We start from the raw sequence: 106938 nt of genomic DNA on the forward strand, positions 1-106938 counted from the left end.
GTGGCCAGGTCTGGTCAAGGCGCTCCAGCACAACCTGAACCGTCAACAGGATCGCGTCCGTTTGTTCGAAAGCGGCCTGCGTTTCGTGGGTCAGCTGGAAGGCTTGAAACAAGAGCCGATGCTGGCCGGTGTTGTTTGCGGTAGCCGTCTGCCGGAAGGTTGGGCGCAAGGTCGCGATGTCGTGGACTTCTTCGACGTCAAGGCTGATGTGGAAGCGGTGCTGGGCTTCGCTGGTGCGCTGGATTCGTTCACTTTCGTACCAGGCAAACACCCTGCGCTGCATCCAGGGCAGACCGCTCGCATCGAGCGCGAAGGTCGTCTGGTCGGTTACGTCGGTGCGATTCACCCCGAATTGTCGAAAACCCTCGGTCTCGACCGTCCGGTTTTTGTTTTCGAGTTGGTTCTGGCCGAAGTGGCTTTGGGTAAAATGCCTAAATTCCAGGAGTTATCACGCTTTCCTGAAGTGCGTCGTGACCTTGCGCTGATCGCCGAAAAAGACGTCGCAGCAAGCGCTGTGCTGGACGTAATCCGTGAAAATGCAGGGGAATGGCTGACGGACCTCAGGCTATTTGACGTATATCAGGGTAAAGGCATTGATCCTGATAGAAAAAGCCTTGCAGTTGGCTTGACCTGGCAGCATCCATCGCGCACTCTTAATGACGATGAGGTGAATAACACGACGCAAAATATCCTCACCTCGCTCGAACAAAGGTTGAACGCCACGTTAAGGAAGTGACGTATGGGGGCTCTGACGAAAGCTGAGATGGCGGAACGTCTGTATGAAGAGCTGGGCCTGAATAAACGGGAGGCCAAGGAATTGGTCGAACTGTTTTTTGAAGAAATCAGGCACGCTCTTGAAGACAACGAACAAGTCAAATTGTCCGGTTTCGGCAATTTCGACCTTCGGGACAAACGCCAGCGGCCTGGCCGCAATCCGAAAACGGGTGAAGAAATCCCGATCACGGCTCGCCGTGTGGTCACCTTTCGTCCAGGGCAGAAGTTGAAGGCCCGAGTTGAGGCTTATGCTGGAACCAAGTCATAACGACGAGCTACCCGTCATCCCAGGCAAACGCTACTTCACCATTGGTGAAGTCAGCGAGCTGTGTGCGGTAAAACCACACGTGCTGCGCTACTGGGAGCAGGAGTTTCCTCAACTCAACCCCGTCAAACGCCGCGGAAACCGCCGGTATTATCAGCGACAAGACGTGCTGATGATCCGGCAGATCCGCGCGCTTCTTTATGATCAAGGGTTCACCATCGGCGGCGCGCGCTTGCGTTTGTCCGGCGATGAAGCCAAAGACGACACCACTCAGTACAAGCAAATGATTCGGCAGATGATTGCCGAATTGGAAGATGTATTGGTTGTGCTCAAGAAATAAAATCCTGCTTTTAAATACTTCCAGTTTTCAAAAGCTTGCGATATATTCTTGAGCGTTCCTCGAGATGAGGGGCAGGTTTAAAGCCTAGTCGGGGCGTAGCGCAGTCCGGTAGCGCACTAGCATGGGGTGCTAGGGGTCGAGTGTTCGAATCACTCCGTCCCGACCATATAATTCAGTAACTTAGCCGAACTCTAGCCAGTTCGGCTTTTTTACGCGTAGGGACTTTTGCGGGGGATCATCCCGTTTTCCTCCTGAGTATGGTCAGAGCCGGTCCTCGCGAATCGGTGGCTGACACTTTGTTGGCCGCTTCGATCAGTTGCCCAAGCTCTGCGGTAGAATAGTGGCTCGTGATGCTTCCGTTTTTATGCCCAAGCAATATGTTTCGATCCTCGAGTGTCACACCTGCTGCACGCAACCTTCTGCCAAAGGTGTGCTTCAGGTCGTGAATTCGAAATGACCTGAACCCCGGATGCGCTGGCGACTGGTTGGCTTTCTCCCACTTGTCCGCCGCGCGCTTCCTGGCCTTCCTCCAAGCCGAATCGTTCATCCGGTGCATGGCCGTAGCCCCAAACTGATCTGGCTGCCCATATGGGAAGACCAGCTCTTTGTGTAGGCCGCGCTGCTTGTCGATGATGTTCATGGCCACCTTGTTCAGGATCACCAAGCGTTCATCGCCGTTCTTCACCCCTGCTTTTTCACTTCGCCCGCCGAATCCGGCAGGTATCAGAAACACGCTGGTGTTCAGTTCGGGCACGCGTATCTCCCAATCCCACCGCAATTTGCATACTTCCTGTTCCCGGCAACCGCTGTTCACCTTGTAGAGGGCCATCCTCAATAGGTGATCCGGTAGCTCGGGAAACAAGATCGCCTGCTCTTCCCAGGACATCGGGTAGGGTTTCCGGGCGGACCTCTTTTCCTCCAGCATCGAGATCATCGGCACGCTCTCCAGCCACGGCCGTTTTTCCGCGTCGCGCCACTTCCTGTGGCACAGGTTCAAGATTCGGACGACTCGCTGCAGGGCGATGTTCACCGTCCTGTTCGAAACGCCCGGCTTCACCTTGCCGGTTGCGGTCTTGCTGGGCTTCTGCCGATCTCGCTTGAAGGCGGATAACGTCCCGTCATCAATGTGCGTGATCGGCATGTCGCCGATGTACGGATCCAGCTGCTCGATGTGGGAGGCGGACAAGGCGATTGATGCCTGATCCTTGTAGTCCACCAGGAACTTCGTCGCGGCCTCTCGCCAGGTTCGCACCTGACGTACGCCGTAAACCTTTTCCTGTCTGAGCTTTTCCAGGCGGTGAATCAGGTACTGCTCTGCTTCTTCCCTTTCGCTTGATCCAGTGCTTTCTTGAAGTCGCTGACCTCGGACGACTTTGTCGATGTGCCAAATGCCGTTCCTCTCGTAGAGGCCGGACATGGTTTTTCGCGCCATTTATTAACTCCTTGGCGCCCACTGCGGGGCTGATTGTTGTCCTGATTGGCGGCTTTTTCAATTGCCATTGACTCGACCCAGTCGTCCGCCCACTGGTCGAGCTCGATCCGGTCGAAGCCGATGCCCTGTTTGCCGATCGGGAACTCCCGGACATTGGGCCGGACCGTCTTGTTGAATTCGTCCCGGCACATGCCGAGATAGCCGTAAGCCTCACCGGCGCGAATGAAGCGCGGGAGGATGGGCGCGACCTGGGCCGCGCTGCGATTTGACATAGGGGTGCTCCATGCCGCGCGTGGCGGCAAGCAGGGAGTTGTTAGGCTGTAGGTTTACAGCTGGGGTTGTGCACGGCGCTGGAAGTCAGTGCAGCGGACGATCACGGTCTGGCCGTCCCGGGCGAGGGCCGGCATGGTGCTGAAGGGGAAGTGGCTGCAATTGCGGTGGGCGTGGGCGCAGGTGCTGCACATGCCGCCTTTCGGTTGATGTGTCATCACCGTGGCCCCTTGTAGCAGTAAACATAGGCGAACCAGGCGAGGGCGATCATGACGTCACCCTGGATGCGATGATTTCATCGAGAAGCGCCTGAGGCAGCTTCGCGGCAAACTTCCCCTCGCCCCACGACAGCGGCTCTGACTGGCGGATCATCTCGTTCAGCAGGTCGAATGCCGCCACCAGCTGCTGATCACGGATCTCGCCGTCTTCCGGCAAGTCATCGCAGAAAACGTCCGACGGATCGATCTCGCGAGGCATGTTCGGCTCGCAGATGCAAAGCTGCAGGTCGGTAAGCTCAATATCGCTATCGATAAGGAAGTCGCGCAGACTGTCTTCGTCGAAAAAGTACGTGTCGCCGTCGAAGATAACCAGCGGCTCGCCGGCCCAGTCTTTGACCGACATCGCTGCGAACTTCTCTTGGCGACTGTCCGCATAACACTGCTCGCACCAGCGGCGCACTTCGAAGATCGGGTGATCTGGATTCTTCTCGCAGCAGCGATGAGTGGAGCCGCAATAGCGGGCCATGTGCTCATCATTTCCCCAGAAGCGACCATCGGCGCCGACCCAGCCGGTGACAGTTTGGATGCTGGCCGCTTCCGGCGATTCGTACATCACAACCTTTTCTTCAGGCATGACTGTTCCTTTGCCGCTATAGCGGCTGACTCTGAATGGGGAGGGTTTGAGTTTTCTGTGTTGGTAAATGTCTTGGAGTTGCTAAGGTATGCGCACCTAGTGATCAAGGACCGAGCAGATGGGAACCAAATTTTCGAGGCGCATTTTGTTGCTCGGCTCGCTTCTGATCTTATGCGGGAAAGTCGACGCTCGCGGGGGAAGAGGCGGGCGCAGTTTTCGTGGGGGAGGTCGTGGCGGTAGAGGGGGAAGTCGCGCCGGCTTTCTCTGGTTTCTGAGTATCGGAGGCGTAATTTTCGGCCTGGTCAAACTTGACTCCTGGAAGACGGCCCGGCGAAACGCTCACAACCAAGCCTTAGAAGCTGCAAGGCTTGAAGAGGTCGAAAGATTAAAGCCACCTAAGGCTGAGTGGGAGGCCTTGGGGCTGTGCTTGCTTTGTGGCAGCCCCATGTCAGTTCAAGTTGCGAAAGTAGGCAGGCGCCGGGGTACCAAGTTTTTGGGGTGCACGTCGTACCCAAGGTGTGCAGGCACAAAGCGATTTATCCCGGGCAAGTGAGGCCGGACAGGCCGGTCATGGGTCCGCTGAGGTAGATGCGCTTCATGCGGCCACCTGCTGCTGTTTCTGGCGCAGCGCTTGCTGGACTGTCTCTACAACGCGGCGCAGGTACGTGAATTCGTGGTTTTCTGCGACAGCATTGCCATCAAGCGGGTAATGCCACTCCTCGCCGAACAGCTCGGCTAGCAGAGCGCTTTGATGCCAGCATTCGTTTGAGTTCTCGATGCTGCGCAGAACATCGATGTCGTTCCAGAGTTCGCGCGCTTCATCTTTGCTCAACTCGCCCAGTTCCCAGTCGTGGCGCCCGGTCTGCTGCCGCCGGCGCTGGACGATGCACTTCTTGGCCAGGGTGTGCAGCGCGTCACCGCTGAATCGCGTGCTGCTGATGCCACGATCCAAGCAATTCAGAACGTAGTCCCAACCGCAGTCGGCGACGAACTCCGCTACGGTGCGCGGCCCCATGCCGCCCCAATAAGCGTTCCAGCTCTTATCCCAGCAGTTGATTGTGATCTTGCCTTGGGCGGTCTGGTAGTTCGGATCGGATTCGGTCGGGCAGTCCCGCCGGCCGAAGTCCTCGAGGAACACGGTGATCGGATCGAGCCGCGGCGCGCCGGTGATTACCAGCTTCGTCACTGTCGAGCGCTCAACCTTCAGCGGCTCAGCGATTTTGTTTTCTGTGGGCATGGGGTGTCCTTAGTCATTGATCGACTACAGTTGAAAGGCCATTCAAAGGGAACGCTGAAAAATGGAATGTTTAATCTGCGGAGCCCCAGCAATACAGCTGGTGCTAGTAGGCCAATTTGTGGAAGTTGACTGCCCAGGATGCGGTTATTACGGGGTACCGAAGCTGCTGGTCGACGAGATGTCGCTGAAAAAGCAAAAACTTCACAAAGAGCGCACTCGGACTTATTTGGCGATGCGAGTAGAGAACAAGCAGTCGCCGTGGATTACTCCGATCGATATCAATATTCACCAGCTATTGGATATCTCGTTGCCTGAGAGGTAGGCGTACAGGGTCGCTCGGCCAGTTTTCTGAGGGTGTAGGGGAGCCTTTGCCGGCGATCGGCTACAGTTGTTAGGTCATCGAAAAGGAGATCGGACATGCAATGCTTAATTTGCCAGGGCGCCTCTAAAGCAGCCCATATCACTGGTAGCTGGTCAGAGATTAGATGCTCGGCTGGGTGTGGACACTTTAGGGTCTCTGCGAACCTTGTTGCGAAGATGAAGTTCAAGGACGAGTTTTTTGACGTTGAACGATCAAGGCAATGGCTCGAGATGGCTCGGCGCGAGGGACCCACACCGTTGATATCGACCTACGACTACAACGTTTCTTTATTGCGTCGTGCCTCTAAAGGTCGATCTGATCGTTTGTCGAGTAGCTCTGGAAAACCGATAACGTCTGAATAGTTGGACTTCTACTTTTGCCCCGCCGAAGCGCCAGTTACATCGCGGCGATGATTCGGTGCCTGCACCGGCGCGGGCGTCCTTTGTTAGGTAATGCGTGAGCAATGGAGGGGTTATTGGGATCAGCTACAGTTGAGGCAATCAGCCAAAAGGAGACCTTCATGTCTTGCTTGATTTGCGACGAGCCCGCAGCGATCTTCGATCCTGGTGGTGATTACCAGGAAAGAGCCTGTCTGAAATGCGGGCACTATCGAATCACCGGTACGGCGCTGGTGCTGATGCACGCTCACGGCTGGAGTTTCGACGTCGAACTGACTCGCAAGTGGATCACGGAACGCCAGGGCTCCGGAACGATTCCAACCATTGATTCGAACCAAGCGCCGCGTCTTATTGACGTTTAAACCGGGTGCCGGCTGAAGTGGTAATTGAACCGCTGAGGTCGATGCGCTTCATGCGGCCTCAGCGACTGGTTGGCGGAAGACGGGAAGCGCTCCGGCTTGCTCGCGCAGAGCCTTCATGCCTGCCTCGTCGTAACCCCAGATGTTGCTGTCATCGAACCGCTCTGGGCCGAGATAGCCAGGGTGCAGCGGCTCCCCTGTTCGGATGTAATCCCGAAACTCTTTGACCAGGTCGCGCAGCGTGCCGCCGTGAGTGAACCCGCGCCATCGACCACCCCACACCGTTTCGTGTGTGAAGATTCGCTTGCCGCTGTAGTCGTCGATAAACCAAATCTTTCCGCGGTGATCGACTTCCATGCTGGCGTAGCGGTTCACGGACTGGCTGTAGAAGAACCGGCGGCCGTGGTCGGCGATGATTCGAATAACTTGATTGACCTGCTCGACGCGCTGGCGCTTCAGGGTGATTTTGTTTTCTGTGGGCATGGGGCGTCCTCAACGCTTTGGCGAGGTAAACTCGAAAGCATTCGTAAAGGGGGGAGTCAAAATGGGTAAGGTGCTTGCTTTAATAGGGGTCGTCCTCACTGCGCTGTATGCTTTTTTTACTTGGTGGCTGATTGGTGATCGAGTTCAATCTCTTCAATCAATGGCCCTTAATGAGGTAGGTGATTTTCTGGCCGGCGCATTTGGACCTGTGGCCATATTTTGGTTAATTCTCGGATTTTTCCAGCAAGGCATCGAGCTTCGTCAAGGGACTGATGCATTGAGGCTTCAGGCAAAAGAGCTTAGTAATTCAGTGACTCAGCAAAGTGAACTTGTTGCCGCCCAAAGAGAAAGTCTGAAAAATTACGAAAGATCACTTGAGCCGCTATTGCATTTGGATGTGACTGGTGCGGGATGGGCAGGGGAGGGCTTTGATATCGATCTTAATCTCAGTAATACTGGAGAGTATTGTGAGTCAGTATGCATTAAGCTTCATTCTCAGAATGGTGAGATAAGGCGGCATGATACAGACCCACTAATAAATGGGTCTAAACGCTTTATCCGATTTAGAAATCTGCACGAGTGGGAAGATTTCAATATCGTTGTTGAGTATAAAACTAGAAGTGGCTTATCAAATACTCAAACATTTAGTGCGGTTCACTATGAAGAGGACGGGACTCACTCTTACAATGTTCAAAAGCACGCGTTTTTAAATTAATTGGTTTTTAACTTTATGTACTCTAAGCGGCCAATCGCTGGTAAAGCTCTATGATGTCGGCGGCGTTAGCCCTGACCAGAGCCTCGGCTTCGTCCGGACAGACGCTGTTGCCGATTAGCCGCACCTGGTTCGTCTTGTTGATGGGCAGCCACTGCTCGGCACCGGTGAGGGGATCAATGAACAACCCGCGGTCGATGATGTAGTTCTCTGCAAAGCCCTGGGCGCGTTTCAGTTCAGGTGGCTGAAGCATTCGCAGGGTGATGTCCACCAGCACATAGCCGCCGACCATGACCATCTCGGCCGGGTCTTTGAAGTGCTCCGGCAGATGCTCGTGCATGAACGCAGCGCAGCGCCGGGCGCCTTCCATCTGCTCCGGCGTGAGCGTGTCCGGAACTTGAACAACTTCGACCAGCGCCACCCGGTCCTTTGTCGGCAGGGTATGCATCGGCTCTGCGAGCGAAATTCCGTCCTTCTCGTTGCCGTAGTACTTCACCAGGTAAGCGTTCACCAGACGCTGGTTGGCGCCGGATTGGCAGATGGTCGAAATCGGGTCGTAAGCCGATCGGCCGTCGCCTTTGTAGTAGCCGCCGTTTGCCTGTTCAAAGAAAGCCGCCGACACGGCGTGATGACCGGTGCTGGTAGCCACCACGCCGAGCGGGTTTTCTACGTCGGCCCCGACCGAACCCTTTCGCAAGGTGACCATGTTCGCAGCGACCAAGCCGTGGCGTGCAGCGCCGGCAAGAACAGTTTGCAGTGGTTCGGTAGGTTGGCTGCCGACTGCGTTCTGCCCGAAGGCCGTCAAGTGGCATGCAGCCAGCGCGAAGTGTCCGCCCTTTACCTGCGCTACCTGAGTGCGCAGCGGCTCGACCGCACTGAAGTTACGCTGCGCTGAGCCATTGGCGCACTCGGTAAGGAAGGGCGCCGCCACGGGCTGCACTAGGGCGTGGTGTGTGCCGCCGGCGCTGATGGTCGAAAGTGATTCGTCCGTGCCGTGGGTGCTGGTGTGCGCCGCCGAGGTGCCGCGCATCGGGACAATGAATGGCTTCACGCTGGTCAGCACGTGCCGCCAGCAACCTTTGGCCACCCGCCGCATGGTGTTCACAGCCATCGGCTTGTCGCGGAAGATCGTCCGGCCCAAATTGCTCCAGTCGATGCACTCGGCGGCGGTGCGCCAAGGTTGCTGTTTCGCCGTCGGCGTTTTGTGGCGCTTCGCCGCAGGCCAGACGATTGGCTTGCCGTCACTGCGCGCCACCAGGTACAGACGCTTGCGGATGGTGGGCGCGCCGGCATTGGCTGCGATGCGCTCGCGCCACTCCACGTTGTAGCCCAGGCCCCGCACCAGCGCTTCCACCGGCACGAACTCACCGATTGACTCAAGAATCTCCGGCATGTCCGGGTGATCGGCGGCAAGGCCGGTGCTCAGTGCTGCAATGAATGACTTGAACGTGCGCCCGCGCTCGGCCTTGATCGGCTGGCCTTCCTCATCGATCGGGCCCCAGTCGCAAAACTCTTCGACGTTCTCCAGGAACATCAGGCGCGGCCGGGTGGCATGGGCCCAACGAACAACAACCCAGGCCAGACCCCGAACACCACGGTCGCGAGGCGCGCCACCCTTGGCCTTGCTGTGGTGGCGGCAGTCGGGCGAAGCCCAAAGGATGCCAACGGGTTGCCCGCCGGTAGCAAGCACCGGGTCAACTTCGAACACGTCCGCGACATAGTGGGCCGTCTGCGGGTGGTTTGCGCGGTGAACCGCCAAGGCGATTGGATTGTGGTTCACCGCGACATCCGGCTCCCGGTACGCCCGGGCAATGCCAGTGCTGGCGCCGCCACCACCGGCGAACAAGTCCACTACCAGCTCTTTCTCGAACGGCAGGCCCATGCTTGGCTGGCCATGGATGAACTGGGGTTTCTTCTGGTGTGCGGACATAAGGCATCCTCGCCGGCTGGCGTGATTCAAAAAGTTGGAGTATTTATTTATGTCGAACTCAGCTTGGCTGGAGGCCGACATGAGATTGCAAAGTGATATCGATGCGCTCGCGGCGATCGAGGAAGACGCTCGATTGATGCTCAAGCGAATAGGGATCCCCAACGATGAGCAGAAGCTTGAGGTGGTCATTTGCCTGAGGCAGATCATCGAACTGGCGACCTACAGGAAGGCGATTGACCAATTTTCGGAGTCGTCAGTGCGATAGGTGAGGTCGGGTTACAGGGAAACTTCGCCAGTATCGATTCGACGCAGCTCCATCACCTCGACACTCTGGTGTCCGTCGGTGATCACCCAGCAGGGCAGATCAAGGTTGCGGAAGGTGCCGTGGTAGTTGCGATAGGCCCCGAGCGCGGCCTTTCGGAATGAGTCTGCAGCGACCTTGCCAATCGGCATTGGGCTGCCCCCCCCAGCAGGCTCAGCTCAAACACGACCGCATTTGAAATGCGCTTTGCTGCCGCCCGGATGGTGCTCGGTGCCAGCTTGAAATCCTTGGCGACTTCGATTACATGCTTGTAGGTCAGTGCATCGAAGATCTGTTGGTCGCGGGCGCCGTTGCGTAGGCCCGCATAAATGACTGCTTGCATGGGTTGTCTCCAGACAGGCGCCTGCCTCGCCGGCTGGCGTGATTCGTTGAAGTGGGGTATTTGTGTTCGGCCCGGCATGGAGCCGGATCTAGGAGATGCAGATGGCTACTGATTTCACGAAGGGTCGCTACAACGTATATTCGGGGCGGGGCCCAGCGGCACCCCTGATTGGTCGTATCGACGAGGACGAGTTCGTGCGAAGCAACACTGGTCAGTTGCTATATCGAATCGATGGTGAAGAGGTATATACCGCAGGACCAAGCGCTAAGTTCGTTGGCAGCATTACGGAGACTGAAGGTGGTCGCGCTATGGTTGTCGACGCCAATCATTTTGCTCATCTCACTATCGCCCCCGAATAAATAAACCTCAAAGCATCAGGCGGCTGCGCGCTTGAGTTGGTCGGTGAGCTGGGTTGGCAATTTGCGCAATGTCAGCGTGCCGCCGGCTTCGTCGAACTCGACCTTGTCACCGAGCAGGTGCTGATCAAAGCTGATCGATAGGCCATCGGCGCGGCCGGTGAAGCGCCGGAATTTGTTCAGGGTCTTCTTGTCCGGCGGGATCGAAGCCGAGAGGCCGTAGTCGCTGCCCTGGACGAACTCGGCAAACGCCAGTGGCTGCTCGTCGTCGAGCACTTCGGAAAGCTCGTCGAGCGTGATCGCCTCGCCCAATTTGGCCTGGGACAAGGCATAGCTGATCAGCGTGTCGGTCTTCTCGCGGGCGGATTCCTCGCCAAGGTCCTCGCCTTCAACGAAGTCACTGAACGCCTTCAGCAGGGTGCGAGTTTCGCCAGGGCCGTCGACGCCTTCCTGCGCGCCGATGAAGTCGCGGAAGTATTCGTTGAGTCTGCGGCCCTGCTTGCCCTTGAGGTACGAGATGTACTGGCGCGACTGCGGGTTGTTCTGCCATTCGCTGATGTTGATGCGTGCGGCCAGGCGGATATGGTCCAGGTCCAGGCGCTTGACCGTCATCAGGTGCAGCTCTTCGGTCATGGTCACCGCTTCCGTTTCCTGCACCAGGGCGATGGCCAAGTATTGGGTTAGGCCCTGCTGGTAATGGCAGAAGAGGGCGTGCCCGCCGGTGGTCAGATTCGACTCTTCCATCAGCTTGGTCAGGTGCTCGACAGCGGTGACGCTGAAGTCGAGGAAGTCGGAGCCGCCAGCCAGGTATTTGGCGAGCCAACCACTGAATGGGTGCGCGCCGGATTCTGCGTGGAAGAAACCCCATGCTTTGCCAGTCGCGGCGTTGTAGTTTTCGTTGAGCTGGTCCATCAGATCGTCGCGAGCCTGGCTCTCGACCTGTTCGGCGCCGCCGAGGACCAGAACAGCCGGAAGGCCGTCGGGCTTTTTGTCGATCTTGTGTATTGCGCTGTGCAGAACGGGCATTGCGGTTACCTCGGGTATGCGCCGCCCTCCGTGACCGGATGCGGTGGCGTGTTTGGTTCAGATGGGGTATTACAAGATTTCGATATCAGCGCTTAGGGATGTGCAGCTTTGGACGGATTCGTTAAGGAAGTAATACCGCTTCTTCAGTATCTGATTCCGGGTTTTTTGACGGCGTGGATCTTTTACTCACTGACTGCCTTCAAAAGACCCGATACTTTTGGGCAGATTGTGCAAGCGCTTGTCTTCACCTTTGTAATCCACGGAGCTGTTGCAGGCATCGGAAAACTATTGCTGTGGATCGGGGCGAAGGGCTGGTTAGTGCTTGGGGTCTGGGATGCGGACGCCATCACCATCTGGACGGGGGTTACTTCTGTGACAGTAGGTTTACTTTCTTGCTACCTCGCCAATACCGATAAACTCCACGCTCTGCTACGGGCGGCAGGTTTCAGCACTCAAACTTCATACCCGTGCGAGTGGTACAGCGCTTTTTCTAAGCACAAGCGATTTGTCGTTCTAAATTTACTGGACGAGCGTCGTATTTATGGGTGGCCGTTGGAGTGGCCAACTGAGCCGACCATGGGCCAATTTGTACTGCATGAGCCTTCCTGGCTCAACGACGATGGAACCGAAGAGCCTATGCCCGCCGAACTTTTTGTTATCGATGTCTCAAAGGTCGAATGGGTCGAATTCACCCCCAAAACATGGAATTGACAATGACTAGCAAAATACCGACTCCCCCTCCGTCAGGTGTAGTGCGTCCAGGGCGCGCTCCTCAGACCAACAATGCAAATCCTCCGGCTCCGACAAGCGTTAGACCGGCGGCGCCTAAAGCCCCGCCCCCAAAGAAGAAATGATCATTGGCGATACAATTTCATCCCCGGGATCCTGCTGAATGATCAGCAGGCTTTCCCTCTGAAACATCCGCGCCACGTTTTCGCTTATCTGCACTTTGTGGCGCGGACTTTCCACCGCCTGATAGGAAAGGGTTGGCCCGAGCGCATGAGCGTTCAGAATCAAGTTCTGCACCGCCTCGTTGATTTCCGTGATGCCGTTCCAGGCCATCAGCTCATCAAGCTTCTGCCGGGTGCCGAGCCTGACCCGGTGTCGCAGTTCCTTCTCGTCGTACTCGATCCGCTTCTCGGCGGCCTTCGCTGATCGCTCTTTTCCAGTCTTGGCCATGGCCAACCTCTTCTATGCCACTGGCCGGCAGCGCCAGCCAGGTTTGTCGTTTGCGTTGTTGGGTGCGGAAACGTCTCACGCTGCTACCTTGACCTGATTCCAGGCCCCGACCGCTTCAAAAATCCGCGCTGCGTGAGCCTCGTCGAGCGATATCGCTTCAGGAATAGCGATCCAGCCAGAGGCCACCATCTGGCTTGGATTGGCCGAGTCGCGCAATTGCTTATAGCAATGCTCGATTACCTCTTCGAGGTGGTCGGAGAGATACACGCCGTCCGGCGCCACCTCTATCGACTTGCTGTAGCGGTCACCGCAAGCATCAATACAGAGAGCGCTGAGGTAGATCGTCCAGCGGCGGGGGATACCACACACGGCCTGGCCAATCTTTCCGGGAGCGATGTTCTTCAGCGACTTGTAGTTGATCATGCCCTGGTGACCGCTGGGGTCGATGTTCACCACTGCGACGTGGTTGGTGGCCAGCAGCGAGCGACACGATCGGTCTATGCGTGCTTTGAGGTTGTGCGGTTTTCGTTTGCTCATAGCGAGTCCGCCATTTTGCGTAGAGCCTTGCGGTCGGCGGCCGATATCGGCTTTGGGCGCCGCTTGAGTACCGTTCCAGGGTCTATCCATTCCCGTCGCGCCGGCCTGGGCTCCATTCGAACCGGCGGCAACTCTTTGAAGGTGCCGCCGGGCCGCGTCCAGAAGTCAGCCATCGCAGCAGCGATTCGATCAGACTCGGTTTGTTTCACTCGAACTGCGTTGAGGTTGAGGCTGATCATGCTCAGGCTCCTAATCTATGGGCTTGCGCCCTGGCTTTGTCCGCGACCTCATCAACCATGCGATTCAGCTCCAGGTTGAACTGGACCAACTCTATGTGCAGGTTGGCGATGTAGTCTTCGTCGCGGTGAATTGTCTCGATGTAGAGCTGACAGTCTTCATCTTGGCGAGAATCGAACGATAGAAAGTCCCACCATTTCCGGCCCGTAACGAACATGCAGCCCTGGACCTGCGGCATGTGCTCCTCTGGCATGCCTTCGAGCCAAGTCCTGACGTGAATCGCCTCATTGAAGGGGCACTTCGACTCGGTGCCCCCGTCATCGTTGATCAGGCCGTCTGGCGAGCAGCCGAGCCAGTCATACTTCGGGTGGACGATGAACCCCGACGGTATGACGATGTTGCCGGTCAACATCTCGTAGGCGTCCTGCGCCTTCTGCTCTTCGGTGTGGCCCCACTTCATGGAAGCACTGCTGACGTTGTGTTTCGACTTCTTTGCCAGTCGCTCGAAGCACAGTTCGCGCATGTAGGAGGTACGCGCTTGCATCGGCTCGCACTTGCCATTTTTGTCGGGCTTACCCCAGGCCAGAACGTCTTTAAACCGGCTGGCGGTTACTCGGCCAGATCGGTCAGCATTCCACTTTTCAGTGCCTTGAAGTTCCGCTCTCACTACGCCGCTTCCTCGGCCTGAGACAGGCCATCGCTGGTGCCAGTCATCTCGGTGAAGTCGCCATCAACGGTTGCCGCCATACTCTTGAGCGCTTCGTGGCATTCAAGGCCGATTGCTGCGCGCTGCTTCGGCTTGAGGCCTGCCCAGGCTGCCGCATAGGCTTCAATGTCCTGCTGCTTCGCGACGACCAAAAGGTCTGCGAAGACGCCGTCGATTTCCGGCGATGGGGATTTTGGGCCGAACGACACGCCGGCAGCGGCGGCGGTGTTTGAAGCCTGCTTCGCAGGAGTGATATCGATTTCGCCGCCGTAAGAGTCTTCGAACTCATCGGGTGTGTAGACGCCGAGGATGACGTCAGGGCAGAAGAGTCGCGCCCATTTTTTCGTCACCAGGTAGGCGATTTGCTGCTTGGGATCTTCCGCCCAAAGCGTAGAGTTCCGCGTGCGGACCTGGGTGAGCAGAAGTTCCAGAATGCGTGGATCATCTTCGCCTTTGAAGGTTGCCCAAACCTTGATCCCGAGGCCTTTCTCGTCGTCAAAGCTCCAGTCCGGCACCCGGTACTTCTTGAACTCACCAGTGTCCTCGTCCTTCTTGGTCCGGCTGGTGACTTCGCGCATCTTCCCGATGACGTTTTCCCAGGCGCCGAACCATTCGAAGTTCAAGCGACCTTTGACGGGCGCCTTGGCGGTGATCACTGCGTTGACGAGCTGCGCCTCATAGCTCAATGCGCCGCCGTTGACGATGAACGTCTTCTGCGCGACCGCGAAAGGGTTCATCTGCCACTGCATTGCTTGCAGCACTACCGCCATGCAGTCAGCTTGATTGCCCTTCAGATGCTTGGGGACTGTTGTCACGCCCTTCGACATCATCAGCGCGAGGTCGCTCATCGACTTCATGGTGCCCGGGTCGAGAATGAGCGCTGCCGCGTTGTGCGATGGATCGTGGTACGTGGCAAGGCCAGTTGGTGCTTGAGTGTCTGAATCGTTCATTGCGCTCTCCGTGGCCGACAAGGAGTTGGTCGGCCTTAGGTGGAAAGGGTGGTTAGAAGCGGATGGCTTGCAGCCAGGCGCGAGCAGTGTCGAGGTCCACGTCGAAACCCAGGGCTACAACCTCGACAATGTCGTCAACCGATGGGGTGGTAGTAGTCATGTCGTCGGATTTAGCAGCGGCTGCATGTGCGCCGATGGGCACGACTTCGACCTTCTCTGCGACCACTGGCGCAGCCACCTGGGTGACTGGAGCTGGTGCGGCAGCCTGGGCGCGCAGACGGGATAGTTCTTCCTGATCGCGTTGGTATTGCTGGTCCTTCAGGGTCTGAGCGTCTTGATCTCGCTGCAGTTGCTCGCGCTGCCGGTTCAGCTCTGCCTGCTGGTCTGCGATGCGCTGGCGATCTTCTGCTGCGATCCGTTGGCGCTCCTTCTCCGCGTTTTCATCGGCAATGCGTTGCTTCTCGCGCAGCTCGTCGAGCTCCTTCTGCTGGGCCCGCAGCTTGGCGGCAGCCTCTTCGCGATCAACAGCAGATTTGTGCAGCGCTTCCAACTGCTCGATAGCGTTGTCGCGGGCGATGGTGCCTTCAGCTTCGAACTCGGCATATTCTTCAGGCAGGATCAGCGACTCCTTAACGCCTTGCAGAATGTTTGCGACATCAGCCGCGCTACGGTTTGCATATGCGGCAGCGACAGAGCTGAAGCGGGTGATTTTTGCCCGAATGGCTTCGACACGTTCTGCTTCGACGCGCTCGCGTTCGGCTTTGGCGTCTGCTACACGCTTTTCTTCGGCCTTGATTGCTTCATCAACAGGTGCTTCGATCGCCAAGACTCGATCCTTCAGCGCCTCACCGAACTCCTTAACCTGGTTGACCCGAGCCTGGGCATCTTTGACTTTCTGTTGATAGGGTACGAGCGCCGTCTTGGTGGTGTTCGCCAGGGCATAGCGCACGTCGCGGATATCGACGCGAACTTCCTTCGCATTCGCCAAGCCTTCGCTGGTCGAGCAGTCAACAACCAGCTTCGCGTAAGTGGTTTCCAGACGAACGATCTGTTCTTCGTGCGGCCGATATTCGGCGATGTCAGTGACGGCAACCACAGGAGCTACAGGGTTTTGTGCGCCGGCGGTTTCGCTCATTTCGAGCGAATCTTGTGCGGGGGCTTGCTTGGTATTTGCGGACATGACAGTTCCTTGCGGCGCGGTGCGCAGCTTTGAAAGACGTGAGAGTTATTGGGTAACGCGATCAGCGAGGGCGCTGAGCAGCATCAAGAAAGCGAAGAGGGCGAGGACAGGTAGAGAGCCGCGCCAGATCAGCAGGCGCCGGGCACGCTGGCGACTGGTCACCGGAACACCCGGTAGGTCATTGAGTGCGGCACCTGGCAGACGCCAGGCGCGTCGCGCTTGACGTTGTAGGCGAGCATAACCACAAGCAGACCAGCGGCGAGCAGCCAAAAGACTGGCTTCATGGCCGAACCCTCACGGCGATCCGACCGCCCTTCATGGTTGCCGCCAAACGACGCGGCAAGCTGGCGACCAAGGATTCGCGGGACTTGCCGATCACCTCGTTGAAGGGAAGGCCGAAACCCAGCAGGACCAGCTTCGTTTCGATCTCATCGAGCTGCTCTTCGATCAGGGATTTAACCGGTGGGGTCGTCATGCTGCAGCTCCTTGCTTGATCGATTCGTTGTAGGAGGCGTAGATCTGGTCGACCCGCGCCCGATAGTGGCGGTGCTCGTTGTCGTCGATGACGCGCAGCAGGTAGGCCAGAGTGATGACCGAAGTTGCCGCCGAACTGGCATTGGGCTTTCCGAGGTCGCGGATCATGTTGTCGATCTCGCCCTCTATCCAGCTGATTGCTGTTTGATGGTCACGCTGCTGTGTGTTCACGGCGATTTCTCCTTAAGACCCCAGAATTCGCCGATCGCATCAGTGGCGGCGGCGACACGTTTAGCGCTGGCCTTGAGCTCGGTAAGTTCGCGAGCCTTCTGATCTGCGATCGCCTGGGTGCGCTTCAGCGAATCGGCTTCGTAGTCGTGGAACTCGTCCGGCTGCGGCTTCTTCTCGCGCCCCCAAGCGTCGTAGCGCCGGTCCCAATCCCTGGCCTGAGCACTGTCTGCATAGCTGGTTGCCATGGTCGCCTCCAGGGTGGCGGGTTAAGCGACTTTCGCTTCGCCGGTGAAGATGTCGATTACCGCCTGACTCTGGTCCTGCACATCGAGGAATAAAATGTTCGCCGGGGGAAAGATGTCGACACGGCCGTCCGGATACTCAACGACCGCCACTGTGTAGTTTCCAAAGCCGGTATCAGCTTCAATCGTGTCTACACCCCAGTGATGGAACAGCGCTTTACCAGCGCTTTTGAAGCCGGAGCGGGAATTGCCGATTCGAGTCATAACTGCGCGCATCGCAAATACCTCTGTGGTTGATCCAACAAAACTCGGCTGCACTCATCCGTTCCGCTGGTTGCCGTTGGGCGCGGAGGGGAGTGCATGCGGCTTTGGTCGGGAAGGGGTAAAGCTGAGTAGCCTTAGGCCGATATGGCCTAGGTCATACTTATTTATTTGAACGTCTAGGAGCTGTTGAATGTTTTCAATAAGGAATGCAACGCTGTGCCTGTCCCTGGTCAGCTTTGGCTTTGCCAGTAGTTCTTTCGCGAAATCGCCCGTTGATACGCATCAAGTTGCTGTAACGCTCGTTGCAATGGAGCAGATCTGCAATAAGGCAAACCCTGCCTTAAATGGATCTATCGAAAATGCTATGGCCAGCGATTCTAAGATGGACGAAGCGACCAAGGCCGAAGCTCGAAAAGTGAATTCAGACCCCGCTTACAAGGGAGAGGTGGGAGTCATGGTGCAATCTCTCAACAGCTCAGGTATGGCGGCAATGGCGCAGGATATGTGCAAAAGCTACGCCGCAAAATAGTTCGGTCCGCCTCATTGGCTCGCCACTAACGATTCGCTTTGGCGGTGCAGGTGGGCGGTTATAGGCCGCAGTTTCGTCCGCATCGGGGTGTGATCTGGCGGGTCTGTCTCATCCTCGGAAGTAGCGAACCGCCGATTTGCAACCACGTCGCCGCGCTTAGATGCTTCGTCACAGATCACACTCCGATGCGGCCTAGTGCTGGGGAGTACCAGGTGCTCGGGCAGTTTTCGTCAGGCTGACGTGGCGCTGGTTATTCAGCCTGTCCCGCCAGAGGCTGGTAGCATAAGTTCTTCTTCTCAGAGCATGGAAGTGCTATGCACCAGGTTGTCGCTAGAGCGCTGGACGTGATCGCATTAGAAAGCCACGTACCGGAGTCCGCAGAGGCTTTCAATGCAGTCCAGGCAGTCGTGACCGAGTTTGGCGAGCTAGATTTGGCTGATCGGCTTTTTGCCAATATCCCTGAGTCGATCCCGTTTCTACTGGTGACTAAACTCTTCAACTTGCTGGCTTGGCAGACAGACGACAACGGTTCGGCGATGACTCGCTCTATTGAGCGTTGGCTGGCAGAAGGAACCAATCTGCGCAAGATTCAGATAGCTCTCAATCTCGACGTCTACCCCTTTCTGGACGAGCGCGAGATGTATCGAGTGCTGTGCCGTGTGGCTGAAGCCCAGCCGCAGGTGGCCGATAAGTGCCATCAGATGATCAGCTCCCGGCAAAATCGGTAGCACCTGGTCCGCATCCCAAAGCCCGCTCAATGAACGGGCTTCAGTGATGCTTTCCGCCGTAACCCGCTACTGGCGTCGGTCACTGGCCTATCCCAAATTGTTCTTCCAGCCGCGGGCCTTTCGGCTTGTTCTCCCGCTGGATAACTGTTCTTGGCGTTTTACGCTGTACGCCCGGGTCAGTTGCCAACCCTCTGAACCGTTGAGGCCGGTTCATCGCTGCCTTTGAATCTGGGCCGGTGGTGATCCGGCAATGTGATGCGGTGGAGCTAAAGAGCGGCGGGTTTCTCGACCCTTCGCAGCTGGTCCCGAAGTGGGGACTGGGTTGCGATGGATGAACATTACCTGTGGGTAACTTCATATGCAATACCTGAAGGTAATTATTTTTGCGTGGGCGAAAAAAAAGCCCGCACTGGGCGGGCCTTCCGTGTTGCTTGATTGTCATTCTGTTGCTGTGAAGACCTTGCGCAGGCCAGCCATGTCCGCGGCGCTGATTGAGCTTTCGGTATTGCAGACTTTGAATTCTACGATCTTGGCTGCTGCGAGCTTCTGCAGCGTTGCCCGATCAATATCCAAGTCGAATGTTTCGATAGCAGCAGATGCCGAGCGATCCGGTTTGTATTTGGCCGTCAGATATGGCGCCGGCTCTCCATCAACCAGCCAGTCGACATGATTGCAGTCGTCGTACTGCATGGCATCAGCAAAAGTGATGAGCTGAACTTTGTACTGGTAGGGCTTCACCTCACCCTTTGGGTAAAAAGCGATGGTAGAGGTTGCGAAAGTTTCCACTTCAGAAGGGATGGTGTTCCATGCAACCACCCTTGCCCCATTGAATCGATCTGTTTTGTCCTCGAAACCCCCGACCGCAGATGCTGCTGAAAAAGACAGCAGGCCAACGGTGAGGTATATCGGCAATGCACGCATGTGGTTCCCTCCAGAATTTAACCGCATTTTACCATTCGTGGCGCACGGCCACCACGCGCCAAAGCCGCACGTCGCCGGCGCAGAACGCTCGCGCATGACGCGGCTCTACAGTGCACAAACAACCAGGTGAGCTGCAATGAGCGACGATCAGAAAGAGAAGGCGATAGCTGTCTGGCGCAGGCTGCTGGAAGAGCCTGAGATCCGAATGAGCGTCGAGGAACAGTTCGAAGCACTGGTAATGATGGCGGACGAATTGAAGCGCACTGGCGTGATCGACAGCGGTGATTGGCGGGAGATGATGGAGGAGGCGAACGCCTTTTATGCGCACACCATCGAGGGGCTGGAAGGCGGGACGTGACAGAGGAGTTTCAGGCAAAAAAAGCCCGCCAAGGGGAGCGGGCTGTGAAGGGTCATGAGGACATGCAGCAACATAGACCATCGCTCGCTATCTGCTAAAGGTAGAAACAAAAAGTCTGGCGCATGGCGGGCTTTCGTTTTGACGGCGGGATGGCTGATAGAATCGCCTGACTGACACATGGAGGTGCTGATGCGCGGATTAATGATGGCGAGCCTGGTTCTAGTCTTAGGCGGGTGTGGGGGCGGAGATATAGCGCAAGTGCGCAAGGCGGTTGCTGATCAGCTGAAGGACCCAGATTCGGCGAGGTTCAAAAATGAGCGGGTAATTGCCAGTAATGGTATATGCGGAGAGGTGAATGCGAGAAATGTTCATGGCGCCTACTCTGGGTTTTTCCCATTTTTTGCGATCAAGACGCCTACCGGTTTTGACGTGGCGCTGGATCCTTCCTTTTCAGACCGGTTTTCCAGCAATGCATGTGGCTATACGCTAGCCAAAAAAATCATCACAAATCCCCAACAAATAAATGAGATACCGGGTGTCAGGTGGATTGTCTTGGCAGCTTCGCTTAGCAGCGAGCAAACGGCAGAAAGGCTATTTCGAGAGCTATCGGATTTGGGCTGGCAACCCAGCGTTAGGAGAGCTGATGGCGAGAGCCAGGTGTTACTGGGGCCTTTTGAAACCAGGGCAAAAGCTCAGGCGATGGTTGATACGTTGGCCAACAAGAAGATTTCAAGGGGCATCGTACTGCAGTATCAGAAACCAGAGAAATAAGGCTGGTGATTACTGGATGCCAGAAACAAAAAGCCCGGCGCTGGGTCGGGCTTCATTTACTTGCAAGTCCCGCCTTTATGATGGGAACCCGTACCGCCTACTAAGTGTGTGCCTTTGGGGCACGCCGAGGCAGAAAACGAAAGAATCGACAGCAGAGTGACCAAGCCAAACACAGTAAGATTCTTCATGATGCCTCCATGCACTGCGGGGTGCAGTATTAGGGCATCGGCGGAGCGGGGGTTTACTTGAAAGAAAGCCCAGCGCCGATCTGGGCTCTCTGGAGATGGGGCCAAATCCCTTTGGCTGACTCTTTATTTGGCGAATGGCCACCATTGGTCGCATGGCGTGCCATCATATGGAACGCTACCGAGGGGCTACCCTCTACCCTGTAGACCACTATTAGGGACTCCAATGAGAGAGGCACAGCGCAGACTGGCCATGACAGCCTGGCGCGAGCTGTTCGCACTGGCTGGAAGTCAAATGGATGCAGAGGTTAAGTACTTCGGGTTGTTGAGGCGGGCTGATGCCATGGAGCGCGCCGACCTCATCACTAGCGACGAGTGGCGCAAGCTTGTCCAGCAGGCCGGGACGTCTCTCGCCAGCACCGCGCAGTGCATGGGCGGACCAGGGTAAGGCAGAATGAAAAAGCCCGGCGCTGGGCCGGGCTCTCTAATGAGGCTTATGATCGTCTCACCTTGGCGGGAAGCCGTATTTAACCGAGATGAAAAGAAAAAGGCTTCCGGCTGTCATAAAGCTTAGGCTCGCACCTTCGATTTTTGACAGCAGTGCAGGAATAAAGGCGCAGATTACAAATGCAATGCCGGTGGGCGCGGTTGAAAACGATATCCCCCTGACTATTGCCTGCTCAATCGACACTGCCTGTCTGATTCTCAGGTCATTGCCGATGCTGATGACCATGGCGACCAAAAAGAAAGCCATGGAGCAGTTCGTTAGATTTGAAATGAACGACTCAATCATCACTTATCCCTGTGAGCAGCCTTAAGAATAATCAGGCCAATAAAACCGCCAATGCTGCCGAAAATAAAAATCGCGGTGTTTTTGTCTATGCCTGGTGCGAAGTACTCCACACCAGTTGCGCACACTGCTCCAGACAACGTCGCGCATCCGGCTAGCACCGCAATATCTCTAGCGTCCAAATTGAATATCTCTTTCCATGTGAAATGCGTCATCTGTCCGACCTCCGGTGTATTTGCACATGATGCCAGCAATGGCGTCAGGAACACTTACCGGCGGCGAGAAAGTTCTTGGTTCACCAAATCCACTGACCAGATCCATTACCTCGAGCCATTCGACCTAGCCTCTCACAATCCTTCCCGTCTTCACCTCGTCAGCGTGGCGGCGAATCTTTTCTTGCTGAGCTTTCAGTAGAGCGGAGATCTTCATAAGCGCAACGGCTTCATCAGGCGACTTGCCGCGGCCAGCCATGCTGGTCAACTCGGCGACTGACCAGCCGATGACTGCAGTCGCATCCTCAAGGTCGTAGAACAGCTCCTGCTGGGCTGTTCTGGGGCCATCGAGCCCTTGTATGAGATCTGCCATCTATTTGACCGTCCTGGTTATTGCGCCGGCTTTGATCTCATCGGTGTAAACGGTCAGCCGATCCTCGTCCGCATGGAACACGGTGCACATCTTAAGCAGCGCCTGGGCGTCCGCCTCGTTGCCAGCCAGGCTCAGCCGCTCGGCGACTCGTATCAGCTCAACGGCGGACCACTTCAGGTCAGATGCAACGCCCTGGAGGTCTCGCTTTAGGTCTTGATTTGGCTTGGTGAGAGGCATGGTTTCTCCTGGATGTGCGCCTGCATCAGCGGTCGTACCGCTTGCCACCCGTGGAGATGAGATAAAGCGACTCTGAGTAGGGTAGGCGGGCGATAATTTTCGTGTTGTTCACCACTGCCCCCATGGTCACCCCTCGGCAAAGCAGGCTAACGCTGCCCTGTAGTCGCTCGCACATGGCGTCGGCACTGTCGATAAAGTTGGTCTTGTTAAGTCTCAGCATTATCACCGTTCGACCCTCAGGCACTGCGCCGATCGGTGGCACGGCAAAAATAGTTATCTGGGTGTAGATGACTATCGCGACTAGGGCGACGATTCCAGCAATCACCAGCTTTTTCATGGAGTCCGTTCCTTTTGGTTTGTAGTGCGAAGTAGTGCGTTTGTTACCGGGAGTACATCGCCCACCAGAACACGTGCCCCAAGATCGCGATGTGCTGGTCCTGAATTTCCTGGAAGGTGTAGTCCTCGTCCGGGTGCTCGTCACGGTTGAAGCTGCGCAGACGGATGCCAATAGGCAGGCGGTAAACCTGCTTTACGCGGAGCTGGCCGTTGTGGTTGATCGCGTACATGTCGCCGTCGACGATATCGCCTAGCGTGTTCTTGCCGACGTTCACACCTACCGTGGCGCCATCGCGCAGCACCGGCAGCATGCTGTTGCCGCTTACCACCACGCATTTCGCGTTGCTGAACTGCACGTTGTTGTGGCGAAGGTCTTTCTTGAAGAAGCGCAGTCGGGCGTTGTCGCTTTCCGCGATCGCAAATCGACCAGAGCCAGCCGCCAGCTCCACTTCCTGAAGGAAGGGCACGTAAACCTCGTCGTCATCGAGCGGGGTTTCGTCATCCCATGTCTCGATGGAGGAGAGGTGATCGGTCGGCCCCTTCCTGGCTCCGTCGCTGTCGGCTGCCATTCCGGCTTTATCGAGTCGATATCGGTCCAGGCCCAAGGCCTGCTCAATTTCCCGAGCAAAATCCTCGCCGATATTCTTCCTGCTCGATGCAGGCATCGATGTTGAAAGGCATCGCGATATGTAATTGGCGCTTTTGCCAAGGGCGTCAGCCAGGCGTGCCTGCTTTCCCTCGAAGCGCTGTTTCATGAGAGAGCGCAAGTTTTCGCGGCGAATATCTGAAATTTCCATCGCCAAATCATCCCTTCCTGTTACCAAAAGGTAAATTCCCTATAGGTATTGTTTTGTGATTACCTATGGGTAATAATAAAATTACCTATAAGGAGGCCCGACATGCGGACCAAACACCCAAGCCTGCTGGCCTGGCTCAAGGCGGCAACTGATACCGATGTCGCTCGCACCGGGACCACTCGCGCATACCTGAGATTGATCGCCTACGGGCACAAAACCGCGTCTGCCGAAATCGCTGCTCGCACCGAGAGCGCGACCGGAGGGTCGGTTACGCGCCAAGAGCTAAGGCCTGAAGACTGGCGCCAAATTTGGCCCGAGCTTTCCGCCGCCTAACCCAGCCCTGTCACACCGAAAGCGGAAGTGAATCTATGGCCTACGACGATAAAGCGCACCGGCACGAGCATCAGGTGAAGGTGCGCCTCGATGACGAAGTCTTTCAGGAGCTGAAGGACGTAGCCCGCGACATGAAGCTGCAACACAGCGTGCTAAGCCGAGAAATAATCGAGGCCGCGCTTGAGGTCAAGCGAACGCTCGGAGAGCTGCCGTTTGAGCTGGAGAAAAGACGCGCCTGAGAAGGCCATAGAGAGGGATTCATGCCCAGTGCAGTAGTGGAACTCAGGAAGGGCGCAACAGAAGAACTGGCGCGATGGGCGTCAGAGATCGGAATCACCCCGGATGCCTTGGCCTCCGAGCTTTTACGACTGGCGATGCCAGGGCTCAAGAAAGCGATCTGCGACAGCGCACCACCCGAAAGCAACGTGGTTGCTTTCCCGCCAAAGCGGTGATTCACAGCCCTTATTAGGGACCGCAGAGCGAGCAGGGCAGGCCGGTAACGCGTTTCAAGATTGACGCCGGTCCCTGGTTCGGGACTGCGGGAAAAGTAGGTCATGGGTTCATCCCTGATCAGTTGATGAACGAATTATTGCCTTGTTGGCGTATCGCCACCACGGAAACAGAAACGAGGTTTTACGAATGGAAGATTTCCTGCGGGCTTGCCAGAGCGCTGTTCTGGATAACGAGGCAAAAGCACTGGCGGCAAAGATGGGCGTTCCGCATGTAGGTCTTCTTCAGCGCGCAAACCCGGACAACGATGCTCACCACCTGACCGTGGAGCATTTGTTCGGGATTTTGCTGCACACCGGCGACATGCGCCCGCTGATGGCGCTCGCAAATGAATTTGGTTTCGACCTGGTCGCCAAGACCGCGCCCAAGCCTCAGGCGCTGACCAAGTCGCTGATCAATGTCGGCAAGGAAGTGGCGGATCTGACCATCGCAGTTCACCAAGCGCTCGACGATGACCGCGTCAACACCTTCGAGAAAACCCTGATTCGCCAAGAAATCAACCATGTCCGGCAGAGCCTGGACGTAATGGATGCGTCAGTGAAGGCCGCCTGATTTTCCGCGCATGCGCGGAAATCGGTGCCCTTGCATTCCGCACTAGTAAATATGCGGATCCGACGGGCACAAAAAAGCCGACGGTCGAGGTCGGCTGATTCGATAACACTTAGCGAGGCCGATTATGCGGAGCCAACCCATTTCAAGCAATACCCCGAACCATGTCGCGACACGTTTTAATAATTCCGAAAACGTGTCGCGCACAACCTCAGTCATTCCTTTCGATTTCGATGGTGGCGCAATCCGCGTCATAACTGACCAACTTGGCGATCCGTGGTTTGTCGCCCGAGACGTCGCCGACGCCCTTGGTTACGCCAAGCCAGAAAACGCAATATCCCGCCACTGCAAGGCTGCGATCACTACCCCGAAACAGGGTGGTGGTTTCATGACCATCATTCCAGAGCGCGACGTGTATCGACTGGTTATGCGCTCAAAGCTCGCGGGCGCCGAACGCTTCGAAGAATGGGTTGTTGGTGAGGTTCTTCCCAGCGTGCGCAAGACAGGCAAATTCGAAGTGTCTGGCCCGAGTAGCTCGAAGGTCGTTGGCGAACTGGCAATCATGGAATGCTTCACGCGCCTCCTCAAGCCGGCGCCGTCCAGCCAGATGCAGATGCTGGCAAAGATCGCTGCCAACAACGGGTTGGACGCCAAGTTCCTGCCTGGGTACGCCGTTGACGCCGCACCAGACGCCACTGGCGGCAGCTCCATGCCGACAAAAGCCGTTACCGCACTGATCAAAGACTTCGACCTGCGTACATCTGCATCAGCCTTCAACAAGCTGCTGGCAGCCAATGGCTTCCTCAAGCAGCTCCAGCGCAAGAACTCCAAGCAGGAAATGGTCGACTTCTGGTGCGTTACCGAGAAGGGCATGACCTACGGCAAAAACCTGACCAACCCCCAATCTCCCCGCGAGACGCAGCCTCACTGGTATGTCGATCGTTTCCTCGAACTGGCCGACCTGATCGGCAAAGGAAGCAAGTAATGGCCGGAGACTGGATCAAATTTGAACTGGTGACTATGGACAAGCCCGAGGTTTGCCAGATCGCCGACCTCGCCGATATCGATCAGGACGCTGTGGTTGGAAAGCTTATGCGCGTGTGGGCCTGGTTCGATCAACAAACCGAAAAAGGTAACGCTCCGAGCGTTAGCAAAAAGTTACTCGACCGTTCCGTTGGCGTTACCGGTTTCTGTGAGCACATGAAATCAGTGGGCTGGATGGTTGAAGCCGACGGCGTTATTTCCCTCCCTCATTTCGAGCGACATAATGGGAAGACCGGTAAAAACAGGGCTCTGACGGCAAAACGCGTGTCGAACCACAAAACAAAAGGTAACGCTGTCAGCGTTAGTTCTGCGTTACCTAAAGAAGAGAAGAGAAGAGAAGAACAACACCACTCTCTCAGCGGCGGCCAGTTCCAGCCTGAGCCTGCTATCGAACCCGCGGAACCTGTTGACCCAAAGGCTCCGGTCGAGATGACTCTAGACTGGGTGCCTGACGCGAATCTGCTGAAGACCTACTGCGTTCACTTTGGCGTACCAGCGGACCTGTTTACCCAAGAGGCCATCGCCCCGTTCACCGCTCACCATGAAACGTCCGGCGTCCTGCAAATCCAGTCCAAATGGGTTTCGTTGCTGGTCAAGTGGGTCAAGGACGACAAGAGCCGGGCGAGCAATGTCCGCCAGTTCCCGAAACGCGAAACTCAATCCCGTCACACCGGCTTCGCGGAGCGCGATTACACCGCCGGCCTGACTCAGCGCGAGGACGGCAGCTATGCGATCTGAAAAAGTAATCGCCATGCCGAGTTGCGCGCCTGCTCCGCAAAAGATCACTGGCATCTGCGAAGGCCACGGCCAGTTCCCGCAAACCGTGAACGTCATTTTCGGCAAGGTTTTCAAGACGGGTTGCCCGGAGTGCACTCGGATCGAGAAGGAAGAAGCGGCTGAGCAGGCCAAGATTCACGAACGCTACGAGCTCTCTGTCAAACTCGGCTCAGCGCTGATCCCGAAGCGCTTCGCCGGAAAGACTCTCGCCGGGTACGTGGCCACCACGCCCGATCAGCTCAAGGCTCTGGGCACTTGCCGCCGGTACGTCGCCGAGTTCCCGCAGATATCCGAAACGGGCCGCTGCCTGCTGATGCTCGGGAAGCCCGGCACCGGCAAGACGCACTTGGGCTCCGCCATCGCCAACGAGCTGATGCGCAAAACCGCCGCTACGGCCGTGTACCGCACAATCGGCTCAATCCTGCATGACATCAGGTCCACGTATGGCGGCGGCACTGAGCGCACGGAGGGAATGATCCTGTCCGGCCTTATCGCGCCGTCACTGCTCGTCCTAGACGAAATCGGCGTGAGCAAGGAAACCCCGAGCGACTTCGAGCTGACAACGCTGTTCTCAATCATCAACGGCCGGTACGAGCAGATGCGCCCGACGGTGATCATCTCGAACCTCGACGGCAAGGCGCTGCCATCGGCCATGGGCGAGCGCTGCGTGGATCGTCTGCGGGAGGGCGGCGTGATCGTCATTCCGTTTGAGTGGGAATCTCAGCGCGGCAAGGACGGGTTCTGATGACTATCGACAAACAAAAACTTAAGTCGCTGCTTTGGGCCGAAGCCGCCTCGTTCCGAGCTGACTGCGCTGACTGGAAGCGCAACACCGAGGCGCTGCAAGACTTCCTCGGCGAGAAGACCGTCGAGGAAGTGGCCCTGGAGCTGCTGGCCGAGAACGAGGCACTGCGCAAAGCTCTGAGTGATCTCGTAAACGGCGATGTAGGTCAGTCGGTCCAGTGGAAGTTGTCGGCCGGGCAGGGAGCCGAAACCGCAGACGGCAAGGCATGGTTGGCCGCTGCCGCCATGGGCAAGGGAGAGCAGTCATGACTGACTTGAATCAGCTTTCGTCGGCGGCTCGATCTGCCGCAATGCGTGGCGGCACTGCTGGCTGGGGGCAAGTCGGCGGCTTGGCTGAGCACCTCCGGTACATGGAGTTGCGGCCCAAGCGACCTGGCCGCAAGCCGAAATGTAACTGTGGCTGTGGCACTCCGAAAACACACACGGGCTTTGCCAATGGCGTCTGCCTTGCGAGTGGCTGCGAGCTGTATGTCCGCCGCTGGGTGAAGACTGCTGGCATTCGGAAGGTGCAGCCATGACCGACAAGATCAGCGTCAACTGCCAGGCCAAGCTCACCGAGGCAATCACCAGCCTGACCACCATGTACCGCGACAAGAAGTTTGTCGTTGTCTCCCTGCGCCCGGGTAAGGACCGCACCCTCGACCAGAACTCTTTGTGGTTCGGGATGTACAAACGCATCGCCGAGATGACGCAGATCGGCGACGCGGCCGACGCCCGACGCTACTGCAAGCTGCACTTCGGCGTGCAGATCCTGCTGAACGAGGACTCGGGATTCCAGGCCGCGTGGTATCGGGTCATGCGCCATCTGCCCTACGAGGAGAAGCTGGCCATGATGGGCGAGTGCAAGCTGTTCGGCCCGGACGGCTTCCCGGTGACCAGCCTGTTCAATCGCGCCCAGGGCATCCAGTACACCGACCGCATCGCCGTGTTCTTCACCGGCCAAGGCGTGGTTTTCACCGATTTACTGAGCAAGGAAGCCGCATGAAGCGCACTCCACTGCAGCGCAAAACTCCGCTCACATCGGGTGGCAGCCGTAGAAAGCGCTGCCCAACATGTCGCGTGATGTTCACCCCTGCACGCGACTCGCAAGCCGTATGCGGGGAGATCGAGTGCGCCATCGCTCATGGGCAGTCAGAGAAGGGGCGGGCAACCACGCGTAAAGCCCTGGCGGATGTCGAGCGCCGCGAGATCAAGGTCCGCAAGGAGAAGCTGAAGAGCAGGGCCGACCACCTCAAAGACACGCAACAGGCCTTCAACGCCTGGGTGCGAGAGCGCGACGCCGAACTGCCTTGCATCAGTTGCGGCCGGCACCACCAGGGCAAGTACGACGCTGGGCATTACCGCACCGTTGGCAGCAATCCCGCGCTGCGCTTCGAGCCGCTGAACTGCCACCGCCAGTGCTCGCCGTGCAACACCCAGCTTTCCGGGAACATCGTGAACTACCGCATCGCGCTGGTCAGGCGGATCGGCGCCGAGCAGGTCGACTGGCTGGAAGGCCCGCATGAGCCGAAGAAGTACACCATCGAAGAACTGAAGGCGATGACCGCCGACTACCGGGCAAAAACAAGAGAACTGAAGAAAGGAGAAGCGGCATGAGGCTGATCAACGCAAGGCAGGTATGGACTGAGTCGCAGCACGAATCGAACGCGTCGATCAGCGCGGTGGCAATCGACAAGGCGGAATCGGCACCGGTACAGAAGGACATCCGCATGCGCCGCCACGAAGCGGTATTTGCCGCCCTAGGCGACGACAAGGAAGAACGCATCCAGATCGTTCGGCAGAAGATCAGCATCAGCGAGACGCGCCGCACGCCAATTGGCCGATCCACCGCCCGCGCCGCGCATCTGACCACCATCGGCAAGGTCCTGCGCGCCATCGACACACTTCCGTTCCAGGTGCAGCAGTTCGGGCACTACCTCTATCACCCGGCAATGACCATGCGCCACGTTCTGAACGCTGTGCTGCTGATCACCGCCCACGCCAAGTTGCCTGACCTTACTTCGGCTAAGCGTGTGAAGGCGCAGTACCTGGTGACCCTTGCGTTGCAATCGTACAAGGGGGAGGTGGTCGGGGCGGTTGAGTGGGGCCCGGCCCGGGTCGCTACCGAGATGAAGACCTTCTTCGGCGTGACGATCGATCCGAAGAACTGGACGCGCGACTGGCTGGACCTGTGGGAATCCCTGAAAGAAGTCATTAAGGAAGTGGATATTCAGGCTCAACAACCGGTATGGCAGGTCATTCACGCGGAAAAAGAAGAAGAGGCGGCATAAACATATTGACATGACGGGGGGTTGCGCGTACTTTTCCCATAGTGCGCAATTTACGCAACACGCACACTAATACCTGAACCCGGCCAGCGAGCCGGGTTTTTCATTTGCGAAAATTAGCGTGCGGCACACATTAATCAGGGGCGGCTCTTTTTACACGGCTCTGAAGCCATAATCTTTTTTGCCCGATCAATCTGAGCTGGCATTGGCAACTCCGGATCCCCAGCTATGTCTATTCGTGCTTTTTTTCCTAGAGCAACAACTTCTTCTTGGCTCATGTCTAAGTCATGCTCGCTCATGTATTGAGCAACTGCTTGACCGGTCTTGATCCCCACGTCGCCTGGGCTTGCCCCGGCTACAGTCTCGGTTGCCATAACACAGCGTGCAACCTGGAAAACCTCATCCTTCTTGGAATCACATCCTGCTAGGAAAAGACAGGTAATAGCGATCAGTGCTGGATGGTGTTTGTTGTTTTGCATATTTTGCCTCTCGTTTTACGGCTCATCAGATCGTGTATCCGCATTCCATGAGCCGCGTACATCCGTTTAATTCGAGCGTCCGAGGGTAGCACGCGGTCATATGCTCACTACGAGAAAACACCGGCAGCCCGCGCACCCTGGCCGTACATGCTCCAGGGTGGCGCGAGACTGGACTGCGAGATCGATGCAGGAGGGCGTCGACGCAGAGAAGGTCTTCGGCTGACAGCGGGAAAGACTGCGCACCTATTCAAGATCGGGTAGAAGCAAGGAAGCTTCTGTCGATTTATTTGAGTCTCAGTACCGCTGCTGGCCGCACTCCTGCTGCCCGAGGAAGATGCTCAAACAACCCTGTGTTAACCAAGGCTGCAATTACTTCTTGTGCGGCTTGCATTGTGTTTGGGTTTTTCGCGTAACGAGTGCGCAGGAGGTAATCTAGGGAGTCTGGTTTCACCAGGTCCAGATTGCTCTTGATTGCGCCGATCACGATCTCGCTGACGCGGCGTTCTTGAAGGGCGTCTGCCAGTCGTGCGGCATAAAAACCGGCCTGCGCGCCGCCATAGGGAAGGTCGATCCATCCCTGATCAGGAGCTGTGACACGAATCGATGTATCCAGAGCCGCGAGCGCTGCTTCCAGTTGCTCCATCTTGGATGTATGGAGAAAGTCGACCAAGCGATCGCCCTGAGTCTGAGCCACGCCGAGCAATCGGCGCAGATCGGCTTTACGCATTCCGCGCTTCATCATTTCATTCCACAGCGCGATTTTGGCCACTGTGACGGCTGGCAGTGCGATGACTAGTTCATCGTCTTCTGGCGGAGTGGCTTCAGGAATCGCACGGCGCTGTTCGACGTAGATGGACAGAGTGGTCTCGATGGCGTCCAAAGCTTCGCTGATCGCGTGCTCTCGATTATCGCCGTAGCTGTTTAGCTCTGGTAGGTCGCGGCAGAACACAGCCAGGCCTGGGGTGCTGTCTTTTTCGAAGCGGATTGCGTAGTCGTACATGGTCACTCCTTTTAGAGGTAATGAGTTCAATTCAGATGTGGTGAAGGGGGCTTTTAGAGCCCCAGTTGTTTAATGATCGCCTTGCGGGTCGGTTCTGGCATTTCCTTACTGCCGTGATCCGCGAAGGTGGTCTTGTTGCCGTTTGGGGCGGTGACTTTGAAGTGGCTTCCTTTGCCTGCTTCGAAGGTCACCCCGTGGGCCTTCAACCATCGTCTGAACTCGCTGAACTTCATCACCTCGCCTCGTTGTTTGGATAGCTTAATCATACAACACTTCTGTGTTAACACAACAAATATGTGTTATTTCTTTAATCATGCCAACGGAGTCGAGCGCATGGAGTATTTGCAGCGCCTGCTCGACAAGATCGACAGGTTTGAATTGCTGATCGCGGGACTGGTCGGCGCCGTCGTTGCCAGTTGGTGGCACAAGGACGATCTGTCGGACTGGCGTGCCTGGCTGGTGTTTCTCATCACCGGTGTCGCCTGTTCCCTCTACCTGACCAGCATGGTGAGCACGTACCTGAACGTCACCGAGCCGAAGATCGTGGCCGGGATTGGCTTTCTGCTGGGCACATTCGGTGGCTCGCTTCTGGCAGCCATCAATCGAGCCATCAACGCCGCTGACCTCTGGGCTCTCATTCGCCAGCGGTTCGGGGGAGGCAATCCACCATGAACCTTGAACTAATCAACTCGATGGCTTGCGGCCTGATCTCGCTCTGGGCCACCTGGTGCGTACTGAGCGGCAAGGTGCGGGACGGCATCCTGGGCAAGCTGATCTATTCGACGATCGCCATCAGCGGGTTTGTCGTTATGGCGCGCAGCCAGAACATTTTCTTCGGTCCGACCTCGGCCGGCCTGACGCTGCATGTGTCCCTGGCCCTGGCCGGCGCCCGCCACATCTTCATGGTCACGTACTGGCAGCCGGTGAAAGGTTGGCTCTGCCGGACACTGAACTGCGAGCACTGCATGACCTGCGACAAGACGCCAGAGGCTGACAAGGCAGGCGAGGTTTCACGGAGAAAGCATCCATGAGCGCCATTCTCCGGATGATCCCGATCTGGGTGTGGGTTGTCTTGGTCACGCTTACATCTGTCGGCTACCTCTCTTGGCGGCTGGACAGCGTGAAGGTGGATCGAGCACTCATAGCGACCGAGCGTGACTCGGCCAATGCCCGGGCGACATCACTCAAAAACACGCTTGACCTGCAGCGCCAACTCACTGACGACATCAACCGAGTCTCCGACGATGCGAAAGCCAAGACTGAACACGTTACGGCTGCCGTTGCTATTGCTGATGGCCGGGCTCGCAGCCTGCAGCAGCAAATCACCGACCTCCTTGCGGAACGTAAGTCCTGTACTGCCGAGGTTGCCAGCGGAAGCAAGGCAAGAGCCGACCTTACCGTTCTGCTCGCCGACCTGCGTAGAAGCGCTGACGAAAGAGCGGGAAGCCTGGCAGAAGCGCTTGACCGAAGCCGAATAGCTGGCTTTGCGTGTGAGGCAGCATACGCGGCCGCCCAGAAGAGCAAGTAACCCGCGACACGTTTCGTTAATCATCAAATCGTGTCGCAACATTGGAGAAGGGAATGAGCAACGTCACCCGCCTGCGACACGTCCTGTCAATGAGCCCAGACATCAACAAGGCCATCGCCGATCTGGATAGCGCCATCGCAAAGGCGGTCGACGCTGCCAAGGCTGCTGGCCTGCCTCAAGGCCTGGTCGTTTCCCTGTTGCATGGGCACGCCCAGGTGCAGACCAACATCATGGTGAGTCCCTAGTCAGCTAACCAGGGTACGTTCTACAAGCATGCTTTGAAGGCGCTCAGCGATAAGTCGGTCGCATTCTGCGCTGGCTTCTAGGCGACTTGGGTAGCTAGTCAGCAGCCGGCACTTTTCTTCGTTGTCGTAGATATTGAATTCTATAGGGGCGGTTGTGCAGTAGAAGCGCGATCCGCTGCGCGTTGATCCAGTTTCCTTTGGAATCGCTGGGACAACAACGTATCTCGGAATCATTCTCTTCCCCGTTATGCTGGCGCAGTGTTGGGTTTATGGAGTAGCGGTTACATGCCATTGGATCAAACCAGGTGATCGGATATCCGATGGGCAGTTAGTCGCAACCAAAACGCATTTAGATTCATCAATACGACTGCAACTCAATCATGGTTTTAGGAGTGTCAAGTGACCGACAAGGGTTGATAGATCCCTATCAGTACAGGCAAGTTGCCACTATTTCAATCCCTACTTTAGCCTTACCTGAGGCAATTTATGACAATCAAGCAACCCGACTGGGAGGCAATCGAACGCGCCTACCGGGCCGGGCTGCTTTCCATTCGAGAGATCGCATCTACCCAGGGCATCACCCATGGCGCCATTAACAAGCGCGCCAAGCGGGATGGCTGGGAGCGAAACCTGAAGGCGAAGATCCAGGCCAAGGCTGACGCGCTGGTATCCAAGCGAACGGTATCCACTCTGGTATCCACCAAACAGGCGGATACCGAAAGAGAGATCATCGAGGTAAATGCAGAGGTCCTTGTGAACATCCGCATGGCTCACCGCGGCGACATCTCTCGCGGCCGGCGCCTCGCAAACAAACTGCTGGATGAACTGGAAGGGCTGACGGACAACCGCCAGCTATTCGAAGAGCTGGGCGAGCTGCTGCGCTCTGAAGATGACAAAGGGCAGGATAAGCGGAACGACCTGTACCAGAAAATCATCGACCTACCTGGCCGTTCCAAGACCATGAAGGAAATGGCCGAGACGCTGAAGACCCTGATTGCCCTGGAGCGCCAAGCCTACGACCTCGACACCAAAACAGGCGGCAACGACGCCGACGAGCTATCGAAACTGATGGACGAACTATCGAAGGAAGCCTGACATGAAGCCCGAGCACCTGAAGCTGCTCCGGGACAAGCGATGGCGCCTGAACAACCTCTACTTCATCACGGACAAACAGGGCAAGAAGGTCCGCTTCCGGATGACGGACGAGCAGATCGAGTACTTCGATGGGATGCACACCCGGAACATCATCCTGAAGGCTCGGCAGCTTGGCTTCACTACCGAGTGCTGCATCATCCAGTTGGACGCGGCTCTGTTCGAGTCGGCTAAGTGCGCGCTGATCGCTCACACCCTGAACGATGCCAAGCGCTTGTTCCGGGAAAAGGTGAAGTACGCCTACGACAACCTGCCAGCCGAGATTCGCGCCGCCAACCCGGCGAGCAACGACGCCGCCGGCGAGTTGGTGTTCAGCAAGGGCGGCTCGCTCTACGTCTCAACCTCATTCCGGGGCGGCACGCTGCGCTATCTGCATGTGTCTGAGTTCGGGAAGATCTGCGCCAAGTTTCCGCACAAGGCCCGCGAGATCGTCACCGGCGCCTTTGAGGCTGTGGCCACCGACTGCTTTGTCACGATTGAATCGACGGCAGAGGGCAGGGCCGGCTACTTCTTCGATTACTCGCAGAGCGCGGAGCGCCAGCAACTGGCCGGTGTGCCCCTGGGTCTGCTGGACTGGAAGTTTTTCTTTTTCAGTTGGTGGAAGAACAAGGCCTACTCGCTTGACCCGACCGATGCGGTCATCCCGCAGCGCCTGACCGATTACTTCAACGAGTTGCACGCCAAGCACGGGATCGTCACCAATGATGGTCAGCGCGCCTGGTACGCGGCCAAGGAGAAGACGCTCGGCGACGACATGAAGCGGGAATACCCGTCGATACCCGTCGAAGCCTTCCAGCAGTCAGTCGAGGGCGCCTATTACGCGCATCAACTGACCAAGCTTTACGCGCAGCAGCGCATCGGCGCGATACCGGACAACAGCCATCTGCCGGTGATGACCTTCTGGGACATCGGCGTCAGCGACTCCACGGCCATCTGGTTCATGCGCCAGGTTGGCACCGAATACCACGTCATCGATTACTACGAGAACTCAGGCGAGGGTCTGCGGCATTACATGAAGGTGCTGAAGGACAAGGGTTACACCTATTCCGAGCACTGGGGGCCGCACGACATCGATAACCGGGAGTTCGGTAGCGATGCCAAGACCCGGCGTGAATTGGCCCAAGAGGGCTACGAGATCGACGGGCAGAAGTACTGCATGACGTTCCAGGTAGTCCCGAAGATCGGCATCAACGACGGCATCGAGGCGGTGCGGGAGATCCTTCCGCTCTGTGTGTTCGATGAGTCGAAGTGCGAAGAGGGCATCAACTGCATCGAGAACTACCGCAAGGAATGGGACGACAAACGCGGCTGCTGGAAAGACAAGCCGCTTCATGACTGGACCTCTCACGGCTCCGACGGCTTCCGGTACTTCGCTGTAGCGAAGAGCGCCAGGAAGCCGGCCACCTCTATAAAAATGGGATACGCCCGATGAGCAACGACGTCTCCTTCAAACGGGCGGACTACATCGAAGTGCTGGACCGCTGGGCTACAGTTCGCGACGTCTGTGCTGGTCAGCACCGGGTGGTTTCTCGCTTGCCGTACATCAACGCGCACGACAAGTCGCCGGAGAACGCTGATCGCAACAAGGCGTACCGTGAACGAGCAGTGTTCAAGAACGCCACCGGCCATACGCGCAACGGCTTGCTGGGCCTGGCCTTCCACAAAGACCCAACGCTCACAGTGCCGAAAAAGTTGGAGTACTTGCAGGACAACGCCAACGGTTCCGGGGTGAGCATCTACCAGCACTCGCAAGGCACGCTAGAAAAGGTTCTTGAGGCCGGTCGTCACGGCCTTTACGTCGATTACCACCAGGACAAAGGCGTCGGTGGTCATTCGGTGATCCTGTCGTACTGTGCCGAGGACATCATCAACTGGCGCACTGGCATGGTGAATGGCCACAACGTGCTAACTCTGGTCGTGTTGCGAGAAATGATGGAAGTTGAGGACGGCTTCGGGTTTAAAGCTGTCGAGCAGTTCCGCGAGCTTGCACTTGAGGCTGAAGGTTTTGTCTGCCGAGTTTGGCGGCGATCTGGACCGAGAGGAGGTGGGCCACTTGAGGTCACGGATACATTCACGCCGGAAGGCATCACCGGACGTCTCAAGGAAATCCCGTTCACCTTCGTTGGCGCCCAGAACAACGATCCAACAATCGACGAGTCGCCGCTGTACGACATCGCGATCATCAACCTGGGCCATTACCGTAACAGCGCCGACTACGAAGACAGCGTCTTCTGGTGTGGGCAGGCTCAGCCGTGGATTTCCGGCCTAACCGAGCAGTGGGTGAAGCTACTAGAGGAAAAGGGCGTCTACGTCGGCTCCCGGGCGCCAATGCTGCTTCCGGTCGGCGGCGCCTTCGGCTACGCGCAGCCATTACCGAACACGCTGGTGAAAGAGGCTATGGCCGACAAGAACCAGATGATGATCGAGCTTGGCGCTCGCATGGTTGTCGCATCATTGGCAGCCAAAACCGCTACCGAGTCCCGCGGCGATCAGTCTGCATCGACATCGGTTCTCGCCGGCTGCGTTGCCAACGTCAGCGAGGCCTACACCCGGGCGATCATGTGGTGCGGTCTTTACATGGGCATCACCGACAAGGTTGCGTACCAGGTCAATCAGGAGTTCGTCGAGCTGACGGCTGATCCGCAAATGATCACGGCCTTGGTTGGCTTGTGGCAGAACGGCGGATTCGCGAAGGCTGACCTGCGGTCCTATTTGCGCAAGCTGGGCTTGATTGCCCCGGAGCGCACGGACCAGCAGATCGATGGCGAGCTTCAAGAGCAGAGCGACGGCCTGGGACTGGACGACGAGGACAAATTAAATGGCGGCAAACCAAGCAATCCTTGACGCCACGATCCGGCACGCGGTCTTCCTCGAAAAGCTGAAGGCGGGGGAGGTCGGCAAGTTCGCGCCTTTCCTGAAGGAGATTGACCGCTCGATCCGCGACCGGCTCACCCAGTCGGACCTGACCGAGTACAACGTGAAGCGTCTGGAAGCGCTGCTAAAGGAAGTCGACAGCCTGCTGCTGGGCATCTTCGACCGCTACAGCGTGCAACTGAACCTCGACCTGATCGACATTGCCAACTACGAAGCCGAGTTTGAAGCGACGAGCTTGGCCCGGTCTGCACCGGTCGGCGTGTCGTTTGATATTGCGGTGCCGACGGTGACTGCCATCAGGGCGGCGGTGCTGACGAATCCACTCAGTGTGCGCGGCACTGGCGGTGGAAAGCTGCTGAAGTCGTTCATCAAGGGTTGGACCACTGCTGAGCGTGAACGCGTCACCGGCACAATCCGGCAGGGCTTCTTCGAAGGGCAGACGAACTTCCAGGTCATCCGCAACATCCGTGGCACCAAGGCCGCGGGGTACAAGGACGGCGTCCTGGCCACCACCAATCGCAACGCCAGCACGGTGGTGCACACCGCGATTCAACATGTGGCCTCTCAGGCGCGCATGGAGGTGGCCAAGGCAAACACGGATATCGTGGCCGAAATCGAAATGGTGGCCACGCTCGATAGCAAGACCAGCCAGCAATGTCGCTCGATGGATAAGCGGCGTTTCCCGGTTAACTCCGGCCCCCGGCCACCGTTTCACCCGAACTGCCGAACCACGTTCATTCTGCTGACCAAGCTCAGCGAGATGTTCGCCAAGGGCGCTACACGGGCTTCAGTTGGGGCCGATGGCGCAGGCCAGGTCAGCGCAGGCCTCGACTATTACCACTGGCTTCAGCAGCAGCCGGCTTCGTTTCAGGATGTGGCTATCGGGCCTGTGCGGGCAAAGTTGTTCCGGGAAGGTGGGCTGAGTGTCCAGCGCTTCTCGGAGCTGCAGCTTGACCGAAACTTTGCGCCGCTGACACTGGCGGAAATGAAAGGGCTTGAGCCGCTGGCATTTGAGCGCGCCGGTATTTAACCAAACAAATTCAATCAGCCGCCTTCGGGCGGTTTTTTATTGCCTGCAAAGCGGGCAAACATACCCAAGGGGTGCATCAACGTGGCAGAAGAAACCGAAATCGACCTGGAAAACCCGGCAATCAAGGCCGCTATCGCGACTGCCGTTGAAGCCTCTGTTACAGGGCTGAAGTCGAAGAACACCGAACTGATCGGCAAGCTGAAGGAAACCTCCGGCAAGCTGACTCTGTTCGAAACCCAGTTTGAAGGCATCGACATCGACGCCGTCAAAGGGTTGCTAAGTCGAGCCGGCCAGGACGAAGAAACCAAGCTGCTGACAGAGGGCAAGGTTGACGAAGTCTTCAACCGCCGAACCGAACGATTGCGTGGCGACTATGACAAGCAGTTGAAATCCATCAGCGAGCGCGCCGAGAAAGCCGAGTCCTTCGCTGCCAAGTTCCAGGGCAAAGTCCTGAGCGACTCGGTGCGCGGCGCAGCATTGAAGGCCGGCGCACTGCCGGAAGCAACCGACGACATCATCCTGCGCGCCAAAGGAGTGTTCACTCTGAACGAAGATGGCGAAGCAGTCGCCGTTGATGAGTCCGGCCAGACCATCCTCGGTAAAGACGGCAAGACCCCTTTGTCCCCGCTCGAATGGGCGGAATCTCTGCGCGAAAACGCTCCTCACCTGTGGCCAAGGGCTTCGGGAACATTTGCCCCGGGCGGGGGTGGCGGCAAGGCTGCATTCAAGCGCTCCGAAATGACTTCCGAGCAAAAGCGCGACTTCCAGCGCAAGCACGGCCAAACCGCATATCTGCAATTGCCCAAGTAAGGGGATTCACCCATGGCTACAACCGTCAATAGCGACCTGATCATCTACAACGATGAGGCGCAAACCGCATACCTGGAGCGCGTCCAGGACAACCTCGACGTTTTCAATGAATCGTCCAATGGCGCGATGGTGCTCGACAACGAACTCATCGAAGGCGACTTCCGCAAGCGCGCTCTCTACAAACTGAACGGCTCGCTTGAGCACCGCGACGTCAACTCCGAAGGCAAGGTAACAGCCAAGAAGATCAGCGCTGGTGAAGCAGTGGGCGTCAAGGCTCCTTGGAAGTACGGTCCGTACCAAACGACTGAAGAAGCTTTCAAGCGTCGTGGTCGACCAGTAGAGGAGTTCTCGCAGATCGTCGGCACCGACGTTGCTGATGCGACCCTGGAAGGCTTCATTCAGTACGCCACTGCGGGCCTTCGTGCTGCCATTGGCTCCAACACCGACATGGTGGTTTCCGCAAACATCGAAACCGACGGCAAGAAGACGCTGACACGCGGCATGCGCAAGTTCGGTGACAAATTTGGCCGGATCGCGCTCTGGGTCATGCACTCCAGTGCGTACTTCGACATCGTCGACGAAGCGATCACCAACAAAATCTACGAAGAAGCGGGCGTTGTGATCTATGGCGGCCTGCCTGGCACTCTGGGCAAGCCGGTGCTCGTGACCGATACCGCACCTGCGGACGTGATCTTCGGTTTGCTGCCGAATGCCGTGACGATCACCGAGTCCCAAGCCCCAGGCTTTCGTTCCTATGAAGTGAACGACGAAGAAAACCTCGGCATTGGCTACCGTGCGGAAGGTACCGTAAACATCGATGTACTGGGTTACAGCTGGAAGGCGGCAACTGGTGGTTCGAACCCGACTTTGGCTGCCGTTGGCTCCGCTGCCAACTGGGTCAAGCATGCTGGCAGCAACAAGGTCACCGCCGGCGTAATGATCAAGCTGACCGCTACGCCACCGGTTGGCGGCTAATAACAACCTCAGGGCGCGGCCAGCAATGGCCGCAACGGAGATATTCATGGAATTGACTTACAGCAATCAGCTTGATGGTTTCGATCCCGAAAAGCGCTACCGCAATCCGGATCTGTTTCGTTTGATTGAGCGCGACGCAACGAAGGTTGTTGTCATTGGCGAATATCCTGAGATCGTTGCTGCTTACGAGGCTGTGGGCGTCGAAGTATCGCTCGCAGACCCTGGCAGTGAACAAGATGATTTCGAAAGCGACCCGAAGGAAATGGGTGTCGGGGAACTACGCGAGTGGTTGACTGCTCGAGGCATCCAATATGATGTCAAAGCTCCGAAGCTCGACCTTCTCAAACTCATTCCAGCGAGTTGATCCATGACACTCATCATCGAGGACGGCACCGGCAAGCCAGATGCCGAAAGCTACGCGAGCGCCGCGGACATGGTCATGTACGCCGGCAAGTTCGGCGCGACCATCCCTGCGGACGAGCCAGCGCAAGAGGCACTACTTCGCCGGGCCGCCTTGGCGATGGATGGCAAGACCTGGAAGGGGCGCAAGACGGATAGTGATCAGGCTCTGGCCTGGCCGCGCCGGGGTGTCGAGCTGGATCAGCAGATCAAGCCCGACAACTACCTGCCGGCGCGAATCCAGTACGGCCAGATGGCCTTGGCCGCCGAAATTCATCAGGACGATATCGATCCGGTGGAAAAGCGGAAGGGCGCTGTGACGCTGGAACGTGTCGAGGGCGCAGTAACTCGCGAGTACGCGACGATTTCCAACTCCAGCGGCCGACTATTGCCGGCGGCGCCGGATCGACCAAGCGCAACGCAGTTTGCTGACTACTTGCAACGTCGCGGTCTGTTTGCAGTTCGCGCATAGTGGTAGCGTTGGGGTTCACTCAAGGGAGTTCCAAATGGCTGACAGAAAAAGCGTTGCCGAAAAGGAAATTGAAGCGTGGGATTTGTATGCAGCTGCAGCAATCACTGCTATCGCTTCGAGGGAACCAGCTGATGGGGCTGTCCTCGCAGATGAGGCAGCCCATTATGCGGACGCGATGTTGCTTCGCCGAAGAAAAAAGCTGTCTCAACTTTGGGACGAAAGCGAAACATAAAAAAAGCCCAGCCATCGCGCTGGGCTTTTCACATCTGGAGCCACCATGGCCTTTTACGAAGAAATGGCCGTGATGGCTCTGGAGATGATCGCAGAGTTCGGCCAGCCCGTGATTATTCGGGCAACCACCGCTGGAGAGTACGACCCGGAAACTGGTACCGCTCCAACTGACACCGTGATCGAGCAAACCGCCCAAGGCATTCTGCTCGACTTCACCGGCCAAGAATTCCAGAACAACAGCCTCATCAAGCAGGGTGACAAGAAGCTCAAGATCGCCGCTAAGGGGCTTGAGTGGGCGCCCAGCTTGTTGAACAAGGTGTTCGTTCAGAATCGCACCTGGTCAATCGTCCCGCCGCTGAAAGAGATCAACCCGGCCGGCACGCCGATCCTCTACGAATTGCAGGTGCGGTCTTGAGCCGCGCCGGTGCCGGCCAGTCCGGCAGCTTCGCCCTGAGCCTGGCCGAGTTCGCAGCCCAGGCCACGGAAGCCATCGATGCAAGCCTGCGCGAGATCATCATCGAGGTCGGTAACAGCGTTATCCGCATGTCCCCAGTGGGCAACCCTGAAATCTGGGCGCAGAACGCCGTCGCGAGCCAGTACAACAAGGCCGTGGGCGATCACAACAGCGGTTTGCGCGCCGATCCAGCCAACCTGACAAAAGCGGGGCGGTTAAAGCCCGGGCGCAAGCTGAACGACGGCATGGACATCTCCGCGCCGAGTGGCTACGTCGGCGGCCGGTTCCGCGGAAACTGGATGTTCAGCATTGGCGCCCCGGACAGCACGACTACCGAAGAGGTGGATCCCAGTGGAGCCAAATCAACGGCTCGAATCGTTGCCGGTGCCATCGAGTTCAAGGCGGGCGACACCTGCTACATCACCAACAGCCTTGGCTATGCGATCCCGCTGGAGTTCGGGCATTCGACCCAGGCACCGGGCGGCATGGTCCGCATCACCGTGGCCCGCTTCCAGCAGATCGTGCTGGAGGCCATCAGGAACAACCAGGTATGAGCCATAACCTGATCGCTTCGATCTACGAGGCCAAGCTGATCGCCTGGGCGAAAGCCTTGCCGGTACCGCTGAAGGTCGTCGTCGAGAACGAGGCTTACACGCCTGCCGACGGCGCCACTTACCTGAAGGCGTTCACGCTGCCGGCCGACACCGCGAGCAACACACTCGGCGGCGACCACAAGCTGTACACCGGCGTGTTTCAGGTCAGCATCGTGACGCCGTCGGGCAAGTACCGCGGCGCGGCCGGCGCAATAGCAGACCAAGTCGCCGCCTTGTTCCCGCTGTACGAGCGAAACACCAAGGGCGCGCTGACGGTGGTGACCATGACGCCGGTTGACCCTGGCCCCGGCATTCCCGACGACACCACATTCACCGTGCCCGTGTCGTTCCAGTACCGGGCCGACACCAACTAATCCGCCCATTGGGCAAACCCAGAACCCGCCATTGAGCGGGTTTTGTCATTTCTGAAAAGAGGAAACACCAATGGCCGTTTTTCTACCCAATGGCTCGACTGCCGCTATCGCTGGCTCGTATGAGGCGCCGATCATTTTTACTGCGATCACCAATGCAACCGAAGCTGTTGTGTCGTCGGCAGGTCACGACCTTGAGGTGGGCGACTTCGTTGAAGTCACTTCCGGCTGGGCGCGCCTGAACAATCGTATTGCGCGAGTTAAGACGGTGACCACCGACTCGTTCGTGCTGGAGAAGATCAATACGCTCAATGCGGCACGCTTCATCGCTGGTGCCGGTGGCGGTTCAGTGCGGAAGATTCTGACCTGGGTACCTATGAGCCAGGTCACGGAGTCGAGCAAGTCCGGGGGCGAGCAGCAGAACGTCACCTACTCCTTCCTCGAGGAGGACGATGAGCACCAGATCCCAACGTCCAAGTCTGCGTTGTCGTTCACGCTAACCATGGCGGATGACCCGGATCTTCCGCACAACGAAGTGTTGCTGGAAGCCGACGATGACAAAAAGCCGCGCGCTGTTCGTGTGAACCTCGCCTCTGGCGGCGTCATCGCCTACAACGCTTTTGCCTCTTTCGATAACGTGCCATCGCTGACCAAGAACAACATCATGGCAGTCACCGCCGTGTTTGCCGTGGTCGCAAAATTCATCCGCTACGGCGCTTAAGGGGTATCCATGGCCAAGTTCAAGATTGCCCAGAACCCCACCTTCAAAGCCGACGTGGACATTCCGCGCGTCGGCGGTACCACGATCAAGGTGCCGTTCGAGTTCAAGTATCGCGACCGCAAGGAGCTCGCCGCGCTGTTCGCGGGCTGGCAGGAGAGCGCCAAAGAAGATCAGGCGCGCTTCAAGGCGCAAGGTGACGAACTCACCCTGATCGAAATTACCGACTCCCACATTGAGCGCCAGGTGGAGCAGGTCACCCAGTTGGTCACCGGCTGGGGCTTCGACGACAAGTTGAGTCCTGAATCGATACGCGCACTGGTCGAGACTTCGGCCGGTGCCGGTGATGCTGTGGTCGACGCCTACCAAAAAGCATTTTCCTCGGCCCGCTTGGGAAACTGATCGGCGCCGCGCGATCCCTCTATCAGCCGAGCATAAAGGGGCAGGACGCCTTTGGGTTCTCGGCTGAGGATTACGGTGATGAATGCGAGGTCTGGCCAGACAACTGGCCGGCCTTCTGCCTCTTCAATGCCCTGTCCACGCAATGGCGGACAGGGGCGTGCGGCGCCACCGGGCTCGACTACACGTCCATTCGCGACGTAGCCGGATACCTCGGCATCAAGAAAAAACAAATTGCTGAGATTTTCCACGACCTCCAGGTGATGGAGGCCGAAGCCCTGCTCGTCATGAGCGAATCGAAGTAACGGAGCACTCATGTCGGGCACAATCGCGCAGTTGGGCATCGAGGTAAATTCGGGTGATGCCGTCCAGGCTGCCACGGATCTGGAGCGCCTGGCCCAGGCCGGCGTCAAGGCTGAGAAAGCCGCTGACGGCGTGGCTGCCGGATTCGACAAGGCGGCGACGGCGTCGACTGGCCTGGCCACGGCCGAGGGCAAACTGTCCGAATCCACCGAAGATGCAATGAAGCGTCTGACGGCCATGGCCAAGGCTTCGCTGGACTCGAGCGACTATTACCAGCGCCTGACCACCAGCGTGGCCACCAACTCGTCGGCACTGGATAACTCCAGCTCATCGGTCAGTAGCCTGGCCGCGCTTCAGCGACGGTTGCAGGCTGAGTCTGACGCCCTGGTCGGCTCTACAGATCGTCAGGCCGATGCGGCGAAGAAGGCTGCGGCTGCCACCGGCGTTCAGGCCGAAGGGCTGCAAGCACTGCTGGCCAAGATCAATCCGGCCATTGCCGCGCTCGACAAGCTCGATCAGCAGCAGGCGCAGTTGCAGAAGTACAAGGCCGCTGGCCTGATCGACGCCGAGACGTTCCGGGATTACTCGAGTCGCATTGACGCCTCCCGGCAGAAGCTGAGCGACTTCGATGACGGCCTGAAGAAGACGGGCGTTTCTTCAGCACAAACTCAAGCCGCGCTGCGTCAACTCCCGGCGCAGTTCACGGACATCTTCACCAGCCTGGCGGGCGGCCAAAACCCGCTGATGGTGCTGATCCAGCAGGGCGGGCAGATCAAGGATTCGTTCGGCGGCGTCGGCGCTACATTCGATGCCCTTGGCGGAAAGATTAAATCCCTCTTCACCGGTGGTGCCGGGGCAGCGGTGTTGGGCGAGTCGCTGGCTGGCATAGCCGTCAGCGCCAAGGACGTGGCCGAGAGCACCGGTAAAGCTGGTGAGAGCTTGTCCGACATGGCAGAGGGTGCAAACACCGCTGCCGACGCGACAAAAAACGCAAAGGAAGCAGCTACAGCTCTCCGCGCCGCGACTCCTCCTCTTGGGGTTGGGCTGGGTGTGATACTCGGCGGAGCCTTAGCAGCAGCCGCTGCGATTACAGCCCTTGCCATTGCATACAAGCAGGGCAGCGCAGAGTCCACGGCGTATACGACCGCCCTGTCGATGACCGGAAACACGGCCGGCACAACGGCCGCGCAGCTGAGCGTTCTGTCCAAGGCAGTGTCCGAGTCAAACGGCACTGCCCATGAGGCCGCCGCAAGCCTGGCCCTGCTCGCTGCATCGACGAGAATTCCACTCCAGTCGTTCGAAATGATCGCGACTGCTGCGGCGAACTTTGAAGATGCCACCGACAAGGCCACTTCTGAAACCGTTGCCAACTTCGAGAAGATCGCCAAGGAACCCGTGAAGGCAGTTCTTGCCCTCAACGAGTCGATGAACTTCCTGACTGTCAGCACCTACGAGCAAATCACCTCGCTCGAGCGCCAGGGGCGAACCCAGGACGCAGCAACAGTTGCAAGCAAGGCTTACGCAGACGCGCTTAACACCGTTTCGGCCAACGTGAAGACCAACCTCGGCACCATCGAGGCTGCATGGAAGGATGTGAAAGACGGGGCTAAAGGCGCATGGGACGCGATGCTCAATGTCGGCCGGGAGAAATCCTTCGCTGACAAAATGGCCGATCTCGAAACGCGCATAAAGGACTTCAAGACCCAAGGGGAGAGCATTGGCGGAGCCTTCGGCGCTTCACTTGCTGCCAACGGCATCGCGAAGCTTGAGGCCGAAAAGACTCAGTTGCTCATCGAAAAAGGCGAGCAGGACCGCCGGGCGGCCGCAAAAGGGTTCGCCCAGGAGCAGCAACAGAAAGCCGTAACGGCGGCAGAACACATCGGAAAAGTCCGCGAGAGTTTCCAGAACAACGAGCAGAAGCGTGACAAGGAAATCCTCGATTACCGAAAAAGCGTCGAGGAACTGAGGAAGAAAAACGCGACTAGTCCATTGCTTGACGAGAAGCTGATCGCGAAAGACATCCAGAACATCAAGGACAAGTACAAGGACCCGAAGGCAGCATCCACTGCTGGCGCCCTCGACCTGACCGGCTTCAACGCAGCTCAAAACGCGCTCAAGGAAATCCAGGCCGACTACTCGAACACCCAGAAACAACTGGATGCCGCGCAGAAGGCCGGGCTGATCTCGCAACAGGAATACCTCCTGAAGCGCGAAGCCTTGATCGGTAACGAGCGGGACGAAGTCACCGCAGCTTACGAAGCGGAGATCGCGGCTCTAGAAGAGGCCAAAGGCAAGGCGACAACCACGGGCGAGCAGCGAATCCAGCTCGACCAGAAGATCGCCTACGCGCGTGCCGACATGGTGAAGGCGCATAAGGCGGCGGATAGCGAACTGGAAGTGCTGGCCACGAACGAACAAGGCCGGCTGAAGAAGCAGGAGCTGGCTGTCCAGACCTACACCAGTGCTTTGCAGCAGCAAGTCGAGACGCTTCGCCAGCAAGGGCAGCGCGCCGCGGCCGGGCTTGGCCAGGGTGATCGGCAGCGTGGTCTGACCGATCAACAGAACGCTATCGACGACCGCATCAACTCGCAGAAGCTCGACCTGGCCAACCAGTACGGCGACGGCTCCCGGGGCATGAGCCTCGACGAGTACACCAAGAAGCTGGCGGCGCTGAAAACCACCCAGCAGGATCTGCACGACACCGTGCAATCCAACTACGACGAGATGACCGACGCCCAGGGCAGTTGGAGCGCCGGCGCATCGTCGGCGTGGCAGAACTACCTGGAGTCAGCGCGAGATGTTGCCGGGCAGACGAAAAGCCTGTTCACCAACGCCTTCAGCTCGATGGAAGACGCGATCGTCAACTTCGCCATGACGGGGAAGTTGTCGTTTGCTGATTTCGCGAAGTCTGTGCTGGCGGACATGGCCAGGATCGCTACGAGGCAGGCGAGTTCGTCGGCACTCAGTGCGATCTTTGGCCTGGCCGCTTCTGCTGCGGGGTCTTACTTCGGCGGCGGCACCGCGTCGGCGGGTTCCACGCAGGCGGGCTACACCGGCACCGACCTCTCAGGCTTCACGCCTGGCAGCATTCAGGCCGATGGCGGTGCTTGGTCAGGCGGCGTGCAGATGTTCGCCGATGGTGGCGCCTTCTCCAATAGCGTGGTCAGCAAGCCGACAGCCTTCGGGATGGCCGGCGGGCAGGCTGGAGTGATGGGCGAGGCTGGGCCGGAGGCGATCATGCCGCTGACCCGCACTGCCGGCGGTCAACTTGGCGTGCGCGCGCTGGGTGGCGGTTCGGGCGGCGGTACCGTCATCACCGTTCAGGTCAACGTCGCAAGTGACGGCTCGACCAGTTTCACCACTGACGATCCTGCCTACCAACAGTTCGGCAAGGACCTGGCCGACTTCGTTGATCAGCGATACCAGAAGCTGGTGAGCAAGGATCTTGGGCAGGGCGGAAGAATTAAAAGAGCCATTACGGGGTGATCCATGGCAATTGAGCGATTCACCTGGCAAATCGAAAAGGGTGCGACTGGCGAGATCAAGCAGCGCAACCGATCCAAGCAGTTCGGCGACGGTTATGAGCAGTCGGTCTCGGACGGCATCAATAACAAGACACAGTCTTGGCCCATCAGCCATACCGGCACCGCGGAGAGGATCAGGGAAATTATCGCCTTCCTCGATCGCCACAAGGGCGCGAAAGCGTTCCTGTGGACGCCGCCTCTCGGTGAACTCGGTCTCTACAAATGCCCCAACGGCTACCAGCCTTCGCACAAGGGCGGTTCGGTTTACAGCCTGACCGCCACCTTTGAACAAACCTTTCACCCTTGAGGTAATGCCGCATGGCTTTGATTACGGACATCCAGAAGCTGGAGCCCGGCGGGGAAGTGCGGCTGTTTGAAATCGATGGCACGGAGTACGGCGCCGACGTGATGCGCTTCCATGCTCACGCGATTCCACATACCCCGGCTGAGTTGCTTGTTTATGAGGGATCGCCTGACGAACTGCCGGCGAAGTCGATTATTTGGCAGGGGAACGAGTACGCGGCTTGGCCGGTGCAGATTGAAGGCATCGCCGCCGACAGCAGCGGCAGTGCCACGCGGCCTACCTTTATGGCCGGTAATGTAAACGGGCGGATCACCGCGCTGTGCCTGGCGTTCGATGACCTGCTGAAGTTTCAGCTTACGGTGCGCGAGACGCTGGCCCAGTACCTGGACGCAGTCAACTTCCCAGAGGGCAATCCGACTGCCGACCCCACGCAAGAGGCGCTGGAAATCTGGTTCATCGACCAGAAAACCGGCGAAGACGGCGAGGTCGTGCAGTGGGAGCTGTCTTCCCCGGGCGAGATCGACAACCACGGATTGCCTGGGCGCCAGATGACGACCTTCTGCCATTGGGCCATGACTGGCGGCTACCGCGGTCCGAACTGCAGCTATACCGGCGGCGCGATGTTTGATGATGACGACAACCCCACGGATGATCCGAGTAAGGACGAGTGCAAAGGCGGGCTGAAGTCCTGCAAATTGCGCTTCGGTGAGAACAACCAACTTCCACACGGCGGATTCCCCGCGGTGAGTTTGATTGCGAGAAGCTGATAAAATTGCTTTGCACCGCTAGGATATCTGCCGAAAAGCCAATACCTAACTGGCCTGCTGTGCTCCTCAGGTTAGGTTTCATACTTTAGGGATGTGAAGGTGGGCAAGAAGCTAAATTTGATTGGTGAGCGATACGGTCGTCTTGTCGTAACAGCTGCAGGTGAACCGCGCCCCAAAAAGACTGCTTGGGCCTGCCTCTGCGATTGCGGCAAGGAGCTTGAGGTGATTACTGACAGCCTGCGCTCAGGGACAACCAAGTCCTGTGGCTGTCTAAGTCGTGACTCGAAAGTCGAAAGGCAAACCACTCACGGGATGAAAAAACACCCGCTTTATACGACATGGCTTTCCATGCGAACCCGCTGCAACAATCCCAAGTCTATTAGCTACCAATGGTATGGCGCTCTGGGCATAAAGATTTGTGAGCGGTGGAATGATTTCCCTTTATTTGCTGATGATATGGGAGACAGGCCGGACGGCTGCACCATCGACAGGATAGATGTGCTTGGGGATTATTCTCCCAGCAACTGCCGCTGGGCCACCCAGCAAGAGCAAGATCGAAATAAAAGCTCTAACCGGATGATCACGATCGATGGCGAAACCAAATGCCTTGTGGATTGGGCTGAGCTCTCTGGCATCCCTCGCCAAATGATCCTTCGCAGGCTTGACGCTGGGTGGGAACAAAAGGACGCAGTGTCTCTGCCTAAGGGAGCGAGTAAGCCTGGTGAAAAGCGTATAGAGCTCAGCCTCAATGGCGAGACCCGTAGGGTGCCAGAGTGGGCGGAAATCACCGGTATCAGCAGACAGACGATTATCTCCAGAATAAACCTTGGCTGGACAGATCAAGACATTTTGACAAGGCCAGCCAGAAAGCTGAGCAAGTAACCACAACAGGGCGCCAGATGGCGCCCTTTTCTTTGGGCGAAAAAATGCAAAAGCACCTATTAAGCGAGATTCGATCGCATGCCAAAGATGAGGAGCCCAAAGAATCTTGCGGGCTAATTATTTCAATTGGGAGAAAGCGCCGATATATCCGATGCAGAAATATCGCGGATGACCCAACCGAAAATTTTCGTCTGAACCCAGAAGATTATGCGGCGGCAGAAGACGAAGGGAAAATTGAAGCAGTGGTCCACAGCCATCCCGGAGAAGGGGCGACCGCAAGGCCGTCAACTTTAGATGTAGTGTCGTGCAACGCAACTGGGCTGCCTTGGTATATCTACTCTTATCCGGAGGGTGACCTGCGGTTGCTGCATCCGACTCCTGATGTTCCGTTGCTTGGGCGCCCCTTTGTCCATGGGATGCAAGATTGTTTTGCGGTGGTACGCGATTTCTACATGCGATCGATGAGGATTGAGTTGCCCAACTACGAGCGCGCCAATGGCTGGTGGGAAAGCACCGACAACACCAGTCTGTACGAGGCGAACTACGAGGCCGCTGGCTTCTACAAAGTCGATCAGCCACAGCGCGGCGACATGATCGTCATGACGGTCGGCCGCACGGCTCACCCGAACCATGCAGGGATCTACCTCGGTGCTCAACCAGCACTGCCCGGCGAAGAATCAAACACCTTCGGCCCTGGGCCGTTCTTGCTGCACCACCTGTACGGGCGCCCGAGCGAGATCATCGTCTTCGGCGGGCCGTGGCTTGACCGAACACGCCTGATCCTCAGGCACAAAGATGCACAACCCACCATTTGATGCGGCTGAGCCGAGGAAGGGATTTATGAAATCGCTAACTGATACAGGCTTGAACGAAAAACAAAGTGGGCGAGACGGAATTGACGCCTATCAAGAAGCGCCTGATGAGGCCGCCGCCAGACAGGCGCGCTCAATTAAAACCGTCCTTCAGCAGCGGCGAGAAAATTGCCAATCATCTTGTCGTAGTGCTCCTGATTGAGCGTGCCATTTTCCCTGTCGACATCGGTGAATATTTTAAGAGCTGCCTTAAACGCACCAGAGTCAATATTGCCAGATTTCTTTAGGCTCAGAATCAGGGCGAGTAATGCTGACGTGTTCGCAAGGTGCCCGGCTGCTGCTGCAAATTTGTTTTCGCTCATTTGACATCCTAGGTCATATCCGCGCCGAAATTGGCGCAATCCCAGTCCTTGGGCTTGCAGGCAAAGGACTGGGAAATCCGTTGCGTGGAGGCAGGAGGCTACTACGGAGGGTGGCGGGGCGTTACTGGGGATTCGTACAGGAGGTTTTTGATGGTAGATTGCTATCAAAACCACAACGGAAGTGACAATCATGGTCAAGCGCCTATCCATTGCCGCACTTATGTTTTTAAGCTCAAGCCAGGTTTTTGCTCAAGCTGAATCTACGTCGGTCAATATGAGTTTTGAGAAGTGTCAGTCTGTGCAAGCGAATACGATCGCTCAGCTCGATGTTCCTGCCAGTGACATTGTCCATGTGGTCAACACTTCCATACTGACGATCACCAAAATTTACACAGTTGATGGGAGCATCCTCATCAGTTGTAGCAATCCGGACCAAAAAATGGTCATTACAAAGTCAACTGAAGGTCGTTGATATTGTTAGACGATTTTTGAACCTGGCTTATCGCCGAGTCTTTCACATCTGAAATTTGTTGGGGGGGGCGCCCGTTGGCTGTACTGGCGCTTTCCACAGGAGTGACCTGCATGAAATTATTCGTAGGGGCGTTGGCTTTATTGGTATTGGCGGGGTGCTCTACACCTTCCGATCTTTTGAAAGGGGAGCCTGAAGCAGTGGCTACCACCAAAAAAGATCCGAAGTCTTATGCTCTCTGCGTTTACCCGCACTGGCAGGATTATCGAGCCAGTTCTGTAATGAGTGAAACATTGGTCGGCTATCGATTGGTTGCTGGCTCTGAGATGAACGGACAGACAGATGATGTCTTGGACATCCAGCGCACAACAACAGGAAGCACCGCGAAGCTCTACCAGCGCATGGCCTGGCAACAGATGGGGCGCAGCGGCGTGAAGAGTTCCTTCAATAGCTGCCTGTAAGCACAGAATTATTTGCAGCCGCCTACGGGCGGTTTTTTATTGCCTGGAGAAAAGCATTATGGGTGTAGCAATCGAGTATTCCCCAATGACAACGGTTCGGCTGTGCGGGCTCTTGCGCGAGTTTGGCAAGGAGTACCGGCTTTCCGTTCGAACACCAACGGAGGCGATAAAGGCTCTTTGCGTGCAAATTCCCGGGCTTGAAAGGTTCATCAGTTCGGCGAAAGAGCGCGGGCTAGAGTTCGCTGTATTCCGTGGGAAAAGAAATATCGGGGAGGGGGAGATCGGATATCACGGCGAGGGGGAAATCAAAATAGTCCCGGTTATCACTGGTAGCAAGCGAGCGGGGATTCTTCAAACGATCGTAGGCGCCGTGCTAATTGCAGCCTCCTTCATTCCAGGCTTTCAGGTTCTTCTGCCCGTAGGTATAGGGCTCGTCGCCGGCGGCGTCATCCAGATGCTCAGCCCTCAGGCTGCCGGCCTCAAGACCAGCGCCGCGCCAGAGAACACTCCCGGCTACGCATTCGGCAGCGCCAAAAACACCACGGCATCCGGTAATCCAACACCGCTCTGCATCGGTAAGCGCCGGTGGGGTGGCGCGATTATCAGCGCCGAGATTTATGCAGAAGACCAAATGTAGCCAAACCGACTAACACCACAGCCGCCCAAAAGGCGGTTTTTTATTGCCTGGAGAAACGCATGGGCGCAGCACAGCAGCTTGATATTTACGGCGCCAAGGGCGGATCGGACAAGCCGAAAAGCCCAACCGAGGCGCCCGACAGTCTGCGCTCGGTGGCGATGGCCAAGATCCTGATTGCTATCGGCGAAGGGGAGTTCGCGGGCAATCCGACCGCTCAGGACATTTACCTCGACAATACGCCGCTGCAAGATCCCCAGGGCAATATGAACTTCCCGAACGTAAAGTGGGAATTCCGTAGCGGCTCGGTCGAGCAAGGCTATATCCAGGGCATCCCGTCGGTAGCGAACGAAACTACCTTGGGCATTGAGCTGCGCAGCGGCACGTCCTGGGTTCGAGCTATCAGCAACACGGAGCTGTCGGCAGTTCGGCTGCGCTTTGCCTGGCCGGCTCTCCAGTCGGTCGATGCCAGCGGTAACGTGAACGGCTATCGAATTGAGTACAAGGTCGAACTGTCCACGGACGGCGGCGCATATCAGCAGGTGCTCAGTGAGGCCGTGGACGGCAAGACCACCAGCACCTACGAGCGCACTCGTCGCATCGACCTGCCTGTAGCGACCAGTGGCTGGCTGATGCGAGTCACCCGAATCACGGCCAACCAGAACAACAACAAAATTGCCGACACCATGCAGATCGCCGGCTTCACCGAGGTGATCGACGCGAAGTTGCGGTACCCGAACACCGCACTGCTCTACATCGAGTTTTCGGCCGAGCAGTTCCGCAATATCCCTGCGGTGACGGTCGATTGTCGTGCCCGCAAGTGGCAAGTACCGAGCAACTACGACCCGGACAGCCGATCTTACACAGGCATCTGGGACGGCACGTTCAAGCAGGCATGGACTGATAACCCTGCCTGGATTACATACGGCATCACCGTCAATGATCGCTTTGGGCTCGGTCGCCGTATCAAGCCTTGGCAGGTCGATAAATGGGAGCTCTATCGGATCGCACAATACTGTGATCAGTTGGTTCCGGACGCCAAGGGCGGCCAAGAGCCGCGCTTCATTTGCAATTTGAACCTGCAAGCTAAGGCCGACGCATGGTCACTGCTGCGCGACATCTCGGCGATTTACCGAGGCATGACCTACTGGGCGCAGGGTCAGGTTTTCACTCTCTCCGACATGCCTCGCGCAACCGACTTCGATTTCGCTTATGTCCGGGCGAACGTCATCACAGATGGCAGGCAGGCTTTCACCTATTCGAGCGCATCGGAACGCACACGTTACAGCCGAGCCTTGATCAGCTATGACAACCCGGCGAACAACTACGACACCGACGTCACCGCCGTGACCGACGCGAAACTCCAGCGGCGCTACGGCGACAATCCGCTGGAGATCAGTGCGATCGGCTGCACGCGAGAGTCTGAGGCTCAGCGCCGCGGCAAGTGGGCGCTCCTCACCAACTCCAAGGACCGGCTCGTCACCTTTCAGGTCGGCCTTGACGGCCGTTTTCCGCTGCCGGGCTACGTCATTCCTATCGCTGACGAACTGCTGGCGGGCCGGCCAATTGGTGGTCGCATTGCTGCGGTGAATGGCCGTGCTATCACCCTCGACCGAGACACCCAGGCAAAGACCGGCGACCGGCTGATCCTGAACCTGTCGAATGGCAAGTGCGAAGGCCGCACCGTTCAATCGGTATCGGGCCGCGTGGTGACCGTCACGGTTGCATATTCGGCTGCGCCAGAGCCTGAGCTCGTTTGGGCGCTGGATGCTGACGACCTGGCTGTGCCGCTGTACCGCGTGACCAGCGTGTCGCGCCCGGAGCCGGGCGTATTTGAGATATCGGCCGTTCAGTACGACCCGAGCAAGTTTGCGCACATCGACACCGGCGCCCGCCTGGAAGAGCGTCCAATCAGCGTAATCCCGATCACTGTCGTTCCGGCCCCGGCCAGCGTGACCGTGTCGTCGAACTCGGTTGTGTCCCAGGGCATCGCCGTCGCCACCATGACCATCACCTGGCCAGCGGTGAACGGCGCGGTCGCTTATGACGTGGAGTGGCGTAAGGACAGCGGCAACTGGATCAAGCTGCAGCGCGTCGGCACCACCAGCGTCGACGTGGTTGGGATCTACGCCGGTGCATATCTGGCTCGCGTCCGTGCCGTGAGCGCTTTCGACATCTCGTCGATCTGGCGCAACTCGATCCTGACCAACCTCAAGGGGAAGGAAGGTTTGCCGCCGGCGGTGTCGTTCCTGCGCGCCACCAGCAAGGTTTACGGGATTGGCCTGGAATGGGGTTTTCCTCCTGGTGCGGAGGACACGCAGCGCACTGAGATGTGGAACAACAAGGTCAACGACTTGACCACCGCCGTCAAGCTGGCCGATTTCGCCTATCCGCAGGCGAACCACGAAATGCAGAACCTCGTGCCAGGCACCAGCCTGTTTTTTTGGGCACGCCTAGTGGATCGCACGGGGAATATCGGGCCATGGTATCCAGCGGTCAACGGCGTCAATGGCCAGCCGAGTATCGACCAAGCCGAATATGAGCAGTACTTCCTCGGCAAGATCCAGGCTTCCGCCCTGGGCCAGCAGTTGTTCGAAGAGATCGGCAAGATATCTGGCGATGGCTTGGGGTCGGTGAACGAGCGGATCGAGGTAGCCAAGCAGCAACTGGAGGACCTGATCGGCGAGATAACCGACGCCATGGTGTACGACCCGCTCAAGCCTTACGTAAAGGGAGAGGTGGTGCGTTTGGATGGGCGCTTGTTCTCGGCGCTGAAAGCGGTACCGGCGGGAACTACGCCGCCGAATGCTGAATTCTGGTACGACATGGGCACGATTGCCGAAACCACCAATGCGATGGCCTTGCAGATCCAGCAGCACACGACGCAGATTCAAACCATCGACGGCAAGGTGACTGCGCAAGCGTCGTCGGTCCAGGCACTGCAAGCGGCGTCACGGGACGACGACGGCACAGGTGCTTTGAATGATGCCTTGGCCGCCTGGAACAACACCGCGAGCATCGTCACCAATGACAAAGTGCAGGCCGAAGTAAATCTGGCGTCGGCAACGCGTCTGACTGTCATTGATGCGGCTGTCGGTCAGAACGCTGCCAACCTCACCACCCTTGAATCGGCGGTGGCCACGGACAAGGAAGCCACGGCGCAACGACTTGAAACGGTCACGGCGACAGCAAACGGTGCAACGGCCAAGGCTGAAACTGCCACGACCGCCGTTTCTGGCTTGAACGGAAAGGTGTCGGCGATGACCTCCATCAAGGCATCAACGACTGTAGGCGGGCGCACGGTGATGGCGGGGCTGGTTATTGGGGTGGACGGGCAGGAGCAAGAGTCGCAAATTCTGGCGTTTGCCCAGCGCTTCGCGATTCTGGATGAGGTCAGCGGCCAGATGATCGCGCCATTCGTGGTGCAGGGCGGCCAGGTGTTCATGAACACTGCGATCATCAGCCAAGCCTTTATCAAAGACTTGATTCTGGGGATGACGCTGCGGTCGTCGGCAGTGAACGCACAAGGCTTGCCGCTGCTGGAAATCAACATTCCAGCAGGGACGTTTACGCTTCGCGGTCAATCTGATAGCGGCTACACGCTATTGAATAACAACGGTCTCTACGTTTACGACTTGAACTACATCGAGCGCGCCGCTCTAGGGAAGATGACGTAATGGATTACTACGGAGCGAGGACCAAAAACGCAGCAGGCGTGATAACACTCGACACTTCGACGATGACGGTTCGGTCCATTGTTACGAAGCAGGTCACCGTGCCTCCCATCACCAGCGACTTCACCAGTTTCATCAGCATGCCGGAAATCACCGCGCAGTCATTTGTCTGCGTAACGCTACAAACCCAATCGAATGAAAACGCCTCTCTCCCTGCTGTGTTCTGGTCGACCGGTCAGCTCAGGGTAAGGCGAGGTCAGGGATTGCTGCTTAATGTTTTCATCCTGACCTATCAATAGGAGCGCTTATGACGTACGGCTTCAGGTCACGCAACGGGCTGAACTTCTTTCAGATCGACAGCGAAAACAGAGCGTTGAACGTGGCGGCATCGGGAAGCTACACCATCGGAAAGCCAGCTAGCGCACCCACGACGATTACTCAGGCTGTGATCACATACCCGGTGCCGATCACCACAGCCGAGGCCCCGCATGTATTCCTGAACCCAACGAACCAAGGCATGTACCACACGCTGATGCACACTGGTGGCGCGGGTAACTGGACCGGGTTCTACTTCCGGTTGCAGTTGATGCCTCCTTTCAATAGCTCGGATTGCAGCGGCAAATGGCTGGTTGCGACGTTCCGCTCAACATCAGCCCCCAATCAGTACGACCTTCGGCTACGCAACGCCGCCAACGAACAGATATTTGTTGGAGCTGACAACTTACTCCTGATGACAGCCTTCCCCATTAACGAGGGCTGGTCTCTGGACGGTCGCGGCCAAGAGCAGTCAGGCGTTTACTGGTCCGGCTATCAAATGCCGTGGACTGGTTCTTATGAGGATTACTTTCTTGCCTCAACCTTGCTCGGCGGAAAGATCTATAACGGCAATACCACGCTTGAAACACCTTGTGGTTTCCACGCCGGCGTGCGCTCGACGCTGAACGGGTATGTCGGGGCGCTGGTGAGTTCGGAAGGTGGCACCGCGAAGAATGGCAGAACCACGTTTGCAGCGCGGCCGATGAGGCCCCTGTAACGAAGACTCAGTTCAACAGCCCGCCAAGTGCGGGTTTTTTATTGCTCAATTTAAGGAAACACCATGCCTTGGCTTAGAGGTGGGACGGTCGCGGTCGTTAATGGATCAACAACAGTCACCGGTACAGGCGCTGACTTTGCAGCGAACTCGCGAGTTGGTGATGCGTTTATCGGGCCGGATGGTTTTAGTTACGAAATCGGCAACGTCGCTAGCGCTACTGTGATTTCAATTATTCCCGCTTACAAAGGGGCGACGGCCAGCGGGGTGGCCTATGCCATCATGCCGGTGCAGGGTTACCCGAAAGCGTTGGCTGACGCGTTCAATACCCTAAAAAATCAGTACGGGACTCAGCTCGCCGCCTTGGGCACTACGGGCAATTACGAGACGCTTCCGGTCACAAAAGGCGGCACCGGTGGGACCACCCAGGTAGCGGCCCAATCGGGACTCGGGCTGCCTAAAACAACTACTCGCCTCAGCGTGACGGCCGGTGAAGTGGTGAAGGTTGCAGACTACGGCCGTAACGGCGGGGCCAACATCGTTCAAGTCAGCACCGTGGATGCCAACACACTCACCGTTCCGGCCAGTTACGTGTTCAACGGCGGCGGGGTCAATGTCCCGGAAGCCGCCTACCTCGACCATGTAGCACACGCCGCCGCCGGTTATTCAAAGCAGATGGCATCAGCCCTGCTGAACGATAACGCCTATGTCAGGACCCAAAACAACGGGACGTTTGGAGCCTGGAAGCAGTTTGTCACCAAGGCGATCGGCTCAGCCATTGCGATAGCTGATGGCGGAACAGGCAACACGACAGGGACGGCAGCGAAACTCGCCGCCAGCGCAATGGTCGGCACGGTTAGTCAGACCTCGGGCGTGCCCACTGGCGCGATAGTAGAGCGGGGGGCTAACGCCCAAGGGTCTTACACTAAATTTGCAGACGGGACTCTGATTTGTAAGTTCAAATATCGCATTATCCGAACTTTGAATTCGCCTACTGGTTCATTGTTCTGCGCTACCGCCAGTGAACCAGCACAAAACTTTCCCGCCGTATTTGCCGTCGAAGCCCCCGTAATCAGTATTCTTGGAGGTATCGAAACGGGAGAGGCGTGGTTTCTTCCTAGTAGCACCCTTATCGATTCTCTTACGCAATGGCCGGCAGGATGGGTCATGTCTCAAATTTCACGCCCTGCCAAATATATAACTATTGACTACGTGGCTATAGGAAGGTGGTTCTAATGCGCATCAAACTCTCACCACAACGCCGCGATGACACGTTGGAAGTGGTCCGGAACGGCCAGGTGCTGGTTCTCAATGGCGAGGCTTTCGACTTCTCCACCATGGGTGACGGGGACACTCTGCCGCGCTCTGCAATCGCTTCTGAGTGGTTCGTGGGTGATGTGGAAAAGGCGCACGGGGAATTGACGCTGACCCTGGTACTGCCCAACCCGAAAAACTACAGCCCGGAGCAGGCCTTCCCGGTGGATCTGGTAAATGTGCCGAACGGCCCGGTGGCTTTTCCACAGCCTCTGCCAGATCCGGATCCCGCAACCCTTGACGAGGCGCCTGCATGAATATCGATTGGTCCCAGCTCATTACTCAAGGCATGAAGGATGCTGCTATCGAGGCGGCTCATCTCACCCAGGCCAAGGCCGACCTTGCAGTCAAAAACCAAAGGGCGGTAGCTCAGATTGCCCGCGTCCAGGACCGGGTCGACACCCTTGGTTATGGCATTGATGCTGGCGAAGCCACTGCTGAGGATGAAGCCGAGCAGGCGGCTTTGACGCTCAACCTGAAAGCGTGGAAGACCTACAAATTTTCCCTGGGCAAGGTTACGGCACAGCCAACCTGGTTTGCCGCGCCGGTGTGGCCGCCGGAGCCGGTTGCGCCCGTGATAGAGGCCAGTCCTGAGGCTCGTACCGCTGATCTGATGTAAAGCGCTGCAGAACTACGCACCCGCCATCGAGCGGGTATTTTTTTGCCTGGAGAAAAGTGATGCCGAGCAACGAGACGCGCGGGGTGCGCAACCGCAACCCTGGAAACATTGACTACAACCCGGCTAATCAGTGGCAAGGCCAGCTCAAGCCAGACCCTGCTATCGAGAAGCGATTTGCCAGATTCGATGTGCCCGAGAACGGCATCCGAGCCCTGGGCAAATTGTTGCTGACGTACCAGCGCAAGCACGGACTGAAGACGGTGAAAGCGATTATCAGTCGGTGGGCGCCCTCAGTAGAGAACGACACCGGCGCTTACGTGCGCGCCGTCGAAGCGAACACGGGTACAAAGCCTGGCGCCGAGATTGATCTGGCCATGCCGTCGCTGATGAAGGGGTTTGTCAAAGCCATCATCCATCACGAAAACGCCGGATATGCCTACCCTGATTCGGTGGTGGACGAAGGCGTCCGGAGGGCGCTGGTTTAATACAAAGGCTATTGCCGCTCCCGCAGATCCTTAAGTAACCTCTGGTTTTCTCTAAATAGATGATCTCGCTGGTCGGCTATGCGCTGGAGGCTGTAAGCCTTGCTGGATAGTTCGGAGTTCTCGCTTTTAAGGCGCCTCAACTCTGCTCGAAGCTGATCCCGCTCCTTGGTCGCGTCGGCGTGCATTTGCACCAGCCCGAAGATATCTTCGCGGGCTTTATGCAGCTGCAGGGTCAGTTCCTGGACTTCGTTTTCCAGCATCTGTTTGTAATGGGTGATGGTTTCCAGTTCGGTCGGGCATCCAAGCCAGTCGCTGGTGTCTTCGATGTCGAGAGGATCCACGGTCATGCCTTATCGATACTGTTCAGATATACAGTAATTGACTCGAGCATGATCGGACGAGGGTGAAGCGACGAACTGCAGTTAATGAGAGACGTGCGGCTCAGGAGCTCCGAATTGGAGTGTCAGCTTTTCGACGTGAAGCGATTTTTCAGCCCTTGGTCCTGCTACGCTTTGAATGCCTCGAATGGAGTCGGGCGGTCATCACGAAATCATGCCATCAGACTGCCGAGGTTGCGGATGTGAGAGTCCGAATGATAGGGGCCGCCATCACCATTGTGGTGATCGGCGTTACGACACACGCATTAATGGAATGGAAAGCTGTCGAGAGCCAGCGACAGAGCGCAGTGTGCAAGGCAGCACAGCAGCATATGGAAACCCTGGAAATTCAAACGCGAGCGATGGCTGCTGGACTGTCTGTCGATGGGTACGCTGACGCCGAGAAGGCGGAAGCAGGCAAACTAATCAAAGCCCTTGATGCCGCGAATAATGAAGCTGAAGTTCAAACTGTCATAAATGCACATGCTGCGGAACTAGAGTCAAAGGACGCTGCAGTCGATGCCGAGTTAAAAAACCGGGGCAGCCAAGTTTTTCTCGAGCAGAAGCTCAAAAAACAGCGAATATCCCCTGATATCAAGCGGGAAGCTAACCGTGCCGAGAAAGCCGTCGCTGACGCCTGTGATTAGTTTCGGGGAAATTATCGGAGGTCGACTAGCTGCTTTTGGCCGGTTTCTGCCCATCGTGACAGGAAGAAATCGACCCAAAGCCGACGGTGGCGACAGGCAGCAATTGGCAGGTTTCAGTCAGCCCTATCAGATTGCTCAAGCCCTTGCACCAGTGTCGTAAAAATGTTGGACGCAATATGCTCGCCCTTTGAGTGCGTTTAGCTTGCAGTTCTTAGCTATACAAAAAGACGCATCTAATCCGCCGTGATTCTCAACCATACGCTCTATTATCAAGGATTTTATATCGACCGACTCCCAGCCCTTTGGCGAACTCAACTTCAACGCATACAGGGTTTGGTATTTGTCCCATTCATCCGTTCGCCAAAACTGACCACAATCAAGGCACTGCAATAGTTTGATCCATTGGCCTATCTCAAGGCAGCGTAAACCAGCGACAAACTCCGCATAGTTATGACCAATCTCTACGAGGTCGCCCCGACTGCCACAATTACATTGCATTGCTTTACTCCTAATACTGAGCTTTTCACTAGAATCGATCGTCCGTTCCTGGCCGTTCCAGGCCGTTCTTTGCCTGTCGCGAAGGACGGCAACCGACCCAAAGCTGCCGGTCAGCATTGGCAGAAACCGGCCGTATGCAGCCTTTCAGCTCCAATGGTACTAAGCTAAAAGCAGCTATCGGGCAAGAAGGTGAAAAAAGAGGGTGCCCTGCTAATCTCGCCACCAAGGTCGGGCGCTCTTCGATGGTCCTGGCGCCTTTCGCCATTACATCGTCAAGAAAACGTAATCAGGGGCATCATCTAACAATGGATAACGCTATGACGGCTCGGTGCCCCAGCTGTGGCCATATCCCCATCAGGCTGCCGCCCACCCATAAGTGCCCCGAATGCGGAGTCTTTTCTCATGAGTGGCTGATTTATGACTGGGAAAGCTTTGCCTCCTTCAGACGTCAGCACCTCAAATACAATATTCTAATAATCAGCATGGTAGTCATTAACATCGTCGCGCTGGTGACGTTTGAATCCAGCAATGTCGTTTTCTGGATGCTAAACGTTCTATCTATTCCAGCCACAATCAGTTTATTTCTATGCATCAATGATCTTCGAGGACAAGCGGAGTACGAAGGGCATAACAGTCGCGCTGTTTTACCTTGGTTTACGGGTTTCACGGGGTTCTGACCAGAATGTCTGCTTCTGGCCGTTCTTTGCCTGTCGCGAAGGACGGCAACCGACCCAAAGCTGACGGAGGGAAAAAACCGTAGAGTCCTCCAGATCGTGAATGTTCGTTTGGTGACGGATTGCGAAAAATCGCCCTGCCAATGGCCAAGAAGTCTTGGAGAAAAACTGCGTTACAGATGGCTGATGATTAGAATGGGATCAAATTCACCGTGATGTCAGCAAAGGATGCTTTATGCCCCTTTTAACGTGGGATCCTTTTGATCTAATCGCCGTACTCGGCGTCTTCCCCTCCCTGGATGAGTTCGAAACATCACACCGTTACGTTATCGAGCAAGGTACTGTCAGACTGAAATTGACAATTTGGCAATATGATTCTGATGTGGAAATTCAGGTGAGTGAGGCTTCACTACCAAACCCCATTATCAAATACACAATGCTTGGATGCCCCGGTATCCGCGTTGTTGATGACAAGCGCGGTAAATTCTTGGAGTTTGCAGCTTCGAATACTTTCACTGGGCGATACGACGGGTATTCGGTAATTCCCTACGGTTTAAGGTTGTGGGTCGAACCTCAAATTTTGCTGGAGCCGTTCACTTACGCGTCTGCTTAGAGAGAATGGCGGACGGTCATGAGTATGCGCTTTTGGCTGTTCTCAGTCGGTTGTGACCGGCTGCTATTGGCCGAAGTCAGTCTGTCGGGATGTTCATCTTCTGCGTCTTCTGCGTCCCTGCGTGGAGCACTCGACGATGCGCTCTATCGAGGCTTAATCTGGAGTCATCGGCACCGCTAGAGTCATCTTGATGAACTCTTCGTTCTTGTCGATGGTGTCCAGGCGCCGCGCACGTTGTCGGCGACATCGGCTGAGCCGCGCACCTCAACCCAGTCCGACAGCTCCATGATGGCGGCTTCAATGGCGAACTGGTTCTCCTTGGTGGGATAGCCAGCCGCCTATGTCAATAAATTCAATCGGAAAGTTGCTTCGTTCTCCAGCGGATCAAATCGACTTTGCAGGAACTTAAAATATCTCCAGAGCCGGAGCCCCCCATTACGGAGTCACCGTCCCACTGACACTGTGCATCCTTGAACTTCTCGAAAGCCTTCTGAGAAGCGAGCAGCGAGGTAAGGGCTTTGGCCGTCGCACTCGAATCGATCTCCTTTGTCTTAGCTTCCAATTTTTTGTAGGCGATATTCATTTGTGACGTGACTTCGCGAGTCTTACGCTCTAGGCAAGACTGCAACGCTGTCCGGGGCTGATCACCAATGGTGTTGTAGCATTCGTTCAATGCTCCAGCTTGAGCGTCGCTGGTCACTGCTGTTTTTGCTGCGGTGGTAGTAGGTGTAGCTGCGATACTGACCGCGCCATTTGTGATTGGACTCACATCAGGTTTCGCGGATGCTTGAGCGAATGCCGTACCAATGGCAAATGAAGTCGCTACAACGACCACAGAAATGAGTTTTCTCATTTTTATCTATCCTTTGGAAAGCATTTTTCGAGGGGCAGAAACAACTTTGAATGCTAGGCCAATTGTGTACTACGTACGCAGGATTAGGCCCATTGAGGCTAACAACGCTCACAGTCCCAGCGCCTGTTTGACTGCATCCTGGGCAAGCTGTTCAACGCCGCTAAGAACAAGCATCAGCAACAGTTTCTGCGTCCGGCAAATCCATCACCGCCAGGGGGGCTGTATGGGTGCATCGGCCAAGCTCTGATCGACGCCAAGCAATCGGGCCGCGACTCATGCGCCGCCATCGAGGCTGTAAGTCCTGGGACGCCTTTGCCGAGCAAGTCATCGAGGTGTGGTTGACGTTGATCCCTGTGTTGTCTCATGCCCTGTTAAAAGACGGTGAGATAAATCTATGCCTTCGAAGCTGAATGTCTGCTTTTGGCCGAAAGCCGTAACGTCGGGGCACATCAATACCGCGAGCGTTAGCTTGATGAACTTTTCGTTTCTGTGATGGCGTCCAGCGCGCTCTGCACATTGTCGGCGATATCGACTGATCCGCGTCGCTTTCAAACGCGGGGACAAAGATCGGGTCGCTCCCTTCTTTCATGCACGACTCTTCCGCCCCGCTATAGAGGCTGACTTTGACGGAGGAAGGTTCGGGGCTAAACGAACCAGCGATCAGACGGTATGAATTATTTGGCGTGTTCGTACTCCACCGCTCGAGGAACAGTTGTTTCTCAATGGCGGTGACCTCCGCGCCGAGGCAAAGCTAATGGCATCAATCGAAGATTTTAGGATGAAATCACAAGAGCTCCTGATAGAGCTCGACGCCGCTACGATGGAAATGATGACGCTGGTGACATCCAAATGCGTTTCAGGCCCCGACTGGGATTTTGCCAGCAAGAGGCAGTACGACGCCTATGAAAGCTGGGATGCTTTTATGAATACACCTAACACTAGGATTTAAATTGCAGATTCTGAAAAGTACGGGCTCACTAGCTGAGATAGACAATCTCGATCAATGCTTTTTTGTCTGATGCAGGAGAGTCCTATGAGTCGGCAAGAAGTTTTTTAGCAAAAGAGTTAGAAATACACCATGAGTACGAAGTGGCGACAGTTTTCATCTGCGACATGTTGAGCAAGCCTCACGGGTAAAAGTCTACAAAAATCCGCTTGCCGGCGAGGTTATCGAAACCAAAGGCGGTAACCAAAATACATTGAAAGAGTGGAAAGCGAAATATGGCTCCGACACCGTAGTGTCCTGGCTTTCCAAGTGAAATTAGTTTGAGTACAAAACGGCCGAGAGGCCATTTTTGTTGGCGTTGCGGAGGAATGCGGATAAACGTCCGGCTAACACAGATGTTAGTGAGTACCAATGCTAACGTGGGAGAAGTCCAGTTCAATTCGCAGGTTGGGATGGGTGGTAAGCCGGCTTCACATATTTGATGAGGATGAACCCACCGTGCCGAGAATTTTGACTTCCCAGATAAGTGACACCGCACTAAACGAGCACAATGCCAGGATGTTCGGGTCGCCAAAGGAGCGCTTGGATTTTTACCGAAGAGAGATTCAGTACGAAACCAGCATCTTGGCTAATCGAACTGACGCCTTTTTGGCATCTCAGTCTTTTTTGGTCATCGCATTTGCCTCTTCTATGGGCAATCTCAACCCCGAATGGGGCAAGTTGTTCACGCTGGTAGTACCACCGTTTCTTACGTTGCTTGGAGTACTAAGTTCGTTGAATGCTTGGCCCGGTATTCGTGCAGCATACGACATTATCGGCCATTGGCATTTCAAGCAGAGCGAGCTATTGCATAGTGAGCCTGTAATGGGGTTGGCGTATGACGAATCGCCTTTATTTTGTGAGAGAGAGTCCACGCAAAAGGGGTATCGAAAGGCGTTGCTGTTTTCGGTGCGCACACCTTGGATCTTTGCGACGTTCTGGATATTGCTTGGCATTTGGTCGGTTTGTATCCAAATCACCAAACTAGGTGCTTGAGAGAGATATTCGAACATCATCAGCTCTGCGTCCAAATGAAAACTCGATCACAGGTTATAGGGTGTACCATCGATAGGTGCCCATCAAAAATTAGTGAGCCATGTCCACGCTAAGCGAAGAGAGCCGCCAGATCGTAGCTTCTCTGGCGCACCGTGTTGGCCCCAACGCTGACATTGCAAGGATCGCCCAGGCGATCATTTCAACCTTGCGGGATATGGATTTAGCCCTCACGCCCATCATCGGCAAACAAGGGCTTGCCGCGCTTTTTCGCCGCAGCCTCCATCTGTGCGTCTCCATTCATCCGCGTCTGGCCCGCACCTACGACAAAGTGCAGTCGGGCATGGATCTGACTGCCCTCAAGTCCTTAATCGTTGAGCAAAGCGACGCCGATGCGTTGTTTTTCGGTGAAGTGTTGCTGACCACTTTCTACGAGCTGCTGACCACGCTCATCGGCCCCTCGCTCACCGAACGTTTGCTTCGTGGCATGTGGGAACCTTCTTTGAGTGACACCCCTTCGCAGGAAAATTCGCCATGAGCACCAAAGTGACTATCAACCGCCTGGCCACCGGCGTGCCAGGACTAGACGAGGTGCTGGGCGGAGGTTTGCCGGAGTTTTCGTTCAACCTGATCGCCGGCCCGCCTGGCTGCGGAAAAACCACCCTGGCGCATCAGATGATGTTTGCCCTGGCGACGCCCGAGCGCCCGGCGCTGTTCTTCACCGTACTGGGCGAGCCGCCGCTGAAGATGTTGCGTTATCAGCAGCAATTCGACTTTTTCGACAGCGAAGCGATCAACCAGTCGATCCGCTATATCAACCTGACCGACGACACCCTGGCCGGGAATCTGGACGAAGTGCTGCGGCGCATCGTCAGCGAGGTGGAGGCGCACTCGCCGTCGCTGGTGTTTGTCGACTCGTTCCGCTCGGTGGTGCTGGCCAGCCAGACCCAGGACAACCCGAACAACAACCTGCCGCAGTTCGTACAGCAACTGGGCATGTTGATGACCACCTGGCAGGCGACGACCTTCCTGATTGGCGAATACTTCACCGAAACCGACACCAACCCGATTTTCACCGTGGCCGATGGCCTGATCTGGCTGCGCCAGAGCGTTCAGCGCAACTCGATGGTGCGCAAGCTGGAAATCATGAAGATGCGCGGCCAGCCAACGCTGCCAGGCCTGCACACTTTCCGCATTGCGACGTCGGGGATCAAGGTGTTTGCACCTGCGCCACTCAACCCGGTTGAAGCGCCGCTGGAGTTCCCCATCAAGCGCCTGAAAATGGGCGTGCCGCAACTCGATGAGATGCTCGGCGGCGGCCTGCCTCGCGGTTATTCCTTACTGGTGGCCGGGCCGTCAGGGTCGGGCAAAAGCATTCTGGCGGCGACCTTCCTGGCCGAAGGCGCACGCAACGGCGAAACCGGCGTGATCGCGGTGTTCGAACAACGGCCCAATCACTTCCAAAATGCCACCCTCGTTCATTTGATCCAAAATGGTCAGGTCGGTTTGGTGGACAGTCGTGCACCGGACTTGTCCATCGACGAAGTCGTCCAGTTGTTGTTGGCCGAGATCTCTCGCCTGAAAGCCACTCGCTTAGTGATCGACTCGTTGTCAGGCTTCGAACTGGCGCTGGCGCCGACCTTCCGTGAAGACTTCCGTGAATCGCTGTCGCGCATGGTCACCGCGCTGACCGGTGCCGGGGTCAGTGTGCTGATGACCTCCGAGCTGGAAGACCGCTACACCGACTTGCGTTTCAGCCCTTACGGCACGGCGTTTCTCACCGATGCGATCATCGTTCAGCGCTACATTGAAGTGCGGAGCCGCTTGTTGCGGATCATGGCCGTGGTCAAGTTGCGGGCCAGCGCCCACTCCGATGAGCTGCGCCTGTACAGCATCGACAAAAACGGCCTGCAGATCGGCGAAATGCTTCATGACCAAGAAGGCTTGCTCGGTGGCCGACCGACAAAACGGAGTTCAGATGCGGAACGCACAGGAGATAAAATTTTTGAGCCAGGCTCATGAGTAATGTCGATGGCAAGAAAGAGCGTGAAATCGCTAATGCCGCTCACGAACTCTTCCTGCTTGGCCAGAAAACCGTTGAAGCGCGCGCCGTGCTGGCAGCCTTGCAAAAAGAGTTGAGCGACGCCAGCAACCCGTTGGTGGACAGCCAGCAGTTCGAGCAAGTGATTGAGGCCAATCAGCAGTTGGTACCGGCTAAACTCCTCGTGCAGTCAGACGCAGTAGTCGCCCCTCGTTTGGAAGAGCAGCGTTTGTACCAGGAACTGCGTGAGGCTAATGCACAGCTGGTCATAGCCGCGCTCAGCGCTCAAGACCTTCAGGCTGTAGCCGAGCACGCACTGAGTCAGCAAAAAAGCATACTGGCGACGGTGGCTCATGAGCTGCGAAACCCATTAACACCCATCAGTATGATTGCAGAGCGTATGGTGCGGATGCCTAGTGACGAACTGCCTCGGATGCGGGAGTTGATCGAAGGCCAAGTGCAACATATGTCACAGCTGGTCGACGATCTGCTGGACGTCTCCCGTGCGAGCACTGGTAAGTTGCGACTTAATCGCCGCGATGTCGACATGATTCAAGTTCTGCGCGAGGCCATTGATGCGTGTCGCCCCTTAATGAGCGCGCAAGAGCAGCGATTCAACGCCCACCTTCCCGATGGCATCTTGATGGTAAATGGTGACCCGGGGCGCCTCGCGCAGATTCTCCAAAACCTTCTAGCGAATGCGGCTAAATACACACCGACCCACGGTAGAATCGAACTGTCTTTAACAGTAGCGTCCGACGTTTTGAAGATAAAGATTTCCGACAATGGAATCGGTATTTCCGCTAAAGCACTCCCGTTTATTTTCGACCCCTATGTTCAAGATGTGCATGCCGTCGGATTCAATGGATCTGGCTTGGGCATCGGACTGACAGTAGTCCGCGAGCTGGTTGAGGCGCACGGCGGCGAGGTTGCCGGCCTGAGCGAGGGTGATGGCAAGGGGAGCGAGTTCGTGGTTACGTTACCGTTGGTGATCCATTCAAGCGGATAAAAAAGACGTGGACACTGATTTATCTAAGTCCAAGGGTACGCACCAAATCCCACCAGACAATTCGATGGCCATCCATCGCTATGGCTGATCCATTAAAGACCGCAATCAAGATTCTTGGTGGGCGCTGCGATTCATTACTTCGAGTCAGACCCGCTGAGTACAGGATCCGACATGAACGCAGCGGATGACTTTAGATTTAAATCTCATGAGTTGCTTTTAGATCTGGATGCAGCTGTTAACAAAATGATGATGTTGGTCTCAGCTCGTGAGCTTTCCGGTGAAAGGTGGAGTGCGGCTGTAACGCGACATTCGGACGCGTATTCAGCTTGGAGTTCACATCTCAATGAGTCATCGCTACCGAACTCTCATAGCCTTTAATTCGGAGAGTTCGCGTCTGCGTTATTGAGCGAAATTAATGCGGTCATGCGACCCGCCGGATCAAGCCTTATGCTATCTGACGTCTGTAGGTGCGGCATTGTGATCAACCACTTTACTGCCGAGCGAGTGCTGGCGTTCCTCCTTGAATGAACGAGGGCACCGGGAGAATTGGGCTTGGAATACATTGATCTTGGCAATGACACGCGAAGATCGTGACAGTGATTTCAGCCTGGATCATTGGTTCTCAACAGCTACGTAGGCGGATGATCGCTTTCTGGGGATCCACCGTGAGCAATGCTTTGAGGGTAACCTGGGGACGTCATGCGAACGCCTATACATTGATTCTGCTCGAGTGCGTACTTCTGGGCATAAACGCCCGTGGCCAAGAAGAATCTTAACGGCTATCGAGCTTCCTGATGCCTGGCGCCAGAGGTACGGTTTAGTACCTCTGGCGCCTGATTTTGAAGGATAAACCTAGTTTACATCGAGGTTTTTCTTGAACCCGCGAAGGTTCATTAGGAAAAGGCAAATCTGCAAAACGATGAGGGCATAGGCCTCTACGTACACCCCCCAAATCACCCACAGCATATTGCTCAAACTGAAGCATACGAACCCTGTCATCCGCCTTGCGGGTCGTTGAGACCCGATAAGCCACGCTGCAAACACGGTTACCAGCATCGCAGGCCATTGAACCCAATCCAGGTAGCTCAAAATTACTCCCTAAATTTCTCCGAGAATCAAAGATAGAGGGTGATATTGACGAATGATTCAGAGTTTCTTGGATGTATGAAATGAAGGGCTGCTGGCCGATAGCAGTCACTCCGGCGCCATCATCACCGCAAGCGTCATTTTGATGAACTCTTCGTTCTTATCGATTGCTTCCAGGGCGCCGCGCACGTTGTCCGCGACATCGGCGGAGCCGCGCGCCTCGACCCAGTTGGAAAGCTCCAGGATGGCAGCCTCAAGAGCGAGCTGGTTTTCGTTGATCTTGTACAGCAGTGAAGGGAGTAGGTCTGAATGTGGCATCGCGGATCCTCGGTTATGAGGTCAGCGTAGCAGAGGGGAAAGTTTAATTTAGGGAGTGTGATTCAGCTCGGCAGGACGCCGGGATGCAGGGACTTTCTCGTTGAAAGCCTGTAGGGACTTTTGCGGGGATTCGTAAAACACGGTTAGTCACGGTACGGCATCGATTGCAGTGGGCGCCGTTCCAAAGGACTGTTCCGTATAGCTTTTTAGCGCCCCTGCAAGCATGGGGTGCTAGGGGTCGAGTGTTCGAATCACTCCGTCCCGACCATATAATTCAAGGGGTTGCGAGATTTTATCTCGCGACCCTTTTTTATTTTTGATTGTTTTTACCCCCCACAAAACCCCTGGCTCTAGGTGGAAACTTCACGATATCCATACAGCTTTACACCCCCGCATCTGATGGCTTTCTCGGCCCCAGTGCGCTGGCCGAGGCGATGGCGGCGGCAGAGCAATGGATCGACAGTCAGCTCCATTAGAGCGAAACCGATCGTCAGTCCCAAACCACATGATGGTGCTCGTATCAGCCCTGCAGGTTTCCGGTTATCCATAGGGGAAGCTGCCAGGCGTCAAAGCTGGCGTGTGAGACATGGGCAGCTTTTCTTTATGCACAGAAACTGACTTGATGCCGCTCCTCGACGGCCGGCCGGAGGGCAGCTTCTTCCCGCTTCGCGCAGATTATGAGCGCTCCATGGGAGTTCCATTGTTGGTGATTAATGGCCGTTGGCTTGATTGGCGAGAATATTTAAAGTACGTCCATGCAAGTAGTCGGCGTTAAGCGCCTTGAAGCAGTTAATGCCCTACGCTAATAGTTATTTTTAGCATTATGCAGGAAACCCACTATTCAGTTTTTAGTGCTGATACAAATGTAGCCAGCAAAGGATCTTTTTCAGCATTTTGCTTGTGCCTGCCGATGAAAATCCACTCGTCCTCTGTCCAAAGAATTCGTGTTGTTTTAGGTGCTTTGCAGTCAAAAACAACCTGATAGATTTTTGTTTCTCGCTGCTGGACGACGACGCATTGCTCAAGGCAAACCAACAATCGCTGCCCAGGCTCGAGTGTCGGCACATTGAGCGGGACACACATCTTAATTTCTGTTTTTCGCATGATGACTTTCGTCCTTAAAATTCAGAAACCGTACGCGGTAAATCAAAAGCAAAGGCGATCCGTTGCAGCGTGGGACTCATCTCATGTCTTTGAATATGACGTCCTATGTGCACTTCAAGGTGCAATCATCACGGTGAAGTAAGTCAATTTGAACCCGTACAGGCAATTACCTCCAGGGTGTGGAGCTGATAGCTCATTGCTGATCGTGAGAACTTTTTGGGTTCGGTTTTTTTCTCGATCTGGCCGTCAGAGCTTTATCACTGGACGCTTACCCGCAAGGTTGTGGGCTTTCAAAGACAAAGCATTGGGGGGGTGCGCTCAGGCCGGCGTACCTCATAGAGTTCGGTGGTTCTGTTCATGACTAGCCTCCGAGGGTTCATATGTGCATAATATTATCATGCAGTGATAATAGAAAGGCAATCTGCTCGACCTTGCCTCAGGCAGGAGCGAGGTTTTTTGCTCAACTGCCGGGAGGCAAAATCACGCATGAGAACAGAAAGATGTGAGCGCTTGGAGAGCTGCATGAAACGTGAGGACGTAAAAATCAAACACGCTGAAGGCATTCAGTTTGACACCCATTTAATTGCCAATCCGGCCAACACTCAGGAGTGGATCGCCTTCTTTAAAAAGGAAGCAGGAAGAAGCTTTTTCCTGGTCAATGACAATGAAGAAATTGAACCCTTCCGACACCTTGATGATTTGATTCATGAGCTGCGTGAAATCGGTATCAAGGTGGCTGAAATTCATTTTTGAATTCTTTTTTTTTGGAGTGTCGTCATGTCTGTCAGGGTCGAACATCTGTCTAGTCAGAGTGAAGATCTATGGTCCGTGTGTGTAGGTGCCCGGCGAATTCAGTTCCGCAATGAGCAGGGTGCAAAGGACTACGCGGCAAAGCTGAAAGAGCGTATAGAAGCTCCACATATATACCCGTATGCAGTGCCGGCAACCGGCGACAGAAACTGCAGTAAGTAATTAAATGTGTTGCCCTTGTTTTACTATAAAGATTGAAACATAACAAAAATAACAAGATTCCCTGCTTGAGGGTGATGCAAAACTCGACGAGTTATAAGTCCCAATCAGAGGAGCACCAGGAGATTTTTTAATCGGGTGGCCTGTCTTCCTGTTGCGAAGGGGCGCCAGTAATTCCTGGGCGTTTTTGCCTGTAGTCGATGCTGATGGGTAAAGATCTACCCCTCTTGGGCATTTTGATTTCTCTTCAATCAAAGAAGGTCGGTAGGCGTGGCGCAGGATATAAAAACGCCAGCTCTGAGTGAACTGGCGATTACGTCTATCTAGTCGCGCAAGTAGGCCACCAAGGCGTCAGCGAAGGACTCAGTTGTTCCGGTTCCCCCCATATCCGGTGTCACCTGATCGCAGGCTGTTTTCAAAACAACGCGGATAGCGGTACGAATGCGTGTTCCCTTGTCCACCATGCCCATGTAATCAAGCATGTCCGCGGCAGCCAACAACAATGCACAAGGGTTTGCGATGTTCTTGCCAGCGATGTCCGGTGCCGAACCGTGGACCGCTTCGAAGATGGCCGCATCGGCGCCGATGTTAGACCCGGGCGCCAAGCCCAATCCACCCACCAGGCCTGCGCACAAGTCTGAAAGGATGTCACCAAACAGGTTGGTGGTGACAATGACATCGAATTGATGGGGATTCATGACCAACTGCATACAGGCGTTATCGACGATCATTTCGTGGAATTCGATTTCCGGATAATCCGCAGCGACCTCGCGCGCAACCTCAAGAAACAAACCGGAGCAAGACTTGATGATGTTGGCCTTGTGCACCGCGGTAACTTTCTTGCGGCCTTTGCTACGAGCCAGCTCGAACGCGTATCGCACGATGCGTTCGGAGGCGGTGCGTGTTACGCGGATGCTCGCCAAAGCGACTTCGCCGTCTTCTGAAATACTCTGTCCTTCGGGTAAGTAAGCCCCCTCGGTATTTTCGCGCACTGTGATGATGTCGATATCTTCGAAGCGCGAACGGGTCCCTGGGAAACTGATCGCTGGTCGGACATTCGCGTAGAGATCGAAATGGCGGCGAAGGTGAACATTGATCGATGAGAACCCACGGCCAATCGGTGTCGTCAGAGGGCCTTTAAGTGCGATGCCATGTTTGGCGATCGTATCGATAGAGGCGGGAGGCATCAGCTGTCCATGTTGCTGCAACGCCTCCAGGCCGGCCTCAACGAAGTCGTAGCGAAGATTGCAGTCAAGGGCGTCGAGTACGCGTAGCGTCGCTTGCATGATCTCGGGGCCGATGCCGTCGCCCTTGATGATTGCGATTGTTCTGCTCATGGTCTCTTCCTTAACAGAGCTTTGTCAGCCTGCTGTATTGATTGGGTCATTGAGACTGGTGTCACGAGTCTGCTGATAGGCATTGACTGTCTGACGGCTTTCACCGCGCCAGTGTGCTGTGTTTCATCCTCCGCGCCGTGACTGCGCAGGTCATCGCGGATCAAATGACGGGCGTCCTGAGACGGATGTCAGATCTCGCGCCGCACAGAACTACTCGAGGATGCTGCTGTTACGTGGCGAGCTACCGGATCAAGCGTGCTGTCACTGCTCCACCGAATATGCGCATAACATTAACATACAATGTTAATGTTTGCGGTAGGCGCGCTCAGCAACAGTCATTGGCTCACTTTCGCATGACGCGGCGGACAAAAAGCCTGGCGTCATCAAAGGCAGGCACAATTGCCAGCGTCACCAGAACCATCGCGAGCGGTACCGTTGAGATGTAACCAATGTGCTTGAAACCAAATGCCCCCATCACGCCGCCGAAGAAAAAATTCAGCGCCAGCAGTATCAGTATTTTGAGCCGGGTCCGATTGGCGAGAACTTTTGGGTGTGTCGATGTGCTGGCGGCATTCCAGTAAAAGAGTTTTCCCAACTCAATTCCGATGTCCGTGATGATGCCGGTGATGTGTGTCGTTCGGATTTCGGCTTTTGAAATTTTGGTGATCACCGCGTTTTGTAGCCCCATGATGAAGCACAAGAGCATCACGGTGACTGACACGAACAAACCATCCACTGTGGATAGTTGGGCGCCCAGAAAACCAAAGCAGATAAGCAGAAAGGCCTCGACCAAAAGTGGCACTGCAAATTCACTGTGCATCCGTCTGCGTCGGGAGTAATTGACCATGACCGCAGAGCACGCAGCCCCAACCAGAAAAGACAACAATGCGCCGGCGCCACCAAGTACCAGGTCGTAGGCTCCCCGCACACTGTTGTCTGCCATCGAAGAGACGATGCCCGTCATGTGTGAGGTGTACTGATGCACTGCCAGGAAACCGCCAGCGTTGATTGCTCCCGCGACGAAGGCCAAGGCAAAGCCAAGATGCCGGTTTGCGGCGGTGGTACGCCTTCGCCCGGTGAGACTCCTGACATATTTGATCGGCATTTATTCACCCTTGTCTCAAGCATATGAGGAGCAAAAAAGCCAACCGATTATGTATATCTGATATCACCAGGTCCTCGCGATTTAGACGGGTCTGCTCGTTGAGTGTTGAAGCCGATGGCTGCCGTTTCTTCTGATGGGTGAACAGAGGATCGCCTGCTGGCGCAGCAACTTAGAGCGGGTAGTGCGCCGGGTAATGCAGCTTTGCAACGCCGGTGTCGATAGCGGCTTTGGCCACTGCACCGGCTATTGCTCCGAGCAGGCGAGCATCGAGCGCTTTGGGGAGGATGTAATCGCGGCCAAACTCAAGTTTATCGACGTTGAATGCTTGCAGCACTTGCACCGGTGTCGGCTCTTTGGCCAATTGGCGCAGTGCTTCCACCGCCGCAATTTTCATCGCTTCGTTGATCCGGGTTGCGCGAACATCCAGCGTCCCGCGGAAAATGAACGGAAAGCCCAGAACGTTATTGACCTGGTTAGGGTAATCAGAGCGACCGGTCGCCATGATCAGGTCATCACGTGTGGCCATGGCCAGCTCGTAGCTGATTTCGGGGTCCGGGTTCGAGCAGGCAAACACGATCGGGCTAGGTGCCATCGCTGCCAATGCTTCTGCCGGGAGGAGATTGGCTCCAGACAGGCCGACAAACACGTCAGCACCGGTCATGGCTTCCATCAGCGTACGAGGGCCACCGTCGTTAACGAACTGTGCTTTGTATTGATTGAGGCCTTCCCGAGCGGAGTGGATAACACCGACACGATCGACCATGTATAGGTTGCTTTTTTGAGCGCCAAGACTAAGCAGCAGGCGCATGCAAGCAGTGGCAGCTGCACCGGCGCCGAGGCAAACAATTCTTGCATTACCCAGGTTTTTGCCCTGAATCTCAAGTGCATTGAGCATGCCGGCAGCAGTGACGATGGCCGTACCGTGTTGGTCGTCATGGAAGACTGGGATGCTGCACTGTTCGATCAGTGCTTCTTCGATTTCAAAACACTCAGGCGCTTTGATATCTTCCAGGTTGATGCCACCAAAGGTGTCGGCAATGCGCACGACGGTCTCGATAAAGGCCTGGGAGCTCTCGGCATTGACTTCGATATCGATCGAATCGATTCCGGCGAAACGCTTGAACAGCAATGCTTTGCCTTCCATGACCGGCTTGCTGGCCAAGGGGCCTAGATTGCCGAGGCCCAGAATGGCCGTGCCGTTGGTGATCACGGCCACCAGATTGCCTTTACCGGTGAAGCGGTAAGCATTCTCTGGATTCTTCGCAATTTCGCGTACGGGCTCCGCAACGCCTGGGCTGTAGGCCAGTGCGAGTTGGGCGGCTGTGTCGGCAGGCTTGGTCAGCGCGATGCTGATTTTTCCTGGGGTCGGGAATTCGTGGTAATCCAGTGCAGCCTTCTTGAAGTCGGTAGTCATGCGATCACCTATTTAGATGTTTATTACAATCACATGCTAACACTATTATAATGATAGGCAACGAGGTCCTGACCCACAGACCAGGATCAAATTGTCAGTTGCGCGCTGCTGATGAAGGGGTTTATCAGCCAGCGGACCCACTCTATTGGCCCTAAGACTTCAGGGCGGGCCTGTATCTGTTGGTCAATAGAGATCCTCCTATGCTTGAACCCGTCTTAGGCCACCTTGTGTGTCCATTTTTTTGCGTGCTCGAATGTCCCCCGCGTCAAGGCGCTGAGGTCATGGGTGTGAACGACATGCTCGGATGAACTCGGAGATCAGCGTTGATCAATGATCTTGGCTGTGAGAGACGTGGTGAGTTCGCGGGAAGGTGTGGGGGGCGTCGATTCCTTCTTTGAGTGTGGCGGCATAGTCCTTTGCTCCCTGCTCAGTCCGAAATTGGCAGCGGCTACTGAAACAAACAGACCAAAGCGCTTCGCTCTGACCGGACAGATACTCGACTTTTACTGACAGGATCAAACTCTCTAAGTGGAACAATCAGAAATGAACTTCGGCGGACTTGATACCCAGCTCTCGAAGCTCGCGGATCAGTTCATCGAGGTGTCCAAATGACTCAATTTCCTCATTGTCATTGACCAGGAAATAGCTTCTTCCGGCTTCCTTTTTAAAAAGAATGATCCACTCGTGTGTATTGGCCGGGTTGGCTATCACGTGCGTGTCGAAGTGCATGCCTTCACCGTGTTTGGTTTTGACGTCTTCGCGTTTCATTCGGGGTCTCCGGGCATATGTTTCTGCGATCTCGACACTGTATCTACAGGGTCGCTGGTGTCGTACGAGGCTAGGCCAATTGCTTTACTATTATCACTAAGTGTGAATAGTATGCACATGCCACCAGCGCGAGGCTAGTCATGATTGCCATACGAGAAGCTTGGAAAGCGGGCTTGTTAGGGCGCAAACACTGGCTTCGAAATATCGTCTCGGGAGTCATCGTCGGCGTCGTGGCGTTGCCCTTGGCCATGGCGTTTGCCATCGCCTCGGGCGTCAAGCCGGAGCAAGGAATCTACACGGCAATTGTGGGTGGCTTATTGGTTTCGCTTTTCGGCGGGAGTCGACTACAGATTGCCGGCCCTACTGGGGCATTCATCGTCATTTTGGCCAGCGTGACAGCCAAGTACGGCGTTGATGGCTTGCAGATCGCGACAATGATGGCGGGTGCAATATTGTTACTGCTTGGCATCACCAAGCTTGGCGCACTTATCAAGTTCATTCCCGATCCCGTGATCGTTGGGTTCACCGCAGGCATCGGTGTGATCATTTGGGTCGGGCAGTGGAAAGACTTTTTGGGCTTGCCGAACATCAGTGGCGACCATTTTCATGAGCGGCTTTGGCATATCATCCAGGCTCTGCCCGGACTCCATGTGCCCACGACCCTATTAGCCCTTTTGAGCCTGCTGTTGGTGATACTCGCGCCTAAAGTACCAGGCGTAAGGCGTGTTCCTGGTCCTCTGATTGCCATGGTCGTTGTGACGGCGTTGCATTCCTGTTTTAAGTTCGACGGCGTGGCAACGATCGGGAGTGCATTCGGGGGGATTCCTCAAGGACTGCCCAAAATTGGCCTTCCTGAAATAACGCTGCCGCAGATCATTGAATTGATTGGTCCTGCGTTCGCGATTGCGATGCTGGGGGCGATCGAGTCGCTGTTGTCTGCTGTTGTCGCCGACGGGATGGCCGGCACCAAACATGACTCCAATCAGGAGTTAATCGGACAAGGCATTGCCAACCTGGTCACTCCTCTGTTTGGTGGCTTTGCTGCGACAGGCGCGATCGCTCGAACTGCGACCAACATCCGCAACGGTGGCAATAGCCCCATTGCGGGTTTTGCGCACGCGGTCACGTTGATTTTATTGATCCTCTTCCTGGCACCTCTGGCTTCGGATATCCCGCTGTGCGCGTTGGCTGCGATCTTATTCGTGGTCGCTTACAACATGAGCGAACTGAAGCACTTCACACGCATGGTCAAACGAGCCCCAAAAGCGGATGTTGCGATCCTTTTAATCACTTTTAGCCTGACCGTTTTCAGCGATCTGGCGATTGCAGTGAATATCGGGGTCATTCTCGCCATGCTGCAGTTTATGCGTCGGATGGCTGCATCTGTAGAGGTGCAGTTAATGGTCGAAAAAGAGCTGGAGGCAGAGTTGCGCATGAATGGGCATGTACATCTGCCACCTGGTGTTTTGGTTTACACCATTGAGGGGCCTCTCTTCTTTGGCGCAGCAGAAACCTTTGAGCGCGTTTTGGCTCAGACGCACACCGATCCCGGGACGTTGATTATTCGTCTGAAGCGGGTGCCGTTCATGGATATCACGGGCTTACAAACGCTGCTCGAAGTTATTGAGCAACTGCGCAAACGCAGCATCGTCGTGAAGTTGTGTGAAGCCAACGAAAAAGTCCTTGGCAAGCTCGAAAGGGCAGGGATTCTTCAGGCGCTCGGCTCACTGCATTATCATGCTGACTTCAGTGGCGCACTGGGCAGTTACGCCGAGATCGACAAAACCCAGGGTTAGAGATGAGGTGCAAGAGAGTAGGAGGAGCGATGAGCAGGTATTCGTCGTACCCGCTCATGCGCAGATGAATCACTTACCATTGGCCGCAGCTTTGCTTTTGGTGGCGTAGGACACGCCATGCGTCTCCAGATAGTCCCGAATAAGCTGACGAACGACCTGAGAGGGCGTCAGATCCTGAGACGCGCACAGCTCTTCAAGCGCTTTTTTCTTAACGGGATCAATGAGCACAGTTAATCGTGCAGTCTTATTTTCCATGGAATTGCCTGTACCCTAAAACGGTCAATGTTAATCAAATTGTAATGGTCGGGGATTTATTTGTCACCGATTAGGTTTGTTACAGTTAACTAGATTGACCGTGATCAGAAAATGGCGACGGTACGTCTACCAGAAACGGGTAAAAGAAGGGATAGATGGTCTCGCCCGACTCAATTGCCGCTCTAGCCACTGCTCCAGCTACCCCCGAATGCAGGCGCCCATCCAACGGCTTGGGAATAATGTAATCCCTCTCCAGCACCGCTGCAGGCTAGTACTGCGTGGGTCCATACGAGATGAGTGCGCACCCACGTTCAGCAGCAGCCTCACACACTCGGTCGCCGCACGCTCGTTGCGGCTGATTACCTGTAAAGCGGTAAACGTCGTCCGGATTTTTGGCTATTGCCAAGCAGGGCTGCGCGACTCCTGGGCTGTACGCCATTGCCCGGTCACCTATCGTTTCGACCCGCACGCTTGATTCGACAGTGTTGTTTCCAAGTGGATAACCCTCATGACGATACGCGGCTGTGTTTTTTGCCCTGTATTCATCGCTCGCCTCAGTTGTGATTTTATTATCATATTATGATAATGTGATTAGACCTTGATGTGTGTCTTTGAGAGCGCTTCATTTCAAGAACTTCTCCCATTTGCAGTACAGGCTGGTTCCGTAGATGAAGGCTTACCACGCCGGCTGGGTGATTTATTACTGTGAGTTGGCAGGCGTTGCAGCCTTTGCAGTGACTGGCACCCTGATGGCAGGGCGAAAATCGTTGGACTGGTTCGGTGTAATCACCATCAGTTTAGTCACCGCTTTAGGCGGCGGTGCCTTGCGTGACGTACTGATGGCACATTATCCGATCGAGTGGGTTTCCAATGAGAATGGCTTTTTGGTAGGGGTTAGTGCTTCGCTAGGAACCATGATTTGGGCGAGGACCTTGAAAACCTTCAACGAGAGGGTGTTGTTGGTAGCCGATGCATTTGGATTGGCTGTATTTACGGTCAGAGGAACAGATATGGCTCTTCAGCAAAACCTCCCTCCCAGCATCGCAGTGATCATGGGTGTAGCTACCGCAGTCGCTGGGGGTGTGATGCGTGATGTGTTGTGTAACGAAATACCGTTGGTGTTCAAGCGTGAGGTTTATGCATCCATCAGTATTTTGGGTGCCGTCGCCTACATCACGCTGTTGGATTTGCAGATTTCTCTTGAAGTGGCGTCTGCAATCGCCATTGCGTTCGTTTTTGTCAGCCGTATTGCCGCCATTCGTTGGAAATGGATGCTACCCAGGTTCCATGTAGTCGATTGATCTTGTTGCCTGGCCGACAAAGCTACGCTCTATAAGAAAACATGAGTGATGCTTAGTCATCTCTGCCCCCCATCCTTGAGGCTGCTCCTGCAGCCTTTTTTTTCCTTCGCCATTAGATGATTACGCGTCAAGGGAAGGGCTGAAAAGCTGCCGGCACGTTTACTCTGCATTATCTGGTAGGCCCCAGATCACCGGCTTCGAATTCGAGTGCGCGCGCCGTCATATACAAGCGCCACGTGCGGTAGGTGGCCTTGCTGACTAACCCCAGCAGCTGATCTTGATTCGCCTAATTACGGGTGTTGGTGTGCTGGCAGGTATGGCAGCAACCGCTCAGTTTCATTTTTCACGACGGCATAGCACTCGCAGCTCAGTTGCTCGAGTTGCGCTCGGTCTATGACTTTGATATGACCGCGGCTGTACTCGATTACCCCCTGTCTTTGTAGTTTGCCGGCGGCCTCGTTCACACTTTCGCGGCGCACACCAAGCATGTTGGCAATAATTTCCTGGGTCACGGACAAGTCGTTGCCCGGTAAGCGGTCGAGGTATAACAGAAGCCAACGACACAACTGCTGATCGATCGAGTGGTGGCGGTTGAAAACGGCGGTCTGCGCCATTTGGGTAATAAGTGCCTGGGTGTAACGCAACATCAGCAGGAGCATGTCGCCATGCCGATTGAACTCATCCTTCAGCCGACGCCGGGGTAGCCGGTATGCATGCCCAGCACTTTGAACAATCGCACTACTCGGTGTGCTTTCACCGCCCATAAACACGGCGACGCCGATCATGCCTTCGTTACCCACTACCGATATCTCTGCCGTGGCCCCGCTCCCCATCACGCAAAGCAATGAGACGATGGCATCAGTTGGGAAGTACACGTGGCGCAAGGTGTCGCCTGACTCGTACAACACATTACCTAGCGGCAATGTGACGAGTTCAAGATGGCGCAGGAGACGGCTCTGAACTTGCGCCGGCAATGCGGCAAGCAAATGATTCTGTTTTGGATTGGGTGAGTCGGACATTTACGTTCCTGTTCAAGGAAGAAATTTCTAGCCGCATAGAGAGTGGCTGCGGTGATGAGCTACTTTGCAGGGCGGTCTTGCACCGCTTCGTTATCAGTCAAATGTGCCAGGCAGCCTGTTTTTGACTTTGCGTGTGCTCAAATTTGCGATCTGATCCGCAACACCGTTGATCGTGAGCGTTTGGCAGAGATCCGAACCGAAAAGCACGCAGGACCAATGACCACCCTGTTTCCTCACGCAAGACATGCCCTCGACCAAGGCAATGATGAGGTGACTCAGTGCGCCTGGCAGGGAGGGCGAAATTTTAACCACGCTGTCAGGGTTCGACGGAGATATGCGCGCTTGATTATCACTAAATGTGCGTGAATTGTCTGTGCGATGCCGAACATAGTCTCAGTGGGGTCAAGGACAAGATGGGGCGTCTATGGTGAGGAAGGACGATCTTGAGCACTCGGCAGGCGCAGGAGTACGAGTCGGGCAATTTTGACCATAAAATGGACTCCCCCTACTTTTCCCCCCACAAAAACGTCAGCTCTTGATGGACGTTACTGGACTCTCGTAGAGCAGAACACCGCGGAAGCTCAAGTAAATACTGGCTTAGAAAAATCCAGAGTAAAATTTTGGAAGCTTTCAAGAAGTATGAAAAAGGAGATGGGGTGCTAGGGGGCGAGTGTTCGAATCACTCCGTCCCGACCATATAATTCAAAAGGGTCGCGAGATTTAATCTCGCGGCCCTTTTTTATTTTTAGGCGTTTTTACCCCTACAAAACGACTGGCTCTGGGTGGAATCTTCAGCAGATATCACGGCCGGAATTTGTTTCGTAGGCCTTGGTCCGAACTTGATACCTGAGTTGACGACGTTTTTTGGGTGCATTACGGTCGTACGTTTCCGACGCTATTGGGCTATAGCTGCCTGTCACGAAGGACTAGAAACGACCTAAAGCACACATGCCAGCGGATTTGTAGGCGAAAGAGGCCCATGCCATCAAAGCCTTTTTCCGCTCCTGCGCGCGGTTCCGCGCTGCGTTTCGAATGACCATTCTTTCACTCACGCGTCATTTCCCGCGTTTGGGATCAGGGGTGGTGATGCTTGAATTCCTGGCTCACACCACCGTAGAAATACGCACTGCTCTGGCGGTCGAAAACACGGATGCTCGAATGTGGATGTGAGTTTCCGATTTCTCCGATCAATAGCGCGAAAGCCTCAAGTGGAAAACACGCATTGTAAGGTTATCGTCTGCGCGCTAGCTCACTTAAACCACCGTTATCATTGCCGGAGATTGACATGCAACTCAGCCGCGCCAATCTGGCCGATTTCATCTACTTCCTGGCCATCGCCCGTCATCAGAGTTTCAATCGGGCGGGTTTAGAAATGGGCATCAGCGCTTCAGCATTGAGCCATGCGATCAAAGGCCTGGAAAGTCGGCTTGGGGTCCGTCTGTTGAATCGCACCACTCGCAGCGTGACGCTGACAGCGGCGGGCGAGGAGTTGCACGCGCTGATCAGCAAGCCCATCGATGATATCGGCCAGGCGATGGAGGTGCTCAATCGGTTTCGCGATGAGCCCGCGGGGCGCATTCGCCTGAATATTCTGAGCGATGCGGCGGATCTGCTGCTGGGGCCGGTGCTGCCGATATTTAACGAACGCTATCCGGAGATTGAGATCGACCTGACTGTCACCAACCGCATGATCGATGTCATTGGCGGCGGTCATGATGCGGGCATCCGCTACGGCGGCACGGTGCCAGAAGATATGATCGCCCAGCGTCTTTCGCCGGACATTCGCTGGGTGGTTGCGGGCTCGCCTGATTACCTGGGGCGTTTTGGTGTGCCGCGCCACCCTCAGGACTTGCTGCAGCATCGATGCTTGCGCATACGTTTGGGCAATGATCGCATGTATGACTGGGAGTTCGAGAAAGGCACGGAACACCTGGCAATCGCCGCGCCCGGTCCAATAACCATCGACGAAACCCGCGTTGGCCTGTCGTTACTGCGCCATGGCGCGGGGCTGATGTATGCCCCCGAGCCTGTCATCACGCCTTTGGTAGAAAGCGGCGAGGTGCAGCGTGTGCTGGACGACTGGTCCAGTCTCGCACCGGGTTTTCATATGTACTACTCAAGCCACCGACAACTGCCGATGGGGCTGCGGTTGCTGATTGATCTGATTCGCGAATTGAAACCGCTGGGCGACTAAGAGTTGATCATGCCCAACCGCACTAGATTTTTTGCCGGCTGACGAACACTTCGTTAACCACCGGCACAGCAGAAAACACCTGGGGCCAGCCGGCATAGAATGCCAGTTGCGTCAGCATTTCGGACGCTTCTGGCTGGGTTAGTCCGTTATCCATCGCACGGTTGAGGTGATAACCGACCTGCGCCATTTGACCGTTAGCGATCAACGCGCTGACCGTGATGAGGCTGCGGTCGCGAGGTGCCAAGTCAGGCCTGAGCCACAGGTTGTGGAAAAGAGCAGTGCTGGTGTAGTAGACCAACCCTGGCGATACCGGGCCGACGGTTTTGTCGACCTGTGCTGTGCGTGTTTTCTCGGACGCTTCATTGATTGGCAGCAACACCGGCGAGACCGGTGGCAGTTGATCGGGTCCTATGTGTCTGCTGGCAAAAACGTCCTTGGCGATCAGGATGGTGGCCGTGGCGTTACCCCACCCCGAATAGAACGCCAGGTGGTTGATGACCTCGGACAGTTCCGCGGGTTTGACGCCATGGTCCAGCGCCAGGTTGAAGTGATACGCCATCTCCACGGTCTGGTTGCGCGCAATCAACGCGGCGAGGATGACAAGGCTGCGGTCTCGCGGCGTCAATCCAGGACGATTCCAAACCTCACCCAGTAACGTTGATTCGGTGTTATGCGCCAGTGTCGGGGAAACTGCGTGTACATCATCCAGCGTAGGGGCGGCGGGCAGGCTCGATGTGGTGGCGGCCATGTCAGTTGCCGCGCAGGCGGCCAACAACACAGACATCGAGGCCATGGCGGCCTTCATCAGGTTCATCGGGATGCCTCGTACTGTGCGTCGGTGACCGGTTCCAGCCATTCCACGTTCTTGCCGTCGAGGGATTCCTGAATGGCAATGTGGGTCATGCCAGTCGTGGCGGTGGCGCCGTGCCAATGCTTGACCCCCGGCGGCGTCCAGATCACATCCCCCGGTTTGATCGCTTGCTTCTGGCCGTTCTCCTGCTGAATCCAGCCGGTCCCAGCGGTGACCACGAGCGATTGTCCCAATGGGTGGGTGTGCCACACCGAGCGCGCACCCGGCTGGAAGGTGACAGCGCCCGCCGACACCTTCGACGGCGCCCGGACGGGGAACAATGGATCGATTCGAGCATTGCCGACGAAATTACCCGGTGCGCCCATGATCGAAGCTTGCTCGCCATTTCTGACGATATTCATGGTCTGGCCTTCGGGGATTTCAGCAGCATTTGCCGACAGGCACACCATCAGCAGGGTGCTCCGCACAAACATTGCGGCGAGTGTTCTCATCGGTAAGCTCCTGCTGAAAGGACATTCGACAGCCAACTTAGTACACGAACAAAGCAACGACTACCGTGCCGAAACCGCATGAGGTGATGAATATTACTCATTAATCGTCGCCTCCAAGCCCTCTGTATAGGCCTCAAGAAACTGCATTTGACTGATTGATGAGTCGTACTCATCGACGCATCTTGTTTTCACCCGGTATTCATCACCTCCAGTGTTGGTTAGCGTGCAGCACATCAGATCTATTCAAACGTGACGTTGAGGAATGTATTCATGAGTTTTTCATTTGAAAACCAGGTCGCACTCGTCACCGGCGCCGCATCCGGTATTGGATTAGCGACAGCCAAGGCCTTTGCCCAGGCCGGTGCATCGGTAGCTTTGGCGGACGTCAATGGGGAGGCGGTGCGTGCTGCGGCCGAGGAATTGGTTCGTGCAGGTTTTAAGGCCATTGGCATTTGTTGTGATGTCGCTGACGTGAATCAGGTCGAGGCCATGGTCAAGGAAACCGTCGCCACTTTCGGGCGTCTGGACGCCGCCTTCAACAATGCAGGCATTCAAAACCTCCTAGCGGAAACGGCTGACGCTACCGTCGACGATTACGACAAAGTCATGTCGGTCAATCTTCGTGGCGTGTGGAGCTGCATGAAGTTCGAGTTACAGCACATGCGCCGGCAGGGCAGCGGAACCATCGTCAACTGCTCCTCCTTGGGTGGGCTGGTAGGAGGCGCCGAGCGGGCCAACTACCACGCTGCAAAACATGGGGTTATCGGGCTGACCAAAAGCGCTGCGCTTGAATATGCCGCGCGCAACATCCGCATCAATGCCGTATGCCCAGGGCTGATCTGGACCCCGATGGTCGACCAGATGGTCGCTTCGGGTCAGGGCGAGGCTTTGGACGCGATGGTGAAAAGCGTGCCTATGGGCCGTCACGGGTTGCCTGAGGAAATCGCCGATACGGTTCTGTGGCTCAGCAGCTCCACCTCCAGCTATGTGACCGGTCAGTCCATCTCTGTGGATGGCGGTTTCATCATGCGTTAAGACGCCTGCAAGGAGGTTGCTTGCAGAAAAGTATTCTCTCCCAGCCACAGCATGAATCCAGTTCGATTTGGTGCGGCTCTTTTTAACCGTCCGCGGGGTTGCGCCTGAAATTCAGTCAAAGGAATAAGAATTCGATGCCGCCGTCCAATGTCTCCAAGCTGAACAGCGTTTTGCTGATTGTCCTAGGCACAGTGATTTTATTAGTTGGCCTGTTCATGCTGGGGGGTGGAGGCTATCTCATCACGCTTGGCGGCTCTTGGTATTTCACGCTTGCCGGGTTGGGGCTTACCCTCAGCGGGGCCTTCGTAATACAGCGCCGCCTGATCGGTGCACTGCTCTATCTTATAGTGTTCGCGGCATCGATCATTTGGTCGCTTTGGGATGTAGGGTTCGCCTTCTGGCCGCTGTTTTCGCGCCTGTTCGCGCTGGCGGTACTCGCTGTCGTCGTGCTTGTAGCGATGCCACACTTTCATGGTCATGGACAGCACGCGTCTGCTCCGCTTGCCTATACGGGTGCTGCGATAGTCGCTCTCGGCTTGGCCGTGACTTTCTACGCCGCCTTGCAGCCACAGCCGATACAAACGGCCGATAGCGCTTCTGCGCCTATAGCTGGCAAGGCAGTTGGGACAGTCGAGTTTGCCACCGATTGGCGCTATTTCGGGCATACACCTTCCGGGACTCGGCACGCTCTGGCGAACAAGATTACCCCGAGCAACGTCGCGGACCTTAAGGTGGCCTGGACTTACCGGACCGGCGAAATTCCAAAAGGGAGCCAAGGGCACGTAGTGACACCGCTTCACGTCAACGGCGTCCTTTATGGCTGCACTCAATCCAGCCAGTTGTTCGCACTGGATGCCGACTCGGGCAAGGAGATCTGGCACCACGATTCGAAGGCACAGGCCAACAATGTCTACCCCAGATGTCGAGGCGTGGGTTACCACGACGGGGCGCCTGAGTTTTCATCAGCATCGTGGCAAACACCCACGGCAGCGTGTACGCGTCGAATCATTGCCACTACCGTCGATGCCCGCTTGATTGCTGTCGATGCGCAGACAGGCCAGTCATGTGTGGACTTCGGTGAAGGTGGCAGCGTGAGTCTGCGCATCGGCATGGGCAGTCCTGAACAGGACCTCTATTTCCCTACTGCTGCACCGACCGTAGTACGAGATCTGGTCGTCGTGGGTGGTCTCGTTTGGGACAATCAGACAACGGGCGAACCCTCCGGTGTCGTCCGCGCCTTCAATGTGCATACAGGGGCTTTGGTCTGGGCATGGGACTTGGGAAATCCGGCTATTACCCGAGAGCCGCCTCCGGGGCAAAGCTACACGGCTGGCACGCCTAATGTGTGGTCGACGCCAGCCTTCGATGACGCGCTGGGTCTGATTTACTTGCCGACCGGGAATGCGACCCCGGATTTTTGGGGTGGTCATCGCTCAGAGGCGGACGACCGCTATTCGTCGTCCATCGTTGCGCTGGATATTGCTACCGGACGCGAGCGGTGGCGTTTCCAGACCGTTCATCACGACCGTTGGGACTATGACGTGCCTTCGCAGCCAGCACTGTACGACGTCCCTGATGGTCACGGAGGGCCCCTGCCTGCTCTAATCCAGACCACCAAGCGTGGCCAGATTTTCATGCTTGATCGACGTAGCGGAGCACCCCTCGCGAAAGTCGAAGAGCACCCCGTTCCCCAAGGGGGCGTTGCAGATGATCGAAGCTCTCCGACCCAGCCCTATTCTGTGGGTATGCCGGCCATAGGCACAGAACCACTGAGTGAAAAACGGATGTGGGGGCTAACGCCACTCGATCAGTTGATCTGCCGGATCGATTTTCGTAAAGCCCGGTATGAAGGTGAGTTCACGCCGCCAAGCGAACGACTGACGATTCAGTATCCCAGTTGGCTTGGAGGTATGAACTGGGGCTCCGTTTCCATTGCCGAGAACCTCGGCTACATGATCGTTAACGACACACGTATTGCGATTTGGAACCGAATGATTCCACGCGCTGCCTACGATGAGAAGACCCTTAGCGGCGGTGGTCACGAAGGCAACGCGCCTCAGGTGGGAACACCATGGGGTATCGAGCAGGGACGTTTCCTTTCACCGCTGGGCATTCCATGTCAGGAGCCGCCGTATGGAACCATCAGCGCTATCGACTTGACCACCCGCAAAGTCGCTTGGTCGGCACCGCTCGGCACCACCGAGCAAACGGGGCCGTTCGGTATTGCCACACACTTGCCTATGCCTATTGGCATGCCGACACGTGGAGGCCCCATCACCACCTCCAGCGGTTTAGTGTTTATGGCTGGAACCCAAGACTTCTACATTCGTGCGCTGGATGTCCGCACTGGCAAGGAGTTATGGAAGGGACGATTGCCGGTTGGAGCTGAAGCGACGCCCATGACTTACGTGTCGCCGAAAACCGGAAGACAGTTCGTAGTCATAAGCGCTGGTGGTAACTCGGCAACGACCCGGAAAGGCGACTACGTTGTTGCGTATGCGCTACCCGAATAGCAAGTTTTGGCGTCATTGTTCGGCGAGGTATCTGATATCCGTGGGGCTGATCCCGACCGCGTAATTGCAACCTTTTGGAATTCTAGAGGAAACTATGGAACTTAAACGTGCAGGTTCTCAACCATCTGTTAAAGGTCCCGAAGAGTGGTTCACTGGAACCGTTCGGATCGACCCGCTCAACTTCCCACCTGAGCCAGCGCGTGTCTCGGTAGCGAGTGTGACCTTTGACGCTTGGCATACTCACCCATTAGGCCAGACGCTCATCGTCACCTCAGGGTGCGGTTGGACCCAATGTGAGGGCGAGCCAATCGTTGAAATTCGGGCGGGCGACGTCATCTGGTGTCCACCGGGACATAAGCATTGGCACGGTGCGTCCATGACCACCTCGATGACGCATATTGCCGTGCAAGAAGCACTGAATGGCAAGAATGTTGAGTGGCTGGAAAAGGTCACCGATGAACAATATCAGGGCGGTCCAGGTGCAAGCGTTGCCCTGCCTCACAATCATTGACAACTTGAGGGCTGACCGGAGGAAAGGTGTTGTGGGTGCCGCCTGTCAGCGGGGCTTCCGGCCACTCTAGTCGGCCAGAGGAGTGGAGCTCATTTGGCGTGATACCTCACCGCATCCACGAACGCGGTGAAGGCGGATGATGCTTGTCGCCGGTTCGGGTAATAAAGGTGAAAGCCCTGGAAGTAGGGGCACCACTCCGGCATCACTTCTTGTAGCCTGCCATCAGCGAGATAAGGCTTTGCCATGAAGTCGGGAACATAGGCCAGCCCAATACCGTCAAGGGCACCGTTGACGACATGAATCATGCTGTTGGCGGTCAGTTGGCCAGTCACACGAATATTGAGCTTACGGTCACCATTCTCGAATTCCCACGCATAGCATCCGCCGTCCATCGTGTGACGGATGTTAATGCAATTATGCTGGGTTAAATCCTGCGGGATGACGGGAGCTGTGTGGCGAGCGAAGTATGCCGGTGCTCCCACCACAACCAAGCGCCAGTCCGGACTGACTCGAACAGCGATCATGTCTTTGCTGATCGATTCGCCCAAGCGTATGCCTGCATCGAAACGGTCGGTCACGATATTGGTGAAGCCGTAGTCGATGCTGATTTCCACAGTGACGTCGGGATACTGCTCAAGAAAGCCTGTAAGCATGGGTCTGATGATGCTTTCAGCGGCATCGTCCGAGCAAGTCACTCGAATCCTTCCCGCTGGCTTATCTCGCAGCTCACCGAGCATTTCGACCTCGGCAGTGATTTGGTCGAACAGCGGCCCAATCGAGAGCATCAACTTTTCGCCTGCTTCGGTCGGCGCCACGTTTCTCGTAGTTCGCGCAAGCAGGCGCACACCCAAGCGCGCCTCCAGCCCTCTGATGGTGTGACTCAGGGCTGAGGGTGTGACGCCCAGCTTTGCAGCAGCCTTCGTGAAACTTTGATCACGGGCAACAGCGAGAAAGGCTTGCAGATCGTTGATCTTGGGCGCGCTCATTGCTGATTTTTTCTCATTACTACATGAAAATTATGGTGGCTAATCACGGTAATGGTTTCACCTTAAGCTGTCATTCAAATTCGGAACCCACCTGTCACCCACTGAAGCCGCACGGTCCACACCCTAGCTGAAGTGGATGCAGATCCATCAGGTAAAAGATATATGAGCACATTTGATGCCACGCTTGGGCGAGCAACAGCCGCTTCACATCCACCCGCATGGGGCGCCGTTTTTTCAATGGCGCTGTGCGTTGTTGTTCTGATCGCCTCAGAGTTCATGCCAGTCAGCCTCCTTACACCAATTGCTCAGGATCTTGGTATCAGCCAAGGCCAGGCTGGCCAAGCTATTTCGATCTCGGGTTTTTTCGCAGTACTCACCAGTTTGCTGAACACACCGCTGACAGGACGATTTGATCGGAAAAAGGTACTGCTCGGCTTCAGTCTGCTTCTGACAGTCTCGGGGTTAATCGTCACCTTTGCGCACAACGGATTGATGTTCATGACCGGGCGGGCGTTGTTGGGGGTAGCCATCGGTGGCTTCTGGTCGATGTCCACAGCAACAGTCATGAAGCTCGTCCCTAAAAATTCCGTCGCGAAGGGATTAGCGCTCATCAACGGCGGCAACGCATTAGCCGCTACCGTTGCTGCTCCGTTGGGCAGTTTTCTGGGTCAATACATTGGATGGAGAGGTTCCTTTTTCCTGGTAGTTCCATTGGCAGTCCTGGCGTTTGCCTGGCAGTGGGCAAGTATTCCAGCTATGCGTAGCGAGTCTAGCGTCCGGTCCAGCAACCCGTTCCGACTGCTGGGTAACTCCCAGGTCGCAATTGGGATGCTCGCAATCATGCTGTTGTTCATGGGCCAGTTTGCCGTCTTCACCTACCTGCGCCCATTTCTTGAAACGGTCACGCAGGTGAGCGTGACCACTCTGTCTCTCATGTTGCTGCTACTGGGTGTTTTCGGGGTCATCGGCACCTACTTGATTGGGTCGCTCCTGCAACACCGCATGTATGCATACCTGATCGGGATTCCGTTATCGATGGCACTGGTTGCAGCGGTTTTGATCGCCATGGGCAGTTCGACCTTGGCAGTCGGATTCCTGCTTGCCGCTTGGGGGCTGGTCGCTACACCCGCGCCGGTAGCATGGGGGCTTTGGTTGAGCAAAATACTGCCGGATGATGCTGAGGCAGGCGGCGGCCTGATGGTAGCGACGATCCAGATGGCAATCACCTTAGGGGCAGGCTTGGGCGGATTTATGTTCGACACCCTGGGCTGGTGGAGTCCATTTGCATTCGGTGTTGCTGCTCTAGCTGGCTCCGCAGCATTTGCCTGGGCCGCCCTTCGGAACGCTCACCCATAAAACAATCAGGGCATTTGAATTTACAGGTCGCTGGATATAGCGGCCTGGCTATTTGGCTATCTCTTGAATCCGTGACAAAGGTCGGCGCACTCCGCGGTTCTGATGGCTCCTGGAACCCAGCGCAGAGCCCCGCCGAATTGACCCAGGCTGTGCATGACAACCTGCGTAATCTTGGTGTGGACGTACTGGATGTGGTGAACTTTCGGGCAATGGGCAACCAGCAATCGCCCGCCGAGGGGGCCATCGAGGAATCATTTACCGCACTTGTAGAATTACAACGCCAGGGGCTTATTCGCCAATTGGGCGTAAGCAATGTCACGCCTTCGCAGGTCAAGCAAGCGCAGGGGATCGCTGACATCGTCTGCGTGCAGAATCACTACAATCTGTCTCACCGTGAAGACGAGACACTTATTTCTGAGTTGGGTCAGCAGGGCATTGCTTATGTGCCGTTCTTTCCTCTAGGTGGTTTCACGCCGTTGCAGTCGCCAGTGCTCTCGAACGTAGCGACGCGCATGGGAGCTTCACCTCTGTGCGTGGCGCTGGCGTGGCTGCTGCAACGTGCTCCTAATATCTTGCTGATTCCTGGTACTTCCTCGGTGGCACACTTTCGAGAGAATCTCACCGCGAGTGAATTGGTCATCGCGCCTGACATGCTGGCCGAGTTGGAGGCGCTGGAATAGCGGACGGAGCGTCCAGGGCTGATTAGTTGGAGCTTTTACTAAGCAGCCCGGTAAGCGCCAGCGAATGGCTCGCGATCGCCGTGAGACATAACGCTGACTGATGTCTAATCCAGTATTTTGCTCATAGTGTCGATCGGGATTGCGCCATGGTCGGATAGTCCGTGTAACCGCGCTCCTCACCTTGGTAGAACGTCGTTGGGTCTGCTTCGTTCAAGGACTCGCCGTGTTTGAATCGCTCCACCAAATCCGGGTTGGCCAGGAACCCGGTGCCAAACGACACCAGATCCGCATCGCCTAAGCTGAGCGCCGTTGCGGCTCGCTCTGCGTCATAGCCACCATTGGCGATGTAGGTGCCACCGAAACGACGCTTTAATTCCCTGAAGTCGAATGGCCCTGCACCGAGTTCAACCACGTGAAGGTAGGCCAACCCATAGCGACTGAGCATCTTCGCCGCGTAGTTGAAAGTTGCTTGGGGATTGCTGTCGTTCATGGAGAAATAATTGAAGATTGGCGACAGGCGAATGCCTACGCGGCTGGCCCCGAAGACCTCGATGACGGACTCGACTACCTCCTTGAGAAATCGAGCGCGATTCTCTACAGATCCGCCATAGGTATCGGTTCGAGTATTAGTGCCATCGCGCAGGAACTGGTCGATCAAATATCCGTTTGCACCATGGATTTCAACCCCGTCGAATCCAGCACGTTTTGCGTTTTCAGCACCTTGGCGAAAATCAGCGATCACGTCGGGAATCTCACCGAGATTCAGAGCCCGTGGCAATTCATAAGGCTTCAGTCCCTCAGACGTGTAAATCTCGCCATCAGCCTTGATCGCTGAAGGGGCTACCGGCAGTTCGTTATTGATCTGTACCAATGGATGTGAGAGCCGTCCGACATGCCAGAGTTGCAGGAATATCCGTCCACCTTCTGCATGAACAGCGTCGGTCACTTGTCTCCAGCCCGCGATTTGTTCGGAGGTGAAGATGCCCGGCGTTCTCATATAGCCTTTGCCTTGTGCCGAGACCTGAGAACCCTCGGTGATGATGAGGCCGGCACCGGCACGTTGCCGGTAATACTCAACCACGGTGGGCGTCGGAGCATCACCTTCACCGGCGCGGCTTCGCGTCAAAGGCGCCATGACCATGTGGTTTTTCAGAGGGAGGGAGCCGATGTGTGCAGGGGACAAAAGCAGGTCGAGATTGTTCGTGGTCATGATGTATCTCAGTAGGTTGAGGATTGATAATTCGGGATTGGTGGGTTGTTTAGCGGGGAGTCGTATCGACTGAAGGCGCGCCTCAGGGGCTAGCTCAGTCGTCCCTCCTGCCGCAGGCGTTCGCCGATGCGCTGAATCTCAGTTTCGCCCTGTGCCAGAGCTGCCCTGCTCGTGTGTACCGAGTAGTAGCCCGTCACCAGTTCGTGCGGATGCTTCACTGCTGAGCCCAGTACGAATGAGCATTCGCCTTGAGCCACGAAATCGATGTATTGCTCGGACTCCTCGAATACGGCGAGTTCGCCGGCATTAATCAGTCCCCCTGTGTCCAGCCGTCCTGCCTCAACCGCGAGCCAGGCAACGGTGTGTCCGGACGGCGGGGTATACCGCCAGCGCTCGCCGTCTTTCAAATTCACGGCGAGATAGTTCATGTCACTCGGCGCTTCAATCAGGCTCTGCGCATCACCGTAGTGGCCCAGGAGCACGCGCGCCGGGCCTGATTGCGGAACTTGGGAGGGCGCAAGATAGACACTCAGCGCGGGGGCGTTTTCCAACGACGGCGGTAGTGCCACCCAGAGCTGGAATCCCTGCATTGAGGACTCGTTGGCTAGCGTAGCGTCGTGCCACACCCCGTTGCCGGCGCGCATCCACTCAACACCACCGGCAAGCAATACACCTGCCGCGCCAGTGGTGTCTTCATAGGCGACGTCGCCTTTGGTCATGAAGGTAGCCGTCGCGATCCCTGAGTGCGGGTGCATGCCGAAATTGGACTTACCGCGACTGGCGTTCAAACTGAAAATATCAAGGAAAATGAAAGGCTTCAAAAGCTCGCCCAGATCGCCCGGGCTCATAAGCCGCGTTATAGGGCCATGGCTGCTGCCTTTAGTGCGATGGACAATGGCGCGTTGTAGAACAGCGACGGTGGCGGTCATAAATTTTCTCTCGGGGTTTTGAGCGCCTGGGCCCACCAGACAATGTCATCGAGCAGCGCTTTGGCTGCCCGGGCCAGATGCGGGTAATCGTTGAAGTTCTTTCCCTGTTGCCAGATGCCGATGAATTCAGCGATGCCGATGTGCACCGCATTGCGTACCGGGGCCATTTGCAGCTCAATGGCCACCAGCTGCAGTTGTTCGATGGCGCGACCAGTACCGCCATAACCAACGAAGCCGATCGGTTTACGGCCGAGCTTCTGGTCGGCGATGTCGAAGGCTATTTTCAGCTCGGCGCTAGTACCTTGGTCGTACTCCGGTGTGACCACGATCAGGCCGTCGATCGGTGCGAGCCTGTCGGCCCAGCGTTGTCCCGCACGGCTTTGGTCTGCTGAGAATGCCGATTGCGGATCGCCGAAGAGGGGCTGCGAGTGATCGCTCAGATCGCTCAATTCGATGGCGAGATCCTTGCGCTGTTTTGCTATCTCGTGGATCCAGAGCTCGTGTTTTTCACCGAAGCGAGCTTCACGGGACGAACCGATGACGATGCCGATTAGTGGGAGAGGTGAGGTCATAGGTTGTTCCAGCAGTTGGGCGAGAGCACGAGACACCAATGACTAGCTTGCTGCGCTGAACTGGGACACCGGGTGCCATTGGCCAACGCCGATGGCATCGAACACTTGAACCATTTGCGGCGCGCCGGCCAGCTTTGCGATGCCAGCCGCAGCGAACGCCAGTGCCAAAAGAGCACGGACACCCCAAACGATTCGACGGTGTACTGGGGAAAGAGACGTGGACGTAGCCATAGTTGCGCGGCCTTGGTTTGGGTTGTGCAGTAGAGGGTCGACTGCAGCTATGCCTAAAGGATATGCGCCTATTAATTGCTTTATTAGATGGCATAATTGGATTGAACTAATCCATTTAACGAAGTGGTGGCGATAAGATGATTGACCTGAATGACATCGCCTTGTTTGTACAAGTGGTACGCAACGGCAGCTTTGCCGAAGCGGCGCGGCAGCTTGGAATGCCGCCCAACACCTTAAGCAGACGCGTTCAACAACTCGAGGCGCAGCTCGGCACACGGCTGCTGCAGCGCTCCACGCGCAAGCTCACACTTACCCATTCAGGTCAGGCTTTTCATGACCGGTGCTCTGGCGCGGTAGAAGGCCTGATCGATGCCGGACAGCAATTAATGACGGGAAACCAGGAGCCGAGTGGCATCGTGCGCATTGCGGCGATGGCTGATTTCTTCGACTTCTTCCCTATGGAATGGGTGGCCGATTTTCTAGCCATGCACCCACGGGTGCAGCTTGACTTTGTACTCAGTGATGCACGTGCCGATTTGATCGCTGATCGGATCGACATCGCGTTTCGAGGGGGCACTTTGCAGGATTCGGGATACGTCGGTCGCCAACTCATTGGCGCAGGCAATGAAGGTTTGGTCGCCAGCCCCAAGTACCTCAATAACCGAGGTGTGCCCGCTACGCTAGAAGATCTGGTCAATCACGACTGTGTGAGTTTCGGTCATCCTAGCGGCGTCACCACGTGGCGTCTTAACGGGCCAAACGGTGTTGAGGAAGACGTGCAGATTACCAGCCGTTTCAATGGAAACACGGCTCAGGCATTGCGTAAGGCCACGGTGGCTGGCTTGGGCATTGCGTTGCTGCCGCCCACGATAGTTAATTTCGATCTTCAGGCTGGCCGCCTTGTGCCTGTGCTACCGCATTACCATCGCACTGGATACGGCCTGCATGTGCTTTATCCCAGTCGGCAACATTTGCCGTTGGCGGTATCAGCCTTTATTGGACTGGTGATGGAGAAGCTAAAAGTGGAAGCATTCCCGGCAAGGGTTTTACCTGAGCAGGTTTGACACGGTATTTGGGCGTATGACTTTCACACAGCGGGACGGGTAGTAATTTCCTCCACCGTTAGTCGCGTCATCTGTATTTACGGACCGATATTCGACCGGCCAAATTGCCATCCTCCCTGAGGAGCCGGCCGTTAGGTTTTTTATGCGCTGTATTGTAATGGGCCGGCGAACACACCTTCTAAGCCAAGCCTGTAAGGGGGATTGTGTCCGCGTATTTTTAGGATCGAGGGATGCCTGGGTGTGGGCTCACGGGTTCGGGTAGGTGTAGGGCGAATAGCGCGCAATGTTATCCGCCGGATGGGGTGGCGGATAACGCGTTCCGCTTTAGATGGCCAAGATAGGGACTAGGCCAGTTCCAGCCGCCCGGACTTCATGGTTTCCACAAGACTGTGCAACCAATCTTCTAGCGTTGGGGCAACCACTTCGCGTCGTGGGTCGTCGTGCCAGAAGTCGATAATCTCACTTGGTTTTTCAGACACTATATCGATACAGAGATGATCGCCGCCAAAGCTCTGCGTAAATGGTACCCACTGCCGTTTCCACCATTCTGGGTCTTCGAAGTCAGAACCAATCATTCCGTCGAGCTCCAGCTTGCTGCTCAGGCTGTCTTCGACAGAGATGAACATGTGATTGGTAAATAGCGCTTCCTCGGTACTCCCATTCTTCCATAACCAGAGCGCCCGGAGGTCTGCTGGGAGTGTGATGCCAGTTCGGCGCTCGTAGTCGTCCAATGCAGCAACTGACACACCAGTAGCAAGTGTTGCGTAATAGGCTGGCCGGTGCTGTTGCAACCAACCGTCCATGCGGGTGATGAGATCCTGCATGTAAAAGATTCCTATGATTGTTCGGTAGGAGGACTCGAGGCCGGAGATTGCAAGGTCGCTATGCGTACGTACGCACTTGCTATTGGCCCATCTGGCGTCGCCTTACTATGAAGTAAATCTAGCTCGACGACCGTAAGCGTAGGATTGAGTCACTTTGCGTGACTCAAGCGGGTATCCACTGATGCGGCAGCAACTGATCAATCTCACTGGCCCGCTGCATCGGCAGCCGCGTTAGCACATCTTCGTTGCGCTGTGCTCTGACCGTGAAATTCAGATCATTGCTGAAGGTTTATTGCTCTGCCGTTCATCCAGTATTGGGCACTTGCTTGTCTGTGCAGCCTCTCAAGTTCATACGCGGATATTCCGCGCGTCAGAACGGAGAGCGATCATGGAGATTGATGAAAATGCGCCCGGAAACATTTCTCAGAAGGGCGTAACCAGCAGTACGGACAACGAAACAGGCCATGATCCTAAGCGTAATGAGCCTGAAGTACCTTTGCCTGCGGACGAAGAAGCACCTATCGATGAGGAAATGGCGGACGTGGATGCCACAAACTCAGTGGCAACCGAACATCCCACCCCTTAACGATTTTCTACCCATTATTGAGCTCGGCCACTGTGCCGGGCTTTTTCGTTTTCGGCTCTGCCACGCCCATCGCTCTGAGCCGGGAATGCTGCTGGAGCTGATTCAAATTCAGTCATGCCAACGGATTCGAGCGCATGGAGTATTTGCGCGCCTGCTCGACAAGATCGACACCTTATCAATCGTACCGTCAACGCGGTGGACATCTGGGCGCTCAACGCTCCTGCGAAAAAATTCATTCAGGTCACTCCTGTGAAAAGGCACCAACCCTATCGCCGGTTTGCGCCTGTATGAACCGTATACGGGCTGAAATTCTTATCAGCGGAGCAGCCCCTGCGATTGCTTTTTCACGCTTATCAACAAGCTGTTGGTTAACAGGCGATGGAGCGAAATTCAAGCCTGGAAAGATGAACATACGTTCACACAAGCGCGGCCGTAGGCGTCTACCCTCGAGTTTCCGACATTGTGAATACAGGAGTAACCCACCATGTTCTCGCACGAAAGCATCCCGCTTATTTTGCTCTTCCTCATCATGCTGCTTTGCGTGCTTGGAGCCGTTCTTCACCCCATACAAGCTTTCTGGAGTTGGGTTAAAAGGCGAAAGAGTAGATCCTCGCTCGAACGCACAAAGCCAGTGAGGAAGCTTATTCGCGCTGAGTGATTTTCCAAAGAGGCCCGGCATAGTCCGGGCTTTTTGTTGCCTGTACGAATCCCCGGTAAAGCCCCTCTAGACACTAAATCCTTGACTGGAGACCGGGTGAATTGTCACTGGTCTGGGGGCGGTCTGTTTTCGCTGTCAGTGATTGATTGGAGCTCACTGGTCAGCACTTGGCAGCAATGTCTCAATGAGCTGATGAAGTTGTCGACCAGCGGCGAGTAGGGGCGATGCTGCGGGCGAACAACACTGACGGTGTACGGAATGGACAGTGACAGCCCGCGAATTTTCAGCCCAAGTTTGGCGTAGGCCATTGCTGTGAGCGGGTTGATGATCGCGATACCGACCCCCAAGGCTACCGTCGCGCAGACGGCTGCTGCGCTGTGTGTTTCAACCGCCAACTGTCTGTTGATCCCGAGGTTGTCGAAAAAAAGTCGATCTTGTTGCGATAGGGGTCATTGGTCGCCAGGGAAATAAAGTGTTCGCCTTCAAAGTCCTCGGGGAAGAGGACGGTTTTTGCACACAGCCGGTGGTCGGTGGGCAGGATGCAGACAATATCCGACGTGAAGATCGTCTCCAGATCTGTGCGGCGGGGGGCAACAGTGTCCTCGATAAGCCCCACATCAAAGCGCTGCGAAGAAAGCCACTCGTTGAGCAGCGGAGAGTCCTGGGGAGTGATGCTGACTCCCACGCCGGGGTATTGATCCAGGAAATGTTTGCAGACCGCAGGCGCCACGGCCTGGGAGAACGCCGGCAGACAAACGATGGTTATTTGTCCGTGCTTGTACTGGCGTATGGCGTCGGCCGCTTTGGCGATCCGCTCCAGGCCGAAATAGGCTCTTTTGACTTCATCGAAGAGCATGAGCGCTTGTTCGGTCGGGATCAGTTTGGCATTGGCGCGTTTGAACAAAGTCAACTGGGTCACCGACTCAAGCCTGCCCAGTTCTCGACTGATTGTCGGCTGTGAGGTCCGCAGCAGGGCCGCGGCGGCCGTCGCGCTACCTGCCGTCATGACCGCTCAGAATATCTCGATATGCCTGAAATTCAGCGTCGCCATGGCGATCCTTGCCTCGGTGATGGGAAGAATTTAACCATATCAGATATGAATCGACTCAACGAAAAATGATATTTTTAATCTGGGTATACGTTGCGGATAATAGCCAGCAAGTAAGGGAAATGGACGGCATTAAAACAGTCAAGCCTGGTGCTAAAAGTTTCACGTTGGTTAAGTAATCCTTCTGTTGTTTGATTAGTACGTCTGGAAGTTACTGTGGACAATGAATCGTTTTGGCTTGTTTTTTTATTTTCGGCACTCCTGTTGAATATTTCTCCAGGGCCCGACCTGCTTTACATCTTGTCGAGGACGCTATCCTCAGGAAAAAAAGTCGGTATCGCCTCGGCGCTGGGGGTCTGTAGCGGTGCCTTTGTCCATGTGATTCTGGCGGCCTGCGGTATCAGTGCTTTAATTGCCGCTTCGGAAAATACCTTCGATGCTCTCAAGTATGCCGGGGCTGCTTATTTGTTCTATCTGGGCGTGAAAAGTTTTCTGCCCTCCACGGCGACCGCACATGATCAGGACAACTCGCAGGTCAAGCAATACGGTGTGTGGCAAGCGTATAAGCAGGGCATTCTGATCGATGTGTTTAACCCGAAAGTTGCTTTGTTCTTTCTGGCGTTCCTGCCTCAGTTCGTTCAGCCGTCGATGGGTGCTCCCGCGCTACAGATCTTTGTATTGGGCAGTCTGGTCATCCTGGTTGCCATCGTTGTTGAAGTTTCGTTCGTCCTGGTGGCAGCCAAAGCCACTGAAAGGCTTCGCACCCACCCCAATGCAAGTCAGTGGCTCGATCGAGTCATGGGCGCGGTGTTGATCGGGCTGAGCATACGTTTGGCCACCACCGTCAGCTTGTGATCCGTGTATCAGCAAGCCTGGAATAGTTTGCAAATAAACGGATTGATTTATGTCTGGCGCTCCCGTGAGTACTCTCATTGGCGGCCCGGTGCTCGTTCGATGATCAGACTGCAGCGTCAGCAGTCGAACTGGATGAGCATGCCCGGTCGAACGGCATCAATGGCTACGGCTATACGAAATACCGTCAGCGACTGGGTCTGACTCAGTACCAGGAGCTGATGGTCACGCTTTCGGAAATTGAGCCGTTTGTGGGGCGGTTGGCGGGCGAGTTAGTTTGGTTTTTTAACGGCCAGCTCGGTACAAATGTCTATGCGCTCCATATCTTCTTACTTCAGGAGGCAATAGAGCGAGCCACTTGCCGGCTGGCGCCGGGTGGCTGGCCGGTGATGCGCTTGAAGGCGCGGCTGAAGGCCGCCTGCGAGGTGTAGCCCAGGCGCAGCGCCACGGCTTCGATAGACAATCTTTCCAGGCTCAGCCATTGACTGGCGAGGCGCATCCGCAGCTCCGTCGCATAGCGCAGCGGGGGAATGCCGATAGTGGCCTGGAAGCGCTCCGCGAAGACCGAACGGGAGGTGTGACATTGCGCCGCCAGTTCCGCCACAGTCCAGTCACGCGCCGGCTCTCGATGCAAGGCCAGGAGCGCGCGGGCCAGCCTGGGATCGCGTAACGCGGCCACCAGGCCAGAGGCGTTGCCGCAGGCGCATTCAACCCAGCCGCGCACGATCATCGCCGCCACTACGTCAGCGAGACGAGCGAGGATGCCTGCAAATCCGACGCGTGCGGAGCGAACCTCATGCTCCATCGAGGTGAGGATCGGCATAAGCCCAGGGTAACGCTGGCCCCTGGCATCAATCAGCATCAGATCAGGCATCAACCCGCCGAGACCTTGCATGCTGCCGAGTTCAAACTCCATGCAGCCGCTGAAGATTATGGTGCTGGGGCTGACATCTGCACCGGGTGAAGCATCAACGGCGCAGACTGCGTCGCCCAGAGGGGCCGCGTCGAAGCTGCCGATGTCTTGGGCGGATGCGTCCAGGCTGGAGAGCAGTTGATGGGCTTCACCCTGGGCGATGAACACGGCATTGCCGGCTGACAACTCGTACAAAGTGCCGTCTTCCGCACGCAGGACGGCGGTGCCGACGGCGAGGAAGTGGAAGTAGGCGTGTCCTGGTTTGGCCGCGAAGCCCAGCCCGAAAGAGGGGCCGGCCTGGATGCGACGGTACTCGACGCCCCGCAGGCGCATGCCGCGCAACAGTTCGTTGATGAGGTCGGACGATAAGGCGAACTGATTTGGAGAGGTCATTTCGGGGTTTTGGTCAAAAACTCAAGATTTTGCATCATAGAACATCCTGGTCTGCGTCCATAGACTTCTGGTTGAGATAATTTCCAGAGGTATTTAGTGATGAGTAACGGGGTGTATGACGTTGTAGCCGATGCGCGTTTTGGCAACGAGGCTGATGCAGAACCGGCGACGCCGGCCTGGATGGCGGTATTTTCGCTGGCGATGGGCGTGTTCGGATTGTTGACCGCGGAGTACCTTCCGGCCAGCTTGCTGACGCCGATGGCGGTTGAACTTGGGGTGTCGGAAGCCTTGGCAGGGCAGGCGGTGACCGTGACGGCGGTGGTGGCGCTGTTCTCCGGGTTACTGGTGCCAGGCCTGACGCGAGGGATCGACCGGCGAGTGGTTTTGCTGTGCTTTTCCACGCTGATGATTGCCTCCAACCTGCTTGTGGCTTTCTCTTCCAGCCTGACGGTGCTGCTGATCATGCGGATCCTGCTAGGCATCGCACTGGGCGGCTTCTGGAGCATGGCGGCGGCAGTGGCGATGCGCCTGGTGCCGGCGGCGCTGCTTCCACGGGCTCTGTCGATTATTTTCAGCGGTATTGCCGTGGGCACGGTGGTGGCGGTGCCGCTCGGCAGCTACTTGGGCGGGCTGTATGGCTGGCGCAGTGCTTTTGTGGCGGCGGCCGCCGTCGGGGTGGTGACGCTGGTTTTCCAGCTGTTCACGCTGCCGCCTCTGGCGCCGCGCAGAACGGCGCGGTTGAGAACGGTGCTTGAAGTACTGCTGCGTCCCGGCATCGCCGTGGGCATGCTGGGCTGCGTGCTGGTGCACACAGGGCACTTCGCGCTGTTCACCTACATCCGGCCGTTTCTGGAAAGCACAACCGGCGTGGGGCCAGAAGGGCTGGCGCTGATGCTGCTGGGTTTCGGCGCGGCTAACTTCGTCGGCACGCTGCTGGCCGGCTGGCTACTTGAACGTAGCCCGCGCGGGACGATGGTGCTGATGCCCGCGCTGGTCGGCGTTGCAGCATTAGCCTTGGTGCTGCTGCCTGCTTCTGTGTCGGGTCAGGCGTTACTGTTGGCACTCTGGGGCATGGCGTTCGGCGGCGTGCCAGTGGCGTGGTCAAACTGGGTAGCCCGGGCGGTGCCTGATCAAGCGGAAAGTGCAGGAGGAATGGTGGTGGCCTCGGTGCAGTCCGCGATCGCTGCGGGTGCTGCTGCGGGGGGCGCTATGTTCAGTTTCAGTGGCATTGCCGGCGTATTTGTCGCCGCCGGCATCCTGATGCTGCTCGCAGCGCTGCTGATCGGGCTGCGGGTCAAGGTCGAGGCTCCAGGGCACCGCGCAGAGGCTGGTCCGGTGCTGCATCTTTAAGATGCGCGGTCGCTTGTCAGGGGTCAGCGAATAGCTGCTTTTGAACGATTGCTTCAAATTCCACCCATTCATATCGGTCCATCAATAACCTGTCAGAGGGATCTGTCTTACGTTCTTTTTTGCGGCAGAGCCAGGCTGATCTCGGCGAGTCCAGGCAGGCGCGCGGATCTTGAACCGGGCGTTGCCTGCTCTGAGCCGAGTCAGAAAAACGCGTTGACACTCATAAATTGTTACACGTAGGATTCAGGCTCTTCAGGAGCAACAATCGGGTCAAGGAATGACTGGTCTGCCGTAATGGCATGCGTGCAACCTGCACGTCCTGCGATAAAACATCCTGCATTTCTTGTAGGAAAGCATCCCTGTTATCTGGTTGTTTTTTGCCCCTGAGTAGGGTGCCTGGCTACATTCAATCTCAAGAAAGACAGCGCTGTCCCGACATGGAATGCGCTTCAAGCGGTCTGCCGAGCATTTGCCGTGTGCCAGCTTGCCTGTGTGTTGCCTGTTTGACCTTTACCGATACAGCCACTCCGTTTGCCTGGCACTTTTGAGGCGATAAGTCCAAATATTCACAAGGAACTGAATATGTTTGTTCGTAGCATCTCCGACGTTGAAAAAACTGATTTTTTTGTCGAGTGGGGTTCAGGCACCAGCCACCGCCTGCTGACAGAACAGGATGGAGTCGGCTTCACGATCTGCCACACCGTGGTTCGAGCCGGTACCGAATCGCTCCTTCATTATCGCAATCATCTCGAGGCCTGCTATTGCATTGGCGGTGAGGGCGAAATCGAAGACATGGACGGCACCATCCATGCAATTCGTCCGGGAGATATGTATGTACTGGACAAACATGATCGTCACTATCTGCGCGGCGGCAAGTTCACGGATCTGATCCTGGTCAGCGTTTTCAATCCGCCCCTCGCAGGCACCGAGCGCCACTCTATAAACAATCAGAGTGCCTCTTCGTATTGAGTTGCGCAGTGGACTGCCTGTTCGACGGGGTCAGTCGTTTCTAACCAACGAGCAATGAGACGACAGGGCTTCTATCAGACCTGTTGCGTGATTGTGTGGAGTTGATGATATGAAATTGTTCCGGCCGCTACTGCAGCGGCCCGTAGCCTTGCTGTGGGGAGGGTTGGCGCTATCCTCAATTGGTGACGAACTCTTCGCGATTGCCATCGCCTGGATGGCGGTGCAAATCGCCGGTACCGATGCGAGCTGGCTCAGTGCTTTACGCGGTGCTGCCGCGTTGGCGGGTGCATTGCTGGGTGGAATATGGGCGGAGCGTTGGGATCATCGTCGCACGATGATCGGTGCCGATCTGGCGCGGGCCGGGCTTGCCTTGATTCCGGTGATCGCCTGGGGGCTTGGCATCATGAGTCTGTGGATGCTGGCGGTGCCGCTCATGCTCATGATGATCGTCAACTCGCTCTTCGAGCCGGCGCTACGCGCCAGTCTGCCACGCATTGTCGCGACGCCGGACCAGTTGCAATCGGTCAACGCGTTGTTCGATGCCATCATCCGGGTTGCCCGGGTGATTGGACCGATGCTGGCTGCGGCGATCACGTTGCTGATTCCGATCGAACATCTTTTTACCCTCAACAGCCTCACATTTCTGATCTCCGCGTGGGCAGTCATGAAGCTGGGTAAAGCGTTGCCGCGACAACCTATCAAGGCGACAAGCCGACGTGCAGGCTTCACTGCCGGTTGGCGTAGCCTTGTGGGGCGCAGGCAAATGCAGACGGTGTATGTGTGTGCGGGATTGGGCAATGTTGCCTGGAGCGTCGGGATTTCGATCGGCATGGCGCTGGCCGTCGTCAAATACGACATCCAGGGTTTTGGTGTCCAGGATTTTGCTGCCTACGGCTTGATCATGGGCGCCTATGGGGCAGGAAATCTGATCTCCATTTTTGTCGTGGGCAATCTACAAATCCGCAGCTTGTATCACGGGTTTACCTTTGGTTCTGTGATCAATGGCCTGGGCATCGCGACCATCGGTGCCGCCGTGATGTACCTGCCTCCAGAGCATGTTCTGGCGGGGATGATGATCGGTGCAGGTCTTGCGGCACTCGGTGGGCCACTGATCGATATCTCATTCATTTTGCTCATTCAAACCAAGTTCAAGCAAAGCGAGATCGCCGGGCTGGCCAGGCTGCGCTTTGCGGCGTTGGGTGCGTCGATTCTGATAGCCGGTGCCTGCGGTGCTGCGCTGTATGCCCACTTTGAAACCGGCCTGGTGATTGTCGGTGCCGGGATTTTCGAAGTGATCGTCGGGGCAATTGTGCTGTTCGTCCCCGCGGATGACGAAGCCATACAGGCAAACAAGGAGGAAGGCAGTTTGTCGTCGTCTTCCTTGGCGGATAGTAGCGAGGTGGCCAGATGAAACAGTTCCATGACTATGTAAAAGACCACGCCGAGCGCACGCCGGACAATATTGCACTGACCATCAGTGGTCGAGAGATCACCTACGGAGCGTTGGACGAACTCGCCTGCGTGATTGCCCGACAGTTAGTGGGCACGGGGATGACGGCGAGCGATCGGGTGGCACTTCATGCCCCCACTTCCATCGAAACCATTGCCTGCGCGCTGGGCGTCATGAAAGCCGGATTTGTATTGGTGCTGATGCATTACGGCATCGCCACCGAAAAACTGATCCATCAACTTAACGACATTCAGCCAAAGACGTTGATCGTGCCGGCAAGTGCAAACCTCGATGAGTTGACCGGGAAGGTGCATTTACAGTTCGTTTTGCACATGGGTGATTCGCACGCCCGTCAATTCGCGGGTTTGAGTGAAGCGTTCCCGGAGTGTGACGGGGGGCTGGCGGGCGCAGAAGTCCGCGTCATCTTTCACACCAGTGGTTCGACGAAAGACTCGAAAGGGGTGGCTGTCAGCAACACCAACATGGTGGCGGCCTACACGGCAGTCTCCAGTTATCTGGGAGGCTTCGAGAACGCGGCCATATTGAACTTCTCGCCCCTGCATTTTGATTACGGCTTTTACAACATCATGATGCCGCTACTGGGAGGAGGTCATTCCGTTACCGAGAACGCCCTGCCTGAGCGACCGGAGCACTTGCTGGACTTGATTCAGCGCTATGGAATAACCGGGATGCATATCCTGCCGCCTGCTGTTCACTACCTTTTGCAGGCCGCCCCCGACGCCTTCCACTCCGAAAAAATAAAATCTCTGAAGTACATTGCCAGCAGCGGGCAAGCGCTACCGCCCAAGCATATACAGCAACTACGAACGCTCCTTCCAGGTGTTGACGTTTACTCGATGTATGGCCTGACGGAGTGCAAACGAGTCGCCTATTTGCCACCGGAGCAACTTGATCAACGCCCCGGCTCGGTTGGTAAGCCGATACCCGGGGTCAAGGCGTTTCTGGTTGATGAGGCCGGGCAACTGATCACCGAGCCTGATCGCGTGGGAGAGTTGGTCGTCGCGGGTGACCTGGTGATGCTCGGTTACTGGAACAAGCCGGAACTGACCCGACAGGTTATTCAAAACAATCTATTGGGTGAGGAGCGGGTTTACTTCACCGGTGACCTGTTCAAACGGGACAGTGAGCAATATCTCTATTTCGTTGGCAGGAAAGACAACGTGTTCACGCGGCGAACGTTTCAGGTAAACCCCCGGGAAATCGAGCATGTGATCGTCGCTCATGAAGCCGTGAGTGAAGCGGTTGTGATTCCCTTTCCTGACGAAATGGCCGGCCAGGTTCCGAAAGCCTGCGTAGTACTGAAAGAAGGTCACGAGTTGTCGGCCGACGCGCTCATTCAGTACTGCGCCACACAGTTGGACTGGTACATGGTGCCCGCCATTGTCAGTTTTCATGAGGCGCTGCCACGCAACCTAAATGGTAAAACTACCGCGCAGCTCTTGGTGGCCGGTGCTGTAGCAATTTAATAAACATTCAACGCGTAAACGGAATTACGGAAATGACCATTGATTCAAACCCTGCGTTTGTCGATTCTGCCATGCATAAATTGGCCGATTACTTTGACGATCTGGCAAATGGGAAAGTCCAGATCCCCAGGCAGCCTGTGACAACGAGAATACGCGAACGCATCCAGGATGAAGATGTTAGGGCCTACCATGACTTGCTGGTGACGCAGACAGGGCCGCTTTTTTCGCACTTCCTGGCCAGTGTGCCGGGAATAGTGGAAGAGCTTTCGCACGTCGGCGTGGCGCTTGACCGATATACCCGTGAGCGAAGAAAAGACGACGATCGACACTTCACCTTGTGGGAAGTCGATGCGTTTGACGGAAGCAGTGCAAGGACCCTGGCAACGTATTCAAATGGGGCAATCAGAACGCTGACCAACTCTCCGAACAAAGCCAACCAGCCACATTTTGACGCCCACGCTGATAAGGACATATCGGCGTTTTATTCCGGGTCATTCCTTCAGGTGACGGAAGAAATCGTGGCGAACTCATTGGGTTTGGTCACGCCGTTTTGTGGGGTCGACTACGTCTATGAGATGGCGGCATTTCAGTTCTACGGCAGAAACCGGGACGAGCATCTGAAATATATCTCCCGCTTTCTGCGAGAGGATGGCCTCGCGTTCTTTCTGGAAAAACTCAATCAGCCCTGTCTCGCAGAGTATGAGCAGCGGGAACGGGCTAAGGACGAACAGCACAAGTCTCATTACTTTTCCGAGGAGGAAATTGCCTGGAAAAGAGAAGCCATGTTGTCGCAGATGGAAAACGGTCAAATCCTTTTTGCTGATTTCGTCGAGGCAGCGTCCCGTTATTTTTCTCATATATACGTCATCTGGAACGGCACAAATTTCTATGAGTTTGTCGCATCCAATGACGAGAAAAATATCTGCAGGTTTATCGAGTTGCTAGGTGAACCCTTTATACCCGAGGGGTTCTGCTTCGAATCGCCGGTTGTCAGGAAACTTTCCCGTCCCTAAAGCTGATTGTCGAGGTAACAACGTTCATGGACTGGATGGCGAACCTGTCATTGGAACATCATGAAACCTGCGAGCGTGCGCGAAAGCTCCTGGGTCAGTGGCGTAGCCGTGCCGCTGAAACTGAACAGGCACGCTGTATTTCGCAGCAGACCGTAGAGGAATTGCTTGCCGAAGGGCTTATGCAGTTGTTCGTGCCTGGACGTTATGGCGGGCGGCAGTGCGATTGGCCAACCCTGGTTGAAGCTTCCCGTATTGCTGCTCGGGTTTGCCCTTCGACCGCCTGGATGATCGGCCTTGTAGGCGGCCATGCGGCGATAGTC

General features: G+C 56.1%; 131 protein-coding genes, 1 tRNA gene and 5 pseudogenes (2 of these 137 only partly in view). 86 read left to right on the forward strand and 51 right to left on the reverse strand.

Annotation, left to right across the window (positions count from 1 at the left end):
• The 4 genes from pheT to ACA071_RS10890 all read left to right on the forward strand — a co-directional run.
• On the forward strand, positions 1-736 hold the 3' end of the coding sequence (gene pheT / locus ACA071_RS10875) for a phenylalanine--tRNA ligase subunit beta (RefSeq protein WP_497644294.1). The gene continues 1646 nt to the left of window position 1, outside the view; the window shows 736 of its 2382 coding nt (coding positions 1647-2382); its start codon lies off the left edge, out of view; the stop codon is at positions 734-736.
• A 3-nt stretch (positions 737-739) separates the two neighbouring features.
• A complete protein-coding gene (gene ihfA, locus ACA071_RS10880; RefSeq protein WP_002553164.1) occupies positions 740-1042 on the forward strand; it encodes an integration host factor subunit alpha in 303 nt (100 codons plus the stop codon).
• Entirely contained in the window at positions 1023-1379 is a 357-nt protein-coding gene (locus tag ACA071_RS10885; RefSeq protein ID WP_003179985.1) for a MerR family transcriptional regulator, read from the forward strand. Before ihfA ends, ACA071_RS10885 begins: the two co-directional genes overlap by 20 nt.
• Positions 1380-1468: 89 nt before the next feature.
• Positions 1469-1545 (forward strand) — tRNA-Pro (locus tag ACA071_RS10890).
• 69 nt (positions 1546-1614) lie between these two features.
• On the opposite strand, the gene ACA071_RS10895 is transcribed toward ACA071_RS10890, so the two are convergent.
• The 5 genes from ACA071_RS10895 to ACA071_RS10915 all read right to left on the reverse strand — a co-directional run bounded on the left by ACA071_RS10895 (position 1615) and on the right by ACA071_RS10915 (position 5170).
• A complete protein-coding gene (locus tag ACA071_RS10895) occupies positions 1615-2796 on the reverse strand; it encodes a tyrosine-type recombinase/integrase (RefSeq protein WP_497645289.1) in 1182 nt (393 codons plus the stop codon).
• Positions 2682-3083: a hypothetical protein gene (locus ACA071_RS10900; protein WP_497644295.1), complete on the reverse strand. Its 402-nt coding sequence runs from the start codon at positions 3081-3083 to the stop codon at positions 2682-2684. The genes ACA071_RS10895 and ACA071_RS10900 overlap by 115 nt, the downstream gene beginning before the upstream one ends.
• A 54-nt stretch (positions 3084-3137) precedes the next feature.
• Positions 3138-3299, reverse strand: a complete 162-nt coding sequence (locus ACA071_RS10905) for a hypothetical protein (RefSeq protein WP_497644296.1) — start codon at positions 3297-3299, stop codon at positions 3138-3140.
• A 49-nt stretch (positions 3300-3348) separates the two neighbouring features.
• Positions 3349-3933, reverse strand: coding sequence for a hypothetical protein (locus ACA071_RS10910; RefSeq protein ID WP_497644297.1), 585 nt, complete (start codon positions 3931-3933; stop codon positions 3349-3351).
• A gap of 595 nt (positions 3934-4528) precedes the next feature.
• Positions 4529-5170 carry a phiTE_072 family protein gene (locus tag ACA071_RS10915; RefSeq protein WP_497644298.1) on the reverse strand — a complete coding sequence of 214 codons (642 nt, stop codon included), beginning with the start codon at positions 5168-5170 and terminating at the stop codon, positions 4529-4531.
• An 881-nt stretch (positions 5171-6051) separates the two neighbouring features.
• Between ACA071_RS10915 and ACA071_RS10920 the strand changes: the two genes are divergently transcribed.
• Positions 6052-6291: a hypothetical protein gene (locus ACA071_RS10920; protein ID WP_497644299.1), complete on the forward strand. Its 240-nt coding sequence runs from the start codon at positions 6052-6054 to the stop codon at positions 6289-6291.
• A 48-nt stretch (positions 6292-6339) separates the two neighbouring features.
• On the opposite strand, the gene ACA071_RS10925 is transcribed toward ACA071_RS10920, so the two are convergent.
• Positions 6340-6771 carry a YoqU family phage-derived protein gene (locus tag ACA071_RS10925; protein WP_497644300.1) on the reverse strand — a complete coding sequence of 144 codons (432 nt, stop codon included), beginning with the start codon at positions 6769-6771 and terminating at the stop codon, positions 6340-6342.
• Positions 6772-6832: 61 nt separating this feature from the next.
• Here ACA071_RS10925 and ACA071_RS10930 point away from each other — a divergent pair, with 61 nt between their 5' ends.
• Positions 6833-7486, forward strand: a complete 654-nt coding sequence (locus tag ACA071_RS10930) for a hypothetical protein (protein ID WP_497644301.1) — start codon at positions 6833-6835, stop codon at positions 7484-7486.
• Positions 7487-7508: 22 nt separating this feature from the next.
• Here ACA071_RS10930 and ACA071_RS10935 read toward each other — a convergent pair whose 3' ends face one another.
• Entirely contained in the window at positions 7509-9413 is a 1905-nt protein-coding gene (locus ACA071_RS10935; RefSeq protein WP_497644302.1) for a DNA cytosine methyltransferase, read from the reverse strand.
• Positions 9414-9492: 79 nt separating this feature from the next.
• Between ACA071_RS10935 and ACA071_RS10940 the strand changes: the two genes are divergently transcribed.
• The gene (locus tag ACA071_RS10940; RefSeq protein WP_497644303.1) at positions 9493-9678 is read left to right on the forward strand and encodes a hypothetical protein; all 186 of its coding nucleotides are present in this window, start codon (positions 9493-9495) and stop codon (positions 9676-9678) included.
• Positions 9679-9760: 82 nt separating this feature from the next.
• Here ACA071_RS10940 and ACA071_RS10945 read toward each other — a convergent pair whose 3' ends face one another.
• A complete protein-coding gene (locus ACA071_RS10945; protein WP_497644304.1) occupies positions 9761-10057 on the reverse strand; it encodes a hypothetical protein in 297 nt (98 codons plus the stop codon).
• 101 nt (positions 10058-10158) lie between these two features.
• Here ACA071_RS10945 and ACA071_RS10950 point away from each other — a divergent pair, with 101 nt between their 5' ends.
• On the forward strand, positions 10159-10416 hold the full coding sequence (locus tag ACA071_RS10950; protein ID WP_497644305.1) for a hypothetical protein: 258 nt from the start codon (positions 10159-10161) through the stop codon (positions 10414-10416).
• Between the two features lie 15 nt (positions 10417-10431).
• On the opposite strand, the gene yejK is transcribed toward ACA071_RS10950, so the two are convergent.
• Positions 10432-11439, reverse strand: a complete 1008-nt coding sequence (yejK, locus tag ACA071_RS10955; RefSeq protein WP_497644306.1) for a nucleoid-associated protein YejK — start codon at positions 11437-11439, stop codon at positions 10432-10434.
• A gap of 108 nt (positions 11440-11547) precedes the next feature.
• On the opposite strand from yejK, the gene ACA071_RS10960 reads away from it, so the two are divergent.
• Positions 11548-12150 carry a DUF6338 family protein gene (locus ACA071_RS10960; RefSeq protein WP_497644307.1) on the forward strand — a complete coding sequence of 201 codons (603 nt, stop codon included), beginning with the start codon at positions 11548-11550 and terminating at the stop codon, positions 12148-12150.
• A 114-nt stretch (positions 12151-12264) separates the two neighbouring features.
• Here ACA071_RS10960 and ACA071_RS10965 read toward each other — a convergent pair whose 3' ends face one another.
• From ACA071_RS10965 to ACA071_RS11015, 11 genes are all read right to left on the reverse strand, one after another.
• Entirely contained in the window at positions 12265-12618 is a 354-nt protein-coding gene (locus tag ACA071_RS10965) for a hypothetical protein (protein WP_497644308.1), read from the reverse strand.
• A 75-nt stretch (positions 12619-12693) separates the two neighbouring features.
• Complete coding sequence (locus ACA071_RS10970) at positions 12694-13155, reverse strand: hypothetical protein (RefSeq protein WP_497644309.1); 462 nt, start codon at positions 13153-13155, stop codon at positions 12694-12696.
• Positions 13152-13394: a hypothetical protein gene (locus ACA071_RS10975; protein ID WP_497644310.1), complete on the reverse strand. Its 243-nt coding sequence runs from the start codon at positions 13392-13394 to the stop codon at positions 13152-13154. The genes ACA071_RS10970 and ACA071_RS10975 overlap by 4 nt, the downstream gene beginning before the upstream one ends.
• Positions 13395-13396: 2 nt before the next feature.
• Entirely contained in the window at positions 13397-14059 is a 663-nt protein-coding gene (locus tag ACA071_RS10980) for a lambda exonuclease family protein (RefSeq protein ID WP_497644311.1), read from the reverse strand.
• The gene (locus ACA071_RS10985; RefSeq protein WP_497644312.1) at positions 14059-15048 is read right to left on the reverse strand and encodes a RecT family recombinase; all 990 of its coding nucleotides are present in this window, start codon (positions 15046-15048) and stop codon (positions 14059-14061) included. The genes ACA071_RS10980 and ACA071_RS10985 overlap by 1 nt, the downstream gene beginning before the upstream one ends.
• 52 nt (positions 15049-15100) lie before the next feature.
• On the reverse strand, positions 15101-16183 hold the full coding sequence (locus tag ACA071_RS10990) for a coiled-coil domain-containing protein (RefSeq protein ID WP_497644313.1): 1083 nt from the start codon (positions 16181-16183) through the stop codon (positions 15101-15103).
• 203 nt (positions 16184-16386) lie between these two features.
• Positions 16387-16512 (reverse strand): hypothetical protein, encoded by a 126-nt coding sequence (locus ACA071_RS10995; protein ID WP_497644314.1) that lies wholly within the window; start codon positions 16510-16512, stop codon positions 16387-16389.
• The gene (locus ACA071_RS11000; RefSeq protein WP_497644315.1) at positions 16509-16703 is read right to left on the reverse strand and encodes a hypothetical protein; all 195 of its coding nucleotides are present in this window, start codon (positions 16701-16703) and stop codon (positions 16509-16511) included. Before ACA071_RS11000 ends, ACA071_RS10995 begins: the two co-directional genes overlap by 4 nt.
• Positions 16700-16933, reverse strand: a complete 234-nt coding sequence (locus ACA071_RS11005; RefSeq protein WP_497644316.1) for a hypothetical protein — start codon at positions 16931-16933, stop codon at positions 16700-16702. Before ACA071_RS11005 ends, ACA071_RS11000 begins: the two co-directional genes overlap by 4 nt.
• On the reverse strand, positions 16930-17178 hold the full coding sequence (locus tag ACA071_RS11010; RefSeq protein WP_497644317.1) for a hypothetical protein: 249 nt from the start codon (positions 17176-17178) through the stop codon (positions 16930-16932). The genes ACA071_RS11005 and ACA071_RS11010 overlap by 4 nt, the downstream gene beginning before the upstream one ends.
• Positions 17179-17199: 21 nt before the next feature.
• Positions 17200-17451, reverse strand: a complete 252-nt coding sequence (locus tag ACA071_RS11015) for a hypothetical protein (RefSeq protein WP_497644318.1) — start codon at positions 17449-17451, stop codon at positions 17200-17202.
• A gap of 178 nt (positions 17452-17629) precedes the next feature.
• Here ACA071_RS11015 and ACA071_RS11020 point away from each other — a divergent pair, with 178 nt between their 5' ends.
• Together ACA071_RS11020 and ACA071_RS11025 are read left to right on the forward strand one after the other, a co-directional pair.
• Complete coding sequence (locus tag ACA071_RS11020; protein WP_497644319.1) at positions 17630-17968, forward strand: hypothetical protein; 339 nt, start codon at positions 17630-17632, stop codon at positions 17966-17968.
• A 314-nt stretch (positions 17969-18282) separates the two neighbouring features.
• Positions 18283-18696 carry a hypothetical protein gene (locus ACA071_RS11025; RefSeq protein ID WP_497644320.1) on the forward strand — a complete coding sequence of 138 codons (414 nt, stop codon included), beginning with the start codon at positions 18283-18285 and terminating at the stop codon, positions 18694-18696.
• 438 nt (positions 18697-19134) lie between these two features.
• On the opposite strand, the gene ACA071_RS11030 is transcribed toward ACA071_RS11025, so the two are convergent.
• Complete coding sequence (locus ACA071_RS11030; RefSeq protein ID WP_497644321.1) at positions 19135-19617, reverse strand: hypothetical protein; 483 nt, start codon at positions 19615-19617, stop codon at positions 19135-19137.
• Positions 19618-19753: 136 nt separating this feature from the next.
• On the opposite strand from ACA071_RS11030, the gene ACA071_RS11035 reads away from it, so the two are divergent.
• From ACA071_RS11035 to ACA071_RS11045, 3 genes are all read left to right on the forward strand, one after another.
• Positions 19754-19975, forward strand: coding sequence for a hypothetical protein (locus ACA071_RS11035; RefSeq protein WP_497644322.1), 222 nt, complete (start codon positions 19754-19756; stop codon positions 19973-19975).
• 189 nt (positions 19976-20164) lie between these two features.
• Positions 20165-20746 (forward strand): SPOR domain-containing protein, encoded by a 582-nt coding sequence (locus ACA071_RS11040; RefSeq protein WP_497644323.1) that lies wholly within the window; start codon positions 20165-20167, stop codon positions 20744-20746.
• 480 nt (positions 20747-21226) lie between these two features.
• Complete coding sequence (locus tag ACA071_RS11045) at positions 21227-21379, forward strand: hypothetical protein (protein ID WP_497644324.1); 153 nt, start codon at positions 21227-21229, stop codon at positions 21377-21379.
• Between the two features lie 57 nt (positions 21380-21436).
• Here the strand turns inward: ACA071_RS11045 and ACA071_RS11050 are convergent, their stop codons facing one another.
• The 6 genes and pseudogenes from ACA071_RS11050 to ACA071_RS11075 all read right to left on the reverse strand — a co-directional run.
• Entirely contained in the window at positions 21437-21685 is a 249-nt protein-coding gene (locus tag ACA071_RS11050; protein WP_497644325.1) for a hypothetical protein, read from the reverse strand.
• A 38-nt stretch (positions 21686-21723) separates the two neighbouring features.
• Entirely contained in the window at positions 21724-21936 is a 213-nt protein-coding gene (locus ACA071_RS11055; RefSeq protein WP_497644326.1) for a hypothetical protein, read from the reverse strand.
• Positions 21937-22060: 124 nt separating this feature from the next.
• Positions 22061-22306 carry a hypothetical protein gene (locus tag ACA071_RS11060; RefSeq protein ID WP_497644327.1) on the reverse strand — a complete coding sequence of 82 codons (246 nt, stop codon included), beginning with the start codon at positions 22304-22306 and terminating at the stop codon, positions 22061-22063.
• Entirely contained in the window at positions 22307-22543 is a 237-nt protein-coding gene (locus ACA071_RS11065; RefSeq protein ID WP_497644328.1) for a hypothetical protein, read from the reverse strand.
• Positions 22544-22568: 25 nt separating this feature from the next.
• On the reverse strand, positions 22569-22880 hold the full coding sequence (locus ACA071_RS11070) for a hypothetical protein (protein ID WP_145306144.1): 312 nt from the start codon (positions 22878-22880) through the stop codon (positions 22569-22571).
• A 43-nt stretch (positions 22881-22923) separates the two neighbouring features.
• Positions 22924-23394, reverse strand: a pseudogene (locus ACA071_RS11075) (S24 family peptidase); the annotation flags it as partial.
• A 384-nt stretch (positions 23395-23778) separates the two neighbouring features.
• On the opposite strand from ACA071_RS11075, the gene ACA071_RS11080 reads away from it, so the two are divergent.
• The 11 genes from ACA071_RS11080 (at position 23779) to ACA071_RS11130 (ending at position 29963) form a co-directional block, all read left to right on the forward strand.
• Positions 23779-24009: a transcriptional regulator gene (locus tag ACA071_RS11080; protein WP_497644329.1), complete on the forward strand. Its 231-nt coding sequence runs from the start codon at positions 23779-23781 to the stop codon at positions 24007-24009.
• A gap of 35 nt (positions 24010-24044) precedes the next feature.
• A complete protein-coding gene (locus ACA071_RS11085; protein WP_020799051.1) occupies positions 24045-24248 on the forward strand; it encodes a hypothetical protein in 204 nt (67 codons plus the stop codon).
• Positions 24249-24269: 21 nt separating this feature from the next.
• Complete coding sequence (locus tag ACA071_RS11090) at positions 24270-24461, forward strand: hypothetical protein (RefSeq protein WP_447789454.1); 192 nt, start codon at positions 24270-24272, stop codon at positions 24459-24461.
• 187 nt (positions 24462-24648) lie between these two features.
• A complete protein-coding gene (locus tag ACA071_RS11095) occupies positions 24649-25071 on the forward strand; it encodes a phage regulatory CII family protein (RefSeq protein ID WP_497644330.1) in 423 nt (140 codons plus the stop codon).
• A 124-nt stretch (positions 25072-25195) separates the two neighbouring features.
• A complete protein-coding gene (locus ACA071_RS11100) occupies positions 25196-26053 on the forward strand; it encodes a BRO-N domain-containing protein (RefSeq protein WP_497644331.1) in 858 nt (285 codons plus the stop codon).
• Positions 26053-26850, forward strand: a complete 798-nt coding sequence (locus ACA071_RS11105) for a DnaT-like ssDNA-binding domain-containing protein (protein WP_497644332.1) — start codon at positions 26053-26055, stop codon at positions 26848-26850. Before ACA071_RS11100 ends, ACA071_RS11105 begins: the two co-directional genes overlap by 1 nt.
• Complete coding sequence (locus ACA071_RS11110; protein ID WP_497644333.1) at positions 26840-27634, forward strand: ATP-binding protein; 795 nt, start codon at positions 26840-26842, stop codon at positions 27632-27634. Before ACA071_RS11105 ends, ACA071_RS11110 begins: the two co-directional genes overlap by 11 nt.
• Entirely contained in the window at positions 27634-27942 is a 309-nt protein-coding gene (locus tag ACA071_RS11115) for a hypothetical protein (RefSeq protein WP_497644334.1), read from the forward strand. Before ACA071_RS11110 ends, ACA071_RS11115 begins: the two co-directional genes overlap by 1 nt.
• 265 nt (positions 27943-28207) lie before the next feature.
• The gene (locus ACA071_RS11120) at positions 28208-28678 is read left to right on the forward strand and encodes a hypothetical protein (RefSeq protein ID WP_497644335.1); all 471 of its coding nucleotides are present in this window, start codon (positions 28208-28210) and stop codon (positions 28676-28678) included.
• Complete coding sequence (locus ACA071_RS11125) at positions 28675-29289, forward strand: recombination protein NinG (RefSeq protein ID WP_497644336.1); 615 nt, start codon at positions 28675-28677, stop codon at positions 29287-29289. The genes ACA071_RS11120 and ACA071_RS11125 overlap by 4 nt, the downstream gene beginning before the upstream one ends.
• Positions 29286-29963 carry a hypothetical protein gene (locus ACA071_RS11130; protein ID WP_497644337.1) on the forward strand — a complete coding sequence of 226 codons (678 nt, stop codon included), beginning with the start codon at positions 29286-29288 and terminating at the stop codon, positions 29961-29963. The genes ACA071_RS11125 and ACA071_RS11130 overlap by 4 nt, the downstream gene beginning before the upstream one ends.
• A gap of 134 nt (positions 29964-30097) precedes the next feature.
• Here the strand turns inward: ACA071_RS11130 and ACA071_RS11135 are convergent, their stop codons facing one another.
• The 3 genes from ACA071_RS11135 to ACA071_RS11145 all read right to left on the reverse strand — a co-directional run bounded on the left by ACA071_RS11135 (position 30098) and on the right by ACA071_RS11145 (position 31672).
• Positions 30098-30439, reverse strand: a complete 342-nt coding sequence (locus ACA071_RS11135) for a hypothetical protein (protein ID WP_123512696.1) — start codon at positions 30437-30439, stop codon at positions 30098-30100.
• A 283-nt stretch (positions 30440-30722) separates the two neighbouring features.
• Positions 30723-31439: a type II toxin-antitoxin system HicB family antitoxin gene (locus ACA071_RS11140; RefSeq protein ID WP_497644338.1), complete on the reverse strand. Its 717-nt coding sequence runs from the start codon at positions 31437-31439 to the stop codon at positions 30723-30725.
• 53 nt (positions 31440-31492) lie between these two features.
• Entirely contained in the window at positions 31493-31672 is a 180-nt protein-coding gene (locus ACA071_RS11145; protein WP_076406731.1) for a type II toxin-antitoxin system HicA family toxin, read from the reverse strand.
• A 100-nt stretch (positions 31673-31772) separates the two neighbouring features.
• Between ACA071_RS11145 and ACA071_RS11150 the strand changes: the two genes are divergently transcribed.
• The 24 genes from ACA071_RS11150 (at position 31773) to ACA071_RS11265 (ending at position 50285) form a co-directional block, all read left to right on the forward strand.
• The gene (locus ACA071_RS11150) at positions 31773-32111 is read left to right on the forward strand and encodes an MFS transporter (RefSeq protein ID WP_497644339.1); all 339 of its coding nucleotides are present in this window, start codon (positions 31773-31775) and stop codon (positions 32109-32111) included.
• Positions 32108-32470, forward strand: a complete 363-nt coding sequence (locus ACA071_RS11155; RefSeq protein WP_497644340.1) for a hypothetical protein — start codon at positions 32108-32110, stop codon at positions 32468-32470. Before ACA071_RS11150 ends, ACA071_RS11155 begins: the two co-directional genes overlap by 4 nt.
• A complete protein-coding gene (locus tag ACA071_RS11160) occupies positions 32467-32967 on the forward strand; it encodes a DUF2514 family protein (RefSeq protein WP_497644341.1) in 501 nt (166 codons plus the stop codon). The genes ACA071_RS11155 and ACA071_RS11160 overlap by 4 nt, the downstream gene beginning before the upstream one ends.
• Before the next feature lie 53 nt (positions 32968-33020).
• The gene (locus ACA071_RS11165) at positions 33021-33212 is read left to right on the forward strand and encodes a hypothetical protein (RefSeq protein ID WP_497644342.1); all 192 of its coding nucleotides are present in this window, start codon (positions 33021-33023) and stop codon (positions 33210-33212) included.
• Positions 33213-33698: 486 nt separating this feature from the next.
• On the forward strand, positions 33699-34307 hold the full coding sequence (locus tag ACA071_RS11170; protein WP_497644343.1) for a hypothetical protein: 609 nt from the start codon (positions 33699-33701) through the stop codon (positions 34305-34307).
• Position 34308: 1 nt separating this feature from the next.
• Positions 34309-35796 (forward strand): terminase, encoded by a 1488-nt coding sequence (locus ACA071_RS11175; RefSeq protein WP_497644344.1) that lies wholly within the window; start codon positions 34309-34311, stop codon positions 35794-35796.
• The gene (locus ACA071_RS11180) at positions 35793-37208 is read left to right on the forward strand and encodes a DUF4055 domain-containing protein (RefSeq protein ID WP_497644345.1); all 1416 of its coding nucleotides are present in this window, start codon (positions 35793-35795) and stop codon (positions 37206-37208) included. The genes ACA071_RS11175 and ACA071_RS11180 overlap by 4 nt, the downstream gene beginning before the upstream one ends.
• Positions 37183-38268: a minor capsid protein gene (locus ACA071_RS11185; RefSeq protein ID WP_497644346.1), complete on the forward strand. Its 1086-nt coding sequence runs from the start codon at positions 37183-37185 to the stop codon at positions 38266-38268. The genes ACA071_RS11180 and ACA071_RS11185 overlap by 26 nt, the downstream gene beginning before the upstream one ends.
• A gap of 81 nt (positions 38269-38349) precedes the next feature.
• Complete coding sequence (locus ACA071_RS11190; RefSeq protein ID WP_497644347.1) at positions 38350-39078, forward strand: hypothetical protein; 729 nt, start codon at positions 38350-38352, stop codon at positions 39076-39078.
• Between the two features lie 12 nt (positions 39079-39090).
• Positions 39091-40053, forward strand: coding sequence for a major capsid protein (locus ACA071_RS11195; RefSeq protein ID WP_497644348.1), 963 nt, complete (start codon positions 39091-39093; stop codon positions 40051-40053).
• A gap of 46 nt (positions 40054-40099) precedes the next feature.
• Complete coding sequence (locus tag ACA071_RS11200; protein WP_497644349.1) at positions 40100-40417, forward strand: hypothetical protein; 318 nt, start codon at positions 40100-40102, stop codon at positions 40415-40417.
• A 3-nt stretch (positions 40418-40420) separates the two neighbouring features.
• Complete coding sequence (locus ACA071_RS11205) at positions 40421-40924, forward strand: DnaT-like ssDNA-binding protein (protein WP_497644350.1); 504 nt, start codon at positions 40421-40423, stop codon at positions 40922-40924.
• Positions 40925-40958: 34 nt separating this feature from the next.
• Positions 40959-41156: a hypothetical protein gene (locus tag ACA071_RS11210; protein ID WP_497644351.1), complete on the forward strand. Its 198-nt coding sequence runs from the start codon at positions 40959-40961 to the stop codon at positions 41154-41156.
• Positions 41157-41201: 45 nt separating this feature from the next.
• A complete protein-coding gene (locus ACA071_RS11215) occupies positions 41202-41570 on the forward strand; it encodes a hypothetical protein (protein WP_497644352.1) in 369 nt (122 codons plus the stop codon).
• Positions 41567-42163 carry a hypothetical protein gene (locus tag ACA071_RS11220; protein WP_497644353.1) on the forward strand — a complete coding sequence of 199 codons (597 nt, stop codon included), beginning with the start codon at positions 41567-41569 and terminating at the stop codon, positions 42161-42163. Before ACA071_RS11215 ends, ACA071_RS11220 begins: the two co-directional genes overlap by 4 nt.
• Positions 42160-42576: a phage tail terminator-like protein gene (locus tag ACA071_RS11225; protein WP_497644354.1), complete on the forward strand. Its 417-nt coding sequence runs from the start codon at positions 42160-42162 to the stop codon at positions 42574-42576. Before ACA071_RS11220 ends, ACA071_RS11225 begins: the two co-directional genes overlap by 4 nt.
• Before the next feature lie 70 nt (positions 42577-42646).
• Positions 42647-43294, forward strand: coding sequence for a phage tail protein (locus tag ACA071_RS11230; RefSeq protein ID WP_497644355.1), 648 nt, complete (start codon positions 42647-42649; stop codon positions 43292-43294).
• Positions 43295-43303: 9 nt separating this feature from the next.
• The gene (locus tag ACA071_RS11235; protein ID WP_497644356.1) at positions 43304-43693 is read left to right on the forward strand and encodes a phage tail assembly chaperone; all 390 of its coding nucleotides are present in this window, start codon (positions 43304-43306) and stop codon (positions 43691-43693) included.
• 32 nt (positions 43694-43725) lie between these two features.
• Complete coding sequence (locus tag ACA071_RS11240; protein WP_429515901.1) at positions 43726-43995, forward strand: DUF1799 domain-containing protein; 270 nt, start codon at positions 43726-43728, stop codon at positions 43993-43995.
• A 10-nt stretch (positions 43996-44005) separates the two neighbouring features.
• A complete protein-coding gene (locus tag ACA071_RS11245) occupies positions 44006-47479 on the forward strand; it encodes a phage tail tape measure protein (protein ID WP_497644357.1) in 3474 nt (1157 codons plus the stop codon).
• 3 nt (positions 47480-47482) lie between these two features.
• On the forward strand, positions 47483-47824 hold the full coding sequence (locus ACA071_RS11250; protein WP_497644358.1) for a phage tail protein: 342 nt from the start codon (positions 47483-47485) through the stop codon (positions 47822-47824).
• A gap of 11 nt (positions 47825-47835) precedes the next feature.
• Positions 47836-48588 carry a phage minor tail protein L gene (locus ACA071_RS11255; protein WP_497644359.1) on the forward strand — a complete coding sequence of 251 codons (753 nt, stop codon included), beginning with the start codon at positions 47836-47838 and terminating at the stop codon, positions 48586-48588.
• Positions 48589-48687: 99 nt separating this feature from the next.
• Positions 48688-49470, forward strand: a complete 783-nt coding sequence (locus tag ACA071_RS11260; RefSeq protein WP_497644360.1) for a hypothetical protein — start codon at positions 48688-48690, stop codon at positions 49468-49470.
• Positions 49471-49514: 44 nt separating this feature from the next.
• On the forward strand, positions 49515-50285 hold the full coding sequence (locus tag ACA071_RS11265; RefSeq protein WP_497645290.1) for a C40 family peptidase: 771 nt from the start codon (positions 49515-49517) through the stop codon (positions 50283-50285).
• Between the two features lie 134 nt (positions 50286-50419).
• Here ACA071_RS11265 and ACA071_RS11270 read toward each other — a convergent pair whose 3' ends face one another.
• On the reverse strand, positions 50420-50644 hold the full coding sequence (locus tag ACA071_RS11270) for a hypothetical protein (RefSeq protein ID WP_497644361.1): 225 nt from the start codon (positions 50642-50644) through the stop codon (positions 50420-50422).
• A 190-nt stretch (positions 50645-50834) separates the two neighbouring features.
• On the opposite strand from ACA071_RS11270, the gene ACA071_RS11275 reads away from it, so the two are divergent.
• The 10 genes from ACA071_RS11275 to ACA071_RS11320 all read left to right on the forward strand — a co-directional run bounded on the left by ACA071_RS11275 (position 50835) and on the right by ACA071_RS11320 (position 59330).
• Positions 50835-51116 carry a hypothetical protein gene (locus tag ACA071_RS11275; RefSeq protein ID WP_497644362.1) on the forward strand — a complete coding sequence of 94 codons (282 nt, stop codon included), beginning with the start codon at positions 50835-50837 and terminating at the stop codon, positions 51114-51116.
• A 110-nt stretch (positions 51117-51226) separates the two neighbouring features.
• On the forward strand, positions 51227-51574 hold the full coding sequence (locus tag ACA071_RS11280; RefSeq protein ID WP_497644363.1) for a hypothetical protein: 348 nt from the start codon (positions 51227-51229) through the stop codon (positions 51572-51574).
• Positions 51575-51632: 58 nt separating this feature from the next.
• Entirely contained in the window at positions 51633-52211 is a 579-nt protein-coding gene (locus tag ACA071_RS11285; RefSeq protein WP_497644364.1) for a tail assembly protein, read from the forward strand.
• A gap of 59 nt (positions 52212-52270) precedes the next feature.
• Positions 52271-55885, forward strand: coding sequence for a TipJ family phage tail tip protein (locus ACA071_RS11290; protein ID WP_497644365.1), 3615 nt, complete (start codon positions 52271-52273; stop codon positions 55883-55885).
• Positions 55885-56181, forward strand: a complete 297-nt coding sequence (locus tag ACA071_RS11295; RefSeq protein WP_497644366.1) for a hypothetical protein — start codon at positions 55885-55887, stop codon at positions 56179-56181. Before ACA071_RS11290 ends, ACA071_RS11295 begins: the two co-directional genes overlap by 1 nt.
• Before the next feature lie 8 nt (positions 56182-56189).
• Positions 56190-56915 carry a hypothetical protein gene (locus ACA071_RS11300; protein ID WP_497644367.1) on the forward strand — a complete coding sequence of 242 codons (726 nt, stop codon included), beginning with the start codon at positions 56190-56192 and terminating at the stop codon, positions 56913-56915.
• 63 nt (positions 56916-56978) lie between these two features.
• Entirely contained in the window at positions 56979-58148 is a 1170-nt protein-coding gene (locus ACA071_RS11305) for a pyocin knob domain-containing protein (protein WP_497644368.1), read from the forward strand.
• On the forward strand, positions 58148-58483 hold the full coding sequence (locus tag ACA071_RS11310; protein WP_497644369.1) for a hypothetical protein: 336 nt from the start codon (positions 58148-58150) through the stop codon (positions 58481-58483). Before ACA071_RS11305 ends, ACA071_RS11310 begins: the two co-directional genes overlap by 1 nt.
• Positions 58480-58845: a phage tail protein gene (locus ACA071_RS11315; RefSeq protein ID WP_497644370.1), complete on the forward strand. Its 366-nt coding sequence runs from the start codon at positions 58480-58482 to the stop codon at positions 58843-58845. Before ACA071_RS11310 ends, ACA071_RS11315 begins: the two co-directional genes overlap by 4 nt.
• A 59-nt stretch (positions 58846-58904) precedes the next feature.
• The gene (locus ACA071_RS11320; RefSeq protein WP_497644371.1) at positions 58905-59330 is read left to right on the forward strand and encodes a structural protein; all 426 of its coding nucleotides are present in this window, start codon (positions 58905-58907) and stop codon (positions 59328-59330) included.
• An 8-nt stretch (positions 59331-59338) separates the two neighbouring features.
• Here the strand turns inward: ACA071_RS11320 and ACA071_RS11325 are convergent, their stop codons facing one another.
• Entirely contained in the window at positions 59339-59677 is a 339-nt protein-coding gene (locus tag ACA071_RS11325; RefSeq protein WP_497644372.1) for a hypothetical protein, read from the reverse strand.
• Positions 59678-59790: 113 nt separating this feature from the next.
• Here ACA071_RS11325 and ACA071_RS11330 point away from each other — a divergent pair, with 113 nt between their 5' ends.
• The 3 genes from ACA071_RS11330 (at position 59791) to ACA071_RS11340 (ending at position 62139) form a co-directional block, all read left to right on the forward strand.
• Positions 59791-60354 (forward strand): hypothetical protein, encoded by a 564-nt coding sequence (locus ACA071_RS11330; RefSeq protein WP_497644373.1) that lies wholly within the window; start codon positions 59791-59793, stop codon positions 60352-60354.
• A 632-nt stretch (positions 60355-60986) separates the two neighbouring features.
• Entirely contained in the window at positions 60987-61529 is a 543-nt protein-coding gene (locus ACA071_RS11335; RefSeq protein WP_497644374.1) for a hypothetical protein, read from the forward strand.
• 232 nt (positions 61530-61761) lie between these two features.
• Positions 61762-62139 carry a hypothetical protein gene (locus ACA071_RS11340; protein ID WP_149662273.1) on the forward strand — a complete coding sequence of 126 codons (378 nt, stop codon included), beginning with the start codon at positions 61762-61764 and terminating at the stop codon, positions 62137-62139.
• 352 nt (positions 62140-62491) lie between these two features.
• On the opposite strand, the gene umoC is transcribed toward ACA071_RS11340, so the two are convergent.
• Entirely contained in the window at positions 62492-62992 is a 501-nt protein-coding gene (gene umoC, locus ACA071_RS11345; protein WP_497644375.1) for a UmoC family flagellar biogenesis regulator, read from the reverse strand.
• Positions 62993-63115: 123 nt separating this feature from the next.
• On the opposite strand from umoC, the pseudogene ACA071_RS11350 reads away from it, so the two are divergent.
• From ACA071_RS11350 to ACA071_RS11375, 6 genes and pseudogenes are all read left to right on the forward strand, one after another.
• Positions 63116-63324: pseudogene (locus ACA071_RS11350) on the forward strand (hypothetical protein); the annotation flags it as partial.
• A 789-nt stretch (positions 63325-64113) separates the two neighbouring features.
• Positions 64114-64251 (forward strand): annotated as a pseudogene (locus tag ACA071_RS11355) (transcriptional regulator); the annotation flags it as partial.
• Between the two features lie 185 nt (positions 64252-64436).
• Positions 64437-64973, forward strand: coding sequence for a hypothetical protein (locus tag ACA071_RS11360; protein WP_283557490.1), 537 nt, complete (start codon positions 64437-64439; stop codon positions 64971-64973).
• Positions 64974-65073: 100 nt separating this feature from the next.
• The gene (locus tag ACA071_RS11365) at positions 65074-65508 is read left to right on the forward strand and encodes a hypothetical protein (RefSeq protein WP_497644376.1); all 435 of its coding nucleotides are present in this window, start codon (positions 65074-65076) and stop codon (positions 65506-65508) included.
• Positions 65505-66992, forward strand: a complete 1488-nt coding sequence (locus ACA071_RS11370) for an ATPase domain-containing protein (protein WP_497644377.1) — start codon at positions 65505-65507, stop codon at positions 66990-66992. Before ACA071_RS11365 ends, ACA071_RS11370 begins: the two co-directional genes overlap by 4 nt.
• Positions 66989-68020 carry a sensor histidine kinase gene (locus tag ACA071_RS11375; RefSeq protein ID WP_497644378.1) on the forward strand — a complete coding sequence of 344 codons (1032 nt, stop codon included), beginning with the start codon at positions 66989-66991 and terminating at the stop codon, positions 68018-68020. The genes ACA071_RS11370 and ACA071_RS11375 overlap by 4 nt, the downstream gene beginning before the upstream one ends.
• Before the next feature lie 852 nt (positions 68021-68872).
• Here the strand turns inward: ACA071_RS11375 and ACA071_RS11380 are convergent.
• From ACA071_RS11380 to ACA071_RS11390, 3 genes are all read right to left on the reverse strand, one after another.
• Positions 68873-69076, reverse strand: a complete 204-nt coding sequence (locus ACA071_RS11380) for a hypothetical protein (RefSeq protein ID WP_497645291.1) — start codon at positions 69074-69076, stop codon at positions 68873-68875.
• Positions 69077-69214: 138 nt separating this feature from the next.
• On the reverse strand, positions 69215-69424 hold the full coding sequence (locus ACA071_RS11385; protein ID WP_497644379.1) for a hypothetical protein: 210 nt from the start codon (positions 69422-69424) through the stop codon (positions 69215-69217).
• 837 nt (positions 69425-70261) lie between these two features.
• Entirely contained in the window at positions 70262-70528 is a 267-nt protein-coding gene (locus tag ACA071_RS11390) for a hypothetical protein (protein WP_497644380.1), read from the reverse strand.
• 522 nt (positions 70529-71050) lie between these two features.
• Between ACA071_RS11390 and ACA071_RS11395 the strand changes: the two genes are divergently transcribed.
• Positions 71051-71281 carry a hypothetical protein gene (locus ACA071_RS11395; protein WP_045060682.1) on the forward strand — a complete coding sequence of 77 codons (231 nt, stop codon included), beginning with the start codon at positions 71051-71053 and terminating at the stop codon, positions 71279-71281.
• A 539-nt stretch (positions 71282-71820) separates the two neighbouring features.
• Here the strand turns inward: ACA071_RS11395 and ACA071_RS11400 are convergent.
• The 4 genes from ACA071_RS11400 to ACA071_RS11415 all read right to left on the reverse strand — a co-directional run bounded on the left by ACA071_RS11400 (position 71821) and on the right by ACA071_RS11415 (position 76121).
• The gene (locus ACA071_RS11400; RefSeq protein WP_045060683.1) at positions 71821-72834 is read right to left on the reverse strand and encodes an isocitrate dehydrogenase; all 1014 of its coding nucleotides are present in this window, start codon (positions 72832-72834) and stop codon (positions 71821-71823) included.
• Positions 72835-73177: 343 nt separating this feature from the next.
• On the reverse strand, positions 73178-73939 hold the full coding sequence (locus ACA071_RS11405; protein WP_497644381.1) for a YoaK family protein: 762 nt from the start codon (positions 73937-73939) through the stop codon (positions 73178-73180).
• A gap of 169 nt (positions 73940-74108) precedes the next feature.
• Complete coding sequence (locus tag ACA071_RS11410) at positions 74109-75353, reverse strand: malic enzyme-like NAD(P)-binding protein (RefSeq protein ID WP_497644382.1); 1245 nt, start codon at positions 75351-75353, stop codon at positions 74109-74111.
• A gap of 537 nt (positions 75354-75890) precedes the next feature.
• The gene (locus ACA071_RS11415; RefSeq protein WP_046047630.1) at positions 75891-76121 is read right to left on the reverse strand and encodes a hypothetical protein; all 231 of its coding nucleotides are present in this window, start codon (positions 76119-76121) and stop codon (positions 75891-75893) included.
• A gap of 140 nt (positions 76122-76261) precedes the next feature.
• Between ACA071_RS11415 and ACA071_RS11420 the strand changes: the two genes are divergently transcribed.
• Positions 76262-77917, forward strand: a complete 1656-nt coding sequence (locus ACA071_RS11420) for a SulP family inorganic anion transporter (RefSeq protein WP_497644383.1) — start codon at positions 76262-76264, stop codon at positions 77915-77917.
• Positions 77918-77986: 69 nt separating this feature from the next.
• Here the strand turns inward: ACA071_RS11420 and ACA071_RS11425 are convergent, their stop codons facing one another.
• Positions 77987-78172, reverse strand: coding sequence for a ribbon-helix-helix protein (locus tag ACA071_RS11425; RefSeq protein WP_054614680.1), 186 nt, complete (start codon positions 78170-78172; stop codon positions 77987-77989).
• 668 nt (positions 78173-78840) lie between these two features.
• Between ACA071_RS11425 and ACA071_RS11430 the strand changes: the two genes are divergently transcribed.
• Positions 78841-79473, forward strand: a complete 633-nt coding sequence (locus ACA071_RS11430; protein ID WP_497644384.1) for a trimeric intracellular cation channel family protein — start codon at positions 78841-78843, stop codon at positions 79471-79473.
• A 290-nt stretch (positions 79474-79763) separates the two neighbouring features.
• On the opposite strand, the gene ACA071_RS11435 is transcribed toward ACA071_RS11430, so the two are convergent.
• On the reverse strand, positions 79764-80492 hold the full coding sequence (locus ACA071_RS11435) for a Crp/Fnr family transcriptional regulator (protein ID WP_497644386.1): 729 nt from the start codon (positions 80490-80492) through the stop codon (positions 79764-79766).
• Between the two features lie 1285 nt (positions 80493-81777).
• Between ACA071_RS11435 and ACA071_RS11440 the strand changes: the two genes are divergently transcribed.
• Positions 81778-82686: a LysR family transcriptional regulator gene (locus ACA071_RS11440; RefSeq protein ID WP_497644388.1), complete on the forward strand. Its 909-nt coding sequence runs from the start codon at positions 81778-81780 to the stop codon at positions 82684-82686.
• A 22-nt stretch (positions 82687-82708) separates the two neighbouring features.
• On the opposite strand, the gene ACA071_RS11445 is transcribed toward ACA071_RS11440, so the two are convergent.
• The gene (locus tag ACA071_RS11445) at positions 82709-83500 is read right to left on the reverse strand and encodes a carboxymuconolactone decarboxylase family protein (RefSeq protein ID WP_497644389.1); all 792 of its coding nucleotides are present in this window, start codon (positions 83498-83500) and stop codon (positions 82709-82711) included.
• Positions 83497-83988 carry a (R)-mandelonitrile lyase gene (locus ACA071_RS11450; RefSeq protein WP_497644390.1) on the reverse strand — a complete coding sequence of 164 codons (492 nt, stop codon included), beginning with the start codon at positions 83986-83988 and terminating at the stop codon, positions 83497-83499. Before ACA071_RS11450 ends, ACA071_RS11445 begins: the two co-directional genes overlap by 4 nt.
• A gap of 270 nt (positions 83989-84258) precedes the next feature.
• Between ACA071_RS11450 and ACA071_RS11455 the strand changes: the two genes are divergently transcribed.
• From ACA071_RS11455 to ACA071_RS11465, 3 genes are all read left to right on the forward strand, one after another.
• On the forward strand, positions 84259-85023 hold the full coding sequence (locus tag ACA071_RS11455) for an SDR family NAD(P)-dependent oxidoreductase (protein ID WP_497644391.1): 765 nt from the start codon (positions 84259-84261) through the stop codon (positions 85021-85023).
• Positions 85024-85157: 134 nt separating this feature from the next.
• A complete protein-coding gene (locus tag ACA071_RS11460; protein WP_497644393.1) occupies positions 85158-87536 on the forward strand; it encodes a membrane-bound PQQ-dependent dehydrogenase, glucose/quinate/shikimate family in 2379 nt (792 codons plus the stop codon).
• Positions 87537-87630: 94 nt separating this feature from the next.
• On the forward strand, positions 87631-88047 hold the full coding sequence (locus ACA071_RS11465) for a (R)-mandelonitrile lyase (RefSeq protein ID WP_497644394.1): 417 nt from the start codon (positions 87631-87633) through the stop codon (positions 88045-88047).
• 89 nt (positions 88048-88136) lie between these two features.
• On the opposite strand, the gene ACA071_RS11470 is transcribed toward ACA071_RS11465, so the two are convergent.
• A complete protein-coding gene (locus ACA071_RS11470) occupies positions 88137-89033 on the reverse strand; it encodes a LysR family transcriptional regulator (protein WP_497644395.1) in 897 nt (298 codons plus the stop codon).
• 162 nt (positions 89034-89195) lie between these two features.
• On the opposite strand from ACA071_RS11470, the gene ACA071_RS11475 reads away from it, so the two are divergent.
• On the forward strand, positions 89196-90389 hold the full coding sequence (locus ACA071_RS11475; RefSeq protein WP_497644396.1) for an MFS transporter: 1194 nt from the start codon (positions 89196-89198) through the stop codon (positions 90387-90389).
• Between the two features lie 71 nt (positions 90390-90460).
• Positions 90461-91069: pseudogene (locus ACA071_RS11480) on the forward strand (oxidoreductase); the annotation flags it as partial.
• Positions 91070-91190: 121 nt separating this feature from the next.
• On the opposite strand, the gene ACA071_RS11485 reads toward ACA071_RS11480, so the two are convergent.
• The 3 genes from ACA071_RS11485 to ACA071_RS11495 all read right to left on the reverse strand — a co-directional run bounded on the left by ACA071_RS11485 (position 91191) and on the right by ACA071_RS11495 (position 93780).
• Positions 91191-92279: an alkene reductase gene (locus ACA071_RS11485; protein WP_497644397.1), complete on the reverse strand. Its 1089-nt coding sequence runs from the start codon at positions 92277-92279 to the stop codon at positions 91191-91193.
• Positions 92280-92368: 89 nt separating this feature from the next.
• The gene (locus tag ACA071_RS11490) at positions 92369-93208 is read right to left on the reverse strand and encodes a pirin family protein (RefSeq protein ID WP_497644398.1); all 840 of its coding nucleotides are present in this window, start codon (positions 93206-93208) and stop codon (positions 92369-92371) included.
• Positions 93205-93780, reverse strand: coding sequence for an NADPH-dependent FMN reductase (locus tag ACA071_RS11495; protein ID WP_497644399.1), 576 nt, complete (start codon positions 93778-93780; stop codon positions 93205-93207). The genes ACA071_RS11490 and ACA071_RS11495 overlap by 4 nt, the downstream gene beginning before the upstream one ends.
• A 368-nt stretch (positions 93781-94148) precedes the next feature.
• Here ACA071_RS11495 and ACA071_RS11500 point away from each other — a divergent pair, with 368 nt between their 5' ends.
• Positions 94149-95075, forward strand: coding sequence for a LysR family transcriptional regulator (locus tag ACA071_RS11500; protein ID WP_497644400.1), 927 nt, complete (start codon positions 94149-94151; stop codon positions 95073-95075).
• A gap of 344 nt (positions 95076-95419) precedes the next feature.
• Here ACA071_RS11500 and ACA071_RS11505 read toward each other — a convergent pair whose 3' ends face one another.
• On the reverse strand, positions 95420-95899 hold the full coding sequence (locus tag ACA071_RS11505; RefSeq protein ID WP_497644401.1) for an SMI1/KNR4 family protein: 480 nt from the start codon (positions 95897-95899) through the stop codon (positions 95420-95422).
• Positions 95900-96287: 388 nt separating this feature from the next.
• On the opposite strand from ACA071_RS11505, the gene ACA071_RS11510 reads away from it, so the two are divergent.
• Entirely contained in the window at positions 96288-96485 is a 198-nt protein-coding gene (locus ACA071_RS11510) for a hypothetical protein (RefSeq protein ID WP_497644402.1), read from the forward strand.
• A 762-nt stretch (positions 96486-97247) separates the two neighbouring features.
• Here the strand turns inward: ACA071_RS11510 and ACA071_RS11515 are convergent.
• Positions 97248-98149, reverse strand: a pseudogene (locus ACA071_RS11515) (LysR family transcriptional regulator).
• A 258-nt stretch (positions 98150-98407) separates the two neighbouring features.
• On the opposite strand from ACA071_RS11515, the gene ACA071_RS11520 reads away from it, so the two are divergent.
• A complete protein-coding gene (locus ACA071_RS11520) occupies positions 98408-99046 on the forward strand; it encodes a LysE family translocator (protein ID WP_497644403.1) in 639 nt (212 codons plus the stop codon).
• Between the two features lie 331 nt (positions 99047-99377).
• On the opposite strand, the gene ACA071_RS11525 is transcribed toward ACA071_RS11520, so the two are convergent.
• A complete protein-coding gene (locus ACA071_RS11525) occupies positions 99378-100349 on the reverse strand; it encodes a cupin domain-containing protein (RefSeq protein ID WP_497644404.1) in 972 nt (323 codons plus the stop codon).
• A 99-nt stretch (positions 100350-100448) separates the two neighbouring features.
• On the opposite strand from ACA071_RS11525, the gene ACA071_RS11530 reads away from it, so the two are divergent.
• From ACA071_RS11530 to ACA071_RS11555, 6 genes are all read left to right on the forward strand, one after another.
• Complete coding sequence (locus ACA071_RS11530; RefSeq protein ID WP_497644406.1) at positions 100449-101699, forward strand: MFS transporter; 1251 nt, start codon at positions 100449-100451, stop codon at positions 101697-101699.
• Between the two features lie 582 nt (positions 101700-102281).
• Positions 102282-102668 carry an ectoine synthase gene (locus ACA071_RS11535; protein ID WP_497644407.1) on the forward strand — a complete coding sequence of 129 codons (387 nt, stop codon included), beginning with the start codon at positions 102282-102284 and terminating at the stop codon, positions 102666-102668.
• Between the two features lie 109 nt (positions 102669-102777).
• Positions 102778-104079: an MFS transporter gene (locus ACA071_RS11540; protein ID WP_497644408.1), complete on the forward strand. Its 1302-nt coding sequence runs from the start codon at positions 102778-102780 to the stop codon at positions 104077-104079.
• Positions 104076-105605 carry a class I adenylate-forming enzyme family protein gene (locus tag ACA071_RS11545; protein WP_497644410.1) on the forward strand — a complete coding sequence of 510 codons (1530 nt, stop codon included), beginning with the start codon at positions 104076-104078 and terminating at the stop codon, positions 105603-105605. Before ACA071_RS11540 ends, ACA071_RS11545 begins: the two co-directional genes overlap by 4 nt.
• Positions 105606-105637: 32 nt before the next feature.
• A complete protein-coding gene (locus ACA071_RS11550; RefSeq protein ID WP_497644412.1) occupies positions 105638-106618 on the forward strand; it encodes a class I SAM-dependent methyltransferase in 981 nt (326 codons plus the stop codon).
• A 26-nt stretch (positions 106619-106644) separates the two neighbouring features.
• On the forward strand, positions 106645-106938 hold the 5' end (the start) of the coding sequence (locus ACA071_RS11555; protein ID WP_497644413.1) for an acyl-CoA dehydrogenase family protein. 888 nt of this gene lie beyond the right edge of the window; only the first 294 of its 1182 coding nucleotides appear in the window; it begins with the start codon at positions 106645-106647; its stop codon lies beyond the right edge, outside the window.

The organism is Pseudomonas sp. LBUM1646 (assembly GCF_059716165.1).

Excerpts from the sequence above, each read along its gene's own strand:
- ihfA (WP_002553164.1), top strand. The coding sequence starts at position 740 with ATGGGGGCTCTGACGAAAGCTGAGATGGCGGAACGTCTGTATGAAGAG.
- ACA071_RS10885 (WP_003179985.1), top strand. The coding sequence starts at position 1,023 with ATGCTGGAACCAAGTCATAACGACGAGCTACCCGTCATCCCAGGCAAA.
- ACA071_RS10895 (WP_497645289.1), bottom strand. The coding sequence starts at position 2,796 with ATGTCCGGCCTCTACGAGAGGAACGGCATTTGGCACATCGACAAAGTC.
- ACA071_RS10900 (WP_497644295.1), bottom strand. The coding sequence starts at position 3,083 with ATGTCAAATCGCAGCGCGGCCCAGGTCGCGCCCATCCTCCCGCGCTTC.
- ACA071_RS10905 (WP_497644296.1), bottom strand. The coding sequence starts at position 3,299 with ATGACACATCAACCGAAAGGCGGCATGTGCAGCACCTGCGCCCACGCC.
- ACA071_RS10910 (WP_497644297.1), bottom strand. The coding sequence starts at position 3,933 with ATGCCTGAAGAAAAGGTTGTGATGTACGAATCGCCGGAAGCGGCCAGC.
- ACA071_RS10915 (WP_497644298.1), bottom strand. The coding sequence starts at position 5,170 with ATGCCCACAGAAAACAAAATCGCTGAGCCGCTGAAGGTTGAGCGCTCG.
- ACA071_RS10920 (WP_497644299.1), top strand. The coding sequence starts at position 6,052 with ATGTCTTGCTTGATTTGCGACGAGCCCGCAGCGATCTTCGATCCTGGT.
- ACA071_RS10925 (WP_497644300.1), bottom strand. The coding sequence starts at position 6,771 with ATGCCCACAGAAAACAAAATCACCCTGAAGCGCCAGCGCGTCGAGCAG.
- ACA071_RS10930 (WP_497644301.1), top strand. The coding sequence starts at position 6,833 with ATGGGTAAGGTGCTTGCTTTAATAGGGGTCGTCCTCACTGCGCTGTAT.
- ACA071_RS10935 (WP_497644302.1), bottom strand. The coding sequence starts at position 9,413 with ATGTCCGCACACCAGAAGAAACCCCAGTTCATCCATGGCCAGCCAAGC.
- ACA071_RS10940 (WP_497644303.1), top strand. The coding sequence starts at position 9,493 with ATGAGATTGCAAAGTGATATCGATGCGCTCGCGGCGATCGAGGAAGAC.
- ACA071_RS10945 (WP_497644304.1), bottom strand. The coding sequence starts at position 10,057 with ATGCAAGCAGTCATTTATGCGGGCCTACGCAACGGCGCCCGCGACCAA.
- ACA071_RS10950 (WP_497644305.1), top strand. The coding sequence starts at position 10,159 with ATGGCTACTGATTTCACGAAGGGTCGCTACAACGTATATTCGGGGCGG.
- yejK (WP_497644306.1), bottom strand. The coding sequence starts at position 11,439 with ATGCCCGTTCTGCACAGCGCAATACACAAGATCGACAAAAAGCCCGAC.
- ACA071_RS10965 (WP_497644308.1), bottom strand. The coding sequence starts at position 12,618 with ATGGCCAAGACTGGAAAAGAGCGATCAGCGAAGGCCGCCGAGAAGCGG.
- ACA071_RS10970 (WP_497644309.1), bottom strand. The coding sequence starts at position 13,155 with ATGAGCAAACGAAAACCGCACAACCTCAAAGCACGCATAGACCGATCG.
- ACA071_RS10975 (WP_497644310.1), bottom strand. The coding sequence starts at position 13,394 with ATGATCAGCCTCAACCTCAACGCAGTTCGAGTGAAACAAACCGAGTCT.
- ACA071_RS10985 (WP_497644312.1), bottom strand. The coding sequence starts at position 15,048 with ATGAACGATTCAGACACTCAAGCACCAACTGGCCTTGCCACGTACCAC.
- ACA071_RS10990 (WP_497644313.1), bottom strand. The coding sequence starts at position 16,183 with ATGAGCGAAACCGCCGGCGCACAAAACCCTGTAGCTCCTGTGGTTGCC.
- ACA071_RS10995 (WP_497644314.1), bottom strand. The coding sequence starts at position 16,512 with ATGAAGCCAGTCTTTTGGCTGCTCGCCGCTGGTCTGCTTGTGGTTATG.
- ACA071_RS11000 (WP_497644315.1), bottom strand. The coding sequence starts at position 16,703 with ATGACGACCCCACCGGTTAAATCCCTGATCGAAGAGCAGCTCGATGAG.
- ACA071_RS11010 (WP_497644317.1), bottom strand. The coding sequence starts at position 17,178 with ATGGCAACCAGCTATGCAGACAGTGCTCAGGCCAGGGATTGGGACCGG.
- ACA071_RS11015 (WP_497644318.1), bottom strand. The coding sequence starts at position 17,451 with ATGCGCGCAGTTATGACTCGAATCGGCAATTCCCGCTCCGGCTTCAAA.
- ACA071_RS11020 (WP_497644319.1), top strand. The coding sequence starts at position 17,630 with ATGTTTTCAATAAGGAATGCAACGCTGTGCCTGTCCCTGGTCAGCTTT.
- ACA071_RS11025 (WP_497644320.1), top strand. The coding sequence starts at position 18,283 with ATGCACCAGGTTGTCGCTAGAGCGCTGGACGTGATCGCATTAGAAAGC.
- ACA071_RS11030 (WP_497644321.1), bottom strand. The coding sequence starts at position 19,617 with ATGCGTGCATTGCCGATATACCTCACCGTTGGCCTGCTGTCTTTTTCA.
- ACA071_RS11035 (WP_497644322.1), top strand. The coding sequence starts at position 19,754 with ATGAGCGACGATCAGAAAGAGAAGGCGATAGCTGTCTGGCGCAGGCTG.
- ACA071_RS11040 (WP_497644323.1), top strand. The coding sequence starts at position 20,165 with ATGCGCGGATTAATGATGGCGAGCCTGGTTCTAGTCTTAGGCGGGTGT.
- ACA071_RS11045 (WP_497644324.1), top strand. The coding sequence starts at position 21,227 with ATGGATGCAGAGGTTAAGTACTTCGGGTTGTTGAGGCGGGCTGATGCC.
- ACA071_RS11050 (WP_497644325.1), bottom strand. The coding sequence starts at position 21,685 with ATGGCTTTCTTTTTGGTCGCCATGGTCATCAGCATCGGCAATGACCTG.
- ACA071_RS11055 (WP_497644326.1), bottom strand. The coding sequence starts at position 21,936 with ATGACGCATTTCACATGGAAAGAGATATTCAATTTGGACGCTAGAGAT.
- ACA071_RS11060 (WP_497644327.1), bottom strand. The coding sequence starts at position 22,306 with ATGGCAGATCTCATACAAGGGCTCGATGGCCCCAGAACAGCCCAGCAG.
- ACA071_RS11065 (WP_497644328.1), bottom strand. The coding sequence starts at position 22,543 with ATGCCTCTCACCAAGCCAAATCAAGACCTAAAGCGAGACCTCCAGGGC.
- ACA071_RS11070 (WP_145306144.1), bottom strand. The coding sequence starts at position 22,880 with ATGAAAAAGCTGGTGATTGCTGGAATCGTCGCCCTAGTCGCGATAGTC.
- ACA071_RS11080 (WP_497644329.1), top strand. The coding sequence starts at position 23,779 with ATGCGGACCAAACACCCAAGCCTGCTGGCCTGGCTCAAGGCGGCAACT.
- ACA071_RS11085 (WP_020799051.1), top strand. The coding sequence starts at position 24,045 with ATGGCCTACGACGATAAAGCGCACCGGCACGAGCATCAGGTGAAGGTG.
- ACA071_RS11090 (WP_447789454.1), top strand. The coding sequence starts at position 24,270 with ATGCCCAGTGCAGTAGTGGAACTCAGGAAGGGCGCAACAGAAGAACTG.
- ACA071_RS11095 (WP_497644330.1), top strand. The coding sequence starts at position 24,649 with ATGGAAGATTTCCTGCGGGCTTGCCAGAGCGCTGTTCTGGATAACGAG.
- ACA071_RS11100 (WP_497644331.1), top strand. The coding sequence starts at position 25,196 with ATGCGGAGCCAACCCATTTCAAGCAATACCCCGAACCATGTCGCGACA.
- ACA071_RS11105 (WP_497644332.1), top strand. The coding sequence starts at position 26,053 with ATGGCCGGAGACTGGATCAAATTTGAACTGGTGACTATGGACAAGCCC.
- ACA071_RS11110 (WP_497644333.1), top strand. The coding sequence starts at position 26,840 with ATGCGATCTGAAAAAGTAATCGCCATGCCGAGTTGCGCGCCTGCTCCG.
- ACA071_RS11115 (WP_497644334.1), top strand. The coding sequence starts at position 27,634 with ATGACTATCGACAAACAAAAACTTAAGTCGCTGCTTTGGGCCGAAGCC.
- ACA071_RS11120 (WP_497644335.1), top strand. The coding sequence starts at position 28,208 with ATGACCGACAAGATCAGCGTCAACTGCCAGGCCAAGCTCACCGAGGCA.
- ACA071_RS11125 (WP_497644336.1), top strand. The coding sequence starts at position 28,675 with ATGAAGCGCACTCCACTGCAGCGCAAAACTCCGCTCACATCGGGTGGC.
- ACA071_RS11130 (WP_497644337.1), top strand. The coding sequence starts at position 29,286 with ATGAGGCTGATCAACGCAAGGCAGGTATGGACTGAGTCGCAGCACGAA.
- ACA071_RS11135 (WP_123512696.1), bottom strand. The coding sequence starts at position 30,439 with ATGCAAAACAACAAACACCATCCAGCACTGATCGCTATTACCTGTCTT.
- ACA071_RS11140 (WP_497644338.1), bottom strand. The coding sequence starts at position 31,439 with ATGTACGACTACGCAATCCGCTTCGAAAAAGACAGCACCCCAGGCCTG.
- ACA071_RS11145 (WP_076406731.1), bottom strand. The coding sequence starts at position 31,672 with ATGAAGTTCAGCGAGTTCAGACGATGGTTGAAGGCCCACGGGGTGACC.
- ACA071_RS11150 (WP_497644339.1), top strand. The coding sequence starts at position 31,773 with ATGGAGTATTTGCAGCGCCTGCTCGACAAGATCGACAGGTTTGAATTG.
- ACA071_RS11155 (WP_497644340.1), top strand. The coding sequence starts at position 32,108 with ATGAACCTTGAACTAATCAACTCGATGGCTTGCGGCCTGATCTCGCTC.
- ACA071_RS11160 (WP_497644341.1), top strand. The coding sequence starts at position 32,467 with ATGAGCGCCATTCTCCGGATGATCCCGATCTGGGTGTGGGTTGTCTTG.
- ACA071_RS11165 (WP_497644342.1), top strand. The coding sequence starts at position 33,021 with ATGAGCAACGTCACCCGCCTGCGACACGTCCTGTCAATGAGCCCAGAC.
- ACA071_RS11170 (WP_497644343.1), top strand. The coding sequence starts at position 33,699 with ATGACAATCAAGCAACCCGACTGGGAGGCAATCGAACGCGCCTACCGG.
- ACA071_RS11175 (WP_497644344.1), top strand. The coding sequence starts at position 34,309 with ATGAAGCCCGAGCACCTGAAGCTGCTCCGGGACAAGCGATGGCGCCTG.
- ACA071_RS11180 (WP_497644345.1), top strand. The coding sequence starts at position 35,793 with ATGAGCAACGACGTCTCCTTCAAACGGGCGGACTACATCGAAGTGCTG.
- ACA071_RS11185 (WP_497644346.1), top strand. The coding sequence starts at position 37,183 with ATGGCGGCAAACCAAGCAATCCTTGACGCCACGATCCGGCACGCGGTC.
- ACA071_RS11195 (WP_497644348.1), top strand. The coding sequence starts at position 39,091 with ATGGCTACAACCGTCAATAGCGACCTGATCATCTACAACGATGAGGCG.
- ACA071_RS11200 (WP_497644349.1), top strand. The coding sequence starts at position 40,100 with ATGGAATTGACTTACAGCAATCAGCTTGATGGTTTCGATCCCGAAAAG.
- ACA071_RS11205 (WP_497644350.1), top strand. The coding sequence starts at position 40,421 with ATGACACTCATCATCGAGGACGGCACCGGCAAGCCAGATGCCGAAAGC.
- ACA071_RS11210 (WP_497644351.1), top strand. The coding sequence starts at position 40,959 with ATGGCTGACAGAAAAAGCGTTGCCGAAAAGGAAATTGAAGCGTGGGAT.
- ACA071_RS11215 (WP_497644352.1), top strand. The coding sequence starts at position 41,202 with ATGGCCTTTTACGAAGAAATGGCCGTGATGGCTCTGGAGATGATCGCA.
- ACA071_RS11225 (WP_497644354.1), top strand. The coding sequence starts at position 42,160 with ATGAGCCATAACCTGATCGCTTCGATCTACGAGGCCAAGCTGATCGCC.
- ACA071_RS11230 (WP_497644355.1), top strand. The coding sequence starts at position 42,647 with ATGGCCGTTTTTCTACCCAATGGCTCGACTGCCGCTATCGCTGGCTCG.
- ACA071_RS11235 (WP_497644356.1), top strand. The coding sequence starts at position 43,304 with ATGGCCAAGTTCAAGATTGCCCAGAACCCCACCTTCAAAGCCGACGTG.
- ACA071_RS11245 (WP_497644357.1), top strand. The coding sequence starts at position 44,006 with ATGTCGGGCACAATCGCGCAGTTGGGCATCGAGGTAAATTCGGGTGAT.
- ACA071_RS11250 (WP_497644358.1), top strand. The coding sequence starts at position 47,483 with ATGGCAATTGAGCGATTCACCTGGCAAATCGAAAAGGGTGCGACTGGC.
- ACA071_RS11255 (WP_497644359.1), top strand. The coding sequence starts at position 47,836 with ATGGCTTTGATTACGGACATCCAGAAGCTGGAGCCCGGCGGGGAAGTG.
- ACA071_RS11265 (WP_497645290.1), top strand. The coding sequence starts at position 49,515 with ATGCAAAAGCACCTATTAAGCGAGATTCGATCGCATGCCAAAGATGAG.
- ACA071_RS11270 (WP_497644361.1), bottom strand. The coding sequence starts at position 50,644 with ATGAGCGAAAACAAATTTGCAGCAGCAGCCGGGCACCTTGCGAACACG.
- ACA071_RS11275 (WP_497644362.1), top strand. The coding sequence starts at position 50,835 with ATGGTCAAGCGCCTATCCATTGCCGCACTTATGTTTTTAAGCTCAAGC.
- ACA071_RS11280 (WP_497644363.1), top strand. The coding sequence starts at position 51,227 with ATGAAATTATTCGTAGGGGCGTTGGCTTTATTGGTATTGGCGGGGTGC.
- ACA071_RS11285 (WP_497644364.1), top strand. The coding sequence starts at position 51,633 with ATGGGTGTAGCAATCGAGTATTCCCCAATGACAACGGTTCGGCTGTGC.
- ACA071_RS11290 (WP_497644365.1), top strand. The coding sequence starts at position 52,271 with ATGGGCGCAGCACAGCAGCTTGATATTTACGGCGCCAAGGGCGGATCG.
- ACA071_RS11295 (WP_497644366.1), top strand. The coding sequence starts at position 55,885 with ATGGATTACTACGGAGCGAGGACCAAAAACGCAGCAGGCGTGATAACA.
- ACA071_RS11300 (WP_497644367.1), top strand. The coding sequence starts at position 56,190 with ATGACGTACGGCTTCAGGTCACGCAACGGGCTGAACTTCTTTCAGATC.
- ACA071_RS11305 (WP_497644368.1), top strand. The coding sequence starts at position 56,979 with ATGCCTTGGCTTAGAGGTGGGACGGTCGCGGTCGTTAATGGATCAACA.
- ACA071_RS11310 (WP_497644369.1), top strand. The coding sequence starts at position 58,148 with ATGCGCATCAAACTCTCACCACAACGCCGCGATGACACGTTGGAAGTG.
- ACA071_RS11315 (WP_497644370.1), top strand. The coding sequence starts at position 58,480 with ATGAATATCGATTGGTCCCAGCTCATTACTCAAGGCATGAAGGATGCT.
- ACA071_RS11320 (WP_497644371.1), top strand. The coding sequence starts at position 58,905 with ATGCCGAGCAACGAGACGCGCGGGGTGCGCAACCGCAACCCTGGAAAC.
- ACA071_RS11325 (WP_497644372.1), bottom strand. The coding sequence starts at position 59,677 with ATGACCGTGGATCCTCTCGACATCGAAGACACCAGCGACTGGCTTGGA.
- ACA071_RS11335 (WP_497644374.1), top strand. The coding sequence starts at position 60,987 with ATGCAGCCTTTCAGCTCCAATGGTACTAAGCTAAAAGCAGCTATCGGG.
- ACA071_RS11340 (WP_149662273.1), top strand. The coding sequence starts at position 61,762 with ATGCCCCTTTTAACGTGGGATCCTTTTGATCTAATCGCCGTACTCGGC.
- umoC (WP_497644375.1), bottom strand. The coding sequence starts at position 62,992 with ATGAGAAAACTCATTTCTGTGGTCGTTGTAGCGACTTCATTTGCCATT.
- ACA071_RS11365 (WP_497644376.1), top strand. The coding sequence starts at position 65,074 with ATGTCCACGCTAAGCGAAGAGAGCCGCCAGATCGTAGCTTCTCTGGCG.
- ACA071_RS11370 (WP_497644377.1), top strand. The coding sequence starts at position 65,505 with ATGAGCACCAAAGTGACTATCAACCGCCTGGCCACCGGCGTGCCAGGA.
- ACA071_RS11375 (WP_497644378.1), top strand. The coding sequence starts at position 66,989 with ATGAGTAATGTCGATGGCAAGAAAGAGCGTGAAATCGCTAATGCCGCT.
- ACA071_RS11380 (WP_497645291.1), bottom strand. The coding sequence starts at position 69,076 with ATGCTGGTAACCGTGTTTGCAGCGTGGCTTATCGGGTCTCAACGACCC.
- ACA071_RS11385 (WP_497644379.1), bottom strand. The coding sequence starts at position 69,424 with ATGCCACATTCAGACCTACTCCCTTCACTGCTGTACAAGATCAACGAA.
- ACA071_RS11390 (WP_497644380.1), bottom strand. The coding sequence starts at position 70,528 with ATGCGAAAAACAGAAATTAAGATGTGTGTCCCGCTCAATGTGCCGACA.
- ACA071_RS11395 (WP_045060682.1), top strand. The coding sequence starts at position 71,051 with ATGAAACGTGAGGACGTAAAAATCAAACACGCTGAAGGCATTCAGTTT.
- ACA071_RS11400 (WP_045060683.1), bottom strand. The coding sequence starts at position 72,834 with ATGAGCAGAACAATCGCAATCATCAAGGGCGACGGCATCGGCCCCGAG.
- ACA071_RS11405 (WP_497644381.1), bottom strand. The coding sequence starts at position 73,939 with ATGCCGATCAAATATGTCAGGAGTCTCACCGGGCGAAGGCGTACCACC.
- ACA071_RS11410 (WP_497644382.1), bottom strand. The coding sequence starts at position 75,353 with ATGACTACCGACTTCAAGAAGGCTGCACTGGATTACCACGAATTCCCG.
- ACA071_RS11415 (WP_046047630.1), bottom strand. The coding sequence starts at position 76,121 with ATGAAACGCGAAGACGTCAAAACCAAACACGGTGAAGGCATGCACTTC.
- ACA071_RS11420 (WP_497644383.1), top strand. The coding sequence starts at position 76,262 with ATGATTGCCATACGAGAAGCTTGGAAAGCGGGCTTGTTAGGGCGCAAA.
- ACA071_RS11425 (WP_054614680.1), bottom strand. The coding sequence starts at position 78,172 with ATGGAAAATAAGACTGCACGATTAACTGTGCTCATTGATCCCGTTAAG.
- ACA071_RS11430 (WP_497644384.1), top strand. The coding sequence starts at position 78,841 with ATGAAGGCTTACCACGCCGGCTGGGTGATTTATTACTGTGAGTTGGCA.
- ACA071_RS11435 (WP_497644386.1), bottom strand. The coding sequence starts at position 80,492 with ATGTCCGACTCACCCAATCCAAAACAGAATCATTTGCTTGCCGCATTG.
- ACA071_RS11440 (WP_497644388.1), top strand. The coding sequence starts at position 81,778 with ATGCAACTCAGCCGCGCCAATCTGGCCGATTTCATCTACTTCCTGGCC.
- ACA071_RS11445 (WP_497644389.1), bottom strand. The coding sequence starts at position 83,500 with ATGAACCTGATGAAGGCCGCCATGGCCTCGATGTCTGTGTTGTTGGCC.
- ACA071_RS11450 (WP_497644390.1), bottom strand. The coding sequence starts at position 83,988 with ATGAGAACACTCGCCGCAATGTTTGTGCGGAGCACCCTGCTGATGGTG.
- ACA071_RS11455 (WP_497644391.1), top strand. The coding sequence starts at position 84,259 with ATGAGTTTTTCATTTGAAAACCAGGTCGCACTCGTCACCGGCGCCGCA.
- ACA071_RS11460 (WP_497644393.1), top strand. The coding sequence starts at position 85,158 with ATGCCGCCGTCCAATGTCTCCAAGCTGAACAGCGTTTTGCTGATTGTC.
- ACA071_RS11465 (WP_497644394.1), top strand. The coding sequence starts at position 87,631 with ATGGAACTTAAACGTGCAGGTTCTCAACCATCTGTTAAAGGTCCCGAA.
- ACA071_RS11470 (WP_497644395.1), bottom strand. The coding sequence starts at position 89,033 with ATGAGCGCGCCCAAGATCAACGATCTGCAAGCCTTTCTCGCTGTTGCC.
- ACA071_RS11475 (WP_497644396.1), top strand. The coding sequence starts at position 89,196 with ATGAGCACATTTGATGCCACGCTTGGGCGAGCAACAGCCGCTTCACAT.
- ACA071_RS11485 (WP_497644397.1), bottom strand. The coding sequence starts at position 92,279 with ATGACCACGAACAATCTCGACCTGCTTTTGTCCCCTGCACACATCGGC.
- ACA071_RS11490 (WP_497644398.1), bottom strand. The coding sequence starts at position 93,208 with ATGACCGCCACCGTCGCTGTTCTACAACGCGCCATTGTCCATCGCACT.
- ACA071_RS11495 (WP_497644399.1), bottom strand. The coding sequence starts at position 93,780 with ATGACCTCACCTCTCCCACTAATCGGCATCGTCATCGGTTCGTCCCGT.
- ACA071_RS11500 (WP_497644400.1), top strand. The coding sequence starts at position 94,149 with ATGATTGACCTGAATGACATCGCCTTGTTTGTACAAGTGGTACGCAAC.
- ACA071_RS11505 (WP_497644401.1), bottom strand. The coding sequence starts at position 95,899 with ATGCAGGATCTCATCACCCGCATGGACGGTTGGTTGCAACAGCACCGG.
- ACA071_RS11510 (WP_497644402.1), top strand. The coding sequence starts at position 96,288 with ATGGAGATTGATGAAAATGCGCCCGGAAACATTTCTCAGAAGGGCGTA.
- ACA071_RS11525 (WP_497644404.1), bottom strand. The coding sequence starts at position 100,349 with ATGACCTCTCCAAATCAGTTCGCCTTATCGTCCGACCTCATCAACGAA.
- ACA071_RS11530 (WP_497644406.1), top strand. The coding sequence starts at position 100,449 with ATGAGTAACGGGGTGTATGACGTTGTAGCCGATGCGCGTTTTGGCAAC.
- ACA071_RS11535 (WP_497644407.1), top strand. The coding sequence starts at position 102,282 with ATGTTTGTTCGTAGCATCTCCGACGTTGAAAAAACTGATTTTTTTGTC.
- ACA071_RS11540 (WP_497644408.1), top strand. The coding sequence starts at position 102,778 with ATGAAATTGTTCCGGCCGCTACTGCAGCGGCCCGTAGCCTTGCTGTGG.
- ACA071_RS11545 (WP_497644410.1), top strand. The coding sequence starts at position 104,076 with ATGAAACAGTTCCATGACTATGTAAAAGACCACGCCGAGCGCACGCCG.
- ACA071_RS11550 (WP_497644412.1), top strand. The coding sequence starts at position 105,638 with ATGACCATTGATTCAAACCCTGCGTTTGTCGATTCTGCCATGCATAAA.